Origin of the sequence: Dyadobacter sp. CY312, assembly GCF_021390535.1 — a bacterium.
In the GTDB taxonomy this organism is placed as follows: domain Bacteria; phylum Bacteroidota; class Bacteroidia; order Cytophagales; family Spirosomataceae; genus Dyadobacter.
In genome coordinates this window covers 173,015-288,357 of sequence record NZ_JAJUXG010000009.1, presented here as the reverse complement: position 1 = coordinate 288,357, position 115,343 = coordinate 173,015, and the positions used below count along the sequence as shown (strand labels likewise).

Annotated in this window: 110 protein-coding genes (2 of these 110 running past the window's edge); 66 read left to right on the top strand and 44 right to left on the bottom strand. The window is 42.4% G+C overall.

Features of this window, described 5'->3' with window-relative positions:
* Nucleotides 1–953: the 3' portion of a GNAT family N-acetyltransferase gene (locus LZG71_RS14345; protein ID WP_233821374.1), read on the top strand. 55 nt of this gene lie to the left of the window's left edge; only the last 953 of its 1,008 coding nucleotides appear in the window; its start codon lies beyond the left edge, outside the window; it ends in the stop codon at nucleotides 951–953.
* Here the strand turns inward: LZG71_RS14345 and LZG71_RS14340 are convergent.
* From LZG71_RS14340 to LZG71_RS14330, 3 genes are all read right to left on the bottom strand, one after another.
* On the bottom strand, nucleotides 910–1,704 hold the full coding sequence (locus LZG71_RS14340) for a DUF3108 domain-containing protein (RefSeq protein ID WP_233821372.1): 795 nt from the start codon (nucleotides 1,702–1,704) through the stop codon (nucleotides 910–912). The genes LZG71_RS14345 and LZG71_RS14340 overlap by 44 nt on opposite strands.
* 14 nt (nucleotides 1,705–1,718) lie before the next feature.
* Nucleotides 1,719–2,756, bottom strand: a complete 1,038-nt coding sequence (locus tag LZG71_RS14335) for an aminopeptidase (protein WP_233821371.1) — start codon at nucleotides 2,754–2,756, stop codon at nucleotides 1,719–1,721.
* 98 nt (nucleotides 2,757–2,854) lie between these two features.
* The gene (locus LZG71_RS14330; RefSeq protein ID WP_233821599.1) at nucleotides 2,855–3,601 is read right to left on the bottom strand and encodes an acyl-CoA desaturase; all 747 of its coding nucleotides are present in this window, start codon (nucleotides 3,599–3,601) and stop codon (nucleotides 2,855–2,857) included.
* Nucleotides 3,602–4,015: 414 nt separating this feature from the next.
* On the opposite strand from LZG71_RS14330, the gene recA reads away from it, so the two are divergent.
* On the top strand, nucleotides 4,016–5,086 hold the full coding sequence (recA, locus tag LZG71_RS14325; protein ID WP_233821369.1) for a recombinase RecA: 1,071 nt from the start codon (nucleotides 4,016–4,018) through the stop codon (nucleotides 5,084–5,086).
* 84 nt (nucleotides 5,087–5,170) lie between these two features.
* Here the strand turns inward: recA and LZG71_RS14320 are convergent, their stop codons facing one another.
* From LZG71_RS14320 to LZG71_RS14295, 6 genes are all read right to left on the bottom strand, one after another.
* Nucleotides 5,171–6,706, bottom strand: coding sequence for a sigma 54-interacting transcriptional regulator (locus tag LZG71_RS14320; protein WP_233821367.1), 1,536 nt, complete (start codon nucleotides 6,704–6,706; stop codon nucleotides 5,171–5,173).
* Nucleotides 6,707–6,721: 15 nt separating this feature from the next.
* The gene (rny, locus tag LZG71_RS14315) at nucleotides 6,722–8,293 is read right to left on the bottom strand and encodes a ribonuclease Y (RefSeq protein WP_233821366.1); all 1,572 of its coding nucleotides are present in this window, start codon (nucleotides 8,291–8,293) and stop codon (nucleotides 6,722–6,724) included.
* A 160-nt stretch (nucleotides 8,294–8,453) separates the two neighbouring features.
* Entirely contained in the window at nucleotides 8,454–8,765 is a 312-nt protein-coding gene (locus LZG71_RS14310) for a cell division protein ZapA (protein ID WP_233821364.1), read from the bottom strand.
* Nucleotides 8,762–9,106 carry a hypothetical protein gene (locus tag LZG71_RS14305; protein WP_233821362.1) on the bottom strand — a complete coding sequence of 115 codons (345 nt, stop codon included), beginning with the start codon at nucleotides 9,104–9,106 and terminating at the stop codon, nucleotides 8,762–8,764. Before LZG71_RS14305 ends, LZG71_RS14310 begins: the two co-directional genes overlap by 4 nt.
* Nucleotides 9,107–9,214: 108 nt before the next feature.
* Nucleotides 9,215–11,629, bottom strand: coding sequence for a phenylalanine--tRNA ligase subunit beta (gene pheT / locus LZG71_RS14300; protein ID WP_233821360.1), 2,415 nt, complete (start codon nucleotides 11,627–11,629; stop codon nucleotides 9,215–9,217).
* Nucleotides 11,630–11,891: 262 nt separating this feature from the next.
* Nucleotides 11,892–12,542, bottom strand: a complete 651-nt coding sequence (locus LZG71_RS14295; protein ID WP_233821358.1) for a DUF1684 domain-containing protein — start codon at nucleotides 12,540–12,542, stop codon at nucleotides 11,892–11,894.
* A gap of 189 nt (nucleotides 12,543–12,731) precedes the next feature.
* On the opposite strand from LZG71_RS14295, the gene LZG71_RS14290 reads away from it, so the two are divergent.
* The 6 genes from LZG71_RS14290 (at nucleotide 12,732) to rodA (ending at nucleotide 20,021) form a co-directional block, all read left to right on the top strand.
* Entirely contained in the window at nucleotides 12,732–13,109 is a 378-nt protein-coding gene (locus tag LZG71_RS14290) for a response regulator (RefSeq protein ID WP_233821356.1), read from the top strand.
* A 5-nt stretch (nucleotides 13,110–13,114) separates the two neighbouring features.
* Nucleotides 13,115–13,876, top strand: coding sequence for an MBL fold metallo-hydrolase (locus LZG71_RS14285; protein ID WP_233821354.1), 762 nt, complete (start codon nucleotides 13,115–13,117; stop codon nucleotides 13,874–13,876).
* Nucleotides 13,877–13,960: 84 nt separating this feature from the next.
* Complete coding sequence (locus tag LZG71_RS14280; protein ID WP_310587758.1) at nucleotides 13,961–15,031, top strand: PLP-dependent cysteine synthase family protein; 1,071 nt, start codon at nucleotides 13,961–13,963, stop codon at nucleotides 15,029–15,031.
* Nucleotides 15,032–15,084: 53 nt separating this feature from the next.
* Entirely contained in the window at nucleotides 15,085–16,665 is a 1,581-nt protein-coding gene (locus tag LZG71_RS14275) for an NFACT RNA binding domain-containing protein (RefSeq protein WP_233821352.1), read from the top strand.
* Between the two features lie 151 nt (nucleotides 16,666–16,816).
* The gene (mrdA, locus tag LZG71_RS14270) at nucleotides 16,817–18,709 is read left to right on the top strand and encodes a penicillin-binding protein 2 (protein WP_233821350.1); all 1,893 of its coding nucleotides are present in this window, start codon (nucleotides 16,817–16,819) and stop codon (nucleotides 18,707–18,709) included.
* 28 nt (nucleotides 18,710–18,737) lie between these two features.
* Nucleotides 18,738–20,021, top strand: coding sequence for a rod shape-determining protein RodA (gene rodA, locus LZG71_RS14265; protein ID WP_233821597.1), 1,284 nt, complete (start codon nucleotides 18,738–18,740; stop codon nucleotides 20,019–20,021).
* Between the two features lie 106 nt (nucleotides 20,022–20,127).
* Here the strand turns inward: rodA and LZG71_RS14260 are convergent, their stop codons facing one another.
* Nucleotides 20,128–20,505 (bottom strand): DUF423 domain-containing protein, encoded by a 378-nt coding sequence (locus LZG71_RS14260; protein WP_233821348.1) that lies wholly within the window; start codon nucleotides 20,503–20,505, stop codon nucleotides 20,128–20,130.
* Between the two features lie 175 nt (nucleotides 20,506–20,680).
* On the opposite strand from LZG71_RS14260, the gene LZG71_RS14255 reads away from it, so the two are divergent.
* The 3 genes from LZG71_RS14255 to LZG71_RS14245 all read left to right on the top strand — a co-directional run bounded on the left by LZG71_RS14255 (nucleotide 20,681) and on the right by LZG71_RS14245 (nucleotide 24,274).
* Entirely contained in the window at nucleotides 20,681–21,724 is a 1,044-nt protein-coding gene (locus tag LZG71_RS14255) for a glycosyltransferase family 9 protein (protein WP_233821346.1), read from the top strand.
* A gap of 148 nt (nucleotides 21,725–21,872) precedes the next feature.
* On the top strand, nucleotides 21,873–23,531 hold the full coding sequence (locus tag LZG71_RS14250; protein ID WP_233821344.1) for a sensor histidine kinase: 1,659 nt from the start codon (nucleotides 21,873–21,875) through the stop codon (nucleotides 23,529–23,531).
* A complete protein-coding gene (locus LZG71_RS14245; protein WP_233821342.1) occupies nucleotides 23,531–24,274 on the top strand; it encodes a LytTR family DNA-binding domain-containing protein in 744 nt (247 codons plus the stop codon). Before LZG71_RS14250 ends, LZG71_RS14245 begins: the two co-directional genes overlap by 1 nt.
* 2 nt (nucleotides 24,275–24,276) lie before the next feature.
* Here the strand turns inward: LZG71_RS14245 and LZG71_RS14240 are convergent, their stop codons facing one another.
* Entirely contained in the window at nucleotides 24,277–24,939 is a 663-nt protein-coding gene (locus tag LZG71_RS14240; protein ID WP_233821340.1) for a YggS family pyridoxal phosphate-dependent enzyme, read from the bottom strand.
* A 139-nt stretch (nucleotides 24,940–25,078) separates the two neighbouring features.
* Between LZG71_RS14240 and LZG71_RS14235 the strand changes: the two genes are divergently transcribed.
* The 4 genes from LZG71_RS14235 to rplI all read left to right on the top strand — a co-directional run bounded on the left by LZG71_RS14235 (nucleotide 25,079) and on the right by rplI (nucleotide 27,418).
* Nucleotides 25,079–26,020, top strand: coding sequence for a hypothetical protein (locus LZG71_RS14235; protein WP_233821338.1), 942 nt, complete (start codon nucleotides 25,079–25,081; stop codon nucleotides 26,018–26,020).
* Nucleotides 26,021–26,315: 295 nt separating this feature from the next.
* The gene (rpsF, locus tag LZG71_RS14230; RefSeq protein ID WP_233821336.1) at nucleotides 26,316–26,696 is read left to right on the top strand and encodes a 30S ribosomal protein S6; all 381 of its coding nucleotides are present in this window, start codon (nucleotides 26,316–26,318) and stop codon (nucleotides 26,694–26,696) included.
* Nucleotides 26,697–26,699: 3 nt separating this feature from the next.
* A complete protein-coding gene (gene rpsR, locus LZG71_RS14225) occupies nucleotides 26,700–26,951 on the top strand; it encodes a 30S ribosomal protein S18 (RefSeq protein WP_138280541.1) in 252 nt (83 codons plus the stop codon).
* A 20-nt stretch (nucleotides 26,952–26,971) separates the two neighbouring features.
* Nucleotides 26,972–27,418 (top strand): 50S ribosomal protein L9, encoded by a 447-nt coding sequence (gene rplI, locus LZG71_RS14220; RefSeq protein ID WP_233821334.1) that lies wholly within the window; start codon nucleotides 26,972–26,974, stop codon nucleotides 27,416–27,418.
* 113 nt (nucleotides 27,419–27,531) lie between these two features.
* On the opposite strand, the gene lysM is transcribed toward rplI, so the two are convergent.
* Nucleotides 27,532–27,990 (bottom strand): peptidoglycan-binding protein LysM, encoded by a 459-nt coding sequence (lysM, locus tag LZG71_RS14215; RefSeq protein WP_233821332.1) that lies wholly within the window; start codon nucleotides 27,988–27,990, stop codon nucleotides 27,532–27,534.
* A gap of 211 nt (nucleotides 27,991–28,201) precedes the next feature.
* Here lysM and LZG71_RS14210 point away from each other — a divergent pair, with 211 nt between their 5' ends.
* A complete protein-coding gene (locus LZG71_RS14210) occupies nucleotides 28,202–29,845 on the top strand; it encodes a glycerol-3-phosphate dehydrogenase/oxidase (RefSeq protein WP_233821331.1) in 1,644 nt (547 codons plus the stop codon).
* A gap of 30 nt (nucleotides 29,846–29,875) precedes the next feature.
* A complete protein-coding gene (locus tag LZG71_RS14205) occupies nucleotides 29,876–30,931 on the top strand; it encodes a beta-ketoacyl synthase chain length factor (RefSeq protein WP_233821329.1) in 1,056 nt (351 codons plus the stop codon).
* Between the two features lie 40 nt (nucleotides 30,932–30,971).
* On the opposite strand, the gene LZG71_RS14200 is transcribed toward LZG71_RS14205, so the two are convergent.
* Genes LZG71_RS14200 through LZG71_RS14190 form a run of 3 tightly spaced genes read right to left on the bottom strand, consistent with a single transcriptional unit; the run spans nucleotide 30,972 to nucleotide 37,627 of the window.
* Nucleotides 30,972–32,207: an NAD(P)/FAD-dependent oxidoreductase gene (locus LZG71_RS14200; protein ID WP_233821327.1), complete on the bottom strand. Its 1,236-nt coding sequence runs from the start codon at nucleotides 32,205–32,207 to the stop codon at nucleotides 30,972–30,974.
* A gap of 2 nt (nucleotides 32,208–32,209) precedes the next feature.
* Nucleotides 32,210–33,739, bottom strand: coding sequence for an NAD(P)/FAD-dependent oxidoreductase (locus LZG71_RS14195; protein WP_233821325.1), 1,530 nt, complete (start codon nucleotides 33,737–33,739; stop codon nucleotides 32,210–32,212).
* Between the two features lie 45 nt (nucleotides 33,740–33,784).
* Complete coding sequence (locus LZG71_RS14190; protein WP_233821323.1) at nucleotides 33,785–37,627, bottom strand: trifunctional MMPL family transporter/lysophospholipid acyltransferase/class I SAM-dependent methyltransferase; 3,843 nt, start codon at nucleotides 37,625–37,627, stop codon at nucleotides 33,785–33,787.
* A 148-nt stretch (nucleotides 37,628–37,775) separates the two neighbouring features.
* Here LZG71_RS14190 and hutH point away from each other — a divergent pair, with 148 nt between their 5' ends.
* The 17 genes from hutH (at nucleotide 37,776) to LZG71_RS14105 (ending at nucleotide 53,699) form a co-directional block, all read left to right on the top strand.
* Entirely contained in the window at nucleotides 37,776–39,305 is a 1,530-nt protein-coding gene (gene hutH / locus LZG71_RS14185) for a histidine ammonia-lyase (protein WP_233821321.1), read from the top strand.
* Nucleotides 39,302–40,033 carry a 3-oxoacyl-ACP reductase FabG gene (gene fabG / locus LZG71_RS14180; RefSeq protein WP_233821319.1) on the top strand — a complete coding sequence of 244 codons (732 nt, stop codon included), beginning with the start codon at nucleotides 39,302–39,304 and terminating at the stop codon, nucleotides 40,031–40,033. The genes hutH and fabG overlap by 4 nt, the downstream gene beginning before the upstream one ends.
* 3 nt (nucleotides 40,034–40,036) lie before the next feature.
* Nucleotides 40,037–41,254 (top strand): beta-ketoacyl synthase, encoded by a 1,218-nt coding sequence (locus LZG71_RS14175; RefSeq protein ID WP_233821318.1) that lies wholly within the window; start codon nucleotides 40,037–40,039, stop codon nucleotides 41,252–41,254.
* A 198-nt stretch (nucleotides 41,255–41,452) separates the two neighbouring features.
* Nucleotides 41,453–41,719 (top strand): phosphopantetheine-binding protein, encoded by a 267-nt coding sequence (locus tag LZG71_RS14170; protein WP_233821317.1) that lies wholly within the window; start codon nucleotides 41,453–41,455, stop codon nucleotides 41,717–41,719.
* A gap of 3 nt (nucleotides 41,720–41,722) precedes the next feature.
* Nucleotides 41,723–42,634, top strand: a complete 912-nt coding sequence (locus LZG71_RS14165) for a lysophospholipid acyltransferase family protein (protein ID WP_233821316.1) — start codon at nucleotides 41,723–41,725, stop codon at nucleotides 42,632–42,634.
* Nucleotides 42,634–43,050: a hypothetical protein gene (locus LZG71_RS14160; protein WP_233821314.1), complete on the top strand. Its 417-nt coding sequence runs from the start codon at nucleotides 42,634–42,636 to the stop codon at nucleotides 43,048–43,050. Before LZG71_RS14165 ends, LZG71_RS14160 begins: the two co-directional genes overlap by 1 nt.
* 100 nt (nucleotides 43,051–43,150) lie before the next feature.
* Nucleotides 43,151–43,576 (top strand): thioesterase family protein, encoded by a 426-nt coding sequence (locus tag LZG71_RS14155; RefSeq protein ID WP_233821313.1) that lies wholly within the window; start codon nucleotides 43,151–43,153, stop codon nucleotides 43,574–43,576.
* 31 nt (nucleotides 43,577–43,607) lie between these two features.
* Entirely contained in the window at nucleotides 43,608–44,690 is a 1,083-nt protein-coding gene (locus LZG71_RS14150; RefSeq protein WP_233821311.1) for a beta-ketoacyl synthase N-terminal-like domain-containing protein, read from the top strand.
* A complete protein-coding gene (locus LZG71_RS14145; protein WP_233821309.1) occupies nucleotides 44,687–45,304 on the top strand; it encodes a hypothetical protein in 618 nt (205 codons plus the stop codon). The genes LZG71_RS14150 and LZG71_RS14145 overlap by 4 nt, the downstream gene beginning before the upstream one ends.
* 32 nt (nucleotides 45,305–45,336) lie before the next feature.
* Nucleotides 45,337–45,600 (top strand): phosphopantetheine-binding protein, encoded by a 264-nt coding sequence (locus LZG71_RS14140; RefSeq protein WP_233821307.1) that lies wholly within the window; start codon nucleotides 45,337–45,339, stop codon nucleotides 45,598–45,600.
* A gap of 21 nt (nucleotides 45,601–45,621) precedes the next feature.
* Entirely contained in the window at nucleotides 45,622–46,806 is a 1,185-nt protein-coding gene (locus LZG71_RS14135; RefSeq protein WP_233821305.1) for a beta-ketoacyl synthase, read from the top strand.
* A gap of 14 nt (nucleotides 46,807–46,820) precedes the next feature.
* A complete protein-coding gene (locus LZG71_RS14130) occupies nucleotides 46,821–47,786 on the top strand; it encodes a beta-ketoacyl synthase chain length factor (protein WP_233821304.1) in 966 nt (321 codons plus the stop codon).
* Complete coding sequence (locus tag LZG71_RS14125; protein ID WP_233821302.1) at nucleotides 47,776–48,546, top strand: polysaccharide deacetylase family protein; 771 nt, start codon at nucleotides 47,776–47,778, stop codon at nucleotides 48,544–48,546. Before LZG71_RS14130 ends, LZG71_RS14125 begins: the two co-directional genes overlap by 11 nt.
* Complete coding sequence (locus LZG71_RS14120; RefSeq protein ID WP_233821301.1) at nucleotides 48,533–49,162, top strand: outer membrane lipoprotein carrier protein LolA; 630 nt, start codon at nucleotides 48,533–48,535, stop codon at nucleotides 49,160–49,162. Before LZG71_RS14125 ends, LZG71_RS14120 begins: the two co-directional genes overlap by 14 nt.
* 51 nt (nucleotides 49,163–49,213) lie before the next feature.
* Nucleotides 49,214–49,564, top strand: coding sequence for a 3-hydroxyacyl-ACP dehydratase (locus LZG71_RS14115; protein WP_233821300.1), 351 nt, complete (start codon nucleotides 49,214–49,216; stop codon nucleotides 49,562–49,564).
* Nucleotides 49,565–49,624: 60 nt separating this feature from the next.
* Nucleotides 49,625–50,788 (top strand): DUF2062 domain-containing protein, encoded by a 1,164-nt coding sequence (locus tag LZG71_RS14110; RefSeq protein ID WP_233821299.1) that lies wholly within the window; start codon nucleotides 49,625–49,627, stop codon nucleotides 50,786–50,788.
* A 283-nt stretch (nucleotides 50,789–51,071) separates the two neighbouring features.
* A complete protein-coding gene (locus LZG71_RS14105) occupies nucleotides 51,072–53,699 on the top strand; it encodes a sodium-translocating pyrophosphatase (RefSeq protein WP_233821298.1) in 2,628 nt (875 codons plus the stop codon).
* Between the two features lie 61 nt (nucleotides 53,700–53,760).
* Here LZG71_RS14105 and LZG71_RS14100 read toward each other — a convergent pair whose 3' ends face one another.
* The gene (locus LZG71_RS14100) at nucleotides 53,761–54,615 is read right to left on the bottom strand and encodes a dienelactone hydrolase family protein (protein ID WP_233821297.1); all 855 of its coding nucleotides are present in this window, start codon (nucleotides 54,613–54,615) and stop codon (nucleotides 53,761–53,763) included.
* 241 nt (nucleotides 54,616–54,856) lie between these two features.
* Between LZG71_RS14100 and LZG71_RS14095 the strand changes: the two genes are divergently transcribed.
* On the top strand, nucleotides 54,857–56,089 hold the full coding sequence (locus LZG71_RS14095; RefSeq protein WP_233821296.1) for a multidrug effflux MFS transporter: 1,233 nt from the start codon (nucleotides 54,857–54,859) through the stop codon (nucleotides 56,087–56,089).
* 29 nt (nucleotides 56,090–56,118) lie between these two features.
* Here the strand turns inward: LZG71_RS14095 and LZG71_RS14090 are convergent, their stop codons facing one another.
* From LZG71_RS14090 to LZG71_RS14075, 4 genes are read right to left on the bottom strand one after another with little or no spacing between them, the layout of a single operon-like run.
* A complete protein-coding gene (locus LZG71_RS14090) occupies nucleotides 56,119–56,766 on the bottom strand; it encodes a YIP1 family protein (RefSeq protein ID WP_233821295.1) in 648 nt (215 codons plus the stop codon).
* Between the two features lie 32 nt (nucleotides 56,767–56,798).
* Complete coding sequence (gene rihA, locus LZG71_RS14085; protein ID WP_233821294.1) at nucleotides 56,799–57,734, bottom strand: pyrimidine-specific ribonucleoside hydrolase RihA; 936 nt, start codon at nucleotides 57,732–57,734, stop codon at nucleotides 56,799–56,801.
* A gap of 23 nt (nucleotides 57,735–57,757) precedes the next feature.
* Nucleotides 57,758–58,654: a ribokinase gene (rbsK, locus tag LZG71_RS14080; protein WP_233821293.1), complete on the bottom strand. Its 897-nt coding sequence runs from the start codon at nucleotides 58,652–58,654 to the stop codon at nucleotides 57,758–57,760.
* The gene (locus LZG71_RS14075; protein ID WP_233821292.1) at nucleotides 58,651–59,274 is read right to left on the bottom strand and encodes a class I SAM-dependent methyltransferase; all 624 of its coding nucleotides are present in this window, start codon (nucleotides 59,272–59,274) and stop codon (nucleotides 58,651–58,653) included. The genes rbsK and LZG71_RS14075 overlap by 4 nt, the downstream gene beginning before the upstream one ends.
* 189 nt (nucleotides 59,275–59,463) lie before the next feature.
* Here LZG71_RS14075 and LZG71_RS14070 point away from each other — a divergent pair, with 189 nt between their 5' ends.
* The 4 genes from LZG71_RS14070 (at nucleotide 59,464) to LZG71_RS14055 (ending at nucleotide 67,573) form a co-directional block, all read left to right on the top strand.
* A complete protein-coding gene (locus LZG71_RS14070) occupies nucleotides 59,464–61,236 on the top strand; it encodes a DUF885 family protein (RefSeq protein ID WP_233821291.1) in 1,773 nt (590 codons plus the stop codon).
* A gap of 226 nt (nucleotides 61,237–61,462) precedes the next feature.
* On the top strand, nucleotides 61,463–63,778 hold the full coding sequence (locus LZG71_RS14065) for a PSD1 and planctomycete cytochrome C domain-containing protein (RefSeq protein WP_233821290.1): 2,316 nt from the start codon (nucleotides 61,463–61,465) through the stop codon (nucleotides 63,776–63,778).
* A 108-nt stretch (nucleotides 63,779–63,886) separates the two neighbouring features.
* Nucleotides 63,887–65,341: a DUF1501 domain-containing protein gene (locus LZG71_RS14060; RefSeq protein ID WP_233821289.1), complete on the top strand. Its 1,455-nt coding sequence runs from the start codon at nucleotides 63,887–63,889 to the stop codon at nucleotides 65,339–65,341.
* Between the two features lie 57 nt (nucleotides 65,342–65,398).
* A complete protein-coding gene (locus LZG71_RS14055; protein ID WP_233821288.1) occupies nucleotides 65,399–67,573 on the top strand; it encodes a c-type cytochrome domain-containing protein in 2,175 nt (724 codons plus the stop codon).
* Between the two features lie 128 nt (nucleotides 67,574–67,701).
* Here the strand turns inward: LZG71_RS14055 and LZG71_RS14050 are convergent, their stop codons facing one another.
* Nucleotides 67,702–68,544 carry a hypothetical protein gene (locus LZG71_RS14050; RefSeq protein ID WP_233821287.1) on the bottom strand — a complete coding sequence of 281 codons (843 nt, stop codon included), beginning with the start codon at nucleotides 68,542–68,544 and terminating at the stop codon, nucleotides 67,702–67,704.
* Nucleotides 68,545–68,836: 292 nt separating this feature from the next.
* Nucleotides 68,837–69,085 carry a hypothetical protein gene (locus tag LZG71_RS14045; RefSeq protein WP_233821286.1) on the bottom strand — a complete coding sequence of 83 codons (249 nt, stop codon included), beginning with the start codon at nucleotides 69,083–69,085 and terminating at the stop codon, nucleotides 68,837–68,839.
* Nucleotides 69,086–69,315: 230 nt separating this feature from the next.
* On the opposite strand from LZG71_RS14045, the gene LZG71_RS14040 reads away from it, so the two are divergent.
* Nucleotides 69,316–70,599 carry a sorbosone dehydrogenase family protein gene (locus LZG71_RS14040; RefSeq protein WP_233821285.1) on the top strand — a complete coding sequence of 428 codons (1,284 nt, stop codon included), beginning with the start codon at nucleotides 69,316–69,318 and terminating at the stop codon, nucleotides 70,597–70,599.
* A 76-nt stretch (nucleotides 70,600–70,675) separates the two neighbouring features.
* Here LZG71_RS14040 and LZG71_RS14035 read toward each other — a convergent pair whose 3' ends face one another.
* The 6 genes from LZG71_RS14035 to LZG71_RS14010 all read right to left on the bottom strand — a co-directional run bounded on the left by LZG71_RS14035 (nucleotide 70,676) and on the right by LZG71_RS14010 (nucleotide 75,722).
* Nucleotides 70,676–71,266 carry a peptidylprolyl isomerase gene (locus tag LZG71_RS14035; protein ID WP_409013630.1) on the bottom strand — a complete coding sequence of 197 codons (591 nt, stop codon included), beginning with the start codon at nucleotides 71,264–71,266 and terminating at the stop codon, nucleotides 70,676–70,678.
* 25 nt (nucleotides 71,267–71,291) lie between these two features.
* On the bottom strand, nucleotides 71,292–72,056 hold the full coding sequence (locus LZG71_RS14030) for an SDR family NAD(P)-dependent oxidoreductase (RefSeq protein WP_233821284.1): 765 nt from the start codon (nucleotides 72,054–72,056) through the stop codon (nucleotides 71,292–71,294).
* 72 nt (nucleotides 72,057–72,128) lie between these two features.
* Nucleotides 72,129–73,454 (bottom strand): serine hydrolase, encoded by a 1,326-nt coding sequence (locus tag LZG71_RS14025; protein ID WP_233821283.1) that lies wholly within the window; start codon nucleotides 73,452–73,454, stop codon nucleotides 72,129–72,131.
* Nucleotides 73,455–73,463: 9 nt separating this feature from the next.
* Nucleotides 73,464–73,916: a thioesterase family protein gene (locus LZG71_RS14020; RefSeq protein ID WP_233821282.1), complete on the bottom strand. Its 453-nt coding sequence runs from the start codon at nucleotides 73,914–73,916 to the stop codon at nucleotides 73,464–73,466.
* Between the two features lie 10 nt (nucleotides 73,917–73,926).
* Nucleotides 73,927–74,808, bottom strand: coding sequence for a cyclase family protein (locus LZG71_RS14015; RefSeq protein WP_233821281.1), 882 nt, complete (start codon nucleotides 74,806–74,808; stop codon nucleotides 73,927–73,929).
* A gap of 134 nt (nucleotides 74,809–74,942) precedes the next feature.
* Nucleotides 74,943–75,722 (bottom strand): DUF1080 domain-containing protein, encoded by a 780-nt coding sequence (locus LZG71_RS14010; RefSeq protein WP_233821280.1) that lies wholly within the window; start codon nucleotides 75,720–75,722, stop codon nucleotides 74,943–74,945.
* Between the two features lie 331 nt (nucleotides 75,723–76,053).
* Here LZG71_RS14010 and LZG71_RS14005 point away from each other — a divergent pair, with 331 nt between their 5' ends.
* From LZG71_RS14005 to LZG71_RS13980, 6 genes are all read left to right on the top strand, one after another.
* Nucleotides 76,054–76,548, top strand: coding sequence for a hypothetical protein (locus tag LZG71_RS14005; protein ID WP_233821279.1), 495 nt, complete (start codon nucleotides 76,054–76,056; stop codon nucleotides 76,546–76,548).
* A 102-nt stretch (nucleotides 76,549–76,650) separates the two neighbouring features.
* Complete coding sequence (locus tag LZG71_RS14000) at nucleotides 76,651–77,568, top strand: ThuA domain-containing protein (protein ID WP_233821278.1); 918 nt, start codon at nucleotides 76,651–76,653, stop codon at nucleotides 77,566–77,568.
* 19 nt (nucleotides 77,569–77,587) lie between these two features.
* Nucleotides 77,588–77,797, top strand: a complete 210-nt coding sequence (locus LZG71_RS13995) for a hypothetical protein (protein WP_233821277.1) — start codon at nucleotides 77,588–77,590, stop codon at nucleotides 77,795–77,797.
* A 96-nt stretch (nucleotides 77,798–77,893) separates the two neighbouring features.
* Entirely contained in the window at nucleotides 77,894–78,727 is an 834-nt protein-coding gene (locus tag LZG71_RS13990; protein WP_233821276.1) for a sulfurtransferase, read from the top strand.
* Between the two features lie 15 nt (nucleotides 78,728–78,742).
* A complete protein-coding gene (locus tag LZG71_RS13985; protein WP_233821274.1) occupies nucleotides 78,743–79,984 on the top strand; it encodes a Tm-1-like ATP-binding domain-containing protein in 1,242 nt (413 codons plus the stop codon).
* 38 nt (nucleotides 79,985–80,022) lie between these two features.
* Nucleotides 80,023–80,889, top strand: a complete 867-nt coding sequence (locus LZG71_RS13980) for a phosphoenolpyruvate hydrolase family protein (RefSeq protein ID WP_233821273.1) — start codon at nucleotides 80,023–80,025, stop codon at nucleotides 80,887–80,889.
* Nucleotides 80,890–80,959: 70 nt separating this feature from the next.
* Here LZG71_RS13980 and LZG71_RS13975 read toward each other — a convergent pair whose 3' ends face one another.
* Nucleotides 80,960–81,901 carry an Rpn family recombination-promoting nuclease/putative transposase gene (locus LZG71_RS13975; protein ID WP_233821272.1) on the bottom strand — a complete coding sequence of 314 codons (942 nt, stop codon included), beginning with the start codon at nucleotides 81,899–81,901 and terminating at the stop codon, nucleotides 80,960–80,962.
* Between the two features lie 153 nt (nucleotides 81,902–82,054).
* On the opposite strand from LZG71_RS13975, the gene LZG71_RS13970 reads away from it, so the two are divergent.
* The 4 genes from LZG71_RS13970 to LZG71_RS13955 are packed head-to-tail and all read left to right on the top strand — an operon-like array spanning nucleotide 82,055 to nucleotide 84,300.
* Complete coding sequence (locus tag LZG71_RS13970) at nucleotides 82,055–82,852, top strand: HipA family kinase (RefSeq protein WP_233821271.1); 798 nt, start codon at nucleotides 82,055–82,057, stop codon at nucleotides 82,850–82,852.
* Nucleotides 82,830–83,213: a DUF3037 domain-containing protein gene (locus LZG71_RS13965; RefSeq protein WP_233821270.1), complete on the top strand. Its 384-nt coding sequence runs from the start codon at nucleotides 82,830–82,832 to the stop codon at nucleotides 83,211–83,213. The genes LZG71_RS13970 and LZG71_RS13965 overlap by 23 nt, the downstream gene beginning before the upstream one ends.
* A 22-nt stretch (nucleotides 83,214–83,235) precedes the next feature.
* On the top strand, nucleotides 83,236–83,715 hold the full coding sequence (locus LZG71_RS13960) for a hypothetical protein (RefSeq protein ID WP_233821269.1): 480 nt from the start codon (nucleotides 83,236–83,238) through the stop codon (nucleotides 83,713–83,715).
* A gap of 6 nt (nucleotides 83,716–83,721) precedes the next feature.
* Entirely contained in the window at nucleotides 83,722–84,300 is a 579-nt protein-coding gene (locus LZG71_RS13955; RefSeq protein ID WP_233821268.1) for a DUF4202 domain-containing protein, read from the top strand.
* Nucleotides 84,301–84,353: 53 nt separating this feature from the next.
* On the opposite strand, the gene LZG71_RS13950 is transcribed toward LZG71_RS13955, so the two are convergent.
* Nucleotides 84,354–86,207, bottom strand: a complete 1,854-nt coding sequence (locus LZG71_RS13950; protein WP_233821267.1) for a VWA domain-containing protein — start codon at nucleotides 86,205–86,207, stop codon at nucleotides 84,354–84,356.
* 150 nt (nucleotides 86,208–86,357) lie between these two features.
* Between LZG71_RS13950 and LZG71_RS13945 the strand changes: the two genes are divergently transcribed.
* The 8 genes from LZG71_RS13945 to LZG71_RS13910 all read left to right on the top strand — a co-directional run bounded on the left by LZG71_RS13945 (nucleotide 86,358) and on the right by LZG71_RS13910 (nucleotide 95,949).
* Nucleotides 86,358–86,951 carry an RNA polymerase sigma factor gene (locus LZG71_RS13945; protein WP_233821266.1) on the top strand — a complete coding sequence of 198 codons (594 nt, stop codon included), beginning with the start codon at nucleotides 86,358–86,360 and terminating at the stop codon, nucleotides 86,949–86,951.
* Nucleotides 86,938–88,140: an energy transducer TonB gene (locus LZG71_RS13940; protein ID WP_233821265.1), complete on the top strand. Its 1,203-nt coding sequence runs from the start codon at nucleotides 86,938–86,940 to the stop codon at nucleotides 88,138–88,140. The genes LZG71_RS13945 and LZG71_RS13940 overlap by 14 nt, the downstream gene beginning before the upstream one ends.
* A gap of 440 nt (nucleotides 88,141–88,580) precedes the next feature.
* Nucleotides 88,581–88,967 carry a response regulator transcription factor gene (locus LZG71_RS13935; RefSeq protein ID WP_233821264.1) on the top strand — a complete coding sequence of 129 codons (387 nt, stop codon included), beginning with the start codon at nucleotides 88,581–88,583 and terminating at the stop codon, nucleotides 88,965–88,967.
* 24 nt (nucleotides 88,968–88,991) lie between these two features.
* Nucleotides 88,992–90,212 (top strand): sugar transferase, encoded by a 1,221-nt coding sequence (locus tag LZG71_RS13930; protein WP_233821263.1) that lies wholly within the window; start codon nucleotides 88,992–88,994, stop codon nucleotides 90,210–90,212.
* An 86-nt stretch (nucleotides 90,213–90,298) separates the two neighbouring features.
* Nucleotides 90,299–90,967 (top strand): TolC family protein, encoded by a 669-nt coding sequence (locus LZG71_RS13925; RefSeq protein ID WP_233821262.1) that lies wholly within the window; start codon nucleotides 90,299–90,301, stop codon nucleotides 90,965–90,967.
* Complete coding sequence (locus LZG71_RS13920; protein ID WP_233821261.1) at nucleotides 90,964–93,132, top strand: lipopolysaccharide biosynthesis protein; 2,169 nt, start codon at nucleotides 90,964–90,966, stop codon at nucleotides 93,130–93,132. Before LZG71_RS13925 ends, LZG71_RS13920 begins: the two co-directional genes overlap by 4 nt.
* A 20-nt stretch (nucleotides 93,133–93,152) precedes the next feature.
* Nucleotides 93,153–94,325 (top strand): glycosyltransferase, encoded by a 1,173-nt coding sequence (locus tag LZG71_RS13915; RefSeq protein ID WP_233821260.1) that lies wholly within the window; start codon nucleotides 93,153–93,155, stop codon nucleotides 94,323–94,325.
* 157 nt (nucleotides 94,326–94,482) lie between these two features.
* Nucleotides 94,483–95,949 (top strand): O-antigen ligase, encoded by a 1,467-nt coding sequence (locus LZG71_RS13910; protein WP_233821259.1) that lies wholly within the window; start codon nucleotides 94,483–94,485, stop codon nucleotides 95,947–95,949.
* Here the strand turns inward: LZG71_RS13910 and LZG71_RS13905 are convergent.
* From LZG71_RS13905 to LZG71_RS13895, 3 genes are all read right to left on the bottom strand, one after another.
* Complete coding sequence (locus LZG71_RS13905) at nucleotides 95,942–96,700, bottom strand: glycosyltransferase (protein ID WP_233821258.1); 759 nt, start codon at nucleotides 96,698–96,700, stop codon at nucleotides 95,942–95,944. The two genes, LZG71_RS13910 and LZG71_RS13905, sit on opposite strands and share 8 nt — an antisense overlap.
* 6 nt (nucleotides 96,701–96,706) lie before the next feature.
* Nucleotides 96,707–97,597: a glycosyltransferase family 8 protein gene (locus LZG71_RS13900; RefSeq protein WP_233821257.1), complete on the bottom strand. Its 891-nt coding sequence runs from the start codon at nucleotides 97,595–97,597 to the stop codon at nucleotides 96,707–96,709.
* 62 nt (nucleotides 97,598–97,659) lie between these two features.
* Nucleotides 97,660–98,523 (bottom strand): glycosyltransferase family A protein, encoded by an 864-nt coding sequence (locus LZG71_RS13895; RefSeq protein ID WP_233821256.1) that lies wholly within the window; start codon nucleotides 98,521–98,523, stop codon nucleotides 97,660–97,662.
* A gap of 240 nt (nucleotides 98,524–98,763) precedes the next feature.
* On the opposite strand from LZG71_RS13895, the gene LZG71_RS13890 reads away from it, so the two are divergent.
* Genes LZG71_RS13890 through LZG71_RS13880 form a run of 3 tightly spaced genes read left to right on the top strand, consistent with a single transcriptional unit; the run spans nucleotide 98,764 to nucleotide 101,922 of the window.
* On the top strand, nucleotides 98,764–99,702 hold the full coding sequence (locus tag LZG71_RS13890; protein ID WP_233821255.1) for a hypothetical protein: 939 nt from the start codon (nucleotides 98,764–98,766) through the stop codon (nucleotides 99,700–99,702).
* 12 nt (nucleotides 99,703–99,714) lie between these two features.
* On the top strand, nucleotides 99,715–101,085 hold the full coding sequence (locus LZG71_RS13885; RefSeq protein ID WP_233821254.1) for a flippase: 1,371 nt from the start codon (nucleotides 99,715–99,717) through the stop codon (nucleotides 101,083–101,085).
* A gap of 6 nt (nucleotides 101,086–101,091) precedes the next feature.
* Nucleotides 101,092–101,922 (top strand): alpha-1,2-fucosyltransferase, encoded by an 831-nt coding sequence (locus tag LZG71_RS13880; protein WP_233821253.1) that lies wholly within the window; start codon nucleotides 101,092–101,094, stop codon nucleotides 101,920–101,922.
* Here the strand turns inward: LZG71_RS13880 and LZG71_RS13875 are convergent.
* On the bottom strand, nucleotides 101,904–103,001 hold the full coding sequence (locus LZG71_RS13875; protein WP_233821252.1) for a glycosyltransferase family 1 protein: 1,098 nt from the start codon (nucleotides 102,999–103,001) through the stop codon (nucleotides 101,904–101,906). The two genes, LZG71_RS13880 and LZG71_RS13875, sit on opposite strands and share 19 nt — an antisense overlap.
* A 238-nt stretch (nucleotides 103,002–103,239) precedes the next feature.
* On the opposite strand from LZG71_RS13875, the gene LZG71_RS13870 reads away from it, so the two are divergent.
* Nucleotides 103,240–104,463, top strand: coding sequence for a glycosyltransferase (locus LZG71_RS13870; protein ID WP_233821251.1), 1,224 nt, complete (start codon nucleotides 103,240–103,242; stop codon nucleotides 104,461–104,463).
* Nucleotides 104,464–104,497: 34 nt separating this feature from the next.
* Here the strand turns inward: LZG71_RS13870 and LZG71_RS13865 are convergent, their stop codons facing one another.
* Entirely contained in the window at nucleotides 104,498–105,607 is a 1,110-nt protein-coding gene (locus tag LZG71_RS13865) for an acyltransferase (RefSeq protein WP_233821250.1), read from the bottom strand.
* Nucleotides 105,608–105,854: 247 nt separating this feature from the next.
* Between LZG71_RS13865 and LZG71_RS13860 the strand changes: the two genes are divergently transcribed.
* From LZG71_RS13860 to LZG71_RS13850, 3 genes are all read left to right on the top strand, one after another.
* On the top strand, nucleotides 105,855–106,682 hold the full coding sequence (locus LZG71_RS13860; protein ID WP_233821248.1) for a pseudouridylate synthase: 828 nt from the start codon (nucleotides 105,855–105,857) through the stop codon (nucleotides 106,680–106,682).
* A 146-nt stretch (nucleotides 106,683–106,828) separates the two neighbouring features.
* Nucleotides 106,829–107,746 carry a glycosyltransferase family 2 protein gene (locus tag LZG71_RS13855; protein WP_233821246.1) on the top strand — a complete coding sequence of 306 codons (918 nt, stop codon included), beginning with the start codon at nucleotides 106,829–106,831 and terminating at the stop codon, nucleotides 107,744–107,746.
* Between the two features lie 3 nt (nucleotides 107,747–107,749).
* Nucleotides 107,750–108,922, top strand: a complete 1,173-nt coding sequence (locus LZG71_RS13850) for a glycosyltransferase family 2 protein (protein WP_233821244.1) — start codon at nucleotides 107,750–107,752, stop codon at nucleotides 108,920–108,922.
* 35 nt (nucleotides 108,923–108,957) lie between these two features.
* Here the strand turns inward: LZG71_RS13850 and LZG71_RS13845 are convergent, their stop codons facing one another.
* The 5 genes from LZG71_RS13845 to LZG71_RS13825 all read right to left on the bottom strand — a co-directional run bounded on the left by LZG71_RS13845 (nucleotide 108,958) and on the right by LZG71_RS13825 (nucleotide 112,847).
* On the bottom strand, nucleotides 108,958–109,326 hold the full coding sequence (locus tag LZG71_RS13845) for an Hpt domain-containing protein (RefSeq protein WP_233821243.1): 369 nt from the start codon (nucleotides 109,324–109,326) through the stop codon (nucleotides 108,958–108,960).
* Nucleotides 109,327–109,437: 111 nt separating this feature from the next.
* Complete coding sequence (locus tag LZG71_RS13840) at nucleotides 109,438–110,466, bottom strand: MlaD family protein (protein WP_233821242.1); 1,029 nt, start codon at nucleotides 110,464–110,466, stop codon at nucleotides 109,438–109,440.
* 2 nt (nucleotides 110,467–110,468) lie between these two features.
* Nucleotides 110,469–111,233 carry an ABC transporter ATP-binding protein gene (locus tag LZG71_RS13835; protein ID WP_233821241.1) on the bottom strand — a complete coding sequence of 255 codons (765 nt, stop codon included), beginning with the start codon at nucleotides 111,231–111,233 and terminating at the stop codon, nucleotides 110,469–110,471.
* A gap of 3 nt (nucleotides 111,234–111,236) precedes the next feature.
* Nucleotides 111,237–112,016 carry an ABC transporter permease gene (locus tag LZG71_RS13830; RefSeq protein WP_233821240.1) on the bottom strand — a complete coding sequence of 260 codons (780 nt, stop codon included), beginning with the start codon at nucleotides 112,014–112,016 and terminating at the stop codon, nucleotides 111,237–111,239.
* Between the two features lie 57 nt (nucleotides 112,017–112,073).
* Nucleotides 112,074–112,847, bottom strand: coding sequence for an EcsC family protein (locus tag LZG71_RS13825; RefSeq protein ID WP_233821239.1), 774 nt, complete (start codon nucleotides 112,845–112,847; stop codon nucleotides 112,074–112,076).
* A gap of 265 nt (nucleotides 112,848–113,112) precedes the next feature.
* Here LZG71_RS13825 and LZG71_RS13820 point away from each other — a divergent pair, with 265 nt between their 5' ends.
* On the top strand, nucleotides 113,113–114,009 hold the full coding sequence (locus tag LZG71_RS13820) for a pirin family protein (protein ID WP_233821238.1): 897 nt from the start codon (nucleotides 113,113–113,115) through the stop codon (nucleotides 114,007–114,009).
* A gap of 24 nt (nucleotides 114,010–114,033) precedes the next feature.
* Here LZG71_RS13820 and LZG71_RS13815 read toward each other — a convergent pair whose 3' ends face one another.
* The 4 genes from LZG71_RS13815 to LZG71_RS13800 all read right to left on the bottom strand — a co-directional run.
* Nucleotides 114,034–114,219: a hypothetical protein gene (locus tag LZG71_RS13815; RefSeq protein ID WP_233821237.1), complete on the bottom strand. Its 186-nt coding sequence runs from the start codon at nucleotides 114,217–114,219 to the stop codon at nucleotides 114,034–114,036.
* Between the two features lie 125 nt (nucleotides 114,220–114,344).
* Entirely contained in the window at nucleotides 114,345–114,677 is a 333-nt protein-coding gene (gene ytxJ, locus LZG71_RS13810) for a bacillithiol system redox-active protein YtxJ (protein WP_233821236.1), read from the bottom strand.
* Nucleotides 114,678–114,743: 66 nt separating this feature from the next.
* Nucleotides 114,744–115,115 (bottom strand): hypothetical protein, encoded by a 372-nt coding sequence (locus LZG71_RS13805; protein ID WP_233821234.1) that lies wholly within the window; start codon nucleotides 115,113–115,115, stop codon nucleotides 114,744–114,746.
* Nucleotides 115,116–115,343, bottom strand: partial view of a SatD family protein gene (locus LZG71_RS13800; RefSeq protein WP_233821233.1) — the end only. The gene runs 408 nt beyond the window's last position; the window shows 228 of its 636 coding nt (coding positions 409–636); its start codon lies beyond the right edge, outside the window; the stop codon is at nucleotides 115,116–115,118.

Here is a 115,343-nt window from a genome sequence, read left to right as displayed (position 1 = left end):
TCATTGCAGGATCGCTTCAAAATATCATATACGGATACAGCTGGTATCTGGACGTTGTTTGCGAAGACTGGCATGCTTTGGTTTGGCCTTCTGCATCTCATTTCCAGATTGTGATGCCGTTGCCGGTCAAATACAAACTTGGATTCCCCATTCTTTATCAACCTCTTTTTTGTCAATATCTTGGCATTTTTTCTATTGATAAATTAAGTGAGAAAGAGACTTCTGCGTTTCTGTTAGCTTGTTATTCGAGCTATCAATACATCTCTTCTTACAGTTTTCATCCTGACAATTACACGACGCTCCAACCCGCTCTGAATGCGCTCACAAATTTGAAGTATGTTGTAAATACAACGTTTTGGTTAAAATTGAATCGTTCCGAAGGAGATGTTCAGGCTGGTTATTCAAAGGATCGAATGTCCAACCTCAATGCAAGTAGAAACTGGAAATGGACTATTTGCAAAGCCGACCGCCCGGAGCAGCTTATTCAATTATTTGCTGAAAATCATGCAAGGCGAATTGATGGTGGGGTCAGCAGAAAATCTTATGAGATTCTTCAGGCTTTGATTAGGAAAAGTCAGGCTTGCAGCTGTGCCGAACTATTGCACGCACAAAGAGAAGATGACGTTCACGCAGGAATTGTCATTTTAAGAAAGGGAAATTATGCTGTATACATTTTTAACGCAGCTGATTCCCAGGGGCGAAGAGGAAATGCAAGAACATTTTTACTGGATCATTATTTCTGTCAAAATAGTGAGTGTGATCTGATCTTCGACTTTGAAAGTCCTCAAATGGAATCCATACAATCATTTTACAAGTCTTTTGGGGGAAGAGAGATTCCTTTTATAACCATCACAAAGACAAATCTCCATTTTCCTCTGAAACAATTACAACATTTTCGCAGGTCGGCGATCAAAGCCAGACGAGGTCTGTACGCAGCCCTTTGTAGGATTTAAGATCCATTTCAAGAGATCCGATCATCAGCTCAACTTGTACTTTCAATGGAATTTTATTGACGTCGTCGGAAATCCATAAACGCATGGCACCTTCTCCTTTAAAAAGTTTGTTATCGGGTATCAGTGGATTCAGTCGCAGGACACGTGTTTTTCCGAATTTGGTTTTAATAACATCCTTGCCAACATAACGAACCCTTAGCTTATAAACTTCTCCATCAAAGAAAGTTGGCACCTCTATCACCTCACCTTCGGCAACTTTGTCAAAATTGATGGTTCGGAGAAAGAAATAACCACTCACGATATCATGAATGTTGTTGGGAACGTTGTGTGTTTTTGACTCGTCTTTAACCGTTGTAACCGCAACATCCTTGCCGTGATTAAACACAACAGTTTCCTCTTTGCGGTATTTGTTTTCCTGAATGCTCCGCTGGAACATGTGCGGCAGAATGGCTGCGGTGTCCACATACGACCGCCAGGTGTCGCGCACTTTGGATATCAGATCAAACGGTCCGACTGTTCGTCCAGTCACATTAATCTTATAACAAGGTTTGTTGTTTACAACGGTAATGTTTTTTGCAATTTCTACTCTAGCCTCGGCGGCGTTAATAAAGCCATAGTGTACGCGATATTCTACTTTTTCGCCAAGCCCAAAACTTTTGTTAGGAATTACCCTATTCTGTTCAAATTGTTTGAAACCAATGAATGCCGAAGCTGATATGAGGATAAGAAGTGTAATGTATATGCGTTTCATGCCTGAAATTTAAATTAAAGAGAAGGATATTTGTCTTTTAAATAGCCTAGATATCTTTTGAAATCACTGCCAAATTTTGTTTCATATTCCTGCTTAAAACTGTTCTGCTTAGACTTGTAAGTCTGATAGCTGATAAAAAAAGCGTTCCCGGGCAATTTCTGCTCTTCGTCTGCACGCTTGGGTCTCAACGTTATTTTACCTCCAAGAAGTGTATCTGCCTCACTAAGAATTTTGCTTATCATTTCCTTTTTCAGAGCGTCTTTACGCGGGTCCGCGTTCTGATCGCTTCCAAAAGTCAGATAAAGGCTATCCAGCTTCTTAATTCCACCCAAAATATGTTGGGCATAGGCGTCATTGTACTTTTTTGAAAATTCGTAGTCAGCAAGTTGCTTTGAATTTGCTCCGTATTTTTGTTTAAGAAAACGAATTGCGCCTAAATCACCAACAAAACTTGCCAGATTCTCATTTAACTCAAGATCGCTTTTTACAAAAAGTGTACCATGTGTAAGTTCATGTAAGATTAAATTGGCCAGGCTTCCTTCTCTTCTCTTTAACATACTCGACAGAATGGGATCTTTAAGGTAACCCAGGGTGGACCAGGCCGAAACTTCCCCAATATCCGTATCATAACCATCATGAATCAGGACTTTTTCTTCTTTTACTGCTCTTGTTGAGTCGAAGTATCCCTTGTAAGGAAAACTGCCTAAAATGGGGAAATGCCATTTGTACGCTTTAATCCGATAGCGGTCGGAAGCGGTAATGATCCAGATCAAGGGTTTGCCGTGCTGATCGTAAAAGGTAGTGTAATTTTTAGATGGTTCAAGTCCAAGGGAATCGACACCAAATTGTTTGATTTCTTCGATAAGGCGTATTCGCGCTTTTAGAGAATCGGGGAAGGCAGGATCCGCTAACACCTCTGATACATCCCGTACATCCATCAAGATCCCAATTTGTCCCTTCGCCTGCATCCATCCATAACTGAGGAGATCGCGGTATATGATTCCAAGAACAATAAGTACAAGGAGAATGGCAAGCAATATTTTTTTTAACACGATATGATCTGTTTGTTACAGAAAGGCTTCTGGCAATTCAAAAAGGCCGATTGAGATAACCGGCCTGCTGGTGACAAAAATATCGTATGTTTTGCTATTTACATATAATTAAGATCATTATTAGGTTTGAGTTTGATGATCCCGAGTTTGTTAAGCATCAGTATAAACGGATATGTGGGATCGAACTCGTGCCATTTGAATCCAAAATTTGCGCGACCTCCATATTTATGATGATTGTTATGGTACGATTCGCCCATCATCAGAAAATCGAATGGCAAAAGGTTTTTGGCGGTGTCGTCAACTTTAAAATTTACGTAACCATATTTGTGAGCGAACCAGTTGATTATCGCCCCATGTACAGGACCCATCAGAAAGTGGATTGGAATGAGCAGAAACATCCACCAGGAAGTTGCAAATTGTACGTAAATCAAAATGTATAATATTCCCCAACCGATCCTTGAAATCCAGGAATCCCCAATTTTCTCCATAAATTCCCAATGTGGAACGCCTTTTTTGAATTTAGGATCAATCGAATCAGTTCGTTTTACGATGTTGTTGTAATAGTTTTTTGTCTTCCACATCATGTCCATCAGGCTACTTGAAAAGCTGGGCGAGTGTGGATCGTTTTCCGTGTCGACGTAGGCGTGGTGAAGCCTGTGCATCACGCCATAGGCGTAAGGACTGAGAAAGGAAGAACCCTGAAAGAGCCAGGTAAAGATGTAAAACGTTTTTTCCCAGGCAGGGCTCATCGTAAACATTTTATGGGCTGCGTAACGATGAAGAAAGAAGGTTTGCATTAATAAGGAGAGATACCAATGCGCAATGAAAAACAAAACTATAATCATAAAAGACGTGTACTGACGATTTCTGTATTGCTGCAAAGTTATTTTCAGGTCACTTAGGGATTGATGATAATGATCAGTTTTGAATATGGCTTTTACCGTAAAACTTACATTGTAAGTATAACCTAAGCTCTGTAGCATTGGAGATTAGAGGAATGAAATAACTTCAAAGTCAGGCAAAAATAATTTTGAACAAGTTTTATTTTGATACAATTAATATCATATCTTTGTTACTGATATTATCGCTCGGAAGATTTGAGGTGTTAACAGGCTGTATCTTAAACAGTATACAGATATGTCAAAATACATTTCAGATTTAACACAAATGGGTTAAATTTACATAAGTGAAGGCGCCACAAGTGAGCGGATTTGTCACACAACCTTTAATGTACATAAACAAGTTACTTTTTTTAAAGTATGGCAGCACCAGCAACAACCGACAAAGAAAACAAATTAAAAGCACTACAAACGACGCTCGAAAAGTTAGATAAAACCTACGGAAAGGGTACAGTAATGCGTCTGAGTGATACGAAGGTATTGGACATCCCGGTTATCTCTACTGGCTCACTTGGATTGGATCTTGCTTTGGGAGTAGGAGGAGTTCCACGCGGACGTGTAGTTGAAATATATGGACCGGAATCTTCTGGTAAAACGACCTTATCAATGCATTGCATCGCGGAAGCTCAAAAAAGAGGAGGACTTGCAGCATTCATTGATGCGGAACATGCATTCGATCGCTCTTATGCAGAGAAACTCGGCATTGACACAAGTAATTTGTTGATTTCTCAGCCAGACAGCGGTGAGCAAGCACTTGAAATCGCTGAACATTTGATCAGCAGTGGAGCTGTTGACATTATCGTGATCGACTCCGTGGCTGCATTGGTACCACGTGCTGAGCTCGAAGGCGAAATGGGAGACAGCAAAATGGGTTTACAGGCTCGTTTGATGTCTCAGGCACTTAGAAAACTTACCGGTGTTATCAATAAAACAGGATGCTGCTGTATATTCATCAACCAGCTTCGTGAAAAAATCGGTGTGATGTTTGGTAACCCTGAAACAACAACGGGTGGTAATGCATTGAAATACTATGCTTCGGTTCGTTTGGATATTCGTAGAGTAGGGCAGATCAAAGAAAGTGCTGATGCGATTCTTGGTAACCGTACTCGTGTGAAAGTGGTAAAAAATAAAGTAGCACCTCCTTTCAAAGTGGTGGAGTTCGATATCATGTACGGAGAAGGAATTTCCAAAGTGGGAGAGATCATTGACCTTGCTGTTGAACTGGATATCGTTAAAAAGGCAGGATCTTGGTTTAGCTACGACGGAAACAGACTAGGACAAGGCCGCGATGCAGTGAAAGCGCTTATTAAGGACAATCCGGAATTGATGGATGAATTGGAAGCAAAAGTACGTGCAAAGGTGAACAACGAGCCTGATTCTCTGATCGACACCAGTGAACCAAACATTAAGGACGAAGGTTCTCCTGAATAATATTCAGAATGAGTTTAAAAGTAAAATGCCTCCCAAATCGGAGGCATTTTACTTTATATATCAATTGAGAAACGTCAACAAAACTTAAAAAGGTTTGCTGTCATCATCATCTTCTTCAAAATCAAAATCTTCATCATCCGGTCCGGAAAACATACTGCTTACCAAATCCTGGAATTTCATACCCTGATCCAATGATTGTTTTCCGATCAGCGAGAATTCTGCCATACCGTGTAAGGCAAATTCCATCATGAATAGTTTCTCACTTGGACTGCCATAAGCACTGAGCATATCTACAAAATCGTCAAGGCCGTCAATGGTATTCAGTCTGGCAGTGTATTCCCTGTCGGTCATATCGCCAATCATCTCCATTTCATTTCCAGCGCCAAACCATTCTATAACCTTCGCGTAAGGATTGATTTTGCTCTTTTTCGACTTTTCAGGATCCGGGAAGAAGTTTAGAAACTGGGTTCTGATGGCTTTACCTATCAGGTTTTGAGCCACAATAACTGGTCCTTCCACTTCACCCTCATATACCAACTCTACTTTTCCGCATATGGATGAAACGACACCATACAAATCAGAAATCCGAACGTAGGTAGTGTCTTCTCCATTAATAAGTCCTCTTCGTTCCGCGGTGCTTAATAAAGTTTCATATGCAGATATTGTAAGTCTGGCAGAAACGCCACTTTTACTATCAACATATTCACTTTCTCTTGCTTCAAAAGCGATTTGTTCGATCAACGTCTTGACAAGATCATTGACAACAACTGCTTCTTTTTGCCCTTGCTTTATTACAGCTTCCTGTTCTGTTATCTTTCTTCCTGTTTCCAGCGTTTTAGGATAATGCGTAACAATCTGGCTTTCGATACGATCTTTAAGCGGTGTCACAATGCTGCCTCGGTTCGTGTAATCCTCCGGATTCGCTGTAAACACAAATTGGATGTCCAATGGCAAACGAAGCTTAAATCCACGTATCTGAATATCACCTTCCTGTAAAATATTGAAAAGTGCTACCTGAATTCTGGCTTGCAAGTCAGGCAATTCGTTGATCACAAAGATACCTCTGTGTGAACGGGGAATCAGTCCGTAATGAATAACGCGCTCATCTGAATAAGGCAACTTCAATGTAGCTGCTTTAATGGGATCCACATCACCGATCAAATCGGCTACCGAAACGTCTGGTGTTGCCAGTTTTTCTGTGTAGCGCTCACTGCGATGCAGCCAGGCAATTTTTGTTAAATCTCCATGTTCAGCTATATCGTCTTTCGCAAAACGCGATAGCGGAAGCAACGGATCGTCATGTAACTCAGAATCCTTAACGTATGGAATATATTCGTCCAGCAAGTTTACCATCATTCTGGCGATCCGTGTTTTTGCTTGTCCACGGAGTCCTAAAAAATTGATATTGTGCATGGACAATATCGCACGTTCTACGTCAGGAATTACAGTTTCTTCATATCCCCAAATACCCGGGAAAACAGTTTCTTTACTTTTAATCTTCTCAATCAGGTTGTCGCGTAACTCCTGTTTAATGGAACGGGATTCATAACCTGCTTTTTTCAATTCACCAAGAGATTGAATGTTCAACCGCTCCGCACTAGTAAGCTTTGAGTAAGTCATTGAAGTTTGGTTGGATTAACGCGCATACGCAACAGAGCGCATTTCTCGTATCACTGTGATTTTAATTTGTCCAGGATACTGCATTTCTTTTTCAATTTTTTGAGAAATATCAAATGAAAGCATTCCAGCTTTTTCATCAGATACATTGTCTGCATCAATAATGACGCGCAACTCGCGGCCAGCCTGTATCGCATAACATTTTTCTACACCATCGAACGAAAGTGCCATATTTTCAAGGTCACGCAAACGCTGAATGTAAGATTCCATCATCTCGCGACGGGCACCCGGGCGTGAACCTGAGATTGCATCACAAACCTGAATGATCGGAGATAACATGCTTGTCATCTCGATTTCATCGTGGTGAGCTCCGATTGCATTACAAACTTCCGGATTCTCTTTGTATTTTTTTGCAAGTTCCATTCCCAATATTGCGTGTGGAAGGTCAGATTCTTCTGGCCACACTTTACCAATATCGTGTAATAGTCCCGCTCTTTTAGCCAGTTTGGTATTGAGTCCAAGTTCAGCAGCCATGGTTGCACAAAGTTTTGCAACTTCACGGGAGTGTTGCAGCAGGTTTTGACCATAAGATGAACGGAATCGCATGCGACCTATCATTTTTACAAGCTCCGGATGTAGCCCGTGAATACCCATGTCGATTACAGTACGTTCACCGATTTCTACGATTTCATCATCAATGTTCTTACGTGTTTTAGCTACCACTTCTTCAATACGTGCAGGGTGGATACGGCCATCCTGTACCAAACGGTGCAAAGCAAGACGGGCTATTTCGCGACGAACAGGATCAAATCCTGAGATAACAATTGCTTCCGGAGTATCATCAACGATGATCTCAACTCCCGTTGCTGCTTCCAAAGCACGAATGTTTCTTCCTTCGCGACCAATGATTTTACCCTTTATATCGTCATTTTCGATATTGAAAACAGATACACAGTTTTCAATAGCATGTTCCGCAGCTGTACGCTGAATGGTTTCGATAACGATCTTTTTCGCTTCCTTCGTTGCCGTAAGACGTGCTTCTTCCATGGCACTCTTAACGTACGATCCCGCTCTTGTGTCGGCCTCTGCTTTTAGTGCATCAACAAGTTGTTCGCGTGCCTGATCGGCAGTAAGATTTGCAATTTTCTCTAGTTGCGTAACTTGCTGTTGAAGAGATTTTTCTGCCTCTTCACGTTTTTTAGCAGCCGCTTCTATCTGCTGAGAAAGATTGGTTTTCAATCCTTCAAGCTCGTTTTCGCGTTTTTTGTTCTGCTCAACGGTCTGATTAAGGCTTTGTTCGCGCTGTTTAAGCTTCTGCTCATTCGTCTGTAGGATGACTCTTTTCTTGTTGGCATCTTCTTCAAACTCCGATTTCAGGCGCAGGTATTTTTCTTTGGCTTCCAGTATCCGATCTTTTTTGATGTTCTCAGCAGAATTTTCGGCATTGCGTAAAATTTCTGATGCACGATCCTGCGCTTCTTTTTCTTTTTGATCAAAGGACTTCTGGAAAATGTATTTACCTGCAAAAACACCGACACCTACAGCGATGATGTCGGATAAGAGGACAATGAAAATTGATGAATCTGGCATTTTATGTAATGGTTACAAAATAGTTGGGTTGTGACCGACTACAGCAGTGTAAAAATGCCGAACGTGTTTCTGTTGAAAGATATTATAAGAAGAATTTAACTAAAAATATTCCGATATAAGCGGTTGGTTTTAATATTATGATTCATGCGAAATCACAATATTAGTTTTCAATAGCGTTAGCAACTGCGGCATCCAGCTTTTCTATTCTGTCCTGAAATGCTTCAACCAAGCCATCCATTTGCTCACGAATCCGTTGCAAAGCAACCATACATTCTATTGCCGTAAGGCCCATTGCCTCAATATCGTCGTATCCTTTTGCCTTTGATTTATGCTGCTTTACACGCTCCATGAATACCTCATAGCCATCCCTGTAATATTTTTCCTGATCAGCCGGTACGCTCAGCTTGAAGCCTCTGTCCAGCAGTTTTATAAAGACAGAAACATCAGGATTAGGTATGTTATTTTTTTTCATAAGGTATCTTCAAGCATTTCTATGCACTTATCGATCTCTTGTATATATCGTTCAACTGAGTCTTTCAGTTCGGCTAATCCGCCTGTTGGTGTCAGTTTACTAGAGACAATTTTAGCGAAACTTTTAGACTTATTAAAGTCTTTTTCTAAAGTACTGTATTTTTTCTTTGTTTCCTTAGCTTCTTCCTTGAGTTGAATGTTGGACAACCGGAGTTCTGCATTTTCACGCTGCAATTCTGACACTGACCAAGTTAGATTCTCTTTTGTATTGATAAGAATTTCTAATCGCTTCTCTAAATCAGCCAATTTGTGTTCAATGATGCGTGTACTGCTCCTTTCCATTTCTTAATTCAGGTTTGTGGGGTGTCGGGCTTTTCTGGTACTCAGGTAAGGAATGTTTTATAAATTACACGTGCTTTATAAAAGCCGAGTGTTTCAAACTCAGCTTTTCTATTTTCTTATAACGGCATTAAGCTCTCTTTCGTAAGCAGAGATAAGTTTGGACATCGATTTGTCGATCACTTTATCCGTAAGTGTTTGCTGATCGTCCTGCAAAATAAAGCTGATGGAATAGGATTTTCGACCTTCCAGATTTGCGCCTTCGTAAACGTCAAAAACATTCACGGCGCGTAGAAGCTGTTTCTCAGTTCTATAAGCTACCTGACGTAACTCTTCAAAAGTTACTTTTTTATCAACAACAAGAGACAGGTCTCTTCTTACTTCCGGAAATTTGGAAACCTCCCGGTATTGAACTGCAGAGTCGTATTGACGCAGGATATATTCCCAGTCAAAATCAGCATACAATACAGGTGCCTTGACATCGGTTTTTTTAGTAATTACGGATTTCAGTAAGCCAAAAGTTACCACAGGTTTTTTATTGACCGTCAGGCTTAATCCATATTGAAATATCGTCGGGTCGGCCTCAGCTTTTTCAGTATTACGAATCTTCATAGATGCCAGAACCTTACTAACGATACCAGCAAGATCATGGAAAACCGTTTCTTTTGATTTCTCTATCCAACTCTCATCCTGAATATTTCCGGAAAGAAAAACTGACAGTCTTTCCTTTTCTGAATATTTGCCATTGATAAGGTTGTAGGTTTTGCCAAACTCAAATAGTTTCAGATCGCGTTGGCGGCGATTTATATTGTACCCAATCACTTCAAGGCCGGAAAAAACCAGGGACTGACGCATCACCGAAAGATCCTCACTCAGGTAATTCAGGATTTTTACCGTACTGCCCGTTGCCTCTTCTCCCAGGAGAGAGGCATACTCCGGCTTGGTAAGCGAGTTGTTGATCATCTCGTTAAAACCATTGGCAGCGAGTAATTCAGCCACACGCATGCGAAGTTTCTCAGGGTCATTAACAGGGAAATCGGATAGGTAATCAGAGCTAAGAGATTCTGAAAGCTCAACCTGTCCAAAACCATAAATCCTTAAAATCTCCTCAATGACATCGGCTTCTCTTTGAACATCTACACGGTACGGAGGAACAATGGCTGTGAAACCGGTTTCAGTTTTGTCTTCAATTTTAATATCCAGCCCGGTAAGGATCTGCTCAATTTTTTCATTACCCAAACCTTTTCCTATCAGCCTGTCGATATTCCTGTAACTCATTGGAATTCTGAAATCAGCAAGCGGGGCAGGGTAGAGGTCGGTTATTTCAGAAGAAACAAAACCACCTGCTATTTCCTGAATTAGTAATGCAGCTCTTTTTAATGCATAAAGCGGCATGTTTGGATCCGTACCACGTTCGAAGCGGAAAGAAGAGTCCGTTTTCAAGGAGAAACGTTGTGCGGTGCGCCTAACCCAGACTGGCGAGAAGTAAGCAGATTCAAGAAATATTGAGGTCGTTTCTTGGCTTACCCCGGAATCAGCTCCTCCAAATACTCCGGCAATACACATCGGTGAATCGGCATTACAAATCATCAGATCTGAATCAGAAAGCTTGCGCTCCTGTCCGTCCAACGTTACGAATGAAGTACCCGCCGCAACCGTTTTTATGATCACTTTGTTGTCAGTAACTTTATCTGCATCGAATGCGTGCATAGGTTGCCCCAACTCATGACATATATAATTGGTGATGTCAACGATATTGTTGATCGAACGGATTCCTATAGTCTGAAGTTTTTGTTTCAGCCACTCCGGAGAATCTCCAACTTTTATTCCTGAAATAGTTAAACCTGTATATCGCGGACAAGCTTCTTCGTTTTCAACAGTTACAGTCATTGCCAGCGACTGATCAGTGACTTTGAAACCATCGACGTTAGGCAAGTTTATTTCTCTTCCCAAAACCGCTTTTAAATCGCGGGCAACACCAAAATGAGAAGCGGCATCTGCACGGTTGGGTGTTAATCCTATTTCTATAAGGTAGTCCGATGAAATACCAAAATAATCTGCTGCTGGTGTTCCATTAGGTAAATCGGTGTCCAGAACAAGGATGCCAGCGTGAGATGTTCCAACACCGAGTTCATCTTCCGCACAAATCATTCCTTCCGACAGCGCACCACGTATTTTGGATTTTTTGAGAACAAGAGCCTCTTCGCTTCCCGCGGGATAAAGCACCGCCCCAACAGTTGCAACTATGACTTTCTGTCCGGCAGCTACATTGGCAGCTCCGCAAACAATGTTCAGCGGCTCGCTCATACCAACATTTACTGTTGTTATTTTGAGACGATCGGCTTCGGGGTGTTTCTCGCAGGTGAGTACTTCGCCAATAACAACTCCTTTGAGCCCGCCTCTGATAGACTCAACTTCTTCAATACTTTCAACTTCAAGCCCGGTTGCGGTCAATAGATTTCCTATTTCCTCCGGAGTTTCCGTTATTTCAATTAATTCTTTAAGCCACTTATAAGAAATTTTCATGCGGTATTTAAAAAAACAGCGCGCTGAGCAGTGGTAATTTCAACCAGCCACTCATGCTTTGTAATGGTTATAATGTTCTGTTTGGTACTTTAAATAAATAAGAATGGCTCGTACATATTTTTGCTTAGCGATTCTTTGTGCCGGTATTGGAATAACGTCACTTTACAAAATTAGTGATTTAACTTTGAAGAGTACTGAAACCTCAGCTTGTCGATAAACTTTTTGTTTAACGAGCCCGCGAATTCTTTCCTTCTGCAATAGATTAATGAACCCCTTCCTCGGTTTGTTCTCCTGCCCAAATGGGAATGTGCAAGGTATTTTCGGCGGGTGGAACAGGGCAGGCGTAGTCAGGCTGATAGGCACAATATGGACTATATGCGTTGTTGAAGTCAAGTGTGATGGTGTTGTTTTTTATTTCAGAAACCGGGTAGTCGAGATAGCGCCCGCCGCCATACGTTTCTTTTCCGCTTGTTTCATCCCGAAATAAAATAGAAATCACACTTTCATTTCTGAGAAGAAGAAGCTTTTGATCCTGACCATTAATCTTGAAATTGGCATAACCGTATCGTTCATATTTTTCGGAGGTGCTGTCCGTGTAGGTGACGATCATTTCCTTGTCGTCTTTCATATAAGGAGAAATGGTGGCCTTAACGCGGTATTCAGGATTGACTTTGAAGTAATGCAGGCCATGAAAGCTCTCTTTATCAGCAATAGGAGAATCTTTTCCTGTACGGAAGAGTTCGTCTTTGGCGGCACGTTCCTTGTTAATTTTCTCAATATATTCCTGAGGACGCGTTACAGCGATGTCTTCGGCGTCGGTGGATGAACCACCAAAATTTTCTATAACAAAATAGGCCAGGATGGCGATGACCATGGCGATCGTACTCCAGCGTATAACTTTATTCTTAAACATGACAGCTCAATATGAATTGGTAAAATAACCACAAACTTACATCCGAAACCCTGGTTTGAAAATGTATAGACCGTTTATTTACTTTTTTTAATAATTTTGGGACTTGCAGTCGCATTCATTTGTGTTCTTGCATGAAATATGCCTAAATTGACCTTATCAAATTATCAAACACAATACCTGATTCATCATATGTCATACACAAAGCGAGTACTCATTGCCGAAGACAGTTCAGTAATTCAAAATCTGGCAAGGAAGATTCTGGAATTTCAGCACTATGAAATCACTTCGGTGAAAAATGGAGAGCAAGTGTTGCAACTCCTTGAAAAAGAAGATTTTGATATTATTTTGCTTGACATCAATATGCCTGTGATGGACGGAATGGAATGTGCGAGAAGCATCAGGAAATTGTCGGATATTAAAAAAGCGAAAACACCTATTGTAGCGATAACAGGTAATGCAAAGAATTATTCGGAGGAGGATTTCAAAGAAGCAGGCTTTGATGATGCCCTTATGAAACCACTTAATTTTGACCGCCTGGTAGAAGTGGTGGCCCATTTGACGGAATAATCCGGATGAAGATTACTTTTTTAGGAACCGGCACATCACAAGGAATACCAGTTATTGCTTGTGATTGTGCCGTTTGCCGTTCATCTGACCCCAGGGACAACAGACTTCGAACGTCTGTCTGGATTCAGGTTAATGGAAAATCATTTATAATTGATACCGGCCCGGATTTTCGTCAGCAAATGCTCCGTGCGAGTGTGCGAGACTTGGATGCCGTTATTTTTACGCATCAACACAAAGATCATACAGCCGGCCTGGACGACATACGTGCTTTTAACCATAAAAATCAACGGGATATTCCGTTGTTTGGAAGAGAATCAGTATTGAATCAGATCCGAACGGAATTTGCTTATGCTTTCGGTGACTACCGTTATCCAGGAGTACCGCATTTTGAACTTCATTTTATAGAAAACAGACCTTTCGAAATTGAAGGGATATCCGTTACACCAATAGAGGTGATGCACCACAAACTTGCTGTTTTTGGGTATCGCATCGGTGACTTTACCTACATTACAGATACCAATTTTATCTCGGAAGAGGAGCAGGAAAAAATTAAGGGATCACGAGTATTGGTGTTGGATACACTTCAGAAGGAACCGCATCTTTCCCATTTTACGCTGTCACAATCCCTGGATTTGATAGATAAACTCAATATACCGCAAACTTATCTTATTCACATGAGCCACAAGCTTGGCAAACATGCGGATGTGGAAAAGGAACTTCCTGCGAATGTACGGCTTGCGTATGATGGGTTGGTTATTGAGATGTAGAAAGCCCAAGTCAGCGTTTTTCTTTATTTCTCTTGTTTTATGCCAGGATGCGCTCATATTTGCATGAAAAGAATTTAGGAGAACGTGAAGCACTTATCAACAAACAGGCATAAATCGGGATCATGGCTCGCGACTGCCGTATCAAAACTTGAAGCAGATTATCAGCGCTCGGCGGATACGCATCTTGTTTTTCTGGAGTTACCAGGATTCCCTGATATTGATTTTTACTTTAAAGACGAATCTACACATCCTTCCGGCAGCCTAAAACATCGGTTGGCACGATCACTTTTTTTATATGCCATTTGTAATGGATGGATTAATGAACATACCACTGTTGTAGAAGCATCAAGCGGATCCACAGCTGTTTCAGAGGCATATTTTGCTAAACTTCTGGGACTTTCTTTTGTGGCAGTAATGCCGAAATCAACCAGTCAGGACAAAATTCAGGCGATAGAATTTTATGGCGGACGATGCCATTACGTCGATCATCCCGCTGAGGTATACGAAGCATCCCAGGAGATTGCACAGGAAACGGGCGGACATTTTATGGACCAGTTCACTTTCGCAGAAAGGGCGACTGACTGGCGAGGAAACAACAACATTGCTGAGTCCATTTTCAGACAAATGCAGCACGAAAAACATCCGGTTCCACACTGGATTGTGACGGGTGCGGGCACAGGAGGAACATCTGCAACGCTCGGCAGATATGTAAGATATGAGCAGCATGATACACAAATATGTGTTGTTGATCCGGAAAATTCTGTTTTTTATGACTTTTGGAAAGGGGCGGACGCTGGCATTTGTGGCGAGCTAGGTTCGAAAGTTGAAGGAATAGGGCGACCAAGGGTTGAACCATCTTTTTTGAAAAGTGTTGTTGACCATATGATAAAAGTGCCGGATGCGGGGAGTTTCGCTGCAATGCTGACACTAAGTCGATTACTAAACAGGAAAGTGGGTGGTTCCACAGGAACCAATTTTTGGGGCGTGTTGGAACTTGCCAAAGAAATGAAGAGCAGGGGAGAGTCGGGTTCTATTGTAACACTGATCTGCGATTCGGGTGACAGGTATCTGAATACCTACTACAATGAAGAATGGTTAAGAACAAACGGTTTTCTGAAAGCTGTAAAGCGTGAGGAAATGAATCTGATTTTTTGACCAAAATATTTAATCTTAACAGCGGTCATTTTGCCGTGTTAATCCAATAAAAATTGCACCAGAATTACTATTTCTTAAAGAAGCTCGCGCCGCGGCTGGATACAATACTGACCGGGAAAGTGCTGATGGAAACTTTCAGCCAGGAAAAAGACGAGCTGATTCTTGTTTTTGCAACGGCCGGCTCGGACGATTCATCTGAGGATCTTTTTTTTATAAAAGCTACGCTGAGATCTAACTTTGCTTGCCTGAGCTTCCCTGATAAATTTGACAGAGCGAGGCGCAACAGTGTCAACTTATTTGCCAGCTTCTGCGGAGTCAAAATTACTTTTGTTCGTATTTTTCTCAATGAACGGGCATTGGAAATCAAATTCGAAAATGGAACTTCGCTGGTTTTTAAGTTGTATGGAAACCGCTCGAATATTATCGGTTTTGACTCAGATCAGGAAGTTACAGAAGTTTTTAATAACAAGCTTGTTGCCGATCACACACTTAGGTTAGGCAACTTTGACCGTCCCATTGATCAATCTTTCGAAGCCTACCTTCAAAACGGGATGCGGCACGAAGCTCTTTTTCCTACGTTTGGAAAATTGGTCAACACGTATCTTAACAGTTCCATCCAGAATGTGCAGGATGCTAACCGCAGATGGGAGATTATTCAGTCTATACTCGAAAAGCTGGACAGTGGTAATTTTTACATTGTTAAGTACGAGCTGGTTCCAGCTCTCTCGCTTATTGATACCGGAGAAGTGATGGCAACATACACCGATCCTATCGAGGCCCTTAATGCATTCTATTATGCGTTTATACGGCTGAGTGGAATTGAAAAAGAGAAGGCTGAAATTGTTAAAATTTTAAATAAGCGATTACAGCAAACCGAGCATTACCTTGCTAATACATTTAAGAAATTAGTCGAGCTGGAAGAAGCGGTACGTAACGACGAAATTGCCAACATCCTGATGGCGAACCTGCACCAGATTCCAGCCAGGTCGGAGAGTGTCGAGTTGTTCGATTTTTACAGAGATCAGCCGATTCGGATAAAGCTTAAAAAGGACCTATCTCCTCAGAAAAACGCGGAAGGCTATTATCGCAAATCAAAAAACGAGAAAATTGAAACCGACAGACTTAACGAAAGTTTAGCCGCACGAGAAGGTGAAAGGTTAAAAATTTTGGAACATCTTGTCGAAATTGAAAAAATGGAGTTGCTTCGTGAGTTACGCAATTACATTAAAACCAATGGATTGATTGCCAATGTTAACCAGGGAATTTCAGTGGCTGCGGCAGAGTTGTTTAAAAAGGTGGAGTACCTGGGATACACCATATTGATTGGTAGAAATGCGAAGAATAATGATCTGCTCACCAAGCAGTACGCTTTTAAGGAAGACTTGTGGCTTCACGCGAGGGATGTACCGGGATCGCACGTCATAATTAAAAACCAGCCGGGTAAGAAATTTCCGTCTCCTGTGATTGAACGCGCTGCTGAGCTTGCCGCTTTTTATTCGAAACGAAAAAATGACAGTCTTTGTCCTGTTATTGTCACTCCAAAAAAATATGTCAGGAAATTAAAAGGTATGCCCGAAGGAGCCGTTATAGTTGATAAGGAAGATGTGGTGATGGTTGTGGCGAAAGGCGAGTAGAGGTCCGGTTTGGCTGGTGTTTATGACATATCCGTCAATTTGCAAAAATTGATAAATTAATCTCAGACAAAGCCTTGGTGCAGCCTTTGATAAGTCTTTTGATATCACGAACTTCGCGTTAAAATTGAGAGAACAGGATTATTAGTGCAGAATGCTTGAAAATCGACGCTTTGTCATCATTGGATTTTTTGCTGTCGTCGGGTTAATTTACCTCGCGCGACTATTTTACCTACAGGTATTGGACGAGAGTTATTCCATCGTGTCGTCCAGCAATTCAATTAAACGTGTAATAGAAATTCCTTTTCGAGGTCAGATATATGACCGTTACGGGAAGCTGATCGTATACAACACGCCTGTGTACGATTTGCTGGTAACACCTAACAAGGCGAGGGTACCAGACACCCTCCGATTTTGCCGGGTTCTGGGGATAGAAAGAAGAGATTTTGACAGCTTGATGGCAGCCGCAAGTGCTTATAGCAGGAAAAAGCCATCCCTCTTTTTAAGGCAACTTTCAAAAGAAGATTTTGCCTCTATACAAGATATCATGGTGGACTATTCAGGTTTTCAGTTCGCCAAAAGTTCTCTTAGAACCTACACGGCTCAAACTTTGGCAAATACGCTTGGTTATGTGAGTGAGATAACCAAAGGGCAGCTTGAAAAGCAGGAAGAGCCATATTACAGGCAAAGCGATTATATAGGACAAAGCGGTATTGAAAAAATCTACGAAAACGAACTCCGTGGAAAGCGCGGTACCAAATTCGTGATGCAGAACGTAAGTGGTGTGTACAAAGGTCCCTGGAAAGGCGGAGAATTGGATACAATGGCTGTTGCGGGTGCAAATCTGTACTCTGGGATAGATCTGGAGGTGCAGCAATATGCCGATAGCCTCATGGCGAATAAAGTTGGGAGTGTAGTAGCGATTGAACCGTCGACCGGTCAGATATTGTCAATGGTGTCGGCGCCAACTTACGATCCCAATATTTTGGCAAGCAGGTTTTTCTCAAAGAATTACACCGCTCTGGTTCGCAATCCTTACAAGCCATTGTTTAACCGCCCGGTAATGGCGAGTTATCGTCCGGGATCAACTTTCAAGCTTATTCAGGCGCTTGTTGCTTTGCAGGAGGGCGTGGTTACGCCGGGTACAGGTTTTAGTCATGCCAATTGTCCCGTTGGATGTCACAATCATCCCGCTACAAGTACTGTCGCTTTGGGGGTAACACATTCCTGCAATCCCTATTTTTATCACCTTTTTCGCCGTGTGATGTACAACAACAACATATCCAATACCTTTAAGGCGTCTGCGGCTGGTTTGGAAGATTGGCATGCGAGAGTGAGCAAGTTTGGAATTGGCCAACAGTTGGGAATAGATCTTCCCAGTGAGCGGAAGGGGAATTTGCCTGATAAAAAATACTACGATAAGATTTACGGCGAAAATGCATGGAAGTTTTCCAATATCTATTCTATTAGTATCGGAGAAGGAGAAATTTTGATTACTCCTTTGAAAATGGCCAATGTTGCCGCAATTATCGCCAACAAAGGATACTTCTATACCCCGCATGTGATCCATGGGGTTGGAGACAGCAAAAAGCTTGATCCCATCTACAGAACAAGGCACGAATCTGGTGTTTCGTCTCAGCACTTTGCACCGGTAATTGAGGGGATGATTGGTGCGGTGGAAGCCGGAACGGCCAAAAATGCCCGCATACAGGGTATTACAGTGGCAGGTAAAACCGGAACTTCGCAGAACAGGAAGGGAGACGACCATTCCATATTTATCGGGTTTGCACCTGCTGAAAATCCAAAAATTGCGATTGCCGTTTTCGTAGAGAATGCCGGATTCGGAGGTTCTGCTGCTGCACCCATTGCCGGCCTGATCATGGATAAGTATCTGACGCGCCAGGTAAGTAACAAAGCGATGGAGAAGAGAATGAAAGAAATGAATCTGATGAGTAAAGTCGTGCTAACCGATCAGCAAAGAGCCATGCTGAAACCAGACACTACTAAAAAGAAAACTCCTGTTATTACAAATCCGGCAAAGCGATAGATTTTAAACATTAACTCCATTGAAAGAAATACCTGAGGGCAAGCCAATAACAAAAAATGTAGACTGGGTGGTTGTATTGATTTATATCGCCTGTCTGGGTATTGGCTGGGTCAATATATATGCCGCAGTTTATAACCCGGAGGCCGACACCAGTATGTTCGATTTATCGAACAATGCCGGAAAGCAATTGATGTGGATAGGGACAACGGTCATTCTAATTACCTGTATTCTGGTAATTGACTATAAGTTCTACGAAACGTTCTCCTTTATCATTTACGCCATCATCATTGTATTGCTGGTGGTAGTGCTTTTTGCGGGTTCAAACATCAACGGATCCCGTTCCTGGATTAAATTTGGAGCATTTTCACTGCAACCGGCTGAATTTTCCAAGCTTGCTATAAGTCTTGCTATCGCTAAATATCTGAGTGATCCGGCCATTAGTCTTAACAGGAAACTGAAAGATTATTACCCGATACTCGGTATCATTGCTCTTCCTGCATTACTGATCCTGTTATCAAACGAAACAGGCTCCATGCTTGTGTTTGCTTCCTTTGCCATTGTGCTCTACCGAGAAGGAATGCCCGGTTTCATTCCGGCAATCGGGATGATCGCCGCAGCTTTGCTTATTATTACTCTGTTATTTGTGAAGTGGTACATCGCAGGAGTCATCATCGTAATTGCCGGATTGGTGATTTGGCTTATGCCTGTTATGACACGCCGGCGGGGCGGGCTGTGGGCCACAATACTTATTGCCGGGGTAATGATCGGCATTGTGTTTGGTGTGGATTTTTTCATGAACAATGTCCTTCAGAAGCACCAGAGAGGTAGAATTATGGTATTGCTGGATCCTGATTCCGATCCAAGGGGTGACGGCTGGAATGTGATCCAGTCCAAAATTGCGATCGGCTCCGGTGGTCTGACCGGTAAAGGATTTCTTGAAGGAACTCAAACCAAATTTGACTTTGTGCCTGAGCAAAGCACCGATTTTATTTTCTGCACAGTGGGTGAGGAACATGGCTTCATAGGTACACTGGTCGTTGTCACCTTGTTTATTCTGCTTATTTCAAGATTAGTGATCCTTGCTGAGCGACAGCGCAGTCGATTTGCCAGAGTGTATGGTTATTGTGTAGCAGGCATCATTTTCTTCCATTTTCTGGTAAATGTGGGTATGACAATCGGTCTTATGCCTGTAATTGGGATTCCATTGCCATTTTTCAGTTATGGAGGTTCCTCATTATGGTCTTTCTCTATTTTGCTCTTTATTTTCCTGAAAATAGACGCGCAAAGGCCATTTACGCTTTCGAGAGGCTAGTTGTCAATTATTAATGGTGAATTGTTAGTTGTTAATGCGTTTAAGTAATGCACTCTGCTGTCCACAAATGCAATTAATAATTAACCATTAACAACTAACCATTATTTCAGAGTTTACTCGCAGCTACTATTAATAACACCCAGCCAACAATAAGCGCCAGGCCGCCTATGGGTGCTGTGGCACCGAATTTGGTAATGCCGGTAAAGCATATAGCGTACAGCGATCCGGAAAAAATAATAACACCTATTGCAAAAGCATTGCCAGACCATCCCAGAAGTTTTACCGCATCCGCTCCTGCACCTTTCATAAGCAGACCCACCAATACAAGTGCAATTGCGTGATAAAACTGGTATTTCACAGCGGTTTCAAATGTGTCAGCTCTTCCGGACGCTTCCAGCATGGCTTTAAATGCGTGAGCGCCAAATGCTCCTAACGCAACTGCAAGTGCACCTAGTATCCCGCCGGCTTGTAACATGAACTTCATAACTGTAAAGGAAATTTTAAGTAATAATTAATAAAGTCTCAAATGTCCAGGAGACCAATTGATTGTGGAATCAAAGGTAGTTTCCGATGGTAGTGTAACCAACTCTTTATTCGGATTTTATTAACTTGCGCACTTAGATGACATAATCCTGACCGCACAGGAAAAGAAAATTTCAATGACAATATCAAGATTTCGTCAACTTTGGACGCACCGCTATTTTAAATACACACACATATTCAATGCTCATTTGCTCGGTTATTTTGCGGCCCTGAGGTTTTACATCAAAAAAGCTGAGTTGAAGAAAGGGCAGGAACTGATTTCTATTATCAGAACGGAGCACTTTGGTGATATCGTTGCTGCTGAACCCCTTGCCAGGTACGTTCGCGAATTGCACCCCAACGCGTACATTGTGTGGTTTGTTAAACCTTCTTTCCATGAACTGGTTGATTACAATCCTGAGATAGATGAAGTTCTGAAAGAATTCTGCGTAACACAACGTCGCACTATTATAGGTACCAGGGTTTTTGACAAGGTATACGAATTGCAGTTCAGAAATAACAACCATTGTACAAAATGTGATGTATTTACTGATAATCCGGTTGCTGAGGCAAGAGGAATTAACGTACATAATTATTTCACTTTCGGTAACCTGCTTGAAGTATTTGCCAAAACATCAGGAATTATTCCATTGAAGGATCACTTTCCTGCTGATGATCAGCCCCGACTTTATTTGCAGGATCATCACCGGATCAAGGCAGACTCACTTCAATTAAAGAAACCTTATATTGTAGTGCACTGCCAATCCAATTTTGCACCAAAAGACTGGCCGGCGGATCGTTGGCAGCAACTTATTGCCTGGATAACGGCTAATTATGGATATCAGATTGTCGAGATTGGCTTAAAAAGTAATCTCATGATAAATACGGGCTCTTATACCAATCTTTGCGGCAAGCTAACCATTCTCGAAACGGCCGAAGTAATCCGACGAGCCGATTATTTTATCGGGCTTGACAGCGGTCCTTCTCATTTGGGTAATGCAACCGGGACATTTGGAATTATACTCATGGGAGCACTCACAACCTTTGCCAGTTACAACCCTTATTCCGGTAGTTACGGACGACAGGAGAATGCCCTTTTGGTTCGTAAGGAAGGTCTGGCGTGCGCGGAACTTTCCTTCGAATTTGTGAGGGATGAGGTGAAAAAAGTGTTGGGTGAATAGAAATTGAATGATCTGTACTTATTGATACTCTATCGGATTCCGGTAGAGTTTTTTGTTGTTTACACATTCTTACCAGCTACTGACACATTTATGCTATTATAAGATCATGCTCACATTCATATTTGTCATGAATTATAAAAACTATGATATGACAAAGTCTATAGCACTTTTATTGATTTTTGTGTCCGTCTCGCTTACACACTTGCAAGCGCAGGAGATCGTGTTAAATGAACAAACCAATCGGTTTCTGATCAATCAGCAAAGCAATAAACCGCGGCTGGATGTAATCGTACAAAGTTTCACTGATTATGAAAGAGATGTAATAAGTAAATCGGCTGTGATGGACACGGTTACAAAGCCCACGTTTGAACGGGTATCGGACAGTGAGTACAATGTAACAGCTAGCAGAATGGGTGAGGCTATGACATTTGTTATCAGAAATTACAAGCAATCAGAGACCTTCTACATCACTCGCTACCCAACTAATGAATGGAGTGATACCACAACTTTGAAGCCTGACATTCAATTCACGAAAAATCTGAATGGAGAGCGGGCGATTGTGTTGGCAAACTTCCCTTTTCTGGCACGCAAAGCTGGTATCAAGTTATTGGACGACCAAAAAAATGTCGTTTTCCAGCTGAATATTACCTTTTCCTATCCGAAACCTGAGCTTATTTATGTGGATATAACGGCTGGTTATGGAAATCGCTCGTGGGAGGATACTTCTCAAATTAGAAAAATTGTGAACAGGGTCAACAAGGTTCCTACGGTTTACAGTCAGAATAATGCCGTTCCAGATCAGATCGTAACAAATAATGATAATTTGTATTTCAGATTTAAGAAGGCCTATTATGACGGTGAAGTGAGCCCTACTGAAATATTTTGCAAAATTGATGACCATTTTATTGCCAGGACTCCCTCTGAATTATATCCAAGTACCGATGTTCATACGCTTGCTCATGAGGACGACTGGTATATTTTACCTTCTGGGGAACACACCATCTTTGCCAGCTATGATGGAAAGAATACCATGACATATAAATTTGAAATGAACAAAATGTGGGGGAAAGTGGCAATTTTTTATTTGACGCAATTTTCTTACCTCATAATAGCTGTTTTATATACTTACCCTTGGATTTTGGTCATCGTTCTGGGACTTGTACTTTTCGCCAATTGGGGAAACCGTCTAAAAAAAGCCAGGGAAGAAGCCAGGAAAGTAAACCTAGAGTTGCAGTCAATTCAATCGCAGTTAAACCCTCATTTCGTTTTTAATGCACTGGGATCTATTCAGGGGCTGATTAATCAAAATGAAATTGAGAGAGCAAACAGCTATCTGACAGATTTTAGTAAATTACTCCGTAAATCGCTCAATAACAATGGAAAAGAAATGGTTCCATTGTCGGAGGAGTTGTATGTGCTTGATAGTTACATAAAACTTGAAAGACTTCGGTTTGACTTTATTTACAACCTGCTGGTTGACGAAAAATTGCAAGTCACGCAAGTTGAAATTCCTTCATTGCTGATTCAGCCGCTAATAGAAAACGCAATTAAACATGGTATTTCAGGCTTGGGAAACGATGGTGTTTTAAATCTATCATTCCTCAGGGAACAAAGCGATTTAATTATCAAAATCGAGGATAATGGTTCAGGTTTTGACGCATCAGAAAAAAAATCTGGGAAGGGGCTTGAACTAACCAGGGAACGGATCAAATTACTCAATAGACAAAAGCACAAAATAAGTATGGACCTGAGATCCGGAGTTGGAAAAGGAACTTTGATTACACTCATTTTTAAACACTTTTGTTAATGCGTGCGATTATCATAGACGATGAGCTGAACAATATTGAAAATCTGAGGGCATTGTTACGGAAATACTGCCCGGGTGTAATGGTGGTTGCAACAGCTTCCAGTGCTCAGGAAGGTAAAGCCTGTATTCAGGAACATGCGCCTGATCTCGTGTTTCTTGATATACAAATGCCTGGCGAAAATGGTTTTGATCTTTTAAAATCGATTTCCATTTATTCTTTTGAAGTCATTTTCGTTACCGGTTATGACAAATATGGCATTCAGGCAATACGCTTTTCTGCTATTGATTATCTGCTAAAACCGATTGATCATCTTGAATTGATTGCCGCAGTTCAACGGGCAAATTTGAAGTTGTTGGAAAAAAGGCATAATACCCAACTGGAGAACCTGATGAAAATGATGCAGGAAAATCAGCATCGTGCCGACCACCGGGTTGCCCTTTCGTCAACAAAGGAAACACGGTTCGTAAAAACAAGCGAGATCATTCGTTGTGAAGCCGAAAACAATTATACGGTATTTCATCTTTTCGGAGGTGAAAAGATTATTGCATCTCGTCCAATGTTCGAGTATGATGAGTTGCTGGCAGAGTATGGTTTTTTACGTTGCCACAACTCCCATTTAATTAACAAATCTTTTGTAAAAAGCTGGTTAAAAGAAGATAGCGGTTATTTGTTGATGGAAGACGGCAAGCAGATTCCTATTTCCAGATTAAAAAAAGACATTGTGAAAGCCGGCTTAAAATGAAGTTACCGATTTCCGAAAATAGCGCTTCCCACTCTCACGATCGTGCTTCCCTCTTCCACAGCAAGTAAGTAATCTCCGCTCATTCCCATGGAAACGTCCTTTATAGATACGTTTTCTGCGTCATATTTACCAAAGTCCAGGGAGAGCTTTTTAAGACCACGGAACTCGGAGCGAACCTGAGATTCGTCCTCTGTGTTGGAAGCCATGCCCATTAAACCTGTTATTTTAATGTTTTTAAGATCGGCCAGCGATTCCGAAGATAGTATTTCAACGGCTTCTTCTTCTGAAAGCCCAAACTTGGTTTCTTCACTAGCAATAAATATCTGGAGGAGGCAACAGATAACCCGGTCATTTTTTTTAGCTTCTTTATTAATTTCCTTAAGCAGCTTGTAACTGTCTACGGAGTGAATCAGGCTAACAAAAGGAGCAATGTATTTAACTTTATTGGTCTGCAGATGTCCTATTAGATGCCATTCAATATCTTTTGGGAGCAAATTGTACTTTTCAACCATTTCCTGCACTTTGTTTTCCCCAAATCTCCGGAAGCCCGATTCGTAAGTTTCCTGTAAAACAGCCACTGGTTTGGTTTTTGTAACGGCTACCAGTCTTGCGGCGTCAGTTATTTCTTGTTCAATCCGACTAATATTTTGTTCAATTGACGACATTTTGAATGATAAAAGATTGATATTTAGTTAATTGATTGAAAAATTCAATACTGACGGTGCAGAAATCGCTGCCAACTTATTTCAAAATTGAAAAAAACATAGTTCTTTTACCAACTAATTCAAAAATTAAAAGCTCAGTATGGACTATAATCAAGAACAAAAGCAAGATCGGAAAACCCTTTTATGGGCAGCTCTGGCCGTGTTATTATTGCTTAATCTTGTCCTGGTTTACTTCATTTACCACGAAAAACAGGAAAATAATCTTAAAGACGATATCATTACAGCTAAAACGGAAGAAGTACTTTTCACGAAAACAAAGCTGGATTCTATCTCCGCACAATTAGATATCAAAATTGCAGAAATTCAACAACTGGGAGGAAGTGTAGATTCATTGGTTGCACTAAAAGCGCAGTTGGAAAAGGACAAGTTGGAGCTTAAAAATGTTAACAACTTTGCAAGCGCAAATTACAATAAGAAGATCAAATCTTATGAGGCTGTTCTGAATCAGAAAGACAGCGAAATTGCACAGTTGAAGCAGGAGCTTGGATTTGTTACGTCCAAAAATGAGGAACTCAGCCAACAGGTAAGCGGACTGGAATCGGAGAAAAGTAAGCTGAGCGATTCGGTTAACAACTATTCAACCTTGAATCGTGAACTGGCCGAAAAGGTAACTATTGCATCGGCGTTGAGAGCTGAGAACGTTACAATCAATGCGGTTTCTTCAAAGGGAAAAGAACGTGATGGAGGCAAATACAAAGCAAAGCGTATTGAAAAGCTGCGGGTGAACTTCAAGTTGGGAGAAAACGCGGTTGCCAAGCAGAATGAAAAAGAGATATATCTTCGCATACTGGATCCGGATGGAGCGGTGTTATCGGACATGGCAACTGGTTCGGGCTCGTTCATTCACAACGGGCGGGAAATGATCTACAGCTCCAAGCAAACGGTTAACTTTACCAATACAGGCCAATCTGTTGATATTTTTTACGGTAGGGGCGGTATTTCCATGAAAGATGGCAAGTATGCAATCGAGGTGTATAGTGAAGGTTTCAAAATAGGACAGGGGGATTTTACGGTTAAATGACAGGCTGATTTAGTGATGTGAATGAAAATTCAGCCGTATAATTGTTACAACCGCTTTGATATCCGTTTTTTGTTTGCTTTTGCACGCTACCGAGTGACTGATTAGAATGGATAGAAAAGCGGAATGGTTTGAATAGCAGAGGTATAGAAGTAATAAATGGCAGTCATTTTGCGGTAAATTATAACAAGGGCTTGGAATTACAGATTCCAAGCCCTATTTTTGCACCCTCATTTCAATGTTTGCATCGAAGTGAGTACTATTTTTAACAAATTTTTATTAATTAATCAATTACCGTATGTCTAAGCAATACGAAACGGTGTTCATCTTAACTCCCATTTTGTCTGAGGCCCAGGCAAAGGACGCCGTTGAAAAATTCAGTGCTATCATCACTTCTAATGGTGGTGCAATAGTGCATGAAGAAGATTGGGGATTGCGTAAGCTGGCCTATCCCATCCAAAAGAAAAATTCAGGGTTTTACCACATCTTCGAATACACTTCGACAGATATCAACGTGGTAGACGTTCTTGAAACTGAATTCCGTCGCGACGAGAAAGTTTTGCGTTTCATGACTATCGCTCTTGATAAGCATTCAATTGCTTACAACGAGAAAAAACGTAAAGGTTTGGTAGGAAGAAAAAGAGAAGAGTCAACTGAATCAAAAACCGAAAACGCATAAGCTATGTCACTCGTAAACGAACCGGTTGAGAAAAACATTAACCGCAAAAAATATTGCCGTTTCAAAAAATCTGGCATTAAATATATTGATTACAAGAACCCAGACTTTTTGTTGAAGCTTGTAAACGAGCAAGGTAAGATCTTGCCACGCCGCCTTACAGGTACTAGCTTGAAATATCAGCGTAAAGTATCACAGGCAATTAAAAGAGCACGTCATTTGGCATTATTGCCTTTCGTTGCTGATCAATTGAAATAAATTAGAAAGAGCTACGAACAATGGAAATCATACTTATAACTGATATAGCAGGAGTAGGATATAAGAACGATATCGTTACTGTGAAAGCAGGATACGGTCGTAACTACCTTATTCCACAAGGCTTTGCATTACTTGCAAATGCTTCTAATCGCAAAATTGTTGCAGAAAACGTACGTCAGGCGGCTCACAAGGCTGAAAAACTGAAAAAAGATGCGGAAGATATCGCATCTGCTATCGGTGATCTGACAATCGACATCCGTACAGTAGTTGGAGAAAGCGGCCGTATTTTCGGACGTGTTACCAACACTCAGGTTGCTGATATACTTAAATCAAAAGGTTTTGATATCGACCGTAAGAAAATTACGGTAGACGATGTTAAATCTATCGGTACATATTCAGCGTTGATCGATCTTCACAAAGAAGTGAAGCACAAGATCGCTTTGAATGTAATTGCAGCAGAAGACTAATCATAGTTTTCTCAAACGGTAAAAAAATGACAACCCGAAAGAGTTGTCATTTTTTTTATGGCTCAGTTGTTAAAACGAATGCCGAAAGCTAATGCCGACGGCTCATAGTTAAATTATAGAGCTGGAATACGCAAAACTTGTCCTGGATAAATTTTATCAGGGTGTGAAAGCATTGGCTTGTTTGCTTCAAAAATAACAGGATACTTCATCATATCTCCGTATACTGTCTGAGCAATTTTCGAAAGCGTATCGCCTTTTTCTACGGTGTGGTAAGTGGCTTCAGCAGCAGGAGTAGCAACAGACAACTGGTTGTCTACAACTTCAACACCTTCAACATTACCAACTGCAAGCGCAATTTTTTCTGCATCAGCTTGTTCAGCAACTTCTCCTTCAATTGTAACAGTGTCGCCTGAAGTTTTTACAGTTAACGAGTTGTAAGGAAGGCCAAGAGCTTTAACGTGTGCCAATAAAGCGCTGGCGCGTAGAGGTTCAACTTCCGGAGTAGGTGCTGCTACCTCTTCTTTTTTGAAGATTTTTTCTCCAACTCCTTTAAAAAATGACATTAATCCCATAATAATTTGTGGTTTTTGTAAGTAAAGTGATAAAATTAATCATCCAAAGCTAGCTTATTTTCCGCATTGAACAACTTTCAGACAAAGAAATAACAGTTTAGTCACAGTTATTGTGGTACTTATTTTCAGATACCACATATGCTTTAAAACTTCCACGTTGTACTTTTGTAATGAACGTTAATTCTAGCGAGACAAAGTACAGGTGCACTGCATGAACAGACAAGATTCCCTTCAGGGTTTAAAACAGAATGAATTTGACATATGTATCATCGGTGCAGGGGCGAGCGGAGCAGGTTGCGCTCTTGATGCAATGCTCAGAGGTTACAAAGTAGCCCTTATCGACAAAAAGGATTTTGCTTCTGAAACCTCTTCCAAATCCACCAAGTTGATTCACGGTGGCGTCCGTTATCTGGAACAGGCTTTTAAAAAGTTGGATTTTGCCCAACTCAAACAGGTTCGTCACGGACTTGAAGAGCGGCACCTTGTACTAAATAATGCCCCACACCTGGCCCGCCCGCTTGCATTGGTAACGCCGGTAAGTTCCTGGCTGGAAGGATTGTATTTTACGATCGGGCTGAAAATGTACGACAGTTTTGCTTCCAACGATTCGCTTCCAAAAAGTAAATGGCTCTCAAAGTCGGAGGTACTTAAACAAATTCCTACACTTAGCAAAAGCAAGGTTCATAGTGCCGTATTATATTATGACGGGCAGCTTGACGACGCGAGGTATTGTCTTGCGCTGGTGCAGTCGGCAGCGGAAGCGGGTGCCGTTGTAGCCAACTACGTGGAAGTTGCAGGTCTTGAAAAAGGTACAGAAGGGAAAATAAATGTTGTTAACGCGATAGATTCGGAATCAGGGGAGTCCTTTTCAATAAGAACAAAACTCGTACTTAACTGCACAGGCCCGTTCTCTGATCACATACGGCTGATGGCGAATGCAGGCTTGGAAGAGCGAATCAGGCCTAGCAAAGGAGTTCATGCTGTGCTTCCGTACGAGACGCTCAATAGTTCCTATGCGATGCTGATCCCCAAAACGTCAGATGGGCGTGTTGTGTTTGCAATTCCGTTTGAAGGCGCGATGATACTTGGAACAACGGATACCGAGTCTGATAATATCGACGTGGAACCAGGTTTAAATGAAAGGGAAAAGCAATATCTGGCAGATACCCTTAACCCTTATCTCGAAGAGAAAATCAATATTTCGAAGTTGCAGGCAGGATTTGGCGGACTACGCCCATTGCTTTCGGCTGAAACCAGTAAGTCAACAAAAAGTCTGCTCAGGGATCATGAGGTAGAGATAGATGCTGCGTCGGGCCTGGTGAGTTTGCTTGGTGGAAAGTGGACAACATATAGGCTGATGGCAAAAGATGCGATTGATCAGATTGACGGCATTTTTGGCAAAAGAAATGAATGTAGTACCGCCAGCCATACGCTCGCCGGCGGAGTAGATTATCTGTTCGAGAACTATAAAAAGCTGGTTAGCAAATATGGACTTTCGGTTGATATTTGCCAGCATCTTGTAAGAAAATATGGTTCAAGGGCGGAGGAAGTGTGTCTACTGACTTTGCACGATGAATCGTTGAAGGCGCCATTGGATCCGGCATATCCTTACATTCGTGCGGAAGTCGTTTATTGTGCCAAAGTAGAGATGGCGGTTACTCCCCGCGATTTTCTGGCAAGAAGAGTCCGGCTGGAAATTACAGATTGGAACACGACCTTAAAAGTACTACCCACAGTTGCAGCGCTCATGGCCGAAGAATTGAACTGGACTGCGGAGAAACGGGAGCAGGAAATTTTAAGTTATAAAAATAAAATTGAGGAATTTATATCGGCGGCAGGAAAGGGTCAGTCCTGAACCACTGATTTGCAACGTTAGCGAGACATTATGTACATCACAGACTTATCCTGTATATCGGCTCAGAAAACTTATGATAATTCTTTCTTAGAGGGAGCGGTGACGATCCACCAGGGTAACCGGTACATAGCGCAAGAGCCTGCTTACGGATCGTTGATACCTGCCGGGTTACTCAGAAGAATGGGAAAGGCCGTGCGAATGGGAGTAGGAGCAGGTTTGCCGCTGATACAGAGAAATCCTGAACTGGGAGGAATCATTCTTGGAACTGCAAATGGTGGTCTGGAAGATTGCCTGAAATTTCTGAATCAGATTGTGGATTATAACGAAGGCACGCTCACTCCGACCAATTTTGTACAAAGCACTCCGAATGCGGTTGCTGGCAATTTGGCATTACTCAGCAAAAATACCGGCTACAATACGACACACGTTCACAAAGGTCTGGCATTCGAATGTGCCTTATTGGATGCTATTTTATTGCTGGAAGAACAGAGAGCCAAATCGGTGTTGTTGGGAAGTGTTGAGGAAATTTCGGAATACAACTATAACATCGATTTTCTCAATGGTTATTTTAAAAAGCACGATACCACCTCTGAAACGCTTCTAAACTCAGGTACTCCCGGATCGGTGTGTGGTGAAAGCGCGGTAATGTTTGTGTTGAAGTCAAAGTTTTCCGAAGGCGCATTGGCCAGGATCGTCGATGTGGAGCAGATTAGTAATGTTGGTATCGGCGAGATCTCGGGAAGGCTTTCGAATTTTTTAGAACGAAACGGACTGTCGCCTACTGATATAGATGCTTACATTGGTGGGTTTAGCGGAGACAATCGTACGGATTATTTGTATGAGGAAATTCTGAACGCGTTTTTTGAAGAAGCTGACGTCTATTGCTACAAAAATATGGTTGGTGATTATCCCACAGCCTCTGCATTTGCTATGTGGATGGCAGTTCAGATAGTACGAGGGGAGCTGTTGCCTGAGCAATTACATATTAAAATAAATGCTGAGAGGAAAGTTGTAAAAAATATACTGATTTACAATCATTATCAGGGAGTTCAGCATGGATTTATATTAGTACGGGGGGCGGTTTAAGAATATTTGTGAATTCCTGAAACCGCCCTTCATGTCAAACCTACTGCGCCTGAGATTCTTTTATTTTAATCACCTTCGCCAATGTAGGTAAAATCGTGTCATGCTTTTTGACAAACGGATTTGATTTGTCCCAAACGTAGCCTGCCAGAACGGAACAAATCTGATTTTTTATTTCTACATCAATTTGATCAGTAAACACAATTGTTTGAAAATCACCGCTGTACCAGCCCGTTACATAACTTCTGAAAACATTTATGCCGTTCTGTACCACGTCTTCATATTCGGTTTTCCAGTCAACAACTTCGCCTTGAAGATGCTTATGAGTCATTTTTGCGGACAACAAACCGGATGCCGTTGCGAATGTTACACCTGACGAAAATATAGGATCCAGAAACTCTGTACTATTACCGGATAAGACAAAACCTTCGCCGAACATCGTTTTTACACCAACTGAATACCCCAGGATATTTTTTGGTTCAAACTTCAATTCTGACTCGGCAAAACGACCGTTTAAATCTTCAAAGCCCCGGATAAACTCCTTGTACTTTTCGCCGTCGTTGGCTGCTAATTCAATAATTTTCTCCTTGTCACCCACAATACCAACCGAGGTTGATCCGTCAGAAAATGGTATTGCCCAAATCCATGATTTGTTGTTATCAAAAGAGTGAACAAATATGTTATTGCTTGTCTTTTCTGTTCGTTTGTTGTCTTCCAGATGCGAAAATACGGCGCCACGAGGTGTGAATGCGGATGGTTTGCTCAAGTCAAACAGGCGTGGTAAAACCCGGCCATAACCGCTGGAGTCAATGATAAACCGGGATTCTATATGATCGATTTTACCATTGACATCTTTATATTCCGTGATCTGGCGTTCCAGGGTAGCATCAACGTTCAAAACTTCACATTCAAAATTTACATCAACACCTTTTGCTCTGGCAGCCTCTGCGAGTGTAAGGTCAAAATCTGCCCGTTTCACTTGCCAGGTGTAAGTCCAGCCATTGGTGTACTGTTCAGAAAACAGAAATTCGCACCTTTTTTCGCCACGCATAAATGCAGCGCCAGTTTTCTTTTGGAAATTTTTGGCCTCAACAGCCTCCCGGAGTCCCGACTCTTCCAAATGCTCCATGCAGCAAGGCAAAAGGCTCTCTCCAATCTGAAACCGGGGAAACTTCTCTTTTTCGAGAATGGTCACATCGTATCCTTGTTTTTTAAGATAGGAAGCAGCAACACTCCCTGCCGGACCGGCGCCAATAACCAAAACATCAACTTTTTGCATGACTACGCATTTATAACTTTTTGAATGAGTTTATTTTTATCAACAAAAGCAAAGCAGGTAACAAAGGCACTCACAGTGACTCCAAGTATACCATGCATCGAAATATTTTGTCCTGTCAGGTGCAGATTTGGTACTCTTGTTTTGGTATTAATCTGTGTTCTGGAAGGGGAATTGGAGTTTTTCAGAATTCCGTAAAGCGCCCCATCTCTATTTCCGATATAATCTCTGAAAGTGAGCGGAGTAGCGCTGTGTACACTTTTAATTTTTGACGTAATGCCAGGAAACACCTCTTCGATTTTCTTCAAAACTTTGGCTTCTTTTTCTTTTTTGAAACGATGATATTCCGTTTCCCGCTCACCAGGTTCCGAAACGGTCCTGAATGTATGTGCCCACTTTTCGGTTTCCGACGTTTTCATATAAGTCATAATCGACATGGACTCCGCGTACTTGCTGTTCCTCGAAATATAAGGTGTGCAAACAAAATAGGTCTGTGGCCACGTTTCCTCGTCATAATCGATTCCACCCCAGACGTCATCTATATGGTGCTGATAAATGTTGTGGTTGAGGTACTCAAATGTGTTTTCATGAAAAGACAAATGCACAAGAAATGTGGAGATGGTGTTTTCCAGACCTTTAATTCTGTTTTTGTAAACATTCAAAAAGTGCTCCTCTCCAAAAATATCAATGGTAACAGCGGGATGTACATTGGAAATGAAGGTTTTGCCTTTGACCTTCTCGCCATTTTCCAGTATTACATTCGTAATCCTTCCGGTATCATCATAGTCTGCTCCTGTTACTTTTTTGTGTTTGTAAATTTCGCCGCCCAAAGTGCGTATTCCCCGGCTCATAAGGATGGCTATCTGCGAACCGCCGTCAATAAACTTGTAAGATCCTGATAAATAACTGTTCATGATCAATGCATGCAGGTAAAACGGAGTCATTTCCCTCACGCCCGCATACAAAAGGTTAGAACCCGCAAGTACATTTTGCAAGCGTACATTCGAAGTCAGGGAAGCGATGTAAGCATGTGCATTTAAGTTCAGAAGATCACCATCCATCTGATAGCTTTCGCCGGACACGCGTAAATTATACAGAGGGAATTTGCTGCATACCTCCTTGATCTTGTTGCAATAGGTATGAATCGCATTCTCTTCCTCAGGGAAATATTCAATCAGCTTTTTCTGGAAAGCCTCGTAACCCTGGGCGTATTCGTATTCACTTCCATCGTCAAATCGAATCACATCAAACTTATCCTCATCCATTTTTTTCAGTTTCAGCTTGTCCAGTATTTGAAAATACTTGAAAAACTGATGAAGATTTTCACCTTCATTTAAACTTCCCACGTAGTGAACACCGGTGTCGAAAATGGTCTTATCTCTGCTATACACCTGTAAGTGGCCACCTATCTGATGGTTTTTCTCCAAAATGGCTACACTGTAACCTTCCGATGCCAGAATGTAACCACAGACGAGGCCACCAAGTCCGCTCCCAACGATGACGAAGTCATATTCTTTTTCGGTGAGTTTGGGCATGTAAGTATGATGAAATAGTGGTGTGGTGATAGCTTTTATATGTAATCAGGCTGGATTTAAGCACTTTCTTAAAATGAAAAGTACATTGGACGTGGTGCCCGAATGTTCCTGCATTTCGAAAGACAGATTATTGTTTCTGGCAAAATCCCTTATGTCATTAGCCGAAAAGAAGTGAAAATCCTCCATCTTTTTATTAAAAGAAAATAAACCGGTCGACAGCGCTTCTGTCCGTTCGGTATTTTTGTGTTTTTCCTGCTGATCGGTAATTCCGTCGCGAATGAAAATTATACCGTCATTAAGCAATGCGTCAGCGCAATTTTTCAGCAAAGTAAGTTGTTTTTCTTTGGATAAATAATGGAGTATATCATTTAAAAAAATGACATCCTGACTCCCAATACTTAGCGTCATGACGTCTGCTGATAAAAAGTGCAGATTTCCCGTTTTATTGTAACCGTTTTTAGCTATTGTAATTTTTTCGTCATCATAATCTACCCCAACTATTTTTCTTTCTGGATTGCAGTAATGCAGATAATAGGATAGGTATCCATATCCGCAACCGATATCCATAATATTTTCGCGAGCATCTATTAACGCGTTGTAGCAGGCGTAATTTTTCTCTTCCAGTTGCCATTTCGCTTTGAAATACCATTCCAGCACCGGGCCTTTAAATACGTAATTGGTGAAGATTCTGTGTTTCAGATAAGATGTGTCCTCCATTTCGGATTTGAATCCGGCGAATTCGGATTTGAAAAACTGAGAAATGTTTTTTGTCTTATCCCGCAGTTGGACACCCCACTTTTCGTCCTTAAAATTAATTCTTGGTAAAACACGCACGTTTAGAGCACCTGGCCGGATCAGGAAATCACCTTTTGGCAAAACTTCCGAGGCACCGTGAATCAGCAATGGCTGAATATCCAGTTCGAGCTGTTCTGCCAGAAAAAAGGCCCCTTTGTGAAAGCGACCAATAGTCCCATCCTGAGAGCGTGTGCCTTCGGGGAACACGAGCAACGAATAGCCGTCGGCGACCAGAGCTCTCATTTTTTGGATGTTTTCCTCCGGTCCATCGTCTGTGTATACATAGCCAGCATAACGGATAATCGGACCGAAAAAGGGAGAGTTGTATACCCAACCCTTGACCATCAAAACAATTTTTGGACTAAGCATGATGGCCAGTAGAATATCCAGAAACGAAGTGTGATTGGCGATAAAAATTACTGGCTTATCGACATTTAAGTGTTCCTTACCCGAAACATTCTTTTTCACATGAGGACCGGAGTAAATAACAGTCCTGGCATAAAATGAAAGAGAACGATTGATCATTGCTTTTTTCCTGCGCCGCGATATTGGCAACAACAGAATCGTTATAAGCTTGGAATGCAGAAAAAGGCAGCCGGAGAGAAAATAAGTGAAACTGGAAATACTAAGCAGAAATGGCAGAAATGTAACTGGTGCCTTTTTGCGCTCTACTCTATTTTGAACAAAAAGATCAAAGATGACTGGTTGAACAACAAAGGATACAATGAGAATGCATACGATGCCAAGCACGCTGACAAAGGCAATGGAATGAATTGCGGGATGTTCGGCAAAGAACAAGACGCCGGTTCCTACTATGGTCGTTAACGCTGATAATACGATGGCGGACTGATAGGATCGGAGCGTTTCCTTGCCGGTTTTATACTTATTGAGTAATCCGTCGGTTACGAAAATGCTGAAATCGTCGCCCAGGCCGAAAATGAATGTAGTGATGACGACATTCACAAAATTGAATTTTATGCCAAGAATAGCGGCAATGCCAAATATCCAGATCCAACTAATCACCATCGGTAAAAATGTGAGTAAGGTCAGTTCAATTCTGCCATAAACAATCAATAGTGTGAAGAATACGATGGACGCAGATATAAATAGAATGTAGTTGAAATCTTCTTTTACCAAAGTTAGAAGTGATCCTGCTAGCTCGCCCCGATCAAAAATAGAGACTCCCTGAATTTTTCTCAACTCGCTTTTAACATAGGTAAGCCGGTTTTTAGGTACAGTTACCGTTGTGATGAGGGTTGTTTTCAAAGAGTCAGACACCGAAAGGTTATCAAGTCCCAACTGATTGAATAATTCAGTTTCATCAAGGAAATCCTCCTCATGCCCTGAAATCCAACTTTTGAAACCATCGAATGCAGATGGGTTAAAACCTGTTCCGGCGATGGATCGATCGATGGAGTTGAACGTCTGGATTTTCCGATCAGGATTCCAGAATGATTCCCAACGGTTTCGTCTTTCCTGTTTCGTTTTCTCCGGAATGGCGAAGGCGCCTGATGAAACAAAGTCTTTCACCGTTTCGTTGGCTTTGAATCTGCTTAGCTTTTGATAAACCAGCTGATTTGCCTCTTCTGCATGCTCTTTTAGTTTGTCAGCTGAAAAAACATATATCCTTTTGTCTCTGTCTGGATTAATTCCGGTAAGTTTTTCCTCGCGATCTTTCAGATCGTCATTTTGCATACTTAAACTTTCCAGACTGCTGTCAAATTCAGTGAACCTCGCAAAATAGAGGAAAACAAAAGTCAACAGGGCAATAACGACAAGGCTTGCCGATTTAAATTTCCCGGGGATAGTCGGTATGTTAAAGAACTTAGTGTTGCCGGGAATTTTATTGTAGTCAAAAGACAGACTTTCGAGAATGAGTGGCAGCGCTACGAGGGTAAAAATGGCTGCTCCGGTGAGGCTCAATGCCGCGAATAAACCGAAATCCTGCAACACCACTGAGTTTGTAAATTGAAGTGCAGAGAAAGCCAGCACGGTGGTGAGGCTCCCTGTCAGTAGCGGAGCGCTCACTTCTCTGACCGTACCTGAAATGGATCCTGTGTGGCGAAGGTGCGTGAAAAAATGAAACGCATAGTCGAGCAGAATTCCGAAAATAACAGCGCCGGTGGCAAGTGATATTCCCGATATTTCCGGCCTGAAAAAACCTATGATTCCCAGACCAAAAATGCCTCCGAAAATACCAGGCAAAATGAGAAAAAAGGGGATGAGCAGCTTGCGGTAGTAGGCAATTAGAATGATCAAAATAGCGATCAGTGCGATCGTCATTGTTTTGGCGGAATCCTGCTTCACCTGAATGGCATTGCGGGCAGCTATCTCAAACGTGCCGAAGTATGACATCCGGCTCTTGGGATACCTTTTATTCCATCGTGCCTTAAAGTCCTCCATTTTACCAAACAGCTCTACATTCAGTGCTGAATTGCCGGAATCATATGCTGTTGATGCTGTTACAATGATTTGTTTGCGGTCGGCGGAGAACATCACGCCTTCCTCCACGGTCATTCCCGTGGAATTATTGGCATTATTAAGTGAACGGAAATACGGTGCGGTTATTCCGAGTGGATCGTTAACTACAAATTGTTTCAAAAATGAGCCACCTGGTGTTAGCAACTGCCTGTAAGCGGAACTTATGGAAATGTGTACAGAGTCAGGCTGTATTTTGTTATTGATGTGCTTGTAGTAAGCGGAATCGATCAGTTCCGGGAAGTGCGTATAGGTAAAGTTGTATACATCCTGTTGTATGTCCGGCCGAACGGACTGAATATTTTTGATATATTTTGCCAGAGGTTTTAAAGAATCTGCAAAAACTTCTACCATTTCCAGGGATTCGTCACCACTGTTTTCTGGATCGTTTTCCAGAGAAAATACAATTTGATTAACAATGTTTTTATTCTCGATGAGCTGGGTGAACTCCTCGAATTTTTCACCCTTCGGCAAGGTGGCAAATATGCTCTCTGTTACCCTGAGCCGGGAAATACCATAGCCAAGAACTCCGATCAGGCCGATCAGGCAAAGAAAAAAAACAGCTTTGTGTTTCGACAGGAGTAGGTTAAGCTTGAATAATAATTCCCCGATCATGAATAGGTTAAACGTGAGTGGTGGGCAAAAATAATTAAATGTGCGGCTTCCGGCAACTTATTAATGTTCAATAAGGTTGGAAATCCAAACTTGTCAAAACCGTAAAAAAAGATTTATTTTACATGTTATTTAATTTCGGTATCAATAAATGAATAGTATTTCATTAGCTCAGATCGAGCAATATGCATTTGAAAAGAAAGAATTTATCCTGGCGGAGGATGCTCTCAATAAGGTTGCCAAGTCTTTTACTTTTTTAACAGATTTCTCCAAAGACAAAATTATTTACGGGATCAACACTGGTTTTGGGCCTATGGCTCAGTACAGAATAGAAACTGATAAACTAAATAGTTTACAATATAACCTGATTCGCAGCCATTCCAGCGGTATAGGTCGACCGCTTAATGAAATCTACGCAAGGAGTGTGATGGTTGCTCGCCTCAATGCGTTTTTACAGGCGAACTCAGGTATAAGCAGTGGCGTAATCAAACAACTTGTGTTGTTTTTGAACAAAGGCATCGTTCCTGAAATTTTCGAACATGGGAGCGTTGGAGCCAGCGGAGACCTTGTTCAGCTGTCTCATCTGGGCCTTAATCTGATAGGTGAGGGGTACGTATATGAAAATGGTGTCAGAAAAAATACTTCCGAAGTTCTTGCCAGACATGAAATTGCACCGCTCCAAATGGAACTTCGTGATGGGTTGGGACTGATTAACGGAACTTCCTGCATGACCGGAATTGCGGCGATCAACCTTGTTTACGCAAAAAGACTTGTGCAGTGGGCTATTGCCGCTTCTTCCATGTTGAATGAGGTGATTGAAGCTTTTGATGATTCTTTCTCTGAGCAGCTGAACGCAGTGAAACACCACAAAGGGCAGCAGTATGTTGCCAAAGAAATGCGTGAGTTTACGCAGGGAAGCGGCATGATCCGCAACCGCGAAGAGCTTTTCAAAGACGACACTGCGCTTCATCGTATTGAGTTTGAAAGGAAAATTCAGGAATATTATTCTATACGTTGCGTACCACAGATCATCGGACCAATCGTTGACACGATTCAGTATGCACAGGAAGTCGTTGAAAATGAGTTGAATTCGACGAATGATAATCCGATTGTGAGTCCGGAAGAAAACAATGTTTTCCATGGTGGTAATTTCCATGGAGACTACATTTCGCTGGAAATGGATAAGGTTAAAATTGTCCTTACCAAACTTTCTATGCTGATGGAACGTCAGCTTAACTTTCTGATGAACAGCAAACTGAACGGCAAATTTCCTCCTTTCCTGAATGCCGGAACATGGGGGCTGAATTTTGGTTTTCAGGGAGTACAGTTTACTGCAACTTCAACGACAGCGGAAAACCAGGCATTGTCCAATTCGGTATACGTACATAGTATTCCAAATAATAATGATAATCAGGATATTGTGAGTATGGGAACCAATAGTGCGGTTCTTGCAAAACAGGTTCTTGAAAATTCATATCAGGTGATGTCGATCCATATCATGGCCATTTGCCAGGCGGTAGATTTGCTTGATCCGGAAGAAAAAGAAAGACTTTCGCCAAATGCCAAGTCTGTATATAATCAGATAAGACAACATGCGAGCTTCGTGAAGGAAGATGTGCCTCAGTCGGAGAGCATTGCCGCAGTTTACGAATACATTAAAGAAACCCCTTTCAAATTATGAGTTGTGCATTGGTAACAGGTGCTTCAAGAGGATTGGGCAGAGCCATTGCGGTGCAGCTTGCAAAAGATCATGGGTTACATATATTGGTGAACTACTCTTCCAACCAGGCTGCCGCTGATGAAACGCTTGCGGAAATTAACTCAAATGGCGGAACAGGAGAGTTACTGCAGTTTAACGTGCAAACCAAAACGGAAGTTGATGATGCGCTGAATGCGTGGCGCGAAGCAAATCCGGAAAAATACATTAGCGTGCTTGTTAACAACGCTGGCGTAACCCGCGACGGACTGTTTATGTGGATGCCGGAAAAGGATTGGGATGATGTGATGAATATTTCTACCAAAGGATTATTCAACGTTACCCAAAATGCTATCCAGCAAATGCTGAGAAAACGTTCCGGGCGAATTGTGAACATCGCATCGGTTTCGGGAATGAAAGGCGTAGCCGGACAAACCAATTATTCTGCCGCAAAAGGTGCTATTGTTGCAGCGACCAAAGCACTTGCGCAGGAAGTTGCCAAGAGGAAGATTACAGTGAATGCCGTTGCGCCAGGTTTTATTACCAGTGATATGACCAAAGACCTGAACGAGGACGAATTGAAACAAATGATTCCGATGAACCGTTTTGGAAAACCGGATGAAGTGGCACATTTAGTAAGTTTCCTTTGTTCAGATAAAGCCGCCTATATAACAGGCGAGGTTGTAAATATAAATGGAGGGATTTACTCGTAACTCATGAACCACAGAGTTGTAGTAACCGGAATTGGAATATATTCTTGCCTGGGTGAAAACCTGGACGAAGTAACAAAATCATTGTACACAGGTACCAGTGGCATCGTATATGATCAGGTTCGAAAGGATTTTGGTTTCCGATCTGCCTTAACCGGTATGGTGAAGGAACCGGATTTGAAGTGGTTGCTTTCGCGCAGGCAACGCCTTGGAATGCATCAACCTGCCATTTATGCCTATATGTCCACCAGGGAAGCGCTTGAAATGTCTGGTCTGGATATCGATTTTCTGGACAAAACAGAAACAGGGATTATATTTGGGAATGACAGTACGGCTGCATCTGTGGTGGAGGCAGTGGAAAAAGCACGCGAAAAGCAAGATACTACATTGATCGGCAGCGGTGCCATTTTCCAAAACATGAATAGCACCGTCAATATGAACCTTTCGACGATTTTTAAGCTGAAAGGGATCAATTTTACGCTAAGCGCGGCATGTGCATCCGGATCTCATTCAATCGGGATGGGTTATCTCATGATTAGTCAGGGATTGCAGGATCGTATTATTTGTGGAGGTGCTCAGGAAATAAATCCGGCATCCATGGCGAGCTTCGACGGTTTGGGGACTTTTTCTGTCAGAGAATCTGATCCTACAAAGGCCTCACGTCCATTCGATAAGAATCGCGACGGGCTTATTCCAAGTGGAGGAGCGGCTACCGTAATTCTAGAATCTTACGATGCTGCGGTGAAACGCGGTGCGCCGATCATAGCCGAACTGGTAGGATACGGTTTTTCTTCCAATGGAGATCACATTTCCAATCCAAGTAAGGAAGGTCAGATTCGTTCGCTCGAAATGGCCCTGCGACAAGCAGATCTTACCGCGTCAGATATTGATTATATCAACGCCCATGCCACCTCAACGCCGGTTGGTGACGGAATCGAGGCCCAGGCGATCTTTAATGTTTTTGGTGCAGACACACCCGTGAGTTCTACCAAATCGCTGACCGGACATGAGTGCTGGATGGCTGGTGCCAGTGAAATTGTATATTCCCTGCTAATGATGCAGAACGATTTTATAGCTCCAAACATCAATTTTGATGATCCTGATGAGGACTCCGCAAAAATCAACGTTGTTGCCGAGACCCGAAAGCAGAAAATCAATTGTTTTCTTTCTAATTCGTTCGGATTTGGCGGTACCAACTCCACACTAATTTTGAAAAAAGTATAATTATAATCCGATACTTCGTGAGCGGTACACTTCACGACTGGTAATTTTGTACTTTTATCTAACCGCGTAATCAAATATTTGTTTTCTAATGTTTGGTGGAATAGTCTATCGCACTCTTAATATTTCGTGCTAGAACTATTACATTAAAATTTGATAACAATGTGAAGTAATCAGAAAAGAAAAATTAATTTTGCAGCCATGTATGATAAAGACGTTAAGATGAATTTGGAAGAAGTTATTGAGGAAACCAGAGATTTTTTATCTGAGGAGTTTGAGGTGGACAGGGATTTGATTCTTCCGGAAAACAGCTTAAAAGATACGCTGGATCTGGATAGTCTTGATTATGTAGACCTCGTAGTTCTCATTGAGGAAAACCTCAATATCAAAGTTAGTGGTGAAGATTTCAAAGGAATCGTCACATTTGGGGACTTTTATGGCCTCGTACAGAAAAAACTCGGTATTTAAGGAATGAACCACCAGGTTGGTAGTTCAGGTATCCAGGATGCCCGGTCTGACCGTGACTGGGACGGCAAAACCAAAGGCACCCTGGCAGGCTACAAGATTTTCTTTTTCTTCATTAAGTTTTTAGGAATCGATTTTGCATACAGGCTTTTACGTGTTGTAACGTATTATTACTACCTGTTTGCCGCCAAACCAAAAAGGTCACTGCTGGATTTTTATCAGAATTCCCTTCAATTTTCATTATCCGAAGCGCGAAAACTTACCCGCCGTAATTTTTACATTTTTGGACAGACACTTGTTGACCGCACGGCATTTTTGTTGGGGTACGATAAAGCGTTCTCACACTTTTTTGAAAATGAGCAATATCTGATCGACATTCGTGATCGGGGAAAAGGTGGAATCTTGCTGAGTGCGCACCTGGGAAACTGGGAAACTGCCGGAAATCTGCTGAAAGGACGTATCACACCCACCATCAATATTGTAATGCTGGATGCTGAGGTGGAAAGTATCAAAAAGTTTATGGACTCTTCCACAGGAGGTTCAAGATTTAAGATAATAGCCATTAAAAATGATCTTTCGCATGTGATAGCAATTCGGAATGCACTTTTGAATAATGAATTTGTAGCCATTCACGCAGATAGATATTTAGAAGGATCGCGGTACATCGAACTTGATTTTTTGGGTAAAAAGGCGAAATTGCCTTATGGTCCTTTTGTGATAGCATCTAAGTTTGATTCTCCGGTAACCTTTGTATTTGCGGCCAAGGATGGGGCCCGCAGCTATCATCTAAGTGCAACGTTGCCCATTACTGAAAAGATGAAGCCTGAACAGATTGCCACATTATATGCTGCTGAGCTTGAAAAGAAGGTACGGCAGTATCCGGAACAGTGGTTTAATTATTTCAATTTCTTTAAGTGATGATTGTAAGCAAAGAACATATACTGGATTTTATACCTCACCGGGCACCATTTGTAATGATTGATGGATTGGTTGCCGTAACAGAGGAGAAATTCGAATCTGAGTTGTTTATTGATGCGGGCAATATACTTGTGCATGAAGGGGTGTTTCAGGAAAGCGGACTAATGGAAAACATTGCGCAGACTTGTGCTGCTTCTTTCGGCTTTCTTGACAGACAACATGAAGGGAAGCCCAAAATTGGTTTTATTGGTGCGATATCGCGTGTCACCGTTCATGCACTTCCACCTCATTCTTCAAAGATCAATACGATTGTCAAGCCCACGCATCAACTTGGAAACATATTTATGGTGACCGGGCAAAACTTTCTGAATGGAAAGCTTTTACTGGAATGCGAGATGAAAATTGTAACAACTTAGTACTTCTGATGGGGTTTCGTATTTCGATGTAAATAGCCTTTTGTTGGGTATAGATAGTCGATAAATCGTAAAAAATGACTATTCTTGCCAAGTCCTAATAATGATAATACGTATGCTTTCTTCGGAAATTGAAATAGATATAAGGTTTAGTGAAACGGATGCAATGGGTGTGGTATGGCACGGGAACTACCTGAAATTTTTTGAGGATGGTCGGGAGCATTTTGGTAAAACCTTTGGACTGGAATACCTTACAATATTTGATTCCGGGTATTTCACACCTATCGTAAAGTCGGAGATTGATCATAAAGCACCGGTTTACTACGGGCAGGTTATTAAGGTGATTACCAGATATATTGCCTCGAAATCAGCGAAGATTATGTTCGAGTACGAGGTGGTCAACATTACCACCAATGAACTGTGCGCGACGGGCAAAACCATGCAGGTATTTCTGGACCGCGAAAGCAGAACACTAGAACTGCTAACTCCCGAGTTTTATCGGCAGTGGAAAGAGACGCACAACCAATAGCATTTTATTACAGAGAAATAGTTTTAGCATTATGATTTATATAGGTGCAGAAGAAATGATCAGCCCGCTCGGTAACGATGCGAAAGCGACCTTTTCAGCTGTATCAGAAGGTTTGTCAGGTATTTCGCTGGTTCATAAAGCAGGTTTGAATCAAACAGATATTCATCTGGCAACAATACCGGGATTGACAGTCAGCAGAGCATTCGAAAATCTGATTGTTGCTATATTGAAATTGGTAGCAAACAATGTTGATCCGGATACAGTTGCCTCAGACAGAACACTTGTAATTATAAGTTCTACCAAAGGCGGGCTAAAAGATTCCATTGCAGATCCGTTCGCTGACGTTGCTGACACAATTCTCCAAGAGTTCAACCTTGCTCATCAGCCACTCATCATTTCCAATGCATGCATTTCTGGTGTACTAGCAATTAATACGGCAGGCAATTTTGTCAGATCGGGCCATTATGATCATGTCATTGTAATTGGTTGTGATGTAATCTCTGATTTTGTTATATACGGTTTTCAATCTCTCTTTGCGGTAAGCGACAAGCCCTGCGCTCCTTTTGACTCGGGTCGGGCCGGAGTTACTCTTGGAGAGGCATGCAGTGCGGTAGTAATATCCAATAACCCTCAGATATACAGAGACAGACCGTACTCACTGCTTATTGGAACATCGGCAAATGATGCCAACCACATTTCAGGACCGTCGCGAACGGGAGAGGGGCTTTACAGGAGTGTCAGCAGAACGATGGCTCAAAACGGGATTTCACCTGCTGATATTGATTTTATATCTGCGCATGGAACAGGTACCTTATATAATGATGAGATGGAATCCATAGCCTTTGACCGGCTAGGCTTGGTTGATGTTCCATTGAATAGCTTGAAAGGATATTTTGGACATACCTTGGGAGCTGCCGGTGTCTTGGAAACAGCCGTTTCAATCCAATCTATGCGAAATGGTCTGCTGCTTAAAAGCATGGGATATATCGAAAAGGGAACTTCTGTTGCACTAAATGTGATTGAAGAAAGCAAAAACACACAGATAAGAACAGTTTTAAAAACTGCCTCAGGCTTTGGTGGAGGAAATGCATCGCTGCTTATTCAAGACTTATGAGTTTCATTACCACATATTGCCATATAACCGATAGGAACTGCTATTTGAATGGAAAATTGGTTGCCAGCTTCGATCCCGGGTCATCCGACAGCTGGTTGAAGCAGCTATATAAGTTCAATAATGTTACGTATCCCAAGTTTTACAAAATGGATACGCTGTCCCAATGCGGGTATCTGGCAAGTGAATTTATTAAAGCTTCCAATCCGGACCGTTTTACCAGTTACGCAGACGACCGGATAGCCATGGTATTCGCCAATCGCTGTTCCAGCGCAGAAAGTGACATCAGATTTCAAAACTCGTACGAAGTGCTGCAAACGCCAAGTCCGGCCATGTTCGTTTATACACTTCCAAATATTGTAATAGGAGAAATAGCCATTGCAAACAAATGGTACGGTGAAAATATGTTTGCTGTTTTACCTAAATTTGCTCCTGACTTCTTTATCAACTACGCTGAAATTTTGTTTTCATCCGGATCGGAAGCGGTATTGGCTGGTTGGCTTGATGTAACAGAAGTGAAGGTTAACGCATTTGTTATTCTGTTAGAAAAAAATACTGGTGGTATTAAATCTAACATTGTTAATCTCACTGAATTGATAGAGGAGGCGTTTACTTAGTATCTATTTACCAAAAATTACTTACTCCAGGAATGGATAACTTAAAAGAAGAATTAAAGAAGCACATCATTGAACAATTAAATCTGGAAGATGTCCGGGTGGAAGATATCGCGGACAGTGATTTGCTTTTTGATCAAAGTGGCCTTGGATTGGATTCTATCGATGCACTCGAATTGATCGTGTTATTAGAGAAATTCTATGGAATTCAGGTAACAAAGCCCGAAGAAGGAAAAGAGGCATTCCGGTCTATTGAAACAATGGCTCAGTATATTCGGAAGAGAAAGACAGCTGTTTAAAAGACTATTTAACTCGTATCCATGGGTATCCGCATCACAGGTATTGGTATTGTTTCTGCAATTGGAATGTCAGCCGAAGAGAATCTGCTGTCACTAAAAGCAGGGAAGTCAGGTATTGGACCGGTTCGGTATTTAGATGAACCCCGGGAGTTGCTTGTAGGTGAGGTAAAAGCGAGTAACGAAGAACTGATTCGATCTTTACAGATCAGCAACAGAAATATTTCACGCACTTCTTTGCTCGGTCTGGCAGCCGCACGCCAGGCATGGGGAACGACCAGACATCGCTCCGATCTAAAATCAGGAATAATATCATCCACTTCGGTTGGTGGAATGGACAGGAGTGAAGTCTTCTACCGAGAGTATCTGGATGAGGGAAAGCCGGATTATCGTCTGTTATTATCGCATGACAGCGGGAACACCACAGAGCGGATTGCTTCCGAACTGGGAATAACCGGATACATCAATACGCTTTCTACGGCGTGTTCATCTGGTGTAAATGCAATCATGCTTGGGGCAAGATTGCTTCAACAGGGTAAGCTGGACCGGGTTTTGGTTGGTGGCACCGATGCCCTTACCAGATTTACCATCGGCGGGTTTCGGTCTCTGATGATCTACGATGACGCCTGGTGCAGACCATTCGACGAGTCAAGAACTGGGCTTAACCTGGGAGAGGGAGCCGGATTTCTCCTGTTGGAAAGCGAAAAAAGTATTGCTCAGTCCGGTAATGAAACCTTGTGTTATGTAAACGGCTGGGCTAATGCGGCAGATGCCTATCATCAGACGGCGTCATCTCCCGATGGGAAGGGCGCGACAATGGCAATTCAAAAAGCTATTAACATGTCAGGGATTGGTCTAAGCGACATATCATACGTAAACGCTCATGGTACCGGGACCAAGAATAACGACCTTTCCGAGTCGGTAGCATTGAAAAACGTTTTTGGAGAAAACATTCCGGCTTTTAGTTCTACCAAGCCCTACACAGGACACACGCTCGCGGCAGCGGGAGCAATTGAATCGATTTTTTCCGTCATGGCGATCAGAAACAATTTGATTTATCCGAACTTGAATTTTAGCAATCCGATTGAAGAAACGGGCCTGATGCCGGTTACCTCCCTGATTACCGACAGACAAGTAAATGCGGTGCTTTCCAATAGTTTTGGTTTTGGTGGAAACAATTCTTCTATTATATTTTCAAATTTCAACTAACACGCTCAAAGTCTTTGTTTTACATTTCAGCAGCTTCTGGTATCACGCATCAACCTACTTTTCAGAATGTAGGGTTTTCGAATTCAATCGGAACAGTTTCTGTTGGCTCTGAACTGATTAGCCCAAATTATAAAGATTACATTGATGCCGGTTTGCTGAGGAGGATGAGCAAAATTTTGCGCATGTCGGTTGCTTGTGCAGAGGACTGTGTCAGACAAGCTGCCATACACCAACCCGACTCTATTGTGGTGGGAACTGGTTTGGGGTGCCTGCACGATACAGAAAAGTTTTTAAACACTTTTCTGACGGTGGAAGGATTGCTCCCGCCAACTTCGTTTATCCAATCCACACACAATACCATTGCCGGGCAGATTTCCCTCAGTATTGGGAATCACGGTTACAACATGACTCACACACAGAACACGTTATCTTTCGAACAGGCTCTTACTGATACGATGATGCTACTTGCGGAGGAAGATAACCATGTTCTGGTCGGTGCTGCCGATGAATACATCCCATTTCTGGATGTCATTAAGGAGGAACTCGAACTCATGGCGCCTGTGGCACTAACATCCGGATCTTCTTTTTTCATAGCTTCAAAGGAAAAATCGGAGCAAACACTGGCTATTATTACCGATGTGGAAACGGTTGGGTTGGTCGTGGACGTCAGTTCTGCAATTGATTCCTTTCTATCTAAAAATGATATGTCGCCATCTTCACTTGACCTGGTGCTATTTTCAGGTGCTGACATCGGTGTGTGTGGAAAAGTACTTCATTTTTTGACTGCCCATGGGGTGAACGAAGATAAAATCGTGGATTATCTGCCTTTTTCAGGAATTTATCCCACAGCTTCTGCATTTGCACTGCACTATGTGATCGACAAATTGGGTCAGGACAAGAATTTGACTAATGTGTTAATTTGTAACTGTTTAAATAAGAAAAATTTAGGTCTAATCCTGGTTCAGTCTTGTGAAGCATAACATTATCACCGTCCTTACTTTAACTACACTGGTATTATGTGGTGTAATTTTCCTTGAAACCGATTTTCTATGGTTTGTTTTAGGAGCAATCCTCTTCATTTATCTGGGCGTTACAGCATACGGTTCATATCAGATTCAAGCCAATTATTTCATCAATTCTGTTAATAGAGGTAAAAAGAAATCGGTTGCGCTTACTTTCGATGATGGTCCGGACCCTGAATTTACACCGAAGATATTGGATATTCTCAGCGAGAAAAATGTGAAAGCTACTTTTTTCGTCATCGGCAAGAAGGCTGAAAAATACCCTGACCTGATCCGGAGAATAGCCGATGAAGGCCATATAGTCGCCAATCATTCATACAGCCATCATTACCTGATCGCTTTGTTTTCCACTTCCCGGCTCGCTGCGGATTTGAAAAAATGTAATGACGTCCTCACAGGCCTCGTTGGAAAAACGCCGGTTTTTTTTCGTCCGCCCTTTGGTGTCACCAATCCTTTTTATTCAAGTGCAATTAAGCAGAACGGTCTGATCTCAGTAGGTTGGTCGTTGCGTAGTATGGATACCAGGGCTCAAAGCAAATATGCCCTGATAGACGCGGTAATTTCCAAATTGAAAAAAGGTGATATCGTGCTGTTGCATGACCGGCTTTCGGTCACAGCCGAAGCACTTCCTGACATTATTGAGCATATTAATACTAAAAAATTTGCAATCGAGCCGTTGTCAGCGGTAATTAATAAAGACGCTTATGTTAAAGATTAAGCTTATCACACTCCTTTTCCTGTTGGTGACCTTCGACGGGATAGCTCAGAGTTTCAAACCCGTATCTGATCCGGGAAAAGTAGGTGCATCTTTGAAAAGGTCTTCAGAGGCTGCGAATACTATACAAGCTGATTTTCAGGAAGAGAAAGTAATGGCAGTTTTGAGAAACTCGGAAAGGTCTTCGGGTGTGTTTTACTACAAAAAAAACGATAAGATGCGCTGGGAGCAGCAAATACCTGTTAAGTATGTTATATTAATTAACGGTGATAAATTACGGGTTCAGGAAGCAGGAAAGGAGAAAAATGTTGGTCAGGCTGGCAGGATCGCGGGTCAGATTAAGGAGCTGATGATGGGGTTGGTGAATGGCGATTTTCAAAATAATAAAGCGTTTAAACAAACCATTTCCGAGAACCCGACAGCTTATCTGGTAACCTTGGTTCCGGTTAGTAAAAGATTGAAAAATGTGTACGCTAAAATTGATCTTTTGTTTGCAAAGAACAACTTGCGCTTAAAAGAGCTTACCTTTTTTCAAAAGGATGGTGATAAAAGCATTTTGAGATTTACGAACGAGAAAGTCAATGAACCGATAGCTGAGAGTGTTTTTGTGAATCTGTAATTTAAAAGACTTTAATATTTCATTAAACTACTTTAATACAAACCTGTGTTTTTGAACGACCTTTTTTCGATAACGAATCAGACGGTGGAGGAAGGTATCATACTTGCTGAAATCCGTCTCAATGCCGATCATCAAATCTATGAAGGTCATTTTCCAGGCTCTCCGGTAACACCTGGCGTGGTTCAGTTACAAATTGTGAAGGAATTACTGGAAAACCATTTGGGGAGAAAACTGATCATGAAGGGTATGCGAACCTGTAAATTTCTTCAGGTCATTAATCCATTGGAAACGCCAGATATTCAAATTTCAATCAAATTTGAAGAAGGTGAATCCATTGAGGTAACCACTTCCGGCAGTTACAACGGAACATTCTATTTTAAAGCACAGGTTGTTTACGCATAAGGCTCGTCTTTAACCTGGCATTTTCTCCTTATCTCCCTAAAAAGTCAATTCCATTTGCTCATGTCCCTGAAAGATATTCACTGTTGCGTGCTTATTCCAACTTACAATAACCAGAAGACATTACGACGGGTTATTGAAGGGGTGTTGCAATATACGGATGGAGTGGACGTGATTGTCATAAATGATGGGGCAACAGATGATACAGTGAAAGTCCTAAGCGGTTTTGGTGAGCAGATCAGGGTGCTTCACAATGACATTAACAGCGGCAAAGGATATTCTCTGCGGCGGGGATTTATGGAAGCTATCCGGCTGGGTTATGAAAATGCCATCTCAATTGATTCAGACGGACAGCATTTGCCAGATGATATTCCGTTATTTGTCGCTGCGGCTACTGCAAATCCGGGAGCGCTTCTGATGGGTTCTCGTAACATGGAGCAGGAGGGAGTGCCGGGTAAGAGCTCATTTGGTAATAAATTTTCTAATTTCTGGTTTTGGTTTGAAACAGGACTGACCTTACCAGATACCCAAACCGGTTTCCGTCTTTACCCGCTAGAACCACTTAAGCGGACAAGACTTTTTACATCGAAGTTTGAAACAGAAATCGAAGTTATAGTAAAACTGGCCTGGAAGGATGTCAGGATTATTCCAATTAACATTCGGGTAATTTATGATAAAAATGAACGGGTAACGCACTTCAGGCCCTTCCGGGATTTTACAAGAATCAGTATTCTCAACACCTGGCTGGTTACACTTACGCTGCTTTGGTACCTGCCGAAAAGGTTGTTTTTGTATATCAAAAAAAAAGGATTGTGGCGATTGATTAAGGAAGAAGCACTAAAACCGGAAGAAAGCAACATTAGCAAAGCAGCTTCCATTGGCTTTGGTTTTTTTATGGGAATTGTGCCCATTTGGGGATTTCAATTGCTGATTGGAATTCCGCTTTCTATTTATTTCAGGATGAATAAAGTGTTGTTTTTAACAGCCGCCAATATCAGTATTCCTCCCATGATCCCTCTCATCATTTTTGGGAGTTATCAGTTTGGGGGGATATTCTATCAAAATGGTGCTCAGCTCAAGACAATTGATGATATTTCTCTTGAATCAATACACGTTAATTTTGTCCAGTATTTCCTAGGCGGAACGTTGCTGGCTGTTTCTGTGGGATTAGTTGGGTTTGCTGTGTCACTCCTTCTTTTAAAAGTTTTTCGAAGTAATAAAGCTTAACTGCACTTTTTAAATTCCGCCGTTTTTTTGAATCCAGATTGCCTGAACGCCGAAAAGTTGTCGCATTGACGACTTGGAAGTAGAACTTCTATGTCGAATTGATTAATTAAGTTATAAATCAGTGACTTATATTAAATTCTGGGGTATAGTAGTCTGATTTTTCCTGAAATTTTTACAAAAAACATAAAAATTAGTCTAAAATAGGTGATTTGTGATTTTGTTATGAGGTGCCATTTTCTATATTTACGGGAATTTAAACCTTAAACTAATTTCTGTATCGCGCATGAGTAACATTACCTATTTAGTTCCGGCGTTGGGCATCATTGGCTTGCTGGTTATGTTTTTTAAAAGAGGGTGGGTTGTCCGGCAGGACAGCGGAACTCCCGAGATGAAAGAAATTGCAGATGCCATTGCCGACGGTGCATTGGCCTTCCTCAAAGCCGAATGGCGGGTTCTCATCGTATTCGGTATTATCGTCAGTATTTTATTAGGTTATTCTGGTACACTGGTCGAAAATTCCAGTGTATTCATCGGCGCCTCATTTATTGCCGGTGCATTCATTTCTGCATTTGCCGGTTACATCGGTATGAACATCGCTACGAAATCCAACGTACGTACCACACAGGCAGCACGTACAAGTCTTACAAAGGCTTTGGAAGTCTCGTTTACAGGTGGTTCTGTAATGGGAATCGGTGTTGCGAGTTTGGCAGTAATCGGTTTGGGGGGACTTTTTATTATTCTTTATTCCTTTTTTGTTGGTGATAGTACCGATGTGAATGGTTTAGGCATGGAGAAAGTGCTGGAAGTTTTAGCAGGCTTTTCCCTTGGAGCTGAGTCCATTGCACTTTTCGCACGTGTAGGCGGAGGAATTTATACAAAAGCAGCGGACGTTGGTGCAGACTTGGTAGGTAAAGTTGAAGCCGGTATTCCGGAGGATGATCCACGTAACCCTGCCACCATTGCTGATAACGTAGGTGATAATGTTGGTGACGTTGCAGGTATGGGAGCGGATTTGTTTGGTTCTTATGTAGCCACTATTCTGGCAACCATGGTTTTAGGTCGTGAGATCGTTGCGGAAGGCGTTGATAACTTCGGTGGTATTTCGCCTATTTTATTGCCGATGGTTATCGCAGGAGTTGGTCTGATCGCCTCCATCGTAAGTATGCTGCTGGTTCGCGTGAGCAACGATCAGGGTGATGTGCAGGGAGCACTTAACCGCGGAAACTGGGGCTCTATAATATTGGTTCTGATCGCAAGTTATCCATTAACATTGTGGATGTTGCCCGAAGGAAATCTCACAATAAGAGGTGTTTCGTTTACTTCAATGGATGTTTTCTGGGCAATTTTGCTTGGTTCAATTGTTGGAGCCATCATGTCTGTTGTAACAGAATATTACACAGCAATGGGTAAGCGTCCGGTTCAATCCATTGTAAATCAGTCGTCCACAGGACATGCGACCAACATCATCGGCGGGTTATCGGTCGGAATGGAATCAACCGTAATTCCTACGCTGGTTCTTGCAGCAGGTATTTTTATCAGTTACGAATTCGCGGGTTTATACGGTGTGGCCATTGCCGCTGCCGGAATGATGGCTACAACGGCCATGCAACTTGCCATCGACGCTTTCGGTCCAATCGCAGATAATGCAGGAGGTATAGCCGAAATGGCGCATTTACCGGAAGAGGTACGGGGCCGTACAGATGTTCTGGATGCGGTAGGAAACACCACAGCTGCATCCGGAAAAGGTTTTGCAATTGCTTCTGCAGCGCTTACATCGCTTGCACTTTTCGCCGCTTTTTGTGGTGTTGCAGGTATTAATTCCATCGACATTTACAAGGCTAATGTGCTTGCAGGTCTTTTTGTTGGAGCAATGATACCGTTCATTTTCTCATCTCTGGCCATTGCGGCAGTGGGGCGTGCAGCTATGAAAATGGTAGAAGAAGTTCGTCGTCAGTTCCGTGAAATTCCGGGCATTATGGAAGGAACCGCCAAACCGGAATATGACAAATGTGTAGCGATTTCTACCGAAGCATCAATTCGTGAAATGGTTGCCCCAGGTTTAATTGCGCTTTTAGTTCCGGTTGTAGTTGGGTTCCTTTTTGGGCCTGAGGTATTGGGTGGAACGTTGGCAGGCGTTACGGTTTCTGGTGTTTTGATGGGTATTTTCCAAAACAATGCAGGTGGAGCCTGGGATAATGCGAAAAAATCTTTTGAGAAAGGTGCTGTGATCAATGGTGTGACTTACTATAAAAAGTCGGAACCGCATAAGGCAGCTGTAACTGGTGATACCGTTGGAGACCCATTTAAAGATACTTCCGGACCATCCATGAACATTCTGATCAAATTAATGTCTATCGTTTCTCTGGTTATTGCTCCGCATATCGCCGTTACTACCGCAAGCCACGGAGGAGATCAGGTGATTGAAGAGATCATTGAAGCCAATATACCGATGGTGGAAACAGCAATACTTGATCTGAACGGAACCAAACTGAATATTGCAGCTTCTGGTAATCCTGTGGAATCTTCCCTTCTGGATTTTATTAAGTCGGACAAAACCGCTGACAAGGAAACCTGGTTTGATTTTGACCGTCTGTTGTTTGAAACAGGCAGCGATAAGTTAAAGCCTGAATCTCAGGAACAACTTGAAAACGTAGCGGAGATATTGAAGGCTTATCCATCAGTCAACGTAAAACTTGGAGGATATACCGACAATACCGGCGATTCGGTCAACAATCTTAAACTTTCGACCGACCGCGCTTCATCAGTTAAAAAATCTCTGACCGATCTTGGAATTGATAAAGCGAGACTTGAATCGGAAGGATATGGAGAAGAGCATCCAGTTGCTTCAAATGATACTGAAGAAGGTAGGGCACAAAACCGCAGAATTTCGATTCGGGTTACTAAAAAGTAATTGGCAATTATAAGAAAAGATAGCCTGCATGAACTGAATCTGTTCGTGCAGGCTATCTTTGTTAGTTGAATTTCTTTTTCAAATAGTCGAGTGAGAGTTTGTATGCATCTGCGGTCGCAACCGGATCGTGTTTCGGATTACTTGGATTTGCAAATCCGTGAACCGCATCGTACATTTTAATTGTAACACTCTTTCCGGCGGTCTTCATATCTTTCTCAAACTGAGCCACAACCTCCGGCGATATGCCCTGATCCTGACTTCCAAATATTCCCAGAACATCCGTTTTGAGTGTCTTTAATTTTTCAACGTCTTTTTCAGGACTTCCGTAATACATCACACATCCAACCGATTTATCCTGTTCCAGGATTGCGCTTTGCAGAGAAAGCATTCCACCAAAACACCAACCGATAGAAGCAATTTTGGCATCTTTTCCTGCATAACCAATCGCTCCCTTCTGAATAGCGGCAAGACGTTCCTTAGAAGCAGATTGCACCAGTTTACCGGCCTCTTCACGTGTGGTACCTACTTTCCCATCATACATATCTACCGCCAGTACATTCACATCGCCAAGGTCTTTGTGCAATTTGGCAGACTCCTGTTTGATGTGATCATTCAAACCCCACCATTCCTGGTACACCAAAAGCCACTTGTTGGACTTTTTTGGTGACTTCAAAAAGAATCCCGAAGCTTTTTGCCCGTCTGGCGTTTCGAAACTCACAGTTTCTCCTTCTCCCTGATAATGAAAAGGTAAAGGAACCTCATGCAACATCTGAAATGCCGGATCACCGGCCAGGGCAGACATGGCATTGGCTGTAACGGGTGTATGACAAATTGGAATCGAGGTGGTATTATCATTTTTTTCAGGAACGTAAAAATTCAACAGAAAAAACGTAACCAGCATGAACATTGATTTCATAAAATTGTTTGATTTGAAGTTTTACAGTGGGAAAATTTTGCTTTGGAAGAATAAATGTAGCCAAATTTTTATGCGGACAAAAATTGTCAGAATTATGTGATGTTTTGTTGGTGATTGCACCTTTGTTGTTGTAACAAGTTGTGCGATATAATTATATTGTTCAATTATTGTACTTATTAGAAAACAGGAACTTAAACCATTATTATGGCCGTTTAGTCTACATTAAGTTCTATTTTAATTCATGAGTCGCAAACGATATTCCTTCATAATTCTAATCCTGGGTTCATTGGCAACAATCAGCCCTTTTTCAATTGATATGTATCTGCCTGGTTTTCCGACCATTGCCAGGGATTTGAATACGACAATTGATAAGGTACAGTTATCTCTGACGAGTTATCTGATAGGAATTTGTTTGGGACAGATTTTATACGGTCCGCTTCTGGATCGATTCGGCAGGAAAAAACCGCTCTATGCAGGTTTGGTACTTTATGTTATTGCAAGTATTGGATGTGCGCTTACCTCTTCGGTAGATTCGCTCATTATGATGCGTTTTTTTCAGGCGATGGGTGGTTGTGTAGGTTTGGTAGCATCTCAGGCATTGGTAAGTGATATATTTCCTTCCGATAAAAGAGCGGAGGTTTTCTCCCTCATCACGCTGGTTATTGCCGTTTCTCCGATGATTGCCCCGACTGTTGGCGGATATGTAACAGTTGGTTTTAGCTGGCACTGGTTGTTCATCATTTTAGCAGGTATTGTTGCAGTGATGATAGCCGGAATCTACTTTTTCCTGCCAACAGGTCAAATGCCGGACAGGTCTGTATCTCTTAAACCGAAATCTGTTCTGGGAAGCTACTATACCGTAATCAGTCAGCCGCAATTTTTGATATATACCCTTGCAGGTGGATTGGCAACTGCCGCTCCGTTTGCCTACATTTCTGGTTCTGCTGATGTTTTCATGAACCTTTATAAAGTGACAGAGCAGCAGTATGGCTGGATATTTGGCTTGCTGGCATTTGCCATGATCGGTTCAACCCAATTGAATCACTTTCTTCTGAAAAAATTCAAAAGTCAGGAGATCATCCAGGTGACACTCATTTATCAAAGCATTGTTGGTTTGCTGCTTATCGTCGGTGTTTACAACAACTGGTATAGCTTGCTGGGTTTAATTGCGATGATGTTTGTTTTTCTTACAGGACAAGGTCTTACGGGTCCCAATACATCGGCACTTTCTCTGGCACCTTTCAGAAAACATACCGGAAGTGCTTCGGCGTTGATGGGAAGCTGGCGTATGGGAGCTGGTGCGATTATCTCCGCAATCGTGAGTGTTTTACACAATAACACCGCCATGCCCATGGTAGGCATGATGGCGTTCTGTTCTATCGGTGGGCTCGTTATCCTCTATTTTGGTAATACAACAGTGCTCCAACGTGCTTCAAGCGAAAACGTAGAGGATAAAGTTTCGGTGTTGCTGTAAGTGATTGGCGATCAATATAATGTGTCAACTTATCGGATAAAGGGAATAATTAACAGGATCAGAATTACAATCGGTAAGGTAATGAACAATGATGCAAGGCCGACGTTCCCTAATGCTCTCCAAACTGAGAATTTCTGAGCTTCGGAAATTCCAATTATCCAAAGACAGATTGTCCAGATACCAAGGATAACTTCAAGAGTGGAAATTGTAGTCAATAGTACTTCAGTAAATTGAGTTGGTTCAAAACTAAGTTCTTTGGAAAATGCATCTTGACCCAAAATGACTATTTTCATCAGTACAAATGCAAGTGATAAAATAGACGGAACAGAGGACCAAGCCAGAACGAGTGTTATTTCTCCGCTTTTTGCTTTTCCATGAAGCCATTCATTCCCAATCCAGCGAACCAAATGCGAGGTAAAGCGCAACAGCATATATCCAAAAAATCCTCCAACAAGAGGCGCAAGGATTAGTATAGTTATCAGTGAGTCGTTGTCTCCCGCATTGCGCACTTCCGACCGTTCAAAAGCTTTACCGATGGCAGCAAGGACCAAAAGGATGTGAACGTGCTTTTTTGGAGCATAATCCAGCAAATAGCGAAACACTTTTCTTGGCTTTGTCCAGATCAGTGTAAATAAGTCAGGTTCAGTAAAGTCGTTAATGCTAAAATCTTCTTTCATCTAGGGTTGATTGGAGGGTTTTATAGTTCTTTTTAAGGCAACTGGCAAATGGCGTTGTATAACATTTTTATATAGCGTTCCCTGTCAATATCATAAACCACCTCTACATTCGGCTCCTTTCCCGTTACGTCGTAAAAATCAACAACGGTTGTTCCGGTTGTGAGCGTGCCGTTAATTTCCACATCTACGAAGCAAGGTTTACTTGTAAACATTTCTGGTTCTATAAGCCAGGCAATGGCACAAGGGTCGTGAAGTGCGGCTCCTCCATCCAGTTCGGTGCGGTTTGTTCTGTAAAATATGGAGAAGAAATCCATCAGATCAGCCGCAGCCTTGCCGGTATTATTTCCAATTGAGCGCAACAGATCAATATCTTTTTGAAATACCAGCGCTTTGTGTGTTACATCCAGGCCGCACATCGTGATGGGAATCCCGCTCTTGAAAACAAGGTGGGCTGCTTCCGGATCTGCAAAGATGTTGAACTCAGCAAGAGGCGTCATATTTCCCCGGAAAATACCACCACCCATGAGTGATATACGCTCAATTTTATCTTTCAAATGAGGATAAGCCAGTAAGAAGGTCGCAATGTTGGTCAGCGGTCCGGTTGGAACGATAGTGATTTTTTCTTCACTGGATCTCAATATCGCAGCAATTCCTTCAACAGCCGATAAGGCCTGAGCTTCAAATGCCGGTTTGGGCAGGGCAGGGCCGTCTAGTCCGGTTTCGCCATGTACATAATCGGCGATGATCAGGTTTCTGAACAAAGGTTTCTCAGCTCCACGGAATACCGGAACATTGGCACCGATTAGCGTGAGAATTTTCAAAGCATTGTTCAGCGTCTTTTCCTGCGTCTGATTTCCGGCAGAAGTAGTAACTGCCTTGATGTCAAATTTGCCGCTTCCAAAAGCCAGCATCAGCATCAGCGCGTCGTCGTGACCTGGGTCGCAGTCTATTATAATTGGGATTTTCATATGTTTCGTAGCGTAAAATGCTATCAGTTTAGTTCGTGTAAATAGGGTGCTGAACTTTGAGCGCCCATTCTGGTTACGGATATCGCCGCGGCTTTATTTGCAAACTGGCATGCCGGGACAAAATCCTCGCCTCTTGCCAGGGCTGTTAACAACGCACCGTTGAATACATCGCCCGCAGCTGTGCTGTCCACAGATTTAACTTTTTCGGCTGGTATCGTTTCGTTGTTTTCACTATTCATAAAAAACACTCCTTCTTTTCCCAAAGTTATCAGCACATTCTGAACTCCTTTTTTTAACAGATTATCGCCCGCCTGCTGCAACTTTTGAGGGGAATCCGGCTTAATGCCAGTCAGGATTTCTGTCTCCGTTTCATTTGGTGTAATGAGGTATATCTTTTTCAGCAAATCATCATCAAGGCTGGCAGCGGGAGCCGGGTTTAATATTAGCTTTATATTCAACGCATCACACTTTTCAATCACAAACCTGACCGTTTCCATCGGGATTTCCAGTTGAATCAACGCATAATCAACGCCGTCAAAAACTTCGTCAGGTAAATCTGATTCTTTCAAATCCATATTTGCACCGGAAGCTACCACTATTTGGTTTTCTCCTGATGCTGCAACGGTAATAAGTGCTACGCCCGAGGCTGATTCTTGTGAAACGCTGGCAAAACTTATATCCAGCCCTTCTTTTTTGAATCCTTCCAGGGCTTGCTGACCGAAAATATCCTTTCCGGTTTTGGTTACAAAGCGAACATCTGCACCTAATCTGGCCGCGGCCACCGCCTGATTAGCTCCTTTTCCTCCCGGATTCATCAGGAAAGTACCGCCTAAAACGGTTTGTCCCGGTTTTGGGAATTCCTCCGTTTTAACCACCATATCGGTGTTTGAGCTACCTATTACAAGTACCTTTTTAGTCATTGGTTTCTTCGTTTTTTTCTAAGTGAGTGCCGGTCAACCAAGATCCCTAATCCAAAGTGATGCGGATAATTGTAGGCCTTTTGTCCGGTTCTTTTAGCAATGTCAATTACAGCACGTTTCACTTCCGGGAAACTTTCTGTATCGTGAAAAATCGTGCAGTCACTATGCCTGGCAGCCCATAATCCGCATTCAAAAGTCTCCTTGTAATTGTGTACAATGTCCACATGCGCAAGATCATACCTGCTCGTATCCTTAATGATCCAGTCTTTGTAATCCGACTTTACAAGTTCGATATTGGGATAAGCCAGTAATGATTTTTTGGTCTTTTCGTAATGCGCTTCCTTGTTGTCCGTATGTTCATCACCTTCAAAAGTATCAATTCCTGTTACCTGTTTAAAATAGTTGGAAAACGCAACACTGGAAAAACCAAATTCAACGCCAAATTCTATACACCTATCCTGACTGAGGCCAAATCGTTTAATCAAATCGTCAATAATCAATTCCAATCCTTTCCAGGCAGAAACGATATCGATCATTTTTTCAGGAGTAGTCAGATGTTGCGGATGGTAAGCTCTGGGTTCTTTCAGGAACTGGTTTCTAACAAGGGTTATAAAATCCATTTAAAAAAGTTTATGAGTTTTAGAAATGCCATATCTCGGTTGAAACGACAAGTTATAAATTGTTTTGAGGAAACACATTACATTCACTTTTACATGAACGTACCTTGTTGCTTACATTTCAGCTGCTGCCTGCTTATTAAAACGTTGGTTTTTTCTATCTTGTTGTCATATTAAAACAGAGAAAAACTTATGTATAAATTTCTAATTTTTGCCATAGCAATCGGTATGGCAATGCAGTCGTGTAAGCAGAAAACGTCTGACGAAAAAGCCTCGGGCTCTGTAAAGGAGGTTTTTGATAATTATTACGAAGAGCGACTTCCGTTGTATCCGCTGGAAGCTACAATGAATGGAGACAGCCGTTACAACGATCGCATGTCCGACGACCTCACAGCAGCGGGTAAGGCAAAGCTGGTTGCATTTTATAAAAAGTATCAGACAGAACTCGCCAAATACGACCGGGAGAAGCTTTCGGATGAAGAAAAGGTAAGCTGGGATTTGCTGCAATGGGAATGCAATGTAAACCTGGAAGGATTGTCTTATCCAACGGAGTTGCTACCGCTCAACCAGATATTCTCTACACATTTGATGGTGTCCCAAATGGCAGGAGGTACAAGTTTGCAACCGTTCAAAACCGTAAAGGATTACGAAAACTGGCTCAAAAGAGTGGACGGATTTGTGGTTTGGTGTGATACAGCGATGGTGAATATGCAAAAAGGAATGAAACTGGGGTACGTTTTGCCTGAACCTCTGATTCAAAAGATGATTCCACAACTGGCAGGAATGGATCACGGACCGGTGAAGGATCATTTGTTTTATGCGCCTGCGAAAAATTTCCCAACTACGTTTTCATCCGACGAAAAAGGTAAACTGGAAAAGGAATATGCTGCAATGGTTGAAAGCAAGATTATTCCAACTTTCAAAAAAATGCATGATTTTGTAAAAAATGAATATCTGCCAGCAGGAAGAAAGACTGCCGGTTTTGATGCGCTTCCAAATGGCGCTGCGATATACAATTACTACATCAAGTACTTTACGACTACCGAAATGACCGCCGATGAAATCCATAAGATCGGCCTTGGGGAAGTGGATCGCATTTCAAAGGAAATGGAGCTGGTGAAGGAGCAGGTAGGTTTTAAGGGTGATTTAAAATCGTTTTTCAACGATGTGCGCAATAACAAAAAACTGATGCCTTTTACCAAGCCGGAAGAAGTGATTGCGAACTTCAATAAGATTCATGAAACAATGAAACCGAATCTGAAAAAGCTGTTTGACCTTACGCCAAAGTCGGCTTTTGAAGTAAGAAGAACAGAAGCGTTCAGAGAAAAATCTGCTTCGGCAGAATACAATCCGGGGCTTGCAGATGGTTCCCGTCCGGGTGTGTTTTATGTTCCCGTTCCTGATGCCAGGACCTACAATATTGTATCGGATGAAAGTTTGTTTCTGCATGAAGCCATTCCAGGGCATCATTATCAAATATCGCTTCAACAGGAAAACAAAGATCTGCCGGAATTCAGGAAAAACTTATGGTATAGCGCCTACGGCGAGGGCTGGGCACTTTATTGCGAATCATTGGGCAAAGAACTTGGCTTATATACCGATCCATACCAATATTTTGGCATGCTAAGCGCCGAAATGCACAGAGCCATCAGGCTTGTGGTGGATACAGGTTTACATTCCAAAGGCTGGACGCGCGAAAAGGCGATTCAATATTCGCTCGACCACGAAGCAGAGTCGGAGGAGAGTATTACCGCGGAAATTGAAAGATACATGGCAGGAGGAGGACAGGCACTTTCATATAAGATCGGTCAGTTGAAAATTCGCCAGCTGCGTTCCAAAGCGGAACAGGATCTGGGAGATAAGTTCAACATTCGTGAATTCCACAATCTGGTACTGGAATCAGGTTGCGTACCTCTCAAACTGCTTGAAGACAAAGTAAATGTCTGGATTGCTTCAAAAAAATAAATTTAGCCCCGGTCGTAAATGATCGGGTTTTTCTTTGAAAGAAGAAGTTTCGCCGATGATAAGTGCGACTGGAATTAACATGTTGAGGGCGCCTATTTTGCAAGAAACCAGCACAGAACAGGATAGTTGCGTGTTTCAGTAATGAGTATATTGCTTAGTAATATTCACTTTTTTAGTTAATTATTTATATTGCTAAAATTGGAAGCCCTGTTTACTGTTGGTTGCTATGTATAAACTTACCTGCCTTATTCTTCTGTTTTGCGGCTTTGTAATCTCGATTCAAAGTTGTTCCAATGACTCGTCCGGTGACGTGCAGGAAGAAAAAATACCGGAGCAGATCAGTTATAATTTCGATATACGCCCAATATTGTCGGATAAATGCTTCGTTTGCCATGGTCCGGATGCCAACAAGCGGGAGGCCGGTTTACGGCTTGATGTTGCAGAAAGCGCTTTCCAGGCACTCAAAGAAAATCCTGCTGCGCATGCACTTGTGGCCGGAAAGCCGGAGTTGTCGCATGCCTATTTACGGATGACAACCAAAGATACTTCGTTGCTCATGCCTCCGCCTTCTTCTAATCTGAAACTTACTGCCCATGAAATCAGCCTGATAGACAAATGGATCAGACAGGGTGCCAAGTATGAAAAACACTGGGCATTTGTAGCTCCAAAGAAACCGGCTCTGCCAGAAGTTGATCGTACGGAATGGCCAAAAAATGAGATAGACTATTTCGTTCTACAAAAGCAGGAGCAGAAAGGAATGGAGCCCAATGAAGAATCGGACAAGGAGAGGCTGCTAAAACGGTTGAGTCTGGATATTGTAGGTCTGCCTCCTACACTGAAAATGATGGACGATTTTTTAGCTGACCAAAATCCGAAAGCTTATGAAAAAATGGTTGATCAACTTCTTGCCAGACCAGAATATGGTGAGAAAATGGCGATACATTGGCTCGACCTGGCCAGATATGCGGATTCCCACGGTTATCAGGATGATGGATACCGTACGCAATGGCCATGGCGGGATTGGGTAATTCATGCTTTTAACAAAAATATGCATTACAATGATTTTGTGACCTGGCAATTGGCAGGAGATCTTATTCCCAATGCCAGCAAGGAACAGATACTCGCAACGGGATTTAACAGAAATCATAAAATAACGGAAGAAGGAGGCGTAATTCCGGAAGAATACAGGATCATGTATGTAACAGACCGTAACGATTTGTTCGGCAAAGGTTTACTCGGCGTAACGCTTGAATGCGCTCACTGCCACGATCATAAATATGATCCGTTTTCTCAGAAAGAATATTACCAGATGTTCGCCTTCTTTAATAATGTAAATGAAGTGGGAATAGAATCGGTGATCGGAGGTCCGGAGACTTACGCTAAGAGGCCGTTGATGGAGATCAGCAATGAGGACGTTAAAAGTATACTGAAATTTGTGAACAAGGCAGATACCAACCGGCTCATTGTGTCGGTGATGGGCGATCTTGACTCAACCAGAAAAACCCATGTGCTCAACCGCGGGGTTTACGACGCGCCGGGCGAAGAGGTGCAGGCAGGTACGCCGACATCCATTCTGCCATTCAATAGTAAGTATCCAAAAAACAGATTAGGGCTTTCTAAATGGCTTTTTGATAAAAAAAATCCATTGACTGCACGTGTATATGTTAACATTCTCTGGCAGGAATTCTTTGGAAAAGGTATCGTTAAGACTTCCGGCGATTTTGGTATGCAGGGAGAATTGCCATCACATCCGGCATTGCTTGACTGGCTTGCGGTCGATTTTATGGAACATAACTGGGATGTAAAACGATTGGTGAAGCAAATGGTTACCTCTGCGACTTACCGACAGTCGGCGGTGATAAGCAAAGAGAAACTTGCAAGAGATCCCGACAACCTGTTGCTGGCGCGTGGATCAAGATATCGGTTACATGCTGAATTCATTAAAGACCTGGTTTTAGCTAGCAGCGGCTTGCTAAACAAAACAATTGGCGGACCTAGTGTAAAACCCTACCAGCCGGCTGGATTGTGGGAAGGTGCGACTTCCGGGCGCGGATTACTGTCCGTATACAACCAGGATCATGGGAGTAATCTATACCGACGAGGCATGTATACGCTGATCAAACGCACAGTGCCACCGCCAACCATGGGCATTTTTGACGCGAGTAACCGGGATCTTTGTGAGGTGAAAAGGGCGAAGACAAACACTCCGTTGCAGGCGCTTGTGATGATGAATGATCCTGCTGTCTTGGAAGCTTCAAGGGTATTGGCTGCGAGTTTATTACAAGAAAAAAATACGCAGGAGGAAAAGATCCGAAAGGCATTCAGGCTCATTGTTTGTCGTAACCCGACGGAAAAAGAGCTGACCTTACTGACCAATTATTTTGATACACAGCTGAAAAAAATGACAGATGCGACGGCTGGTAAAATGACTGCGGTGGGTGAATATCCAATGACCAAGAATATTGACAAAAAAACATTAGCAGCTTTGATGCGCGTGGTATCGACGATTTATAACCTCGAAGAGACCATCACGAAATCGTAAGTAGCTGTTAGCTCTCAAATAAGTACAGCATTGATGATGATTAAGAAGATATCAAATCACCTTACAAGCAAAACAAAGCTAACAGCCAGTCGCTAACAGCTATAAGTTATGGAAAAGGAAATATTAGAACATGGCTTTAATTTCAACAGAAGACGCTTTTTATCTTCAATGAGTCTGGGGATTGGCGGTGTCGCTCTGGGTTCATTGTTAATGCCCGATCTGTTTAAGAGCAACGGGATGCAGGACGACGCGCTCGCTCCCGGGATTCCGCATTTCGCTCCCAAAGCCAAACGTGTCATTTACCTTTTCCAAAATGGTGCGCCTTCTCAGCAGGAATTGTTTGACTACAAACCCAAACTCCGGGATTTGTTGGGTCAGGAAATTCCGCCATCGGTGAGAGGTTCTCAGCGTTTGACGGGCATGACAGCCAATCAGGCATCTTTTCCGCTGGTAGGTTCCTTTGTCGATTTCAAACAATATGGTGAATCCCGTGCATGGGTAAGTGATTTAATGCCCTATACAGCCAAAATTGTTGATGATCTTTGCTTTGTGAAGTCTATGTACACGGAGGCGATTAACCACGATCCGGCTTTGACATTTTTGCAAACGGGTTCGCAGCAGGGCAACCGCCCAAGTATGGGTTCATGGCTGAGTTATGGGCTTGGAAATGAGAATAAAAATCTTCCAAATTTTACCGTTTTGCTTTCGCGTGGGGTTGGGAACGGACAGGGTGTCTATTCCAAATTATGGTCTAATGGCTTCCTGGATTCTGTGCATCAGGGTGTTCAGTTCAGCAAAGGTGAAGACCCTGTTCTCTATTTGCGTGATCCGGATGGAATGGATAGAACCGACAGAAGAGATATGCTCGACAATCTCTCTCAATTGAATGAATTATCTTATCAGGAATTTGGTGACCCGGAAATAACTGCCAAAATAAAGCAGTACGAAATGGCTTACCGGATGCAAACCGCCGTACCGGAAGTAATGGATCTTTCGAGAGAATCGGATGACATTATTAAACTCTATGGACCAGACTGCCTCGTTCCGGGTACGTACGCGGCGAATTGTCTGCTTGCGCGAAAGTTGTCTGAAAACGGCGTACGCTTTGTTCAGTTATACCATCAGGGATGGGATCAACACGGAAATTTACCTTATGAAATTACCAAACAGGCGAAAGATGTAGATCAGGCTTCGGCGGCTTTGGTGACAGACTTAAAACAAAGGGGACTTCTCGACGAAACCCTGGTGATTTGGGGAGGGGAATTTGGGCGCACCAGTTACACTCAAGGGAAACTTACAGCGGACAACTACGGACGTGACCATCATCCACGCTGTTTTACGATCTGGATGGCTGGCGGCGGCATTAAACCGGGAATGGTATATGGCGAAACGGATGAGCTTGGATACAACATTGCCAGTAATCCGGTGCACGTACATGATTTTCAGGCCACGGTACTTCATCAGTTGGGACTTGATCATGAAAAGCTGATTTTCAAACATCTGGGAAGGCGTTATCGTCTCACCGATGTGTCTGGAAAAGTGGTTAAGGATATATTGACCTGATTTTCAGTCACTAATTAAAACTATGTTGCCTCCTTTGAATGTAATCGTAGATAAGTAATGCACATAAAATTGAAGAAGTTTGCTGGCCAGCTTCTGTTCGCTTCCAATGTTTTTATCGCATTTTTACTGTTTTTTGAGAACCAACTGGTCATTCCGGTTTGGCTGCAAACGGTTGGCAGAATGCATCCGCTGATTCTGCACTTTCCGATTGTCATTCTACTCATTGCCATGCTGCTAGAGTTTTTCAGGTTTAAGCCTGAAAATTTTAATAACCAGTTTTACCGGAATTTTTCACAAAACCTGTTGCTGGTCGGAGCCCTTTTTGCTGCGGTTACTGTTATCATGGGGCTATTTCTATCGAGAGAGGAAGGTTACGGAGGTGAAACACTTACCTGGCACAAATGGACTGGTGCCGGCATTTTCTTCCTCGCTTCGTTCATTTACTGGATTCGGAATAACAATTGGTATAAAGCTCCCGCTGCGAAAGTGGGGGCAATGCTCACAGTGATTGGGCTCATACTCACAGGTCATTATGGTGCCGCGCTAACGCATGGAGATAATTTTATTTTTGAACCTATACTGGCTCAGCAACAGGCAAATTCAGTCCCGCTGGAAGAGGCAGTTGTTTACAATGATATCATTCGTCCCATTTTCGAACAAAAATGTGTGAGCTGTCACAATCCTGATAAATTAAAAGGGGAATTGATTTTGTCCGATCCCACTTCGATCAAAAAAGGAGGGAAGTCGGGGAAGTTGTATGTGCCGGGCAATCCTGCGATGAGCCTGCTTTTGCAACGGGTGCATTTGCCGGTAGAGGACAAAAAACATATGCCGCCGTCAGGGAAGGCGCAATTGACCCCGGAAGAGGTGATTCTGTTGTCGTTATGGGTAAAACAGAATTCTGATTTCAATAAAAGGGTTGTTGATTTACCTGAAAAAGATTCACTGAGAATGATAGCTTCTTCCAGGCTTAAACCCGCGGAAGTAACGGAATCTTATGATTTTAGTGCAGCCGATGACAAGACGATCACAAAGCTGAACAATGATTACCGTACCGTTGCCCCGCTTGCAAAGGAATCACCGGCGCTTTCTGTAAACATATACAATCAGAACGCTTTCAGTTCAAAACAACTAGAAGAACTAAGCGAAGTAAGTGAACAGATCGTGTCTTTAAATCTCACCAAAATGCCGGTTAAGGATGAGCATTTGAAGCTCATCGCCAAATTTGTAAACTTGCGGAGGCTTGATCTTAACTTTACCGGGGTTACTGGAAAAGGTCTGAATGAACTGTCTGGCTTAAAACATCTTAAATATCTGACCTTATCCGGGACACTGGTGAATTATGCAGACTTAGAAAAGGTAATCTCAACCTTTAAAGGGTTAAGATCTGTGACGTTGTGGAACACCCCACTAACTGCCGATCAATTGGCAAAGCTTCAAAATAGCAATCGCGATATCAGGTTTGTAGGAGGTTTTAAGGATGACGGAAAAGATCCGCTCAAACTGAATACGCCACAGCTTAAAAACGAGTCGGTGATTTTTACGACATCAACACCATTGCAATTAAAACACCCCATTAAAGGTGTAGAGCTAAGATTCACGACGGACGGAACAGAACCGGACAGCAGTAGTTCCGCTATTTTTAGCAACAAGACAGTCCTGAAAAACAATGCAACTGTGAAAGTAAGAGCCTTTAAGCAGGGATGGTATGGAAGTGATCTGGCGACTTTCAACTTCTATAAAAGTACATTCAAACCCGATAGTCTCAGGTTGCTTTTTCCACTCAACCGTGTTCATCAGGCGGAGGGAGCTCATACTTTTTTTGATAAAAAATTGGGTGACATTGGTGCAAATAACCCTGCATGGGCCAATAACTGGGGAGCTGTCAGGGACAATGATATGGTGCTGCTCTCACAGTTTTACAAACCTGTAACTGTGTCGTCGGTAGGCCTGCGCTATATGATTGAAGAAGATACTGGCATTTTTCCTCCCGCAGCAGTGGAAATATGGGGAGGAACAGATCCGGGAAAGCTGCGACTACTCACCACAATGAAAGCTTCTCTTCCTGCTAAGGGTGATAAGCCGGTCATTAAATTTCTGTCAGGCAGTTTCAAGCCAGAGACGATCACGTATCTTAAAATAGTTGGTAAGCCGGTCGTAGAAATTCCTGAATGGCACCGTAACAAAGGGAAAAGAGCGCTTCTTCTGGTTGACGAAATGTTTATTAATTAGTGTGCGTTGACCGGGTTGGAATCCGGAATAAAATGCGTTGTAAAAGGGCGATCAGATAAAAAATTATGCTTACCTGATCCCCCTTTATTCTTTCTGTTTATGTACTTCTGGCTATCGACAACAGGGTGTTATTCTGGCGCATTTACAGTGGCAATATTAACAATTGGCCAAACGCCCGGTCTTGGAACACTAACCCCTTTTGTCATTCCTCTTGTTTGTGCATCGCCCCCGAAATAGTACAGCGGCCAGCCTTTGTAAGTTACCTGCTTTTTGCCGAAGACGTCAATTGTACCAAATGAAGCTTTATCCATTCCTGTTGGAAGATCTTTTAATTCAGCAGTGAAGATGGGCCAGCTAGCGTCATGTGCCGCATCATTATTGGTGAAATTGTTTTTGTTTTTCTTGTCATTTACAAAAGCATAAAGTGTGCGGCCCATGTTGTCCACAAAAAACTGAGTAGCTCCTGTACCTTCCTTATAGTCGCCCAGATAAGATTTTCCATCATTTCCTATCAATTGCGCACTGGCGATCATAGCAGAATAAGTCGTTTTGGCGGCAAACCATATCTTGCCAACATCGTCACCCTTAACGTCAGCGGCAGTAACATCATCTTTAAAATAGTATAATGGCCAACCCTTGTATGTCGCCTGTGGTTTTCCATCTGCACCAGTAATTATAGCAAAATCGGCTGCGGTAAGGCTTGGGTCCACGTTTAACTTTGTTTTGGAGTAAATTGGCCAGTTGGTTAGGCATACTCCCGTGCAGGCAGATTTACCGTCAACATCTCTGCTGAAGATGTACAATGTTCTTCCTGCCGAGTCGGCCAGGACGTTCCCCATTGTGGTAGATTTAATGGTAATGTTAAATACAGGATCAGGTGTAACGGGATCCGGATCGCTGTCTGAACAAGACAGGCTGACAAGCATCACAAAAGCAGCAACCAGGTGAATGGGTGAATTGAACAATTTCATTGGGATGTAAATTTTTTGTTAGAAATGAATTGGTTTTTTAATGAATACGAAGGTTGATGGGAACGGGTTGCGTGGAGGTGGGAGGATATGTCCTTTTTAATGAACAAACACCTTTGATAAAGAGTAAGAAAAAGCGGAAAGCCTGTGTGGTGAAAATAATTGTCCGGGCATAAAAAAAGAGCATGAAATTAAGATCTCATGCTCTGTGGCAGGCCGCATTTTAAAGATACTTTTAATACGCTGTCAGGGGCAGCGCATCATCTGTATGAAAACGGGTTGTCAGTATTATGATTTAAAAATCGTCGTCATCGTCGTCGAGTTCAGAACCCAGGATGTCTAAATCGTCGTCGATCTGGTCCTCATCAATGTCCTTGTCTTCCCAGCTGTCGTCATCATCGTCAGCAAGTTTTTCCTTACCCAGAAATTCAGGATCGATTTCTTCATCTTTGAGGCCACGACGAAAAATGGCATCCGAATCCAGATCATCTCCTGGTAGGTCGTCATCATATAAATCGTCATCATCGTCACCAAATGGTCCCATGTTGTTTCAGATTTTAGTTGAATAAATTTTATTGTATAGAAGAATTTGAGTGCAATTTAATTCATGGTTTACGAATTGTATAGACCTGATGCCAAAAAACATTCATAGTTTTTTAGCAATGAAAATTATCTTCATATACGTTTGAGTATTAACCTGTGTATTCAGAGCTTTTTAGCTTAATAAATATAACCATAAGTTTAATCTCATTTTTCACTCATTAATTTTATTTCATGCAAAGATTTTTCTTACAGGTAGCAGGTGTGCTTACGCTGACAGCCGGATTGACCGCTTTTATTGTCACGGAAGAACAAAAACGCAGTACCGGAACGGTGACAACTAAGGGACAGGCCATCGAAGCAAAGGAGTTGAAACTACCGGTTGGTTTTTCTGCTAAAGTACTTGGTACTGATCTTGGCGCGACGAGGCATATTGCGGTAGGGAAAAATGGAGACATCTATGTGAAACTTTCCAAACTGAAAGACGGGAAGGGTATTTATCTGTTGAGGGATGCCAATGGAGATGGAGCAATAGATGAGCAAAAGTTGTTTGCCAATTATCCGGGTACCGGCATTTTGATCAAAAATGGCTATTTGTACAGCTCTTCCAATAGTGCTGTGTATAGGTATAAACTGAATGATAAGGAGGAGATTCTCGATTTTGATAATCCCGAAAAAATTGTTGACGGACTTTTGGATCATGGAAGGGATAATGCTAAACCGCTCGCCATCGATAGCCAATCCAATCTTTATGTGACAATTGGGTCATACAGTGACAATTGCCGAGAGACGGGATCGGGAAAGGGAATGTCTCCATGTACCATATTGGATTCCGCCGGCGGTATCTGGAAATTTAATGCCAACAAGTCCGGTCAGACATTTAAAGATGGGACAAGGTATGCGACTGGTGTTAAAAATGCCGTAGGAATTGACTGGGATACGAAGTCAAACTCGCTTTATGCGACTGTGCACGGCCGTGGGAAATTTGACGATTTTTATCCGCAATATTACACGCCGAAACACAGTGCTGAGTTGCCGGCTGAAACTTTGTACAAATTAAAAGAGGGTGATGATGCGGGATGGCCATACATTTACTACGATCATTTCACGAATAAGAAGATGATGGCGCCTGAGTACGGAGGCGATGGTAAAAAGGTTTCAGGCGAGAAAGCCATAAATCCTGTTGCAGCATTTCCCGCACATCTGGGGCCCAATGCGCTGATGTTCTATACAGGAAATATGTTCCCTGCAAGGTATAAAAATGGTGCTTTTATTGCTTTCCATAGCCAGTCTGCTGAACTTAAAAAAGGTTATTTGGTAGCATTTGTCCCTTTTGTAAATGGCAAAGCCGGTAAATGGGAAATTTTTGCAGATAATTTCGCAGGAACGGATCTTGCCAAGCCGACCGGGCCGATTCAACATCGCCCATGCGGACTTGCTCAGGGACCAGATGGTGCACTTTATGTGACGGATGATCTTAACGGGACAATTTTTAAAATCGATTACAAGAAGAAGTGAGGAATTATTTCTTACAAAATGAAAGACCCGGCCGTGTTCTGAACAGGCCGGGTCTTTGTGTATAAGCCGGTGGAGTTTAGTTTGCCAATGGCTTGTAGCCTTTTTTTAGCAGTTCTTTTTCAGTTAGCTGAATCACATTCACATCAAGTTTGATGGGTGTCAGCGGGGTGTCTGTTGAATCGGTTTTAACACTTACGATTTTATCAACGACATCCATTCCCTGGAAAACCTGGCCGTACACCGTGTACTTGTCGTCGAGGCGCGCGAGTCCTTTTTTATCCTGAACGATGTATATCTGACATCCGGCCGACAGCATTTCAGGGTTATCGTCCCGACCTGCACCCACAGCTCCATATACGTGACGGATTTTGCTATTGAATTCCGGTTTCAGCAAATAAGGCGAGCCAGCAAACCCGGCCGGCGTGTCAGGGCAGCCACCCTGGGCAACGAAGTTGTTGATCACCCGATTGAAGGTCAACGAGTCCCAATAATTCTCATTGGCCAGTTTTATAAAACTCGCCTTGTGATTAGGCGTTTCGTCATAAAGCCAGAATAGAATTTCTCCAAGCGGTGTTTTAATTTGTCCGACAGGGTAGGTCTTGGCCTTTTGCGCAAAGGCTGAAAAGGATGCAAAAAGCATCATTGCTAATAGCAGGCGGTTTTTCATCAGGATTTCTGGGTTAACAGGTGTTTTATAAACTCATTCCGCCATCAACAAAAATGTTCTGGCCTGTTATAAAGTTACCTGCTTCCGAGCAGAGCAGCAACGCCATCGCTGCACAATCTTCCGTATTTCCTATTTTTCCTGAGGGAGTTTCCATTCTTTTATTAATCCGCTCTTCCGATTCCGGCACTTCTTCTTCAATTCGTGCAGTACCAATTACGCCGGGAGCCAGATTATTTACCGTAATACCTTTATCTGCCAGCTGCATGGCCATGTTCTGTACCAGATTTAACACGGCGGATTTGGTGGCGGCGTAGATCAGCATGTTGGGATGAGGTTTTATTTGCTGTACACTGCCAATTGTTAAAATACGACCCCATCCGGAGGCTATCATCTGAGGTGCAATGAGCTGGATTAATAGAAATGTTGATTTGAAATTCGTATTAAACTGTATGTCAATCTCATCTTCTTTGGTATCCTCCCACGTTGCCGGTAGTTGAACCGAAGCGTTGATGACCAGAATATCGATGGTTTTTACCATTTGCTGTAATCTATCAACCATATTAGGCACAGCTGCATTTTCGGATAAGTCACTTTGGATGAGCCAAACCCTGGATCCCAAAGTCCGGATCTCCTCCGCGACCTGGTCTGCTTCGTCTTTCTCGCTACGGTAGTGAATAATGATATCGGCTCCATATTCTGCCAAAGCAAGTGCAATTCCTTTCCCAATTCCCTGGCTCGAACCAGTTACCAGGGCTGTTTTTCCTTTAAGGTTAAATTTTTCAGCAATCATAAAGCAGGTGGTTTTTTAGAAAGGACCACATAATTTTTATGCCTGCCGGATCAATAAATAAATGATAGGTAACTATTTTTCTTTGCTGAACAAATAATTTCCACTTCCCTGTTTTAGTCTGAAAGTGCCTTCTCCCGGGTTGAAGTCCATGACAATGCCTGCCTGATCAAATACAAACTTGTCTTTGTCTGTTGGCGTGAGAGGGAACGCGCCCTGGCCGGTTGCCTGTGCAGTAAGTATGTTGTCGGTTTTGGTCACAGTCATTTTCAAGGGAATATCCTTGCTCGAATATAATCCGACGTACTTGTCCAGCTCTTCGGGCTTCAAAGTAATAGATTTAAATGACGGAATTGCGACAGGATTGTTGTAGCACGTACTTAGCAACGCAATCAGAACGTCGTTCAGAGGATAAGCAATGCCATTTGAACAGATCGCAACTGCATACTCTCCCGTTGGAAAATAGTAAGCAGAAGCCACAAAGCCATCAATAGATCCATTGTGGCCATAACCGGATTGGGAGTTGTATGGCACTTTAAACAGTCCCATTCCCAAATCGTCCTGAATGGTTTTCATTTGTTCCAGGCTGCTGGCTGAGGTAAGTTTACCTTGCAAAAGAGCAGTCATGAAAACAGTAAGCTCGGTGGGTGTGGAGATCAGCGATCCTGCACCACCTGGAATACTCAGATCCGTTTCGGGCTGTAATTCCCATTTTTGGGACATTTTATAGGAATAACTTTCTTGCTTTCCTGTGTCTGTTTTTCCGCCGTAGTAGGTTGCATTCAGGTTTAGTTTCGATGTGATCCGCGTTTTTAAGTTAGCGGAATAGCTCACTCCGGTAATTTTCTCAATGATATAGCCGAGCAAAACGTAGTTGGAATTACTGTATTCAGTTTTTGTATCAGGCTGGAAGTCAGGCTTTGCCGCGCTGATGATTGCCAGCATTTCTTCCGACGTTTTTGGCTTTGTCATGTACTCAAGATAGGCAGCATCATTGGTGAGACTGTGAATCCCGCTTCTGTGATTCAATAGGTTACCGATTGTGATCTTTGAAGAATTTGCCACAGTAGGGTAATATTTATCCAAAGTAGTTTTGAGTGAAAGCTTCCCTTCGTCAATGAGCTGGAAGATCATTGTTGCCGTGAAAGTTTTAGAAATTGAGCCAATTCTATATTTCGTCGCCGCGGTCGCCTTGATACTATCGGCAACAGAAGCGTAGCCAATTGTCCTTTGATAAAGCAACTTGTTGTTTTTTGAGATGGCGACACTTAACATGGCTTTGTTGTTTGCATCAAGCGTATCGAAAAAGCTATCAAGCTTGGCCGGATCAAATTGTTGGGCACAGCACAGATGTGTGAACAGAAAAAAAGCAGATAGGAGAAATGTGGAGAGTAATTTCATTGTGCAGTTCTATGATTTGAGTTCGAAGGTATGGTTTTCATAAGTTTCTATTTGCTGTCTGATTGTTTCGGGAATAAAAACGCTATGTTTTTTATCATAATCAAACACCACGAGGGTGGTGTAACCAGTGGTCGTGATTTCTTCTTTTCCGGCAATTTGCGCAACGATCATATAGCTGATCTCGAAACTCTTATTTCCCATTTTGCTAACTCTGACATAAACATGGGTTGGAGCCGGGTAAACGATCGGAAGGCGATAATCCACATAAGCGTTGGCAAGTATTGCACCAGTTTCTGTCCAGTTCCACTGACACACTTCCTGTAAATACTCGATCCTCGCTTGTTCAAAATAGGTGAGGTACAAGGCGTTGTTGACATGTCCCATTTGGTCCATATCGCTCCAACGCACTTCCAGTTTCATTTTGAACTTATATTTAGCTTTTTCGTCTTGCGTGTTTGCCATGAGGTTGTTTTTAGCTTTTCACCTTTGCAAATGCCCGTACAGGAAACGTACCTACGCCTTTAAATTTAGGAGGTACAGCACTAAAAAGATAGTCAGTTTCGGGCAACTGATCAAGATTGCACAAATGTTCGACAATAAGTATCTCAGAACCTAACAGAATGGTATGAACGGGACGGCTCTTTCCGTTGGTATCATCAATATTATGGCTATCAATCCCGACTAGTTTAACCTGGCAGTCGCGCAGGTATTCTGCGGCATCGTGGGTGAGGAAAGGATGATTTTCAAAGTATGCCTCCGTATTCCAGTGTTTTGCCCAGCCTGTATGCACAATAATCGCTTTACCTCGTATCTCTTTATTTTCAAAATACGATTTGCCAATTTCAATGGCGTTGGTTGCGTCAATGGTGATTGCATGCAGGTCTGCAAATGCTTCAAGTGCTATTTCCGAAAGATCTTTACCATCCTCATAACGGTGAAAGGGGCAATCGATGTAGGTTCCGGTGTTGCTGACCATTTCGATTTTGCCGATCTGGAACGTGGTTCCCTCGTCATATTTACCAACGGAATTTTCCCTGCTCAGAAAATCACAGATGACCGGTGCCGGCAAACCTTTGTAGGTTATAAGTCCGTCGAAAATGATGTGACTTAAATCAATAAGACTTTCTCCCGGAAGCTCTTCCGCTGCAACTCGCTTGTGGGCTTCCTGAATATACTTTTTATTAAGAATTTTTACCTTACCCACCATGAGTAACCTCAAATCGCTGACAATATAGTCTGCTAAAAATGCGTCAGAAATTTCTCTTCCGGCAATATCCAGCCTGAAATCCTGCCCTTGTATGCCGCCACCATTGGTGAATTCTATTTCAAAATCAAATACAACTCTATAATCCATATACTCAATGTGAAGCTGTTGTTTCCAAAAATAATGAAAGCCCGGAACAAACCCATACGTACCAGTCATTCAAAAAAAAGCCTGATCGCCTCCATTGAGAGGCGATCAGGCGCGGATGATGACTTCATTTTATCTTAGAAGTCAGTATTGGCAGTCTTCAGGTTTTCTTCTTTGATCCAGATGTTGCGATACAACACATCGTGTCCTTCCGACTGTAATTTTAAACCTCCTGGTCTGTCGGTAATTCCCTTTCCTTTGTCATTCCCGCCATCCAGTCCGGAATTTGGCCCGCCCCAAACCTGGCTTATGGCATGGTTGGTATGCACTTTTTTGCCGTTGAAATATAACGTCACGACTGGCTGTTCAACTATTTTACCATCTTTGAACCGTGCCGCTCTAAACAGGATATCATACGAATTCCATTTGCCGACACCTTTATAAGCATGATAGGGAGATGCAGTTTCATTGATGATTGCACCCATTCCGTGCGAAGTTGTATCGCCGTCCAGAACTTGTACTTCATATCTGTTTTGAAGGTAAACACCGCTGTTGCCTCCTGGTTTCGTGATCAGGAATTCCACGTGAGCACGGAAATCTCTGAACTCTTTTTTGGTTACAATATCTGCGGATCCATACAGTCCGCCAGCCGAAGCGGGATCGTTGCAATTGATAACCGTTCCGGCATCAACAGGATCTTTTACAACAGTCCATTTGATAGGTGGCTTGGCTGAAAAACGCGGGCCTTCCCAATAAATCCATTTTTCGTCCAGCATTTTGCGGCTACCATCCAGGTAAATTTCTGCTCCTTTTGGCGCTTTTGTTCCAACGCCCGTTTGCGCCTGACTAAGGGTACATGAAGCAAGAGTAATTACGCCAGCAACGATTAAATTTCTGGACAACATTATATTCTTCATCAAAATTTAGTTTTCGGTTTGATTTATGCTGGTATAAGTACGCTCACTTTTCTAATTACTTATTGAGGCCCGCAATATGTTAAAATTAAAGTGTTTCTGTTATCAAATTTTTGGGTCGTGCAGGTCCAGGACTATCAAAGTGGATAAGCTGTGTAAGTCCACAACTTTTTGGAGTGCTACGCTTTGGTAACCAGTGGTGTTGTAGAATAATTGCTACTATTTCAGAAACGTATAATCCTGAATTTTAGGAAAATAGATTGTTTTATTCTTGAAAGTTGTGGTACAATTCTTATTTAACTTTTAAAAAGAGTTATACTTTTAGTTAGGTATTATGGACATCAATAACAACATCAGAAGTAATGCCGGAACAGTTACCGGCATCTTTGCAACCAAGGAAGATGCGGATCGGGCATATGACAGCCTCATGGAGCTGGGATATTCGGAAGAGGAAATCACATTGATCATGTCGGAAGAAACCCAGGAAAAGCTGTATGGACAGCCTGTTAGTTTATCGAATTCCAGCTACGGTGATGAAAGCCAGACTAGAAACCCAATCGTGCAGGCGATAAGACATCTTGGCAAATTCGTGTCGTTTCCCGGTGTTGCCATGGTTGTTGCTGCCAATTTTAACGACGGAGGAATCAGGGCACTATCGGCCTCTGTGATGTCCGACAAGTACGCTCAGTTCTTCCGCGGAAAAATTAATGAAGGCGAGATTGTCATCGATTTCAAACCTCATTCAGTAAGTGAAAGAAATTACATCACAGGGCTCTGGAAGAAGTTCGGAGGCTTCCCGCTGATCAGGCGTTTGAGCACAGCGGCATAGTGGTGTATTAAATGTCTCATAATATTCAAAGATTCTTTTAGCGCTTGGTCTGGTTTTTGCTCGGTTCAATCGGTATATATGGATTGAGTCAAAACAGATTGGATGATGAGCGTTACCAAAAGAAATATTGTAATTACACTTACACTAGTAGTTGCAATCTCTGCCCTTTTGTGGGGTCGTATTTCTCCTGACAAAATTTTACATGAGGAGGGTAAAAAACAAGTGGTTTTTCTCAATACGGCTGATAGCCATGGGAAGGGTGAGCACGAGCATCAGGGAGGGAGCAAATTGCTTGCTCAGAGACTAAAAGAAGGAATACCGGATTTAGAGGTTCTCATTATAAATGGCTGGCCTGAGGATCTATCCCCTTTAAAAAATGCCAGTACAATTGTCGTATACGGTGACGGCGGAGGAGATCATTTTCTTGGGACACATCTGCGAGAGCTGGATAACATACTACAAAAAGGGACTGGATTGGTAATGCTACATTTCGCCCTGGAAATTCCTAAGGGTGAAGGCGGCACATATTTTCAAAAATGGATTGGAGGCTATTTTGAAACGGACTGGTCTGTAAATCCGGTCTGGACCGCGGACTTTCAGGATCTTCCCAGACATTCTGTCACCAACGGAGTGAAGCCTTTTGAAGTTAAAGATGAGTGGTATTACCACATGCGTTTTACCAATATGATGAATGGCATTACACCCATTCTCCAGACGCTTCCCCCCGACTCCACACTCAATAGGGAAGAAGGAACTCATTCCAACAACAAACACGTAAGAAAATCGGTTTTAACGGATAGGAAGCCGCAGGTCGTAGCCTGGGCGTATGACCGGCCTGCGGGAGGAAGAGGTTTTGGGTTTACCGGAGGTCACTATCATGCCAACTGGCAGGACGATAATTTCAGGAAAATTGTTTTGAATGCCATTGTATGGACAGCTAAAATTAAGGTTCCGGATGACGGTATTCCGTCGTCAACTCCCGACGATGCGGAAATTGAAAGTCTTACCAAGAAGATCTGATCAAACTAAAACCATCAACATGCAAGCCTTTAAAAGAAAAGATTCCGATGACGAAAATCCTGTGTGGGGACACATCCTGAATGGCAAAATGGTGAATGATCCAAATGATCCGCAGGTTTATTCAGATTCAGAAACCCTGGACTCTATTTTAGGGAAAAACGCCTTCTCGGTTACCAGTCAGCTAGATTATTATGAGCTGGTAAAGGTCAGGATAAGCGTCATACGATAGCCAATGTTATTACAAACGCTTCTGGATGGCGCGATGTTGCAATAGAATTTTACCTCATATTTTTATAGGTTTGTTACCTAAAATATTTTCAAACCTATGGGAATCCTATCTGTTGATGCATTTAAAGCATTGTCTGTTCAAAAAGATAACATTGTAATAGTTGACGCACGCGGAGGCGCAGATGCTTTGGAGAGATTTGAAAAAGGGCATGTGAAAGGTGCGGTTTTTGCTGATTTGGAAACCGATCTTTCTCAAAAAAGTACGGATGCTGCCATGGGTGGAAGACATCCTCTACCATCTCCCTCTCATTTTTCGGCGTTTCTTTCATCCGCTGGTATAACGGATTCTTCGACGGTTGTTATTTACGACGATAAAAACGGCGCGAACGCTGCTGCGCGTTTATGGTGGATGCTAAAATCCGCCGGTCATGAAGAAACTCATGTGATAAGCGGAGGATTGCAAGCCTTGGCAGAAGCAGGTTTTGAAATAGTTACGGGTAAGTCAGAACCTTCAATCAGGGGTAATTATAATTTTGAAAGCTGGATTTTGCCAACGGTAACAATTGATGAAGTTGCTGCTGCGGATGGAGATTACATTGTGATAGATGTACGTGAAAATTACCGCTACCGCGGCGAAAGCGAACCTATTGATCTGATAGCAGGGCATATACCGGGCGCAATCAATATACCATATACCTCCAATCTGGATGAAACCGGACGGTTTCTTTCCTCAGAAATCCTGGCCCGGAAGTATAATCAGGAATTAAAAGACATTGACACAAAAAAGGTGTACGTTCATTGTGGTTCCGGTGTGACGGCCTGCCACACTTTGCTGGCACTTGAAGAAGCGGGTTTAACGGGAGCGTCTCTTTATGTTGGCTCCTGGAGTGAGTGGTCAAGAAACGAAAAGCCGGTAGCAACGGAGAATTAACCAAAAACTTTAAACATGTCCACAAAAGATAAATCGATATTGATACTGGGTTGTTTTGATACAAAAGGTGACGTTTTTAACTTTTTGAGAGAGACAATAATTCATCATGGAGAGTCTGTAATTATGATGAATACAGGTGTTTTGGGTACAAGCCAGGATTTTCATGTCGATTTTGAAGCAGATGTGGTGGCGCTCGAAGGAGGTGCCAATATCGCGGATTTGAGAAGGGACAGAGATAGAGGGCGCGCGATGGAAATAATGGGCGCGGGTGCGGGAAGAATCGTAAATAAGCTCGTTTCGGCTGGAAGTATCAAAGCAGCAATAGGTATGGGTGGCGGCGGCGGCACCTACATTGCGCTTGCTGCGATGCAGCAAATTCCATTCGGAATTCCAAAGATCTGCCTCAGCACTCTGGCTGCGAAAGACTTGTCAAGGCAAGTTGGCAATAAAGACATTACGCTCATGCCGTCCGTTGTGGATGTAGCTGGACTGAACAATGTGATCCGCCAACTTGTGAAACAGGCCGCTGCTGCAATTTGCGCGATGGCTAATGTAGAGATGGAGTCATCAATGCGCCGAAAAGGGAGTATTGCAATAAGTATGTTTGGAAATACCACGCCTTGTGTAGACAGATGTACCAGGTTGCTGGAAGAGCTTGGATACGAGGTTTTGGCTTTCCACGCAAGCGGAGTTGGCGGCATCACCATGGAAGCGCTTATTAGGGAGGGTGTTTTTGACGCGGTGCTGGACATTACCACAACAGAACTCGCAGACGAACTGTGCGGTGGAATTTGCAGTGCCGGGCCCGAAAGGCTTAACGCCGCGACGGAAATGGGAATCCCGCAGGTGGTGGTTCCCGGTTGTCTGGATATGGTTAATTTTGCTCATCCTGATACCATTCCGGAAAAGTACAAAAGGAGAGAGTTTTACAGCTGGGCGCCGGATGTGACACTCATGAGGACGGACAAGGAAGAAAATGAGCAACTGGGAAAGCGGTTGACACAGAACGTAAACAGGTCGGCGGCGCCTGCGGCAATTGTTTTGCCATTACAGGGGATTTCTCAGATTGACTCTGATGGAGACGTATTTTTCAGACCGGAAACAGATCAGGTTTTATTTGAATCCATCAGGAAAAATGCCGGTGAAAATGTAATGTTGGTCGAGGCTGATCTGCATATTAACGATGCTGCCTTTGCCGATTTACTTGTATCCACGTTGCTGGATGTAATTTCTGCAAGCGCACAGATAAATGATTAAATATCACATAAATACTTAGAAATAAAGTACATACAAGTATGCCAAATCCATGGACAGGGAAAGGAAACCCTTACACCCGACAAGAAGTCAGAGATCGCTTAAAAGCTACTTTGGATCAGAATAAGGCCATTATTGCCGCTGGTGCAGGAACGGGAATCAGTGCGAAATTTATTGAAAAAGGCGGAGCAGACCTTATTATCATTTATAATTCAGGGAGGTTCAGAATGGCCGGTCATGGCTCTACCGCCGGTTTGATGGCTTATGGGGATGCGAATGCCGTTGCTATGGAAATTGGTGAATTTGAAGTTCTGCCTGTGGTGGAAGAGGTTCCGGTTATTTGTGGTGTTTACGGTTCAGACCCACGCCGCCGGATGTGGCACCATTTATTGAAAGTGAAAGAGATGGGTTTTTCCGGGATTAATAATTTCCCTACTCATTCAATCGTGGATGGTCATTTCAGAAATGTGTTGGAAGAGACCGGGATGGGATTTGATAAAGAAGTTGAGATGGTGAGACTTGCCAGCAAAATGGACTTGTTCTCGATTGTGTACGTAGCCAAGCCCGAAGAGGCAAGACAAATGGCTGAAGCCGGTGCTGACGCGATTATTGCCCACGTTGGAACTACCGTTGGAGGCTCGATTGGTGTAGTTGAAGCCTCCTGTACAATGGATGATGCAGTGGAGCGTACACAAAAAATACTGGAAGCAGCCCGGGAAGTGAATCCTGACATCTTCTTTCTGGCACATGGAGGCCCCGTAAATACACCGGAAGATGTGAGAATTATACTGGACAGAACGGATGTTCAAGGGTTCGTAGGGGCTTCTTCTCTGGAAAGAATGGGAGTAGAGAAGTCTCTTACAGATTTGACCAGAAGCTTCAAATCCCTTACGCTTGATAACAAATAATCTTTTGAAGAAATAAAGACCAGAAGGGCTTCGGCCCTTTTTTTAGTTTTATCAGGATTGGTTGGCTGAATTACTTTGCAATTTCTGCTTTTATTTTGCTCACCTGTTCTTCTGAAATACCAGTAAGCATTGCAATTTTCGAAGCAGAAAAGTCAGTGTTCAGAATTAAATTTCTAATAACATCGGTCTTTCCTATTTCGATTCCCTTCTCAATGCCTTCTTCAATTCCTTGTGCTATCCCTCTTTTTACTCCTTTTGCTTCAAATATATCCAGCGTGCTCATAACAGTATGTTTTAACTTTAATGGTAATGATTCAATTATTTCCAGGATCTCGTTTTCATGTAAGTTGCTTTTTGCAAAGAGATAAACAGCTAAGTTGCGCTGTAAGTTCTCTGAAACATTTTCGGATAAAATCAGTATCCTGACCGCGTTCTCTTCCAACCAGTTCTTTTGGAAACTATGTTTGAGAGCGAGCAGCGAGGCTGTAAGAAACTTATTTTGAAGTGATTCAACATCCTCATCTGATATTTCTCCCAAGTTGTTATAAATATAATCAAAATCCGGAATATACTGTTTCCAGTCCGAAATGGAGTGCGGAAACAGACCGGACAATTGTTTGTATTCCCATTTGCCTTTTCCATGATATAGCAGCAAGGGAACAATTACAGAAAGCTCCTCATTGCTTTTAAGTTGTTTTTCGTAGCCTGAGAAAATATAGCTGCCCATTTGAATCGGAGTGAATTTATCAGGATAGCTTTTGTGCTCAATCAATAAAGCGATCCGGATATTTCTCTCATCACTTTTTAGATTGCACGAATAAACCACATCGGACATTGATTTTTGTAAATTCTCAGAAAGATAAGTGTCAGGGATTTGTGTTAATGTAGAAAAGTCTAATTGCTCGACTACCTCACGTGGCAGGAAGTTCTGGAAATAAGAAACCGCAACATTCTTGTCTGCTAAAATAGCCCGGATAAAATTATCGTGTACAGTGGTGTTGATCTTTCTCATATAACAAATATAATTTTTTGGTTTATAAATCAATACGTTAAGGGAATAGAGCAAATGATTATCCACGGGACATGGAAATTTTCTTCATCGTTTAAGAGCAATTGGAGCAAATGATCCTAATTTTATCGTCAGATATCGCCAACAAAGATTTTTATGACCAATCAACCACCGGAGCTGCGTACCGTGAGTGTGACACGTTATGTAACGCCCTTGCGCGAAGGCGGCTCCTTGCCTGCAATAGCCGAGGCCGACGACGACTTTCTTTATGTACTCAAATTCAGGGGAGCCGGGCAAGGTGTGAAAGCACTTATAGCGGAACTTATCGGCGGGGAAATTTGCCGGATTCTCGGCCTTCGTATGCCGGAAATCGTGTTTGCCAATCTGGACGAAGCGTTCGGCAGAACCGAAGCTGATGAGGAAATTCAGGACTTGTTGAGAGCAAGCACCGGTCTTAATCTTGCCATGCATTATTTGTCAGGAGCCATCACATTTGATCCCCTTGTAACTACTATAGACCCGCTACTGGCATCAAAGATTGTTTGGCTCGATTGTCTTTTGACCAACGTTGACCGGACGGCGCGAAACACGAATATGCTGATCTGGCACAAAGAGCTTTGGCTCATTGATCACGGTGCCTCGTTGTATTTCCACCATTCCTGGCAAAATTGGGAAGAGCAGTCCAGACGACCATTTGTCCAGGTGAAAGATCATGTTTTACTTCCTTTCGCATCAGATCTTGCAGCCGTCGATACTGAATTTAAAACTTTACTTACACCCGAAAAAATTCATTCAGTGATCAATCTCATCCCTGAGGAATGGCTGATGAGTAATTCGCCGGATGAGACAGCCGACGACATGAAAAATGTTTACGCCCAATTTTTGATTTCAAGAATATCCGTTTCAGAAATATTTGTAACCGAAGCCCAAAATGCAAGAAAAACACTTATTTGAGTACGCCGTAATCCGCGTTGTACCAAGGGTGGAGCGTGAAGAATTTGTGAATGCGGGGGTGATTTTATACTGTTCGTCTCAGCGTTTTTTAAAAGTTTTGTACCGGGTAGATGAGAAGAAGATCAAAGCGTTAGGCGGCGAGACGGATATTGCTGAGATAGGGTGCTATCTAAAAGCTTTGGAAAGTATTTGTATAGGAGGGAAGTCTGGCGGCACAATCGGGGCATTGCCGGTTGCATCGCGTTTCAGGTGGCTTACCGCTACAAGAAGCAGCGTGGTACAGGCATCAAAAGTACATCCGGGTTTTTGTGTGGATCCGGACAAAACACTTACCAGGTTGTTTGAAGACCTCGTTTTATAATCGGATTTAAACCAATTGTGTTATGAATTGTAAAGTGCATTTTAAAATTGGTACATACATTATCTTGATATGTCTGTTTACATGGTTACTGGTTTCCTGCAACGGGACAGCGAAAGATCCGAAAGACGCGGCAGAGAAATTGGTAGCAGCAGATACCTGGAAAATCGATCAGATATTGGTGAACGACGTGGCGACTTTCAAAGATGGTAAGATGATAAAACAGTTTGGCGGCATAGACTTTGAGCGGTATATGGAAACTGTTCAGTTTAAAGCTAATGGTAAATTTGAAGGTGTTTTCAAAGGAGAAACAAAACCTATGGAGTTAAGATGGATGGTTGGAGATAAGGACATAAGTATCTCAGCACCTGACCAGAAAGGCGGTGCCTGGTCTGTCTTGCCAGCTGATGTTACAGCAGATTCATTTACCATGACTACCCAAAGCACAGCTTACGATTACCCGAGGATGACCAAAATAGCACTGATATTTAAAGCAGGCAAATAATAATATATGGAGAAATTAGAAGAAGCTTTCGAAAGATTTGATGAGTATAATAAAAATGCACCTGAGATAGTAACCTGGGAAGGCGTTATTTATCCAGCTGAGTATTTTTATGCACTCAAACTACATGAATGGGTTCAAAATCTGGCTCCCGAAGCAAGTGAAGAGCTGCTCCTGGCCTCGCGTAGTCAGCACATCGGACGGTGGGAAATAGCCCGGAATACCTATCCCGAAGGCAGAGTAGGCTATCTCAAATGGAGGAGCGACTTGTCTCGTTTCCATGCAACGAAAGCTTCCGAAATTTTAGAATCTGTCGGTTATGACGAAAATACGATTGCCCGTGTAACAGAAATCATACGAAAGCAAAAGCTGAAAACGGATGCGGATGTACAGACGATCGAAAACGCACTTTGTATTGTCTTCCTGAAATATCAGTTCGACGAACTGATAGCCAAGCTTCCGGAAGATAAAATGATTGATATTCTACGAAAAACCTGGGGGAAAATGAGCGAACCAGGTCAGCAAGCGGCTCTTGGTCTGGAATACAGTGAGCAGGGCAAGAATTTAATATCAAAGGCATTGAGTTAAAAGACTATCCAATCGGGTTAAGCTTCATCCCGATTGGATAGTCCTGATTTTTACTACCTGTCTTTCCATGCGGTCTCTTTTCCGGAATCCAACATTTCGGCAGTTTTTACGAGCTGTACAAATTCGGACCTGTATCCTTCCTCATCTTTGCCGGACGCACCTTTGGCTAGTTTTATGACCTGCCCGTATCCGGAAGTACCGACAAATTCTGAACGCCTCAGTAATAAACCAAATTCGGCTACCGCAGCTGCAAACCGAAAGTTATCGGATGTGGACACGAGCGATTTGGATGTATTTTTCACAGGTATTTCAAAGAGGCTGCTCTTTTCACCATCGGGTTTTTTATACCTTATTTTCAGGGTAAGCAATTCGTTTTGTGGGTAATTCTTGTTTTTTTCTGTTTTTTGATATTTCAATTCGTCGGTTTTGGGAAGATAATTACTTTCTACGCCAACCGGGACGATCTCATACAGCGCGGTCACCGTGTGCCCGGAACCCATTTCTCCTGCATCTTTTTTGTCGTCATGAAATTCTTCGTTTTTTAGCGACCGGTTTTCGTAGCCAATTAGTCTGTATGCCCGCACGTGGTCCGGATTAAATTCGATCTGTATTTTTACATCCTTAGCCACCGTGAACAGTGTTCCACCAAATTCACTGACAAACACTTTCCTGGCTTCCTGAATATTATCGATGTAGGCATAATTGCCATTTCCTTTATCTGCCATCGTTTCAATATAACTATCCTTGTAATTACCCATTCCAAAACCTGTTATGCTGAGAGAAATGCCGCTTTTACGTTTTTCTTCAACCAATCGCTGCAAATCGCCCTCGGACGAAACTCCCACATTGAAATCACCGTCTGTTGCCAGAATAACCCGGTTGTTGCCGTTTTTGATGAAGTGTTGTGCTGCAATTTTATAGGCCAGATTTATACCTTCTCCGCCTGCCGTGGATCCGCCCGCTTCCAGACTTTCAATGGCCTCCCGGATCTTCAATTTCTCATTTCCGGAAGTAGCCGGAAGAACCAGCCCTGCCGCCCCGGCGTAAACAACAATGGACACTTTGTCAACAGGGCGGAGTTGATCCGTCAATAATTTGAATGCTTGCTTCAATAATGGAAGTTTGTTGTGCGTCATCATCGAACCGGACACATCAATCAGAAATACAAGATTGGATACAGGAAGGTTGTCAGTAGCGACAGTTTTAGCCTGCAAACCTACATGAAGCAGCTTCAATCCTTTATTCCACGGAGAATCGGACAGCTCGGTTGTGACTGCTATGGGATGTTCACCGGTTGGCTGCGGATATTGGTAATCGAAATAATTGATCATTTCTTCAATTCTGACTGCATCAGTAGGCGGCAACTGCCCTGCGTTCAGAAATCTGCGGGTATTGCTGTAAGCTGCCCGGTCTACATCAATCGAAAATGTGGTTACCGCCTGTTGTTTTGTATTTTGAAATCCATTTTCCTGAATCGGATTGTAATTTTCAGTATTGTGTATCTGGTTGGTTTGTACGGGCATTGACACATAAGAATTCATTGCATCAGAGAAGGCCAATCTCTGGTTTTTCATCGTTTCTGAAACTCCGTTACCAACTACTATGACCTCATCCAAAGCAGCTTTATCCTCTATCATAGTAACATTCATTGTTTGTGAGGACGTTATGGGAAGTTTGAGATCAACATAGCCTATGAAAGAAAAGGATAGCGTTTTGGATTCCGCTGGAACTGCAATTTTGAACCGTCCCTTTGTATCTGTTGTGACGAATTTCGAACGATCTTCGTGATAGACCTTCACACCTTGTAGAAGATTATTTTGTCGGTCTCTAATTGTACCCGTAATTGTTCGGTCGAGTGTCTGAATAAAGCTGCAAAATAAAATGGCGAGCAAAAGCATTGGTTTCATGGCAGTCATTTGTTTAGTTTAATGACTGGATGCATGATTTGATGAGATTCCATAAAAGAATGAAAAAATATTTATGGAATTTTTTCCAAACTGCATCTACATATTGGTTTGGTTCCAAAACCGCTGAATTTCTTAGAAAAACAACAGAGGGTGAAGTTTTTAAAACTGTTTAAAAGAGAGGATAAGGTTTTAACGGAAAAGGAGTTGCTGGCGGCTTACCGTCAGTCAGGCGATCTGAGCCTTGTTGGTAAACTTTATCAGCCCTATATGCAAATGGTTTTTACCCTTTGTTTTAAATATTTGAAAAATTCTCAGGAGAGTGAAGATGCGGTAATGAACATTTTCGAAAAACTGATATCAGATTTACAGATGCATGATGTTGAGAATTTCAAAAGTTGGCTGCATACTGTTGCAGGAAATCATTGCTTGATGCTACTTCGTTCACGAAAGTTGGTAGTTCAGCTGGACGGAGAAACCGATGAGTTAAGCGAAACTATGGCAACTTATCAGAACCATGATGACTTTGATCCGGGAAAACAGGGAGGGGATTTGCTGTCTTTGGAGAAATGTTTGAATGGTCTGGTGATGGAGCAGAGGAGGGTAATTGATCTGTTTTACTTGCAGGAAAAATGCTACCGTGAAATAGTTAATGAAACTGGTTTTGAACTGGGCAAAGTGAAAAGTTACATACAGAATGGTAAGAGGAACCTGAAAATTTGCATGGAAAAGAATGGAAGCAAATAGAGCAAATACAGGATATACTGCCGCTGACTTTCGGAGATATCGGGACGGACTGATGACGGCACAGGAACAACATTCTTTTGAAAAAAAGTGTTTGGAAGATCCGTTTGTAGCTGAGGCTTATGAGGGTTATCTACTTTTGGAAGAAAACAATATTGATGCAGACGCATCTTTTTTCCGGCTTGAACAAAAACTTGATACTAGTATTCAGAAAAAGTCTGTGAGGCGGGCTGTCATTTGGTATTACGCCTCCGCAGCTATTCTGGTTTTTGCACTTGGGATTGGCTTGGTGATGTATTTGAAAATCGATCAGTTAAAGCCGCAGCAAATAAGTGTGAACGGCAAGAAAAAAGTACTGGTTCCGGTACCGAAGGACGAGAGACTTCCAACTGATACAATCACTGGTAACTTTGCTGACGTGGCAATGAACGAAAAAAACTCCAACCGAAAAACCAGACCCGTTCCACCAATACAGGACACATTACAACTTGCTGCAATTGAAATACCTCAATCAGAATCGTTGCTGGATGAAAGGATCGTAAGTGTGGAATCCCAATCCGCACGTTCTGTTACGCTATCTCCTTCTTTCCAACGGTACCGTCCACGGATGGCAAATGAAATAACCATAACTGGTAAGGTTCTACATGCAGAGGAAGCGATACAGGGCGTAGTTGTTACAAACGCAGGCTACTCGGTAGTTTCTGATCAAGAAGGTGAGTTTTCGTTGCCGGGGAAACCAGGTGATTCACTCTTTCTTTCAATGGTCGGATTTGAACCTCAAAGAATCGCCATAAAAAATTCGCATATAGGAACATTACAATTACTACCAGACACACATGCACTCTCCGAAATAACTGTGGTGGGCTATGGCAAAGTATCCGGAGAAAATGTTAGTAAACAGATGCGAGTAGCTTCAAAATCCGTGGCAGCTCAACCAAAAAATGGCTGGACTGCCTACGAGAAATATCTTATGGAAAGTGCCAGGACTGAGGCGGGTAACGGACTTGTAGAGGTTTCTTGTATCGTATCTGAAACGGGTATTTTATCTGACTTCGAAACAAAAGGGACTACTGGATTATTCGAAGCTGCAATTCGAATTGTCAGCAATGGATCAGGCTGGCTGCCAGCTTCTCAGAACGGTGTCAACTACGCCTCCAGGATTCATTTTACCATTCATTTTAAAGCAAAATAGAAGATATCTGATTTATTAATATCCAAAGATTATTGTTTCAAAATCCACGCTTGGATGTCTGTCAGGATATATAATGATTAAACCCATTCATAACCCTCGCGTGTGGTAGAAGTAATTTGAAAAGTTAATTTTCAATTGTAGTAATTTTTACTGAACTTGCGTGATATAGAAAAAAGTACTCAATTGAGTTATAACTTGCGATTGCAGCCGTTGAAAGGGTATATTGCTAAAATGGAATAAGATTTTACCAAGAAAGGACTTAAATGGTAATTGGAGTTATTTGGAAGCAATAATTCGTAATTTGTTTCCGAATAATGGACTTAACGCTACTCTTGCAATATCGTTGTAGTTTTATTTCTTAAATACTTTTTATAGGGGTAAGAATATGAAACCTTTCAATTAGTTAAAATCGCCACATGAATTGATATTTACTCAACAAAATGAATAGTAAACATACTCTGTTAATCATAGACGATGAACCAAGCATCTGCAAAATATTGGAGCATTTTCTAAAAAAAGACTTCAATGTTGTTATCAAGCATGATGGTTCGGAAGGGATGCTTTGGCTCGAAGAAGGCAACGAAACCGACCTCATTATAGCTGACCTTAATATGCCCAATCTCAGTGGCAAAGAGTTTCTGAAGGTTACCAAAGCCAGTAATTTATATTCCGATATACCGGTCATTATCTTGTCAGGATCTGACGAGAGTAGTGAGCGGGTGCAGTGCCTCAACCTCGGGGCGGATGATTTTATGCTGAAACCATTCAATCCGCTGGAAGTTCAGGCAAAGATCAATGCCATACTTCGCCGCAGCAGAAGAAATTGATAACGGGTATTTATAACAAGCATAATGGAATTTAATCATCAGCCTGCATTGACTTCTGACGATAAAAAAATCCCCCCCTCCGCGTTGTACAGGGTTGCATACCTGAGTAAGGATTTTGAGCAATATCTATGGTTCTCGGCTAATTACGGTAGTCATCTGCAAATAGAATACTTCGAGGAAAAGGAAAATCTGCTTACGGCGATCCAGGAATATTTCCCGGCCGACGTGATTATTGCCCACGTAAAAGGCGGGGCATGGCCTCTGCTCGATCAGGTCAGGAGTAATCCTGCATTTGGCAACCTGCCTTTTGTAGTACTTGTGGACCGACTCACCCCGGCATTGATCAAAAACGCAAAAGAGAAGAAAGCAGATGACATTTTTCCAGCGGATTTTTCGGAAGGAGATCTGCTGACCAGGCTTCACTATTTTACGAAGCGCCAATGGTATGTAGCCAGGATCGCTTCTGAAAAAATAAAAAAGGAAAAGAATGAAACACCGCTCTGGAAGAGGCTGATCGATGTGGCTTCCACCGGACTGGCGGTACTATTATTGTCTCCGGTCTTTTTGTTGGTAGCGATTGCGATCCGCCTGGATTCCAAAGGGCCTGTTTTTTACAGGTCAAAAAGGGTAGGGAGCGGTTATAAAATATTTGACCTATACAAGTTTCGTACCATGCGCACCGATGCCGATCAAATGATCAGGAAAATGGCTGCGCTGAACATGTACAACACCAAGCCGACCGAGAATATTGAAAGTCCGGAGGAGACCAATTTCTGTGAAGTTTGCAGGAACGGAGGCTCATGCAACCGAAGATTGTTTCTGGATGGTAAGGAAATTTGTGAAAAGGTATTTCAGGAACAAAAGGAGCAAAAAGCGGCCTTCATGAAGTTTCAGAATGACCCCAGAATTACCAGAATTGGAAAGTTTCTCAGGAACTCAAGTCTGGATGAGCTCCCGCAGCTGATCAATATTCTTAAAGGGGACATGTCGTTGGTGGGTAACCGTCCTCTGCCACTTTACGAAGCCGAGAAAATGACTACCGATCACAAAATATTACGTTTTGCGGGACCGGCCGGACTTACCGGACTTTGGCAGGTAACCAAACGAGGTAAAGGCAAAGCGGATATGTCGGAAGAGGAGAGAGCGGAACTGGATATTACCTATGCCAAAAATTTCTCATTTAAAATGGATATGATGATCATACTCAAAACCTTCCCGGCTTTGTTGCAGTCGGAGAATGTCTAGTGTACTATTTGCCCGGATGGATTTCCTTTTAACTATCCATATTTCATTGCCATACTCAACTTGAAAAATTCTACAACTACCTTTTAATGAAATATATAATTCTGTTGCTACCTCTGTTGCTTTCTTTTGGCACGACCAAGGCACAGGAGTCGCTGGCTCAGGAAATTTCGTACGAGTACCTCGATAAATTGGTTGAGATAGCCAGGAAAAACTATCCGCAGGTTAAAATGTATGATTCCCGGATTGAGATTGGGAATTTGGGTGTAAAAAAAGCCCGGCTTTCTTACTTTGACATTATTTCTTTGTCGTACCTCTACAATCCCAACCAGACCACAAGTGGCATTAACCCCAATTTTCTACAGGGTTATCAATTTGGTTTTTTCGTCAACATCGGTTCTATCCTGCAAAAACCTACGGTAGTGAAACAGGCACGGGCAGAAGTGAAAGTGAATGAATATGAAAAGCAGACATTTGAGCTTAACCTGATAGCCGATGTTAAAAAAAGATACTTCACTTACATACAGCATCTTGCCATTCTCAGGATCAAATCAGAAGCGTTGCTGGATATAGAAAGCGCCTTGAAAGATGCACGTTACAAGTTTGAAAAAGGAGAGACGACCATCCAGAATTACAATACGGCCTTGCTCATGTATTCTACCCAGCAGCAAACAAAAATTGCGTCGGAAGCTGACGCATACATTGCCAAAAGCAGCCTGGAAGAATTATTGGGACTAAAACTTGAAGATATCAAATGAACGAACTTGTACTGTATCTCAAACTCCTGTACCGTAACAAAATCGCTCTGATTTTAGTCCCGCTTGTTACATTGGTTATTTGCTTTTTTCTGGTTCGCGAACTTCCCGATCAGTTCAAATCTCACGGGAGTATATCTACTGGTTTGGTGGATAAAACCGAGCAGGTTCTGAATTTGGCCGAAAAAGATCAGGAATCCGAAATAAACAGAAAATTCGACAACCTGACACAGATGATGATGCTGAAAAGGGTGATGGATCAGGTTTCCTATAACCTTTTGCTTCATGACCTTCAAAATCCAGACAAGGCTTTTCGGCAGCCCGGGGCGGTAATGGAAAGCCTGGACAAAGCAGGAAGGCAGAAATACATCACACTCGTCAGCCAGAAACTCAAAAATAGGGAAGAGCTGTTGCCTGGTAACAAGGAAAACGATGTGATTATTAGTTTGCTTGAAGACACCGGTTACGACTACAATTCACTGGTTTCCAAAATTTCAGTATACCGGCTTAAAAACAGTGACTATATCAGTATTGATGCCGAGGCGGACAATCCTTTGTTATCTGCTTTTTTGATCAACACACTTTCGGCAGAATTTATCGCCTATTATTCTTCCCGTATTATCGACAACAGCAACCGGGCGATTGAATTCCTGACCGATTTTTTAACCAAAAAAAGAAATGCGCTCACTCAGGAAATGAATGGCCTGAGGAATTATAAAATACGGAACCGTGTGCTGAACCTGAACGAACAGGCGAGGAGCTTGTATGGACAAATTGCCGAATACGAAACAAAGCGGGAGAGTGCTGAAAAAGATATTGTAGCTTACTCGGCTGCTATTCGCAACCTTGACAATAAGTTTAATCCTGCAGACAGGAGATATCTGGAAAGTGCCCTCACAGGCATCAATCAGCAAATAGTGGTTACCAAACAGCAGCTACGGGCTGTGAATGACGCATACATCCGTAACAACTTCGACCCGAAATATAAGGGGCAGCTGGATTCACTTCAGAGCAAGTTGAGCCGCGAAATTAACGATGCTTCGGATCGCTACGTTTACAATCCCATGGTGGTAAAGGAGGGACTCGTTACACAAAAACTGAATCTGGAAATAGAGCTGGAGCTGTCGTCCAACAGCGTCGCTTCTATCCAGCAGGAGTTGCGACGGCTCAACAGGAAGTTTGATGCCCTGGTACCAAATGAAGCGGAGATACAGGAGTATGAAACGGGTATCGACATTGCGAGCAAAGAATACATGGAAGCGCTGCAACGGTATAATAACGCTACGTTGGAATCCAGCTTTCCTGTGTTTCTCAAACAAGCGGAAAAAGCTTTGCCAGGCAACATTCAGCCATCCAAAAAACTTATTTTGCTGATTCTTTCGGTGGTGATAAGCTTTGCATTTTGCCTGTTTGTGTTCTTTATCATTTACTTTTTTGATAAGTCGGTCAACCATCCTTTACAGCTTGCCAATGAGACAGATATTCCGGTGATTGGCTATCTGAATTATACGCCGGATCGGCAAGATCTGTCTTCGATTCGTAGAGGAGATTCTACGCGGAAGTGGGATGAGGTGTTTCGTAATCTGATCCGCTCGGTAAGGTATGAGCTGGATTCAGAAAATGCGAGTTCCAAAACAATTGTAATTACCAGCCTTGCAGAAGGTGAGGACAAGACTCTGCTCACAATGGGTCTCGCCTGGGCATTTTCAAAAGTGGGTAAGCGGGTATTGGTGATTGACGGGAATTTTGCCGAACGCGGCATTACAGCCGGCGGAGCCTCTTTCGGGTTTATTGAAGAACTTTTTCATGATAAAAATCTGGCTCTTTCCCACGTTGGAGCGGACGGTATCGCTGTATTAGGAAATAAGGGTGGTGATACATCACTCAGTGAAATTGCCACGGCGCAAGTGGCAGGAGAAGTTTTTGATTATCTGCTTACAAAGTTCGATATCATCCTTATTGAGACGGATTCACTCAATTCTATGAACAAGGCAAAAGAATGGATCATCTTCGCTGATCTTGTCGTATCTTCTTTTGAAGCAGGAAAAACCATTAGCGGAGATGATAAATCCAAAATAGGCTATTTCAAAAGTCTTGGCGATAAGTTCACCGGCTGGGTTCTCACTGGTGCGCGGGAGGTGACCGGGCAGGCGGCAAGAATAAACTAAACGTTCATACGGCTATGTACATGCTAGAAATTGTATGGATTGCGGCGCAATTACTTATTGGCTTTCAGCTTGTATTTCCACTTTTGTTGCTCTTTATCCGCGGCATAACCCGAAGAACCAGGACTCATATCGCGGATGAAGCTTCGCCCGACTACGCGGTTATTGTGACCGCCTACGAACAAACGGATCAGTTACCTGAGGTAGTGCAATCCATTCTGACTTCTCATTATAAAAACTTTATTATCTATGTTGTAGCTGATAATTGCGACGTTTCCAATCTGCATTTTGCTTCGGATCAGGTTGTTTTGCTCAGGCCGCCCACGGTGCTTGCGGGTAATGTCAGGTCGCATTTTTATGCCATCAATCATTTCATTCGTCCGCATAGTCACTTGACGATCATCGACAGCGATAATCTTGTTGTGCCGGATTACTTAACTGAGCTCAACGTATTCTTCCGGCAGGGCTTTAAGGCAGTTCAGGGCGTGAGGAAGGCGAAAAATATGGAGACGATGCTGGCTCGTCTTGATGCCGCCAGAGATATTTATTATCACTATTACGATGGCAGAATGCTTTTTGAAGCCGGTTCATCCGCAACGCTCGCCGGATCGGGAATGGCTTTCACCACCGAACTTTACAAACAGTGCCTGGAAAACCTGAATGTGTCGGGCGCAGGTTTTGATAAGGTGTTGCAGCATCAGATTGTGAGACGTGGAAACCGCATTGCCTTTGCGGAGCGAGCCGTGGTATACGATGAAAAGACTTCCGGATCGGAACAACTGGTCAATCAGCGGGCACGTTGGATCAATACCTGGTTCAAATATTTCTCATTGGGTTTTGGATTAATCGGGGCAGGAATCATAAGGTTTGACTGGAACCGTTTCCTGTTTGGAATCGTGCTGCTAAGACCACCACTGTTCATTTTTCTGGCATTGTCGGTTCTGTTCATGTTTCTGGATTTGTGGATCGCACCGCTCGTTTCACTTGCTTGGATTGCCGGACTGTTTGCCTTCGTAACAGGCTTTTTTATCGCCCTGCTCAACAGTGATACCGATCCCGAAATTTACAGTTCGTTGCAAAAGATCCCTCAATTTATATCACTTCAAATGCGCTCTTTGTTTAAAGCCAATAGGGCGAACAAGATATCCGTTGCTACAAAACACAACGTAAGAAAAACCGAAACGGATAAGCTATGAGGGTTTTCCCGGATAAAAAAAACAGAGAAGACAGCGATGAACCTGAACTCACTAAAATTCAGTCCGTCACACGCATTGTTGCTTTAATCGTGGCATTTGTCAGTGTTTTCTTTTTCTTTTTCAAGATCTTATTTTTCTAGTTTCAGCTACTCAAAATTTGAAATTACGCTCCGACATAGGCTTAACAAAAGGAAACAGGTCGTTCGTGGTCTTTTTCAAAACCCCTGTCGGGATTCTGTTGCTTTTACTGGCAGGAGCGTTGCTTGGGGTAGTTACAGTAAAAGGCGGATTAGTAGCGGGTTTAATGATCCTGATTACTATGATCGGCATTCCTGTTGTGTATGGGATGGTGGCCTTTCCGGTATTTGGAATCTGCTGTTTGATGGCAATGGCTTTCGGGCTGTTTTTTATCATCCGTTTCGGTCCCAATTATCCGATGGGGACGGTTTTGGACGGCATGCAGTTCTTGTTGCTGCTCGGTTTTTTTATAGGACAAAAAAAATATCCCGACTGGTCTGTTTTTAAAGGTCCGGTTGCCACAATGTTGTTGATATGGATAGGCTACAACTTGCTGGAAGTGATCAATCCCTGGGCAGAATCGCGTCTGGCTTGGGTTTATACGGTACGGACAATTGCCGTCCTCACATTAATTTACTTCGTTTTTGCCAATCAGATACGTTCGGTACAATCGATTAGAATCGTCATGAAAATGTGGCTGTTCCTTTCATTTGTGGCGATGCTGTACGCTTACAAGCAAGAGTATATCGGTATTGCAGCCAATGAGCTGGCCGACATGCAAAGCGATCCTTTGTCAGTAAGCCTTATGTTTATCGACGGGCACTGGCGTAAATATTCTATTTTTTCTGATCCTGTCGAGTTTTCGTATAACATGGTGATAACCGCCCTGGTGTGCATGGCGCTCATCGCCGGTCCTTTGGGAAAAGGCAAAAAGATAGCTCTTGGAATTTTTTGTCTGCTCATGCTCAATGCCATGCTTTTTTCAGGAACGCGTGGCGCTTATGTTCTCGTACCGGCAACATTGGTGTTATTTGCGGTACTGCATTTTAGTAAACGCATCATGGTGTTTTCTGCCATAGCAGCATTTCTGATTATTGTGATGATCTTTATGCCGACGTCGAATCCTTCATTAGTTCGTTTTCAAAGCGCTTTCAGACCGTCGGAAGATGCTTCTTACAATGTTCGGAAACAAAATCAGAAACGGATTCAGCCATACATTTTGTCGCATCCAATGGGAGGCGGACTGGGAGCCACTGGGATGTGGGGCGTTCGTTTTGCGCCGCATTCATTTCTTGCCAATTTCCCACCGGATAGTGGTTACATGCGTGTAGCCGCGGAAATGGGCTGGATCGGATTGTTCATCTTTTGCTGCCTCATGTTCGTTGTCCTCAAATCGGGTATCGAAAATTTTTACAGGATACGAAATCCGGAGCTGAGGATGTATTGTTTAGCAATGACCCTCGTAATTTTCGCTCTTAATGTTGGCAACTTTCCACAGGAAGCCTTGGTACAATATCCCAATAATATCCTTTTTTATCTTGCAATTGCGATTATTCAAATCACCTACAAGTTGGACAAGGAAGATCGGAAAGGTAAAATTATCTAAGGTAATTATAATTGAATTTAAGATGTCTGTACAAATGCCGGAGACCGGTTAATATAGGATTATTGCTTTCCCGCCAGATATTCCTGCGTACCGTACTGGGCTCATCTTCCGAGTTTTTTTGTTCAAAAAGAGATGTGAACTCTTCGAAAAATAGTGATTTACCTTTTTTCTTAATGACCGACATCATCATCTCATATTCGGTTGCTTCCACCTTTATTCCTTCTCTGTATCTACCAAATTTCTGAAAAAAGGTCGTTCTTCTTAAATGCGGGTGATCGCTGTAAAAGTAGAATTTCTTATAGCCTGGATTCGTCAGTTTGAACTCCATTTCGGAGAATCCGTCTCCAACAGGTTTTAAATGCGGATATTTGAAATAAGCATAAAAGCGCACCATGTCCAGTTCCTGCCGCTCATTCATAAAGCTCAGAGCTCGTTGAAAATGAACCGGAAATATTTTTTCTGGAACAAAATCTTCCTGCACGTAAAGCGTGTAGTCCGTCTTTACAGCATCCTGCCCTTTGTTGATATTATTTCCAAGTCCTTTGTTAACTGGCGTGGTTACCAGTGTGAAACGGAATTTTTGGTTCAGGCTTTTAATGTAGCTGACATGCTCGGGTTTGCTGCCGTCATCGGATACTACGATGTCACCAAAATTGCAACCGAGCGCTGAAAAAGCCTCTAAAAGTCTTTCCAGAGATGTGCTTCTGTTATAGTGGGTGATAAGAAGTGTTACGTCAGGAAAATTGAACATGCCGGGTTATCGGGTAATGGAAATAAGAATTTTTTTAATCTTGCTGATCGCCTTTTTCATAATACGGACATTGCCTGAAATAGGTGTGTGATCCTTCCAGGGCGTTTGGCGTAGGTATTTATAGAACACTTCCTGATATTTTGGCAGACCATTATAGGTTTTGAAAAATGGTTTGATGTCGAGGTAATGTATCAAAAACGGATTTTCGGTATCGACGATGGCAAAGTTATTCCAGCGTTTATCGAGAGGCTGCCACTTGTTGGCAAGTACTACATTGAGCCCGTACTGATCAGGAAAGTTTACCGACTTCATATTGTCGTGAATACATTTGATCACTTTATTACTTATATCTGCGTTCTCCCATTTTTCCTGGTCCACCACCATCATTCCTGCGTTGAAATACAAGGTTTCCGGAGCAATCCCAAGTTCTTTGTAGTTTGGTATCCCGCCCCATTCGCTGCCTGCGGTTTCACACAGATCCTGTACACCGGCGATGATATTTCCTTTCAGATCCACATTCCATAGTTTCGAAATGTCTTCCAATACAATCATATCTACATCGAGGTAAATGTATTTTTTTGTTCCTTTTGGCAGTATATGCGGGGCAAACAGACGCAGGTAAGTTGTGATCGGGAAAGCCGATTTGTCATTTGGTATTGTCACATTTGCAGGTACGGCTTCATTCGTTTTGAACCAGAACATACGCACCATTTCGGCACTTGCAGAAGCACGGATCTTTTCCTGGTTCGCTTTTGAAATACCGTCATCGATTATATACAGGTCAATTTTTTCTCCCGACTTGTGATTGACTTCAATAGATTTGATCAGAGCTGCGATGAGTAGCGCGTAATGATTGTTACTTGCTACAACAATTTTAATGGTATCCTGTGAAGTCATAAGTTGAGTTGTTTCTGTGAAACCTGAGTAGTATTTTTTTGATTTGGGAACGCGACTGAAGATCAGGTAAATTCTCTAAAAATTCTTAACTGAACTTTTACCCTGTTCATGAAAGCTTTCAAGATGCTGCCGTCGTCCATAAGTCGCCTGGCCGATGTGAAAACCCTGGCTTTTGAGTCAGTAACCAGCGCTATACGTCCTCTTGTCAGCAGGTTTCTTGCCATACGCCCATCCTCGGAGTCGTTCACGAAATCGCTGCCAACCATGTTTGCATACTGGCGTTTGGTGATGGTTTTGAAGCCTCCCGTTTCCAGTCCGATTCTGGTAATTAATCCCATATTGAAGCCATACACGTTAAGATACTGGCGTTTGCGTTGTCGTATTCTGATTATGCCGGCTGTCAGAAGTTCATAAAACCAAAGCCCGAACCTTCCGTTTCCATTGGGTGGGATGAATGAATATCTGCCATGCACTCCTGTCACACCCTCGTTATTCCTCATAGGTGCAACCATCAGGTCAATCCATTTTGGTGGGTACACCGTGTCGGCATCCGCGCAAAGGTGATAGGTCCCTTTGGCTTTTTCCAAACCCATTTGTCTGGCATAATGAATGCCCTGATCCGGCTGGAAATAGCTGATTACACCAAGCTCATCCAGTACTTCCTGAGATTTGTCGGAGGAATTATTGTTGATGACGATGAGCTCAACTTTATAATCGGTGATGTTGGCAGATAGGGAAGAAAGTGTTCTGAATATGCTGTCCTGCTCGTTCCAAACCGGAATAACGATGGAGACCTCGGGGTCAGGATTCTTAAAAATACTGATCCGTTTCTTAATGGACTCTATTTCAGTGAAGCTAAGGTCTGTATAGTTTTTATGTTCATACAAATGAGACCTAACCCATTCAGGAAGACCAAAAAGAGACATATTTATTTAAAGGGGGTTGTTGAGTAAAATCGAGAAATCTGCATTTCTTCCCAAAGTTAAATTTTATTGGTAATAACAAGACAAAAAAATAGAAATATTGCTACAATTAGCATCTTTGGGTAATTTTGTGTGAAAATTAATTCTACTTTTGAATTTGTGACTTGGATTTACCTCTCGCACTTGCCGATTCCTCAGGGGATGGCTGCCGAGATGTGAAACCAAATACTCAACGACCTCTATATGTTAAATAAATTCCTGAGCCTGTTAATCAGAATCCGATACGGGCAGTTGCCTATTGACGTCAGATATTATTACCGGCACACATATAGATGTCAGCTCAGACAGTTGAAGTATCTTCTGAAAGATTACCTTTTCAAGCCTCGTTATAAAGAACTTTCATTCCAGGGTGAATTTGCTCCCGAATTACAATTTGCGCTTCCTTTTGCTTACTGGCACCACAAAAATGGAACGTTGAAAAGTACACGTTCTTCGAAGTACACCAGGGAAATGTATTTTTTCTCAGAAGACCATCAGGAAGATTTCCAGACGAGAACCAATGACGGGAACTACAATTTTGAAATGCCGCGAATCCTGTACAGCCAGAATTACGACATGGATAAATGGTTGCCTGTTCCTCTTAAAGCACAATACAGTAACGACATTTATACCTATGAAAAGCCCATTCTTATTATTGCAAACCGTTACAACATGGAGTGGGACGGTCCGCCTGTAAGTTTTTACAGCATCGAACTACTTGCATACATGCTGGGCAGGCTAAAAGATAAATTTACGATCATATACAACCGCCCCAGACCGCAGAATATCACAATGGACAACAGTGATATTTATGACATGGATGAGTTTGGCTGGTTGCAAAAGGAACACCCGGAAGTGATCCTGATGGAGGATTTATTTGCCGAGAACAAAGCGGGTGCACGAAATTTCAATCATTTACAGATGATGGTTTATGCCAACGCTTCCAGGTTTATTTCCATTCATGGCGGTACAGCTGCATTGGCCAGTTATTTCGGTGGTACAAACCTTATTCTTTCTAAAAAAGGACCAGAGCATCATTTTAAATGTTTTGAAAAGTTATACCCAAAGTTTTCTGGGGCAACCATTCTGCATGCAAAAACGGACGAAGAAGTGAAAGGCTATATCGGTACACACTTCGAATGATCCGGTACAGGCATGGAAACTAAAACAAAAAATAATTACTGGATAAAGTCGGGGTTCATTAATATACTTCAGAATTTCTCGGGTGTATTTTTTGGATTTGCTGGTTTCTACATTCTTGTTCGTGTACTGAGCAAGCAGGATTTTGGCGTCTGGACGCTCTTTATGTCAGCTACTACCATTCTGGAAGCAATCCGAAGCGGACTTATTCAGAATGCGCTGGTAAAATATTTGTCGGCTGCTGATAAGTCGGAGCACTCCGTCATCATTTCCGCATCCACGGCGATCAGTGCCGTTATTACGCTGGCGTGTATCGGAATTATTGTCGCTTTTGCTCCGTATCTGAGTACGATTTGGGAATCGCCGCAACTGATTAACTTATTGTACCTATATGTATTGGTTTTCACCTGTTCCGGTATACTCACACAATTCAATGCAGTAGAACAGGCAAATTTGAAATTCAACGGGATTTTCATAAACAACCTCATCCGCCAGTCCTCCTTTTTCGGGTTTGTGCTGGTTTGTTACCTGGTCGATTTTCAGGTGAAGCTGGTCTATTTGGTGTGGGTTCAATTGGTGAGTGTGGTGTTGAGTACAGTGGTGGCTTACGGTTTTGTAAAACACAATTTCAAACTAACTTTTTCCGTAAGTCGTCCATGGCTGACCAAACTTTTTGGTTATGGCAAGTATTCGTTCGGTACTTCAGTCAGCTCGCTTTTATCCGGAACGGTGGACCAGATGATGCTTGGCGCATTGCTTTCGCCGGCTGCATCGGGGGCTTTTAATATTGCTGTAAGAATTACGAATCTGATCGACATTCCAGGCAACGCGATCGCGGTGGTTGTTTTTCCGCAAAGTTCGCGTCGGATGGAGGAGGAGGGGAAAAGCGCCGTGAAATATTTGTACGAAAAATCGGTCGGTACTACGCTTGCGCTTGTGCTTCCCGGTGTGTTATTCCTGTATGCCTTCTCCGAATATGTGATCCATTTCATCGCAGGTGAAAAGTATGCCGACTCCATTCCATTGCTCCACGTTACGTTGCTCTATTGCCTGTTAATTCCATACGGCAGACAGTTCGGAACGATCCTGGACTCAATAGGAAAGACAAGGGTGACTTTTCTGGTTGTGGTCGGAACGACGGTCGTTAACCTGGGTCTCAACTATTTACTGATTGTGCAATACGGCGTAATGGGAGCAGCTTATGCAACATTGATCTCCAATGTGCTGGGTTTCATTGTAGCGCAGATCATCCTGAAAAAGGAAGTAGACGTGAGTTTGTGGAACACAATCATTTATATGTTTCGATTTTATCCTGAATTTCTGGAAAAATACATTTTACCGGTTTGGAACAGGAAAATGGGACGGGGCGATCATTCAAAAATATAATCGTGTATGGTAGGCGTAAAATTTAACGGACGGCTCGGGAATCAATTATTTCAGTACTTTTTTTTGCTTTATCTCAAATCGCGGGATAACCGTAAAACCTATTTTTTCCCTAATCCGCACCACGCCTATCTAAGCAAGTATTTCGAGCTGGGAAACTGGCATAACTTAACACTGAGCTCGAAGGTGTATTCTGTTTTTGCACGATCGGTACCACGCGTTTTTGGTTTTAAGGACATTTATATTCAAAATTTTTTCTCTCCAAAAGATCACGCACCTGCCAATTTTACAATCTACAACGGTTATTTCCAGTCTGATTTTTATGTAAAACAATTGCCCGAAAAGGTGTTGCCGAAGATCAAAAAGCAATATCTGGATCTTTTTGAGGTGCAGTTCGGTGAGGTTTTCAGGAATCACAAAACCATAGTGGTGCACATTCGCCGTACCGATTATCTGGCTTATGGGAAAAGAGATATTTCGCTGCCGATAGATTATTTCAAAAGACAGCTTCACTCAATCGAAAATCTGGATGGTTACCGGGTTTACTTTGTGAGTGACGATATGGAATTTGTAAAAAAAGAATTTCCACAAAGGGAGAATTTTATCTTTTCATCGAACTCTGAAATCATTGATTTTCAGCTGATCATGAATGCTGATGTAGCCATTATTTCCAACAGTACCTTCGCGTGGTGGGCGGCCTATCTTTGTCCTAAAAAGAATTTTGTGATTGCTCCCAAAAACTGGTTTGGTTTCCGGATCGGTCGCGAACACCCGAAGGGCATCATGACCGACCGTTTTACCTGGCGGGATGTTCTCACAACTCAGGATAGAGATTTGTAGAGATCAAGCGTTTTTTTAATTGATACATCCAGAGGGAAATCTCTTAATCGTGCCAGCCCTTTGGTTATGAGTTGTTTTCTCCTTTCAGTATTTCCAATAAAACGCTCAATTTGTGAGGTCATATCTTCTACGCTGTATGCCGAAAAATACGCTGCCGCATCGCTGGCAATTTCTTTGAAACAGGGTGTATCGCTTAGCAAAATAGGGCACTGGGCTTTGAAAGCCTCTAAAATGGGTAAGCCGAAACCTTCGTGCAGGGAGGGATAAACAAAGAGAGCCGAGTTCTGGTAAAGATAATTGAGTTGGGCATCTGTAACGTTGACGTGCTTTACACGCTGTGTTAACTTCAAGCGCATCAGCAATTCCTGATCTGCAACACCCAGACTTCCCCCACCTGTAAGTACAACGTTCAGATCCGGATACTTCTCAGATAGCACTTTAAAGGCGTCCATAAAAAGGTAAAAGTTTTTATATCCGCTGCGATCTCCTACATACAGGAGATAGTTTTCCGGAAGGTTTGGTACCGCGTCAAAAATCAGAGCAGTATCAGGTTCGATCCCATGATAAATGACAGAAATCCTGCTTTCATCCACGTCATGATATTTCAGGAGGTCACTTTTGGTTGTTTCCGAAATGGCAATAATTGCGTCAGCACGTTCAATATGAAGTCGTTTATGTTTGGTAAGCGGATCTTGCGCCCAAAAATACTCCGGTAGCTTTTCATACGTCATATCGTGTATGGTAGTCACCAGCGGCTTTTTAAGTGTGTCAAGAAAGTATGGGTCGTAGTAGGTAGGATGGAAGATGTCGAAATTATTTTGTTTCACGAGGCGGTTGGAATACTTTTCATTCACCTTGTAGAGTCTCCTTGCAATACGATCCGATTTAAGGATTCGTCCGAGATAGCTGTGCGCAGCAGACGGCTCAGGATTCAGGTAATGATTTTGAGAATAGACTAATCCAACCTCACAGGAAAAGCCTCTTGTATTATTAATTTGTTGAATAATGTTGGCAAAATAGCGGCTTATGCCTCCGTACCGTTGTGTGGTGAATTTCTGATGATCGAATAGTATCTTCATTGTTAGGCTATTGTTGCCAGCGTTGAGTAGTTGGGAAACAGGGTTTTTTCTTAAATAACGGTGAATAATTCAGTCGGTGGCACATGCATCGTTACAATCATAAAAATAAATTTTGATCTTTACATCATTGTAAAACTCCTATATTTCGTGTCGAGTTAATTTGATAGTAAATATAGGAATTATAACCTGACCTGCATTGTACTCAGTGCCGGGCGGTACATGTTTGAAATAACAAAGAATGAAACTCAACGGACATAAAATCATAATTTTTGGCTTGCCCCGAATGGATTCGGAAATTGAATCTACCAACTACACCACAGCCAGGCTGCTTGCCAAAACCAACCGGGTTTATTATGTAGAGAATCCATATACGCTCAAAGATTATTTTCGGTTAAGGAATTCGAAACAGGGGCAGCGGCGCAAAGGTTATTTTTCTCTTTTCAATACCAGTTTGATTGATACTGATGTTCCCGGATTGTCTGTCATAATTCCGCCGGTGCTTCTTTCCATTAACTTTTTGCCGGAAGGTTTTTTGTTTAGAATGGCATTGGAAATCAACGAGTTTATCCTCGCTTTTAAACTTAAACGTTTCCAGAAAAAGTATGCGATAAACGATTTTATCTTCATCAATTCTTTTAATTTTCATTATCCTGGCCTGGCTTCTTACCTCAAACCTGCGCTGGAAGTGTATCACTGTCTGGACCCGCTGGTAGTTGCATTCGACAAAAAACATGGATTGTTGTCTGAAAAAAAGATCATCATCCGAAGTGACGTTGTGATTTGCAGCAGCAGAAAATTGTATCATGACAAAGTGGTGCTGAACAGCGCGAGCCATTTTGTGCCCAATGCTGCCGACGTTACGCACAGCAGTAAAGTACTGGATCCGCAGTTGCAGGTAAGCCATTTGCTGGCAGATCTGCCTCGTCCGGTTATTGGCTATTTTGGCGCCATTGAGCGCCGAATTGACTACGATCTGCTGGGTGAAGTATCCAGGAATAATTCCGATAAAACCTTCGTTTTGGTAGGTCCGATAACGTCTGAATTTGTACCTGCCTGGTTTACCGCCCTTCCGAATGTGAAAATGACAGGAGCCGTTCCTTACACGGAAATGCCAGCTGTTGTGAAGGGATTTGACGTTGCATTGATCCCATTCAGAAAGGATGAAGTAAGCCGAACCATTTTCCCTCTCAAATTATTTGAGTATCTGGGCGCCGGCAAACCCGTAGTTTGTACCGATTTTAATCCCGATCTGGCGGAGTTTACAGGTGAAACAGTACCGTTTTGCAGTACAGCTGAATCTTTTTCCAAGGCTATTGCAGTTGCATTGAGCAGCAATGGTGAGCACGATGTGGCTGAAAGATTGCAGATTGCAGCTGCAAATACATGGGAGAGAAGAGTGGATGAAATTGCAGATATTATATATGAGGAATTGATCAGGTCAACTGGAAAATACCTCGACTAAGCTGTATTCAAAACACAATTCTGTTACGGCGCGTCTATACCACTGTACTCGGTTTTACTCTTTTTTGTGCTTTGTATTGAAATCGCATTTCGACGTGCTGGTAAGTCCAGGCGGAAACGAAGTAAATGATGGCAAAATTCAGAATGAAAAAATAGGAGTAGGAGCTGGTAGGGAACTTTAGTATTCTGATAAACAAGATGTTAAATAAGCTTATCAACAGGGCATGAGTCATGTAAATGGAATAGGAATACATGCCTAGTTTGTGAAGCAGAAAGACCTTTTTCAAAGCCGCTGAAATGAATCCTTTCTCAAATGAAAAAGTGTAGATACAGATAAAGAACAGGACGTCAAAAATTGCTCCCCAAGGTTTCATGACTTCGCCGTTGTAGATGAGTAAACTGATCAGAACCAGGGTCGATAACTCGGCTGTTGAAAAAAAATGACTGGAATATTTACTAATGCTGGAATTGGACCTGGCAAATAAATTGAAACAGATTACTCCGGAAAAGAAACCCAGAATACCGCGTAAAAACCCGTAGTCGAAGCTATAATTGATTTTGAATGTGAATGAGATCAGGTAAAGCCCTGTGAGAGAAATGAGGATGAGTAGCAGATACACTAGGTTTCTCTGTGTGTACAGTCTTGATTTATAAATGTAGAGCACCGCGGTTCCAAACACGACATAGGCAATAAGTTCCGCACTGATTGACCAGCTGACAATGTTCCAGCTCACATCGTTTACACCCGGAATGGGAGTGGAGTTTAACAGGAAAAGTGATGAGAAAAATGAAATGACGTTGTTGGCCGGGTTATCAAGATTATTTACTTTAATGTACGGATTCAGCACTTTTTTACCCAGCTCCACTACTGCGAACAAAAACAGCATTAAAAGATGCAGCGGATATATTCGGTAAATTCTTTTTATCAGGAAAAGCTTCAATTCCTCTCCCGTTGCAATGTTTTGATACCTGTAGGCCATCACAAATCCGCTTAAAACAAAGAAGAAATCGACGAACATATCGGCGTTTTTTGTGAAGTTGTTGCTTATAAAAGAGTTGTCTGCAAATGGTGCGAGGTGGAATAAAAAAACAAATGCTGCAAACAGCCCTCTGAAAATGTCAAGGACTTCAAAGCGATGCTTCATGAGGTAATTTACGTTGAGAGTTGGATTTTTGCCTGATTCCCTATTGAAGTTCCTGAATTCGAATACTTTCAGTAGATTTTTGTTAAAGCTATATCAATATTGTTAAAATAGTTCTACAAGCTGATCGGTTTTTATCTTGAATTGGTGCGGATTTCTTGCAATTAGTCTAAGGCTGCGTAGCTTTGCATTTCAAAAAGTAGCGGATGTTAAGCTGAGCTATCACTGATTACGATTAAACAATGCTTCATTGACAGCATCCGATTCCACGCAAGACCCTTGCTTCAATCCTTTCGGAAATTTGTGTGAGGGGATATCTCTGCCAGAAAAATTCACTTTTCCATTCGACTACACACCACATTCGTTAAGTCTTCTGGCGTCAGAAATGCTTCGGGTACATCTTGGAACACAATCTGCGTGGCAGCACAATTTCGGATTGGGGACTGGTGATGGTACCGTCATTGGTAAGATGTTCGGAGTGCTGGTTGTAATTACGGATGATGGAGATTTGGGATATCTGGCTGCATTTTCGGGGAAACTGGCTGGCGGAAATTTTCATGCCGGTTTCGTTCCGCCACTGTTTGATGGTATGGAAAACGGTGGTTTCCTCAATGCCGGCATGGAATCGTTAGCACAATTGAGCACTGAAATAAGTGACTTGCAGGCGGCTGGGGAAGAAGATAACCGTGAAGATATTGACATTTTGAAACGTCGCAGGAAAAACCATTCGGTCGCATTGCAGAACCAGATCTTTGATCAGTATCACTTTTTAAATCAGGATGGTGAGGAAAAGAGCTTGCGCGATATTTTTGAAGGTGCTTTGTATAAAAATCCGCCAGCCGGGGCCGGCGAATGCGCCGCTCCCAAATTACTTCAATACGCTTTCCAACATAAAATGAAACCCGTTGCTATGGCGGAGTTTTGGTGGGGTGCTTCTCCAAAATCGGCACATTGGAAACATGGAGAATTTTATCCTTCGTGTCAGGAAAAATGTGCACCGATTCTGGCTCACATGCTCACCGGGATCGAAATGGATAATAAACCTGTCTGCCATACCGGGGAAATTTCGGTTCGTTAGGGAAATTTGCCAAAAAAATCGCCTGCCAGGAGGTTATACAATTTTTGTTGAATGATTATTACTAAATTTGAAGTAATTCTACGAGCAACGCATGGACCAGCTTTCGTGCGGTGTTTATACTACTCAACGGTACCTAATCATTCTTGATGAAGCTTGTCTCCATAGTCACTGTTAATTTCAATCAGCCGGTTGTGACTGAGCAGTTGCTCAAATCCTTAATTGAGATAAATACCTATGAGGCCATCGAAATTGTTGTAGTAGACAATGGAAGCAGTGAAAATCCTGTGGGTAGTTGGTCACTGCTTTTTCCAACCGTGCAATTTGTGAGGTCAGAAGTTAATCTGGGCTTTGCGGCAGGGAATAACCTGGGCATTGAATACACAAATGGAGATTACATTTTCCTGATTAACAATGACACGGAGGTTACCGCGACGCTCATTTCTCAGCTGGTGCAGAGCATGGATGCGAACCCCGGAATTGGCATTATATCTCCTAAAATCCATTACTACGATCATCCGCTGACCTTGCAGTATGCCGGGTATTCCAACATGAATTATTACCTGGCCCGTAACCATTGTATCGGTCAGTTTGATTTGGATGATGGTCAGTTTGATGCTCTGAGTGGCGTTACAGGTTATGCCCACGGAGCTGCCATGATGATCAGAAGGGAAGTGATAGCCAGTGCCGGTCTGATGGCAGAAAATTACTTTTTGTATTATGAAGAGCTCGATTGGTGCGAACAGATAAAGCGGGCCGGATATGAGGTTCACACCAATTTAGAAGCACTCATCTATCACAAAGAGTCGGTGTCTGTGGGCAAACGATCTGCGTTGAAGGAGTATTTCATGACAAGAAACAGGATTTTGTTTATCCGTAAAAATGCCTCCGCATTTCAATTCTTCTGTTTTTGTTGTTATTTCTCAGTAGCTGTAATCCCCCGAAATCTTACTCTCTATCTCAAAAACAAAGAATTTAGCTTCATTCCAGTGTTTTTTAGTGCCATAGGCTGGCATTTTAGAAACCAGGTCGGGAGTGAAAATCTGGGTTATCCGGTAAAACGTTAAACTATGAAAGTTCTCTTTTGGCTAAGTCTGTTCATCGTTTTCTACACCTTTGTAGGTTATGGAATTCTACTTTATTGTCTTGTCAGAATCCGAAGGGTTGTAAAAGGGGAACGCCGGCTACCTCAACCGCGTCAGTATTATCCAACACTGACGCTGATCGTGGCTGCGTATAATGAGGAGAGTTTAATAGAAGAGAAAATCCGTAACACGTTGGCGCTTCAATATCAGGCAGATAAATTGAATATATTGTTTGTTACAGACGGATCCTCCGACAGAACTGCTGACATCGTAAAAACCTTTGACGGGATTAAATTGTTGCATTCGGATGAACGTCGTGGAAAGATACATGCGATTCACAGGGCCATGGATGTCGTGGATTCTGAGATTGTGGTATACACTGACGCGAACACCTTCCTGAATGCGGAAGCGCTTTTATACATAGCGCGACATTACGCAGATCCTGAGGTAGGAGCAGTATCCGGTGAAAAAAGGGTGATGCAGGATCAGTTGGCGGACGCGACCGCCGGGGAGGGATTTTACTGGAAGTACGAATCTGCTTTAAAAAAATGGGATTCAGAATTGTACTCTGTTGTGGGTGCTGCCGGAGAACTGTTTAGCGTGCGGCGTTCTTTGTACAGACATGTTGAAGCAGATACCATACTGGACGACTTTATGATTTCTATGCTCATTGCGGATCAGGGATACAGGATCATATATGAGCCGGATGCCTACGCTTCTGAATTGGCATCCGATAATGTGAAGGAGGAGTTGAAGCGGAAAATACGTATCGCGGCGGGAGGTATCCAGTCTATTGTTCGTTTGAAATCACTGCTTAATCCTTTCAAAAACCCTATACTTTCTTATCAGTACATCAGTCACCGTGTGCTGAGGTGGACCATAACACCTTTTTTACTGATCCTGGCGGTCGTGCTGAACGTTATAATTTACTTTTTGTTTCAGGAGACTTTATATCTAATTCTGCTATTGGCCCAATGCCTTTTCTACCTGATGGCCCTGGCTGGCTGGTTTCTCGAAAAACGCAGGATAAAGGTTAAAGCGTTATTTGTGCCTTACTACTTTTGCATGATGAACTACGCAGTTTTAGCTGGTCTTGCTCGTTATTTAAACGGAAATCAGAGTGCTGTCTGGGAGAAGGCAAAAAGAAAGAGCGCCTGATTGGGACGCTCTTAATATCTTTTGGAATTACTATTCTATAACGCTGCGAGGCGGCTCGACTCACTTTCTATGATGGGAATTAAAGGAAGAAGTTCATCTGAAATATGCTGATAGGTGACTATAAGTTTTGAAACTTCTACGCCTTCCTTAATTGCTGTTTCAAGTTTCTCCACCTTAGGTCTTATTGCAGTGAGACCTGCCATGGTAAAGGACGGCTTTAAGCCATGCACAATGCTCGCGGATTCCTCATAATTTCCCTCTTCCAAAGCTGTTTTCAAGGAATGCCACCGGGGCATGGAGTCGCTTAGAAAAGCATCAAAAATCAGGTGGATTATGGAAGAATCTTCTCCATAAACCTGGTTTAAATACTTTATATCCAGTGCAGGATTAATTTGAAGGTCCATAAGTTATGGTGTCGCTGATTTCGGGATTGTTTTAATTTTGTACAAAGTAAACAAATCCTTTCATTATCCTCAATAGAATATATTCTATTGAGGATGCGAGTTAGCTTATGGCTATTTTATAGTGTCTTTAACCGATTCGTTTACAGCGGATTCAGTAGCTGGTGACTGCTTTGCGTCTTCTTTGGCTTTCTTTTTGAAATACCTGCGGAACAAGAAGTTTGAACGGAGCGCTTCCATATTTTCATCAAGCTTTTCAGTGCTTGACTCTAAATTTTGCAGTGTTCCTTTAAGGTTAGACGCAGTTTTTTCGTCATGCAATAACACGCCCAATGGACTTGTTTTATTAGAATTGAGAGATTCGGTGGTTGTTTTGAGATTATTCACCATGACGTTCGCGGATGATACCGTTTCGTTAAGCCGGCCTACGGTTGCACGTATATCTCGCATAATAACTGTGTCGGTAGCGAAGTCGTTTGCCAGTCCTCCTTTTTCGTTCAACTTAGCCGTGAAACCAGAAAGTGAGGCGGTCATCACCTGGGCGTTTACAGATGCTTTTTTTAGTGCTGCAAGCGTTTGGTCAACGTCGTTATAAAGCCTCTCGTCGTTAAGAAGCATACCTACTGTACCTTTTCCTTCGAGGATATTTTTGCTTATGGTTTTGAAAGCACTCGTTATCCCTAAAAGGTTCTTATTGTTTTCCGATAATACAGCAAGCATTTCTTCTGTGCTTTCGATTTTTTCTACGGCAAGCTGATCTCCGTCTTCAATAGCTGGTACTTTTTGAGTGCCGCCATAAATAACGATGATTTTATTTCCGATAAGTCCGTCTGTACTGATTTTTGCTTTTGCATTTTTACGTACAAATTCCTGCGATTTTTCTTCGATATTCAGCATTACTTCCACCTGCTCATTGTCCAGAAAGCGGATTTTTTTCACCGTGCCGATTTTTACACCGGAATACCACACATTGTTACCCGGTTTCAGCCCGTTCACATCGTGAAAGATGCTTTTGACCGAAATACTGGTTGCAAATACTTTTTTCATACTTCCAATGGTAAGTATACCCACTACGAAAATGAGTATCCCGACCACTACAAATAGGCCTACGGTTATAGAGCGTTTTCTGGTTGATGTTTCCATTACTATTTTATAAAATTATAATCGTAAAAACTTTTAATTCTGTCGTCCTGCGTCTCAAATACCTCTTCAAACGTTCCCTGCTCAGTAAAGTGGCCATCCAGAAGCATGGCAATTCTGTCACCTGTTTGTCTGGCGCAGGTAAGGTCGTGGGTGATGATAATGGCACTTGTGTGGTATTTTTCCTGAACTTCATTGATCAGCTCATTGATCTCAATGCAGGTAATAGGATCAAGACCCGCTGTTGGTTCATCATAAAGCATAATCTCTGGTTCAAGAATGAGCGTTCTTGCAATACCAATCCGCTTACGCTGCCCGCCCGATAGCTCGGATGGCGCCTGGTTAATGGTCTGAAGTAAACCAACAGCGTCGAGAACGGATTCTACTTTCTCGTTTATTTCCGCCTTCGTAAGGCCGGGTACGTTTCTGACCAGTGGGAATTCAAGGTTTTCTCTCACCGTCATACTATCATACAAAGCACTGTTCTGAAAGGAAAAACCGATTTTGAGACGTAAGTCGCGTAATTCCTTTTCGTTGAGCTGCGAAACTTCCTGACCCAGCACAAGTGCCGAACCGCGATCCTGTCTGAGCAAGCCAACCAGAATTTTGATCAATACGGATTTACCTGTTCCTGAACGCCCAAGTACCACTACATTTTCTCCTTTGTTTACTTCCAGATTCACACCTTGTAGTACGTGCAAGTCGCCAAACGATTTATATAAATCTTTGATGGAAATAACCGGGGAAGTATTTTCTATGGTTTCTGCCATCTTTTATATTCTGAAATAATTTGATACCTGAACGATGATAACCTCCTCAATAAAAATGAGGAACATCGATATTACGACCGACGCATTTGCAGCCTTTCCAACTCCTTCTGTTCCTTTAATAGCGTTGTAGCCCTGGTAACAACCCACGATCCCAATGGTGAAACCATATGCAACTGCTTTAACAAGCGATGTCCCGATGTCCAGGAATGTAATCTGTTCAAAGGCGTTCTCAAAAAATGCTATAAAACTCGTTCCTTCATTTAGGGTCACATTCAAAAACGCGCCAAGCAGAGCGACAAGCGTACAATAGAACATGAGAATCGGGATGGTTATCGTGGACGCAAGCACACGGGTGACAACCAGGAATTTGAATGGGTTTACTGCGGAAACTTCCATGGCATCTATCTGCTCGGTTACCCGCATAGAGCCAAGTTCAGCACCGATGCTGGATCCCACTTTTCCCGAGCATATAAGAGCGGTAACGAGTGCAGCAAGTGCTCTAACGATGGCGATGGAAACCAGCGAGGGAAGCCAGGAGGTTGCTCCGAACTCCGCAAGCGAAGGTCTTGACTGCTTGGTAAAAACCATTCCTGTTATGAATCCGGTAAGGCTTATCAGCAATAGCGCCTTGTAACCAATGGCGTAACATTGCTTTACAAGCTCCTGAAATTCCATTCTGCCCCGAAATGCTTCCCTGAAAAACCGAAGGAAGAACATGTAGCCATTGTAAACTGCCAGGAAGGATGAATCCAGGCTTTTGGTAAATACTTTTTCCTTGCTCATTAAATTCTGTTTGGCGAGTGACTCGACGCGTAACTGTTTATTATATACTTTTTGTTATCAGGCATTTGACGGTGCTAAAATTCCGGTCTGCCCGTTGTATTCTTTTAAATTTTTATCTTCAAGCCAGCGCATTCGATAAGCATTCATGGCGGTTTTACCAAGCTGGTTCAACAAGCGATAGTTGACGATCAATCCTACTGCGGCACCAATTCCCGGAATAAGCTGAGCCATTTTGGCAAGATCTATGTAATCCCGGTATTCCTGTTGAAAGCTTTTCCAGTCAAACTGGTTTATATCTTCTGGTAGATTTGCATTTTTTGCTGTCCAATCGGTCATCTGACTGTAAATTTTCTGCCTGCTTTTCTGGCTCGAAAACGCCAGTTGAAATATGTGAAGGATAAAAAGCCTTTCACGGTAATCATCAACCTGCCTTCCGTATAACGCTGCGATGTCGAAAAGCAACTTCATTTTTATGCCAATCAGGATGGGGAACTCAGCCATGGCTAGTAAAAATCCACCTGCCCCCGTTATTCCACCTTCTGCTGCGCCCGCCTTTTTGTAAAATTCAATGCGCGCCTTTACAGCTATTTCAGCGGTTTCCAAAGACACAAATTCAACTGGCTTTGCTGTTGTGTAACCTGCTCCAAACAACACGCCTCTCGTCATCTGCTTGATTGTGGATGTGATCACCTCATGCACACGATCGGGAATAAAACTGTTTATTTTGTCCTGCACATTTTTAGAAATCCTGTTCAGTCCGGAAGGATGCTTTTGCATTTTCTCCTGCCATTTGTACAATTCGTTTTTTATGTTTTCTTCGTATTGAGTCATGGCAGCCAGGGCGCAAATGTATGAAAAACCGGTTAAGCAGGAAAGTTAACTAATTATGACTAGACCTATCTGACAAAAATCGTTCCAGTGATCATTTCCCATGGGGCGCTTAAAGTGTGTAATCCTCAATCCGTTGGTTACCTTTCATTTCCTGCTGTATAGAGATATATTTTCTCCTTTACTAAAATCAGTATCTGATACCCGTTTTGAAACCTCAAAAGGGATACATAACTTGTATCGATTAGAATAAACAGAGCGATTAATTATGTCGAATATCAATATTATCATTGAGGAACGCCCTGCCGACATCGGGAATTTTCTGGTCGGGCGATTGCTTCCGTTTCGTAATAAAAGAATGGTAGGCCCATTTATCTTCATCGATCACATGGGACCGGCCAACCTGAAAGATTATCAGAGCATCGACATCGGGCCGCATCCGCACATCGGTCTTTCTACGCTCACCTACCTGTTCGAAGGCGCAATAATGCACAAGGACACACTTGGTAACAGTGTGGAAATTAAACCCGGACAGGTAAACTGGATGACAGCCGGAAAAGGCATTGTGCATTCCGAAAGAACGCCGGAGTATCTGCGCCATACAGATAAAGCATTACATGGTTTACAAATATGGGTGGCATTGCCAAAAGAGCTTGAAGAAATGGAACCCAACTTTTATCATGCTGAGGTGGAAGATGTCCCATCCTGGGAAGACGACGGGGTGAAATTCAAACTCATAGCGGGTGAAGCCTTCGGACGTAAATCTCCTGTACCGGTTTACAGTCCATTATTTTTTGTAGAAATTAAGACCGACGTTCGTAAATCCGTAAATGTTGGTCAGTATCTCTTTGGGGAGGCTGGGTTGTACATTTTGGAGGGAAGTGTAGAAAGTGAGGGAATTGTTCATGAGCCCAAACGAATACTGGTATCCAAGAACAGCGAACTCTGTGAATTTATTATGGAAGCAGGAACGACGATATATATTTTCGGCGGGGATGCTTTCCCGGAAGAACGATTGATTTACTGGAATTTCGTAGCAACCAATCGTGAGCTGATTGAGAACGCAAAAGTGAACTGGCAACAACAAAATTATCCCCAAATAGAAGGAGAAACTGGATTTATTCCATTGCCTGAGGCAAGTGGAGTACTCAAACCTAAACAGTAAATTAACTCCGATTAGAAAGTTGTATCAGCTAATCTGTCTGGATTGAGAAAGGATGTCCTCTATATATACTTCCTTTCCGGTTTCTAGAATACGAACAAACAGCTGAGCCTCTTTTCCAAGAAGTTCTCTGAAATGTTTGCCTTTGCATGGATCGTAATACCACTGCCAAACCATGTCGCGGGAAATAATGAGGTAATTGAGTTCTTTCATGACTGCTATGTTTAATATCCAAATTTATGGAATTATTCCATAAATTTGGATATTTTCCAATTATATTATTCAATACTGGATCACATAGTTTTGCGTTTGCCTTTACCTGTCATAAGCTCAAAAAATTAGTTAATATGTTTCAGGGCATTGTGCAATGAAACGTTTTCATGGGAAGTGTTGTAAATGCTTTGCCCGTTTTTTACTACAAGAATCTGGGGTGATTCATGCTCAACCTGAAAAATGTGTGCAACAGCGTGCGACTCCCTGCGGTTGCTGATCACATCGACAATGTATAATGGTGTATCATTGCCGACAGCGCCTGTCACTTCTGATTTCAGCTGGCGATAGGCCATCAGGCTGGTCATGCAGCGAGGACTGTGTTTGTAAATAATCGCGTAGTCTTCCGACTCAAAAATGGCCTGTACCTGGTTCTCGTTTGTAATTGTAATCCAATTCATATTCTTCAATGAAAGTTTGCTATCATACTTAACATAGATTTCAAATTTTCATTCCAGAAGGTGTGCTTACTTACCTATATGAGGGAGCAGGTTTTCGATACTGGACGCATGTTTCAGTACATAAACATAAAAGAGCGCTACGGAAACGGAGACAAGATTGCCTACTAGGTAATAATCGTTGAACTTGTTGGAGTCGGTACTATTGCTTTCATCATGTTTTAACCGGGTGGCAAGTTTCAGCGCGCTGAAAAATGTGAGGGCAGGGGCGAGATCGTTGAAGAGGAATATCATCAGAAACATTCTTTCAATGAATCCTTTGATCAGTGATTTGAAATCAATTTTGGTTTTTTGATAAAATACCTGTGCAATAACAGAGAATAAAAAGCCCAGGACAATTTCGCCGATCAGGATAATGACAGCTATTATAAAAAAGACCATTTAGCGTGTGATGTAGTTTATAACCTCTTTGGTAGCAATATATTCATTTATTTTTAAACTTTTCTCCCTTTTCCAAATCTGGGATCTGGTTTTCCCCAAAGCTTCGGCCACTACTTTATAATCTCTTTCTTTCAAAAATTCGGTTAATAGCTCGCGATCTCTGGTTACCTTCCAATCATCCGTTAGCCCCTGGTAAATAACGAGGCTGTTGGTGAGTGCTTTACTCAT

What these genes read in the sequence shown, in the direction of transcription:
- LZG71_RS14140 (WP_233821307.1), top strand. Translation starts at nt 45,337, where the DNA reads ATGGATAACTTAAAAGAAGAATTAAAGAAGCACATCATTGAACAATTA.
- fabG (WP_233821319.1), top strand. Translation starts at nt 39,302, where the DNA reads ATGAGTTGTGCATTGGTAACAGGTGCTTCAAGAGGATTGGGCAGAGCC.
- LZG71_RS14205 (WP_233821329.1), top strand. Translation starts at nt 29,876, where the DNA reads ATGTACATCACAGACTTATCCTGTATATCGGCTCAGAAAACTTATGAT.
- LZG71_RS14135 (WP_233821305.1), top strand. Translation starts at nt 45,622, where the DNA reads ATGGGTATCCGCATCACAGGTATTGGTATTGTTTCTGCAATTGGAATG.
- LZG71_RS13965 (WP_233821270.1), top strand. Translation starts at nt 82,830, where the DNA reads ATGCAAGAAAAACACTTATTTGAGTACGCCGTAATCCGCGTTGTACCA.
- rplI (WP_233821334.1), top strand. Translation starts at nt 26,972, where the DNA reads ATGGAAATCATACTTATAACTGATATAGCAGGAGTAGGATATAAGAAC.
- LZG71_RS14190 (WP_233821323.1), bottom strand. Translation starts at nt 37,627, where the DNA reads ATGATCGGGGAATTATTATTCAAGCTTAACCTACTCCTGTCGAAACAC.
- LZG71_RS14340 (WP_233821372.1), bottom strand. Translation starts at nt 1,704, where the DNA reads ATGAAACGCATATACATTACACTTCTTATCCTCATATCAGCTTCGGCA.
- LZG71_RS13830 (WP_233821240.1), bottom strand. Translation starts at nt 112,016, where the DNA reads ATGAGCAAGGAAAAAGTATTTACCAAAAGCCTGGATTCATCCTTCCTG.
- LZG71_RS13805 (WP_233821234.1), bottom strand. Translation starts at nt 115,115, where the DNA reads ATGGTCTTTTTTATAATAGCTGTCATTATCCTGATCGGCGAAATTGTC.
- LZG71_RS14165 (WP_233821316.1), top strand. Translation starts at nt 41,723, where the DNA reads ATGAACCACCAGGTTGGTAGTTCAGGTATCCAGGATGCCCGGTCTGAC.
- LZG71_RS13875 (WP_233821252.1), bottom strand. Translation starts at nt 103,001, where the DNA reads ATGAAGATACTATTCGATCATCAGAAATTCACCACACAACGGTACGGA.
- LZG71_RS13850 (WP_233821244.1), top strand. Translation starts at nt 107,750, where the DNA reads ATGAAAGTTCTCTTTTGGCTAAGTCTGTTCATCGTTTTCTACACCTTT.
- LZG71_RS13835 (WP_233821241.1), bottom strand. Translation starts at nt 111,233, where the DNA reads ATGGCAGAAACCATAGAAAATACTTCCCCGGTTATTTCCATCAAAGAT.
- rpsF (WP_233821336.1), top strand. Translation starts at nt 26,316, where the DNA reads ATGTCTAAGCAATACGAAACGGTGTTCATCTTAACTCCCATTTTGTCT.
- LZG71_RS14285 (WP_233821354.1), top strand. Translation starts at nt 13,115, where the DNA reads ATGAAGATTACTTTTTTAGGAACCGGCACATCACAAGGAATACCAGTT.
- LZG71_RS14255 (WP_233821346.1), top strand. Translation starts at nt 20,681, where the DNA reads ATGACAATATCAAGATTTCGTCAACTTTGGACGCACCGCTATTTTAAA.
- LZG71_RS13935 (WP_233821264.1), top strand. Translation starts at nt 88,581, where the DNA reads ATGAATAGTAAACATACTCTGTTAATCATAGACGATGAACCAAGCATC.
- LZG71_RS14120 (WP_233821301.1), top strand. Translation starts at nt 48,533, where the DNA reads ATGTTAAAGATTAAGCTTATCACACTCCTTTTCCTGTTGGTGACCTTC.
- LZG71_RS14145 (WP_233821309.1), top strand. Translation starts at nt 44,687, where the DNA reads ATGAGTTTCATTACCACATATTGCCATATAACCGATAGGAACTGCTAT.
- hutH (WP_233821321.1), top strand. Translation starts at nt 37,776, where the DNA reads ATGAATAGTATTTCATTAGCTCAGATCGAGCAATATGCATTTGAAAAG.
- LZG71_RS14060 (WP_233821289.1), top strand. Translation starts at nt 63,887, where the DNA reads ATGGAAAAGGAAATATTAGAACATGGCTTTAATTTCAACAGAAGACGC.
- LZG71_RS13970 (WP_233821271.1), top strand. Translation starts at nt 82,055, where the DNA reads ATGACCAATCAACCACCGGAGCTGCGTACCGTGAGTGTGACACGTTAT.
- LZG71_RS13940 (WP_233821265.1), top strand. Translation starts at nt 86,938, where the DNA reads ATGGAAGCAAATAGAGCAAATACAGGATATACTGCCGCTGACTTTCGG.
- LZG71_RS13915 (WP_233821260.1), top strand. Translation starts at nt 93,153, where the DNA reads ATGCTAGAAATTGTATGGATTGCGGCGCAATTACTTATTGGCTTTCAG.
- LZG71_RS13900 (WP_233821257.1), bottom strand. Translation starts at nt 97,597, where the DNA reads ATGACTTCACAGGATACCATTAAAATTGTTGTAGCAAGTAACAATCAT.
- LZG71_RS14040 (WP_233821285.1), top strand. Translation starts at nt 69,316, where the DNA reads ATGCAAAGATTTTTCTTACAGGTAGCAGGTGTGCTTACGCTGACAGCC.
- LZG71_RS14030 (WP_233821284.1), bottom strand. Translation starts at nt 72,056, where the DNA reads ATGATTGCTGAAAAATTTAACCTTAAAGGAAAAACAGCCCTGGTAACT.
- LZG71_RS14290 (WP_233821356.1), top strand. Translation starts at nt 12,732, where the DNA reads ATGTCATACACAAAGCGAGTACTCATTGCCGAAGACAGTTCAGTAATT.
- LZG71_RS13855 (WP_233821246.1), top strand. Translation starts at nt 106,829, where the DNA reads ATGAAGCTTGTCTCCATAGTCACTGTTAATTTCAATCAGCCGGTTGTG.
- LZG71_RS14065 (WP_233821290.1), top strand. Translation starts at nt 61,463, where the DNA reads ATGTATAAACTTACCTGCCTTATTCTTCTGTTTTGCGGCTTTGTAATC.
- LZG71_RS14155 (WP_233821313.1), top strand. Translation starts at nt 43,151, where the DNA reads ATGATAATACGTATGCTTTCTTCGGAAATTGAAATAGATATAAGGTTT.
- recA (WP_233821369.1), top strand. Translation starts at nt 4,016, where the DNA reads ATGGCAGCACCAGCAACAACCGACAAAGAAAACAAATTAAAAGCACTA.
- LZG71_RS13920 (WP_233821261.1), top strand. Translation starts at nt 90,964, where the DNA reads ATGAACGAACTTGTACTGTATCTCAAACTCCTGTACCGTAACAAAATC.
- LZG71_RS14310 (WP_233821364.1), bottom strand. Translation starts at nt 8,765, where the DNA reads ATGAAAAAAAATAACATACCTAATCCTGATGTTTCTGTCTTTATAAAA.
- LZG71_RS14100 (WP_233821297.1), bottom strand. Translation starts at nt 54,615, where the DNA reads ATGAAATCAATGTTCATGCTGGTTACGTTTTTTCTGTTGAATTTTTAC.
- LZG71_RS14305 (WP_233821362.1), bottom strand. Translation starts at nt 9,106, where the DNA reads ATGGAAAGGAGCAGTACACGCATCATTGAACACAAATTGGCTGATTTA.
- LZG71_RS13925 (WP_233821262.1), top strand. Translation starts at nt 90,299, where the DNA reads ATGAAATATATAATTCTGTTGCTACCTCTGTTGCTTTCTTTTGGCACG.
- LZG71_RS14240 (WP_233821340.1), bottom strand. Translation starts at nt 24,939, where the DNA reads ATGTCGTCAATTGAACAAAATATTAGTCGGATTGAACAAGAAATAACT.
- LZG71_RS14050 (WP_233821287.1), bottom strand. Translation starts at nt 68,544, where the DNA reads ATGAAATTGTTCAATTCACCCATTCACCTGGTTGCTGCTTTTGTGATG.
- LZG71_RS14330 (WP_233821599.1), bottom strand. Translation starts at nt 3,601, where the DNA reads ATGATTATAGTTTTGTTTTTCATTGCGCATTGGTATCTCTCCTTATTA.
- LZG71_RS14170 (WP_233821317.1), top strand. Translation starts at nt 41,453, where the DNA reads ATGTATGATAAAGACGTTAAGATGAATTTGGAAGAAGTTATTGAGGAA.
- LZG71_RS14195 (WP_233821325.1), bottom strand. Translation starts at nt 33,739, where the DNA reads ATGCCCAAACTCACCGAAAAAGAATATGACTTCGTCATCGTTGGGAGC.
- LZG71_RS13880 (WP_233821253.1), top strand. Translation starts at nt 101,092, where the DNA reads ATGGTAGGCGTAAAATTTAACGGACGGCTCGGGAATCAATTATTTCAG.
- LZG71_RS14010 (WP_233821280.1), bottom strand. Translation starts at nt 75,722, where the DNA reads ATGAAGAATATAATGTTGTCCAGAAATTTAATCGTTGCTGGCGTAATT.
- mrdA (WP_233821350.1), top strand. Translation starts at nt 16,817, where the DNA reads ATGCTTGAAAATCGACGCTTTGTCATCATTGGATTTTTTGCTGTCGTC.
- LZG71_RS14200 (WP_233821327.1), bottom strand. Translation starts at nt 32,207, where the DNA reads ATGCAAAAAGTTGATGTTTTGGTTATTGGCGCCGGTCCGGCAGGGAGT.
- pheT (WP_233821360.1), bottom strand. Translation starts at nt 11,629, where the DNA reads ATGAAAATTTCTTATAAGTGGCTTAAAGAATTAATTGAAATAACGGAA.
- LZG71_RS13995 (WP_233821277.1), top strand. Translation starts at nt 77,588, where the DNA reads ATGCAAGCCTTTAAAAGAAAAGATTCCGATGACGAAAATCCTGTGTGG.
- LZG71_RS14020 (WP_233821282.1), bottom strand. Translation starts at nt 73,916, where the DNA reads ATGGCAAACACGCAAGACGAAAAAGCTAAATATAAGTTCAAAATGAAA.
- LZG71_RS13985 (WP_233821274.1), top strand. Translation starts at nt 78,743, where the DNA reads ATGTCCACAAAAGATAAATCGATATTGATACTGGGTTGTTTTGATACA.
- LZG71_RS13895 (WP_233821256.1), bottom strand. Translation starts at nt 98,523, where the DNA reads ATGTCTCTTTTTGGTCTTCCTGAATGGGTTAGGTCTCATTTGTATGAA.
- LZG71_RS14095 (WP_233821296.1), top strand. Translation starts at nt 54,857, where the DNA reads ATGAGTCGCAAACGATATTCCTTCATAATTCTAATCCTGGGTTCATTG.
- LZG71_RS14105 (WP_233821298.1), top strand. Translation starts at nt 51,072, where the DNA reads ATGAGTAACATTACCTATTTAGTTCCGGCGTTGGGCATCATTGGCTTG.
- LZG71_RS14260 (WP_233821348.1), bottom strand. Translation starts at nt 20,505, where the DNA reads ATGAAGTTCATGTTACAAGCCGGCGGGATACTAGGTGCACTTGCAGTT.
- LZG71_RS13990 (WP_233821276.1), top strand. Translation starts at nt 77,894, where the DNA reads ATGGGAATCCTATCTGTTGATGCATTTAAAGCATTGTCTGTTCAAAAA.
- LZG71_RS14250 (WP_233821344.1), top strand. Translation starts at nt 21,873, where the DNA reads ATGACAAAGTCTATAGCACTTTTATTGATTTTTGTGTCCGTCTCGCTT.
- LZG71_RS14045 (WP_233821286.1), bottom strand. Translation starts at nt 69,085, where the DNA reads ATGGGACCATTTGGTGACGATGATGACGATTTATATGATGACGACCTA.
- LZG71_RS14055 (WP_233821288.1), top strand. Translation starts at nt 65,399, where the DNA reads ATGCACATAAAATTGAAGAAGTTTGCTGGCCAGCTTCTGTTCGCTTCC.
- LZG71_RS13870 (WP_233821251.1), top strand. Translation starts at nt 103,240, where the DNA reads ATGAAACTCAACGGACATAAAATCATAATTTTTGGCTTGCCCCGAATG.
- ytxJ (WP_233821236.1), bottom strand. Translation starts at nt 114,677, where the DNA reads ATGAATTGGATTACAATTACAAACGAGAACCAGGTACAGGCCATTTTT.
- LZG71_RS13955 (WP_233821268.1), top strand. Translation starts at nt 83,722, where the DNA reads ATGGAGAAATTAGAAGAAGCTTTCGAAAGATTTGATGAGTATAATAAA.
- LZG71_RS14320 (WP_233821367.1), bottom strand. Translation starts at nt 6,706, where the DNA reads ATGACTTACTCAAAGCTTACTAGTGCGGAGCGGTTGAACATTCAATCT.
- LZG71_RS14245 (WP_233821342.1), top strand. Translation starts at nt 23,531, where the DNA reads ATGCGTGCGATTATCATAGACGATGAGCTGAACAATATTGAAAATCTG.
- LZG71_RS14025 (WP_233821283.1), bottom strand. Translation starts at nt 73,454, where the DNA reads ATGAAATTACTCTCCACATTTCTCCTATCTGCTTTTTTTCTGTTCACA.
- LZG71_RS13950 (WP_233821267.1), bottom strand. Translation starts at nt 86,207, where the DNA reads ATGAAACCAATGCTTTTGCTCGCCATTTTATTTTGCAGCTTTATTCAG.
- LZG71_RS14160 (WP_233821314.1), top strand. Translation starts at nt 42,634, where the DNA reads ATGATTGTAAGCAAAGAACATATACTGGATTTTATACCTCACCGGGCA.
- LZG71_RS13905 (WP_233821258.1), bottom strand. Translation starts at nt 96,700, where the DNA reads ATGTTCAATTTTCCTGACGTAACACTTCTTATCACCCACTATAACAGA.
- LZG71_RS14000 (WP_233821278.1), top strand. Translation starts at nt 76,651, where the DNA reads ATGATGAGCGTTACCAAAAGAAATATTGTAATTACACTTACACTAGTA.
- LZG71_RS14210 (WP_233821331.1), top strand. Translation starts at nt 28,202, where the DNA reads ATGAACAGACAAGATTCCCTTCAGGGTTTAAAACAGAATGAATTTGAC.
- rny (WP_233821366.1), bottom strand. Translation starts at nt 8,293, where the DNA reads ATGCCAGATTCATCAATTTTCATTGTCCTCTTATCCGACATCATCGCT.
- LZG71_RS14295 (WP_233821358.1), bottom strand. Translation starts at nt 12,542, where the DNA reads ATGTTTAAGAATAAAGTTATACGCTGGAGTACGATCGCCATGGTCATC.
- LZG71_RS13930 (WP_233821263.1), top strand. Translation starts at nt 88,992, where the DNA reads ATGGAATTTAATCATCAGCCTGCATTGACTTCTGACGATAAAAAAATC.
- rbsK (WP_233821293.1), bottom strand. Translation starts at nt 58,654, where the DNA reads ATGACTAAAAAGGTACTTGTAATAGGTAGCTCAAACACCGATATGGTG.
- lysM (WP_233821332.1), bottom strand. Translation starts at nt 27,990, where the DNA reads ATGGGATTAATGTCATTTTTTAAAGGAGTTGGAGAAAAAATCTTCAAA.
- LZG71_RS13825 (WP_233821239.1), bottom strand. Translation starts at nt 112,847, where the DNA reads ATGACTCAATACGAAGAAAACATAAAAAACGAATTGTACAAATGGCAG.
- LZG71_RS14005 (WP_233821279.1), top strand. Translation starts at nt 76,054, where the DNA reads ATGGACATCAATAACAACATCAGAAGTAATGCCGGAACAGTTACCGGC.
- LZG71_RS13975 (WP_233821272.1), bottom strand. Translation starts at nt 81,901, where the DNA reads ATGAGAAAGATCAACACCACTGTACACGATAATTTTATCCGGGCTATT.
- LZG71_RS14090 (WP_233821295.1), bottom strand. Translation starts at nt 56,766, where the DNA reads ATGAAAGAAGATTTTAGCATTAACGACTTTACTGAACCTGACTTATTT.
- LZG71_RS13890 (WP_233821255.1), top strand. Translation starts at nt 98,764, where the DNA reads ATGTTAAATAAATTCCTGAGCCTGTTAATCAGAATCCGATACGGGCAG.
- rpsR (WP_138280541.1), top strand. Translation starts at nt 26,700, where the DNA reads ATGTCACTCGTAAACGAACCGGTTGAGAAAAACATTAACCGCAAAAAA.
- LZG71_RS14175 (WP_233821318.1), top strand. Translation starts at nt 40,037, where the DNA reads ATGAACCACAGAGTTGTAGTAACCGGAATTGGAATATATTCTTGCCTG.
- LZG71_RS14015 (WP_233821281.1), bottom strand. Translation starts at nt 74,808, where the DNA reads ATGGATTATAGAGTTGTATTTGATTTTGAAATAGAATTCACCAATGGT.
- LZG71_RS13980 (WP_233821273.1), top strand. Translation starts at nt 80,023, where the DNA reads ATGCCAAATCCATGGACAGGGAAAGGAAACCCTTACACCCGACAAGAA.
- LZG71_RS14070 (WP_233821291.1), top strand. Translation starts at nt 59,464, where the DNA reads ATGTATAAATTTCTAATTTTTGCCATAGCAATCGGTATGGCAATGCAG.
- LZG71_RS14075 (WP_233821292.1), bottom strand. Translation starts at nt 59,274, where the DNA reads ATGGATTTTATAACCCTTGTTAGAAACCAGTTCCTGAAAGAACCCAGA.
- LZG71_RS13865 (WP_233821250.1), bottom strand. Translation starts at nt 105,607, where the DNA reads ATGAAGCATCGCTTTGAAGTCCTTGACATTTTCAGAGGGCTGTTTGCA.
- LZG71_RS14150 (WP_233821311.1), top strand. Translation starts at nt 43,608, where the DNA reads ATGATTTATATAGGTGCAGAAGAAATGATCAGCCCGCTCGGTAACGAT.
- LZG71_RS13840 (WP_233821242.1), bottom strand. Translation starts at nt 110,466, where the DNA reads ATGGAAACATCAACCAGAAAACGCTCTATAACCGTAGGCCTATTTGTA.
- LZG71_RS13820 (WP_233821238.1), top strand. Translation starts at nt 113,113, where the DNA reads ATGTCGAATATCAATATTATCATTGAGGAACGCCCTGCCGACATCGGG.
- rihA (WP_233821294.1), bottom strand. Translation starts at nt 57,734, where the DNA reads ATGAAAATCCCAATTATAATAGACTGCGACCCAGGTCACGACGACGCG.
- LZG71_RS13815 (WP_233821237.1), bottom strand. Translation starts at nt 114,219, where the DNA reads ATGAAAGAACTCAATTACCTCATTATTTCCCGCGACATGGTTTGGCAG.
- LZG71_RS14110 (WP_233821299.1), top strand. Translation starts at nt 49,625, where the DNA reads ATGTCCCTGAAAGATATTCACTGTTGCGTGCTTATTCCAACTTACAAT.
- LZG71_RS13885 (WP_233821254.1), top strand. Translation starts at nt 99,715, where the DNA reads ATGGAAACTAAAACAAAAAATAATTACTGGATAAAGTCGGGGTTCATT.
- LZG71_RS14235 (WP_233821338.1), top strand. Translation starts at nt 25,079, where the DNA reads ATGGACTATAATCAAGAACAAAAGCAAGATCGGAAAACCCTTTTATGG.
- LZG71_RS13845 (WP_233821243.1), bottom strand. Translation starts at nt 109,326, where the DNA reads ATGGACCTTCAAATTAATCCTGCACTGGATATAAAGTATTTAAACCAG.
- LZG71_RS14035 (WP_409013630.1), bottom strand. Translation starts at nt 71,266, where the DNA reads ATGAAAAACCGCCTGCTATTAGCAATGATGCTTTTTGCATCCTTTTCA.
- LZG71_RS13960 (WP_233821269.1), top strand. Translation starts at nt 83,236, where the DNA reads ATGAATTGTAAAGTGCATTTTAAAATTGGTACATACATTATCTTGATA.